The 114,354-nt window shown below is 60.7% G+C and carries 101 protein-coding genes and 1 pseudogene (1 of these 102 cut by a window edge); 58 read left to right on the top strand and 44 right to left on the bottom strand.

The window, feature by feature from the left end; genetic code table 11:
- Both ABQX22_RS04925 and ABQX22_RS04920 read left to right on the top strand, forming a co-directional pair.
- Positions 1-251 carry the 3' portion of a cupin domain-containing protein gene (locus ABQX22_RS04925; RefSeq protein WP_349797065.1) on the top strand. The gene continues 91 nt to the left of window position 1, outside the view, so only the last 251 of its 342 coding nucleotides appear in the window; the start codon falls outside the window, past its left edge; its stop codon occupies positions 249-251.
- A 44-nt stretch (positions 252-295) separates the two neighbouring features.
- Positions 296-1,369: a polyamine ABC transporter substrate-binding protein gene (locus ABQX22_RS04920; protein ID WP_349797063.1), complete on the top strand. Its 1,074-nt coding sequence runs from the start codon at positions 296-298 to the stop codon at positions 1,367-1,369.
- Between the two features lie 140 nt (positions 1,370-1,509).
- Here ABQX22_RS04920 and ABQX22_RS04915 read toward each other — a convergent pair whose 3' ends face one another.
- Together ABQX22_RS04915 and ABQX22_RS04910 are read right to left on the bottom strand one after the other, a co-directional pair.
- Positions 1,510-1,902 carry a tautomerase family protein gene (locus ABQX22_RS04915; protein ID WP_349797061.1) on the bottom strand — a complete coding sequence of 131 codons (393 nt, stop codon included), beginning with the start codon at positions 1,900-1,902 and terminating at the stop codon, positions 1,510-1,512.
- A 203-nt stretch (positions 1,903-2,105) separates the two neighbouring features.
- Entirely contained in the window at positions 2,106-3,182 is a 1,077-nt protein-coding gene (locus tag ABQX22_RS04910; protein WP_349797059.1) for an amidohydrolase family protein, read from the bottom strand.
- Positions 3,183-3,311: 129 nt separating this feature from the next.
- Here ABQX22_RS04910 and ABQX22_RS04905 point away from each other — a divergent pair, with 129 nt between their 5' ends.
- Both ABQX22_RS04905 and ABQX22_RS04900 read left to right on the top strand, forming a co-directional pair.
- Positions 3,312-4,241, top strand: a complete 930-nt coding sequence (locus ABQX22_RS04905) for a LysR family transcriptional regulator (protein WP_349797057.1) — start codon at positions 3,312-3,314, stop codon at positions 4,239-4,241.
- A gap of 72 nt (positions 4,242-4,313) precedes the next feature.
- Positions 4,314-5,093 (top strand): haloacid dehalogenase type II, encoded by a 780-nt coding sequence (locus tag ABQX22_RS04900; protein WP_349797055.1) that lies wholly within the window; start codon positions 4,314-4,316, stop codon positions 5,091-5,093.
- A 284-nt stretch (positions 5,094-5,377) separates the two neighbouring features.
- Here ABQX22_RS04900 and ABQX22_RS04895 read toward each other — a convergent pair whose 3' ends face one another.
- Positions 5,378-5,539 carry a hypothetical protein gene (locus ABQX22_RS04895; protein WP_349797053.1) on the bottom strand — a complete coding sequence of 54 codons (162 nt, stop codon included), beginning with the start codon at positions 5,537-5,539 and terminating at the stop codon, positions 5,378-5,380.
- Positions 5,540-6,089: 550 nt separating this feature from the next.
- Between ABQX22_RS04895 and ABQX22_RS04890 the strand changes: the two genes are divergently transcribed.
- Positions 6,090-6,827 carry a glycosyltransferase family 2 protein gene (locus tag ABQX22_RS04890; protein ID WP_349797051.1) on the top strand — a complete coding sequence of 246 codons (738 nt, stop codon included), beginning with the start codon at positions 6,090-6,092 and terminating at the stop codon, positions 6,825-6,827.
- A 445-nt stretch (positions 6,828-7,272) separates the two neighbouring features.
- Here ABQX22_RS04890 and ABQX22_RS04885 read toward each other — a convergent pair whose 3' ends face one another.
- The 3 genes from ABQX22_RS04885 to ABQX22_RS04875 all read right to left on the bottom strand — a co-directional run bounded on the left by ABQX22_RS04885 (position 7,273) and on the right by ABQX22_RS04875 (position 9,999).
- A complete protein-coding gene (locus ABQX22_RS04885; protein ID WP_349797049.1) occupies positions 7,273-8,313 on the bottom strand; it encodes a hypothetical protein in 1,041 nt (346 codons plus the stop codon).
- Positions 8,306-9,403 (bottom strand): glycosyltransferase, encoded by a 1,098-nt coding sequence (locus ABQX22_RS04880; protein ID WP_349797047.1) that lies wholly within the window; start codon positions 9,401-9,403, stop codon positions 8,306-8,308. The genes ABQX22_RS04885 and ABQX22_RS04880 overlap by 8 nt, the downstream gene beginning before the upstream one ends.
- Positions 9,404-9,468: 65 nt before the next feature.
- On the bottom strand, positions 9,469-9,999 hold the full coding sequence (locus tag ABQX22_RS04875; RefSeq protein ID WP_349797045.1) for a cytochrome b: 531 nt from the start codon (positions 9,997-9,999) through the stop codon (positions 9,469-9,471).
- A 277-nt stretch (positions 10,000-10,276) separates the two neighbouring features.
- Here ABQX22_RS04875 and ABQX22_RS04870 point away from each other — a divergent pair, with 277 nt between their 5' ends.
- Together ABQX22_RS04870 and ABQX22_RS04865 are read left to right on the top strand one after the other, a co-directional pair.
- The gene (locus tag ABQX22_RS04870) at positions 10,277-11,503 is read left to right on the top strand and encodes an MFS transporter (protein WP_349797043.1); all 1,227 of its coding nucleotides are present in this window, start codon (positions 10,277-10,279) and stop codon (positions 11,501-11,503) included.
- A 74-nt stretch (positions 11,504-11,577) separates the two neighbouring features.
- Entirely contained in the window at positions 11,578-12,117 is a 540-nt protein-coding gene (locus ABQX22_RS04865; RefSeq protein WP_349797041.1) for a GNAT family N-acetyltransferase, read from the top strand.
- A 1-nt stretch (position 12,118) separates the two neighbouring features.
- On the opposite strand, the gene ABQX22_RS26880 is transcribed toward ABQX22_RS04865, so the two are convergent.
- Both ABQX22_RS26880 and ABQX22_RS04860 read right to left on the bottom strand, forming a co-directional pair.
- Complete coding sequence (locus ABQX22_RS26880) at positions 12,119-12,448, bottom strand: EAL domain-containing protein (RefSeq protein WP_441005244.1); 330 nt, start codon at positions 12,446-12,448, stop codon at positions 12,119-12,121.
- Positions 12,345-13,703, bottom strand: coding sequence for a putative bifunctional diguanylate cyclase/phosphodiesterase (locus tag ABQX22_RS04860; protein WP_441005243.1), 1,359 nt, complete (start codon positions 13,701-13,703; stop codon positions 12,345-12,347). Before ABQX22_RS04860 ends, ABQX22_RS26880 begins: the two co-directional genes overlap by 104 nt.
- A 317-nt stretch (positions 13,704-14,020) precedes the next feature.
- On the opposite strand from ABQX22_RS04860, the gene ABQX22_RS04855 reads away from it, so the two are divergent.
- The gene (locus ABQX22_RS04855; protein ID WP_349797039.1) at positions 14,021-14,884 is read left to right on the top strand and encodes an alpha/beta fold hydrolase; all 864 of its coding nucleotides are present in this window, start codon (positions 14,021-14,023) and stop codon (positions 14,882-14,884) included.
- A 106-nt stretch (positions 14,885-14,990) separates the two neighbouring features.
- Here ABQX22_RS04855 and ABQX22_RS04850 read toward each other — a convergent pair whose 3' ends face one another.
- Entirely contained in the window at positions 14,991-15,881 is an 891-nt protein-coding gene (locus tag ABQX22_RS04850) for a helix-turn-helix transcriptional regulator (RefSeq protein ID WP_349797037.1), read from the bottom strand.
- Between the two features lie 98 nt (positions 15,882-15,979).
- On the opposite strand from ABQX22_RS04850, the gene ABQX22_RS04845 reads away from it, so the two are divergent.
- A complete protein-coding gene (locus tag ABQX22_RS04845) occupies positions 15,980-16,867 on the top strand; it encodes an SDR family oxidoreductase (RefSeq protein WP_349797035.1) in 888 nt (295 codons plus the stop codon).
- Here the strand turns inward: ABQX22_RS04845 and ABQX22_RS04840 are convergent.
- Positions 16,857-17,720, bottom strand: a complete 864-nt coding sequence (locus tag ABQX22_RS04840) for a LysR family transcriptional regulator (protein ID WP_349797033.1) — start codon at positions 17,718-17,720, stop codon at positions 16,857-16,859. The genes ABQX22_RS04845 and ABQX22_RS04840 overlap by 11 nt on opposite strands.
- 118 nt (positions 17,721-17,838) lie before the next feature.
- Between ABQX22_RS04840 and ABQX22_RS04835 the strand changes: the two genes are divergently transcribed.
- Both ABQX22_RS04835 and ABQX22_RS04830 read left to right on the top strand, forming a co-directional pair.
- On the top strand, positions 17,839-18,690 hold the full coding sequence (locus ABQX22_RS04835) for an NAD(P)-dependent oxidoreductase (RefSeq protein WP_349797031.1): 852 nt from the start codon (positions 17,839-17,841) through the stop codon (positions 18,688-18,690).
- Between the two features lie 123 nt (positions 18,691-18,813).
- On the top strand, positions 18,814-19,404 hold the full coding sequence (locus ABQX22_RS04830; protein ID WP_349797029.1) for a chorismate mutase: 591 nt from the start codon (positions 18,814-18,816) through the stop codon (positions 19,402-19,404).
- A 133-nt stretch (positions 19,405-19,537) separates the two neighbouring features.
- Here ABQX22_RS04830 and ABQX22_RS04825 read toward each other — a convergent pair whose 3' ends face one another.
- Positions 19,538-20,011 carry a nuclear transport factor 2 family protein gene (locus ABQX22_RS04825; RefSeq protein ID WP_349797027.1) on the bottom strand — a complete coding sequence of 158 codons (474 nt, stop codon included), beginning with the start codon at positions 20,009-20,011 and terminating at the stop codon, positions 19,538-19,540.
- 219 nt (positions 20,012-20,230) lie between these two features.
- Between ABQX22_RS04825 and ABQX22_RS04820 the strand changes: the two genes are divergently transcribed.
- A complete protein-coding gene (locus ABQX22_RS04820; protein ID WP_349797025.1) occupies positions 20,231-21,667 on the top strand; it encodes an MFS transporter in 1,437 nt (478 codons plus the stop codon).
- Positions 21,668-21,756: 89 nt separating this feature from the next.
- On the opposite strand, the gene ABQX22_RS04815 is transcribed toward ABQX22_RS04820, so the two are convergent.
- Positions 21,757-22,383 (bottom strand): hydrolase, encoded by a 627-nt coding sequence (locus tag ABQX22_RS04815; RefSeq protein WP_349797023.1) that lies wholly within the window; start codon positions 22,381-22,383, stop codon positions 21,757-21,759.
- A 217-nt stretch (positions 22,384-22,600) separates the two neighbouring features.
- Between ABQX22_RS04815 and ABQX22_RS04810 the strand changes: the two genes are divergently transcribed.
- A complete protein-coding gene (locus ABQX22_RS04810; protein WP_349797021.1) occupies positions 22,601-23,491 on the top strand; it encodes a LysR family transcriptional regulator in 891 nt (296 codons plus the stop codon).
- An 896-nt stretch (positions 23,492-24,387) separates the two neighbouring features.
- Here ABQX22_RS04810 and ABQX22_RS04805 read toward each other — a convergent pair.
- Positions 24,388-25,140: an SDR family oxidoreductase gene (locus ABQX22_RS04805; RefSeq protein ID WP_349797019.1), complete on the bottom strand. Its 753-nt coding sequence runs from the start codon at positions 25,138-25,140 to the stop codon at positions 24,388-24,390.
- Between the two features lie 100 nt (positions 25,141-25,240).
- On the opposite strand from ABQX22_RS04805, the gene ABQX22_RS04800 reads away from it, so the two are divergent.
- Positions 25,241-26,137, top strand: a complete 897-nt coding sequence (locus tag ABQX22_RS04800) for an AraC family transcriptional regulator (RefSeq protein ID WP_349797017.1) — start codon at positions 25,241-25,243, stop codon at positions 26,135-26,137.
- Positions 26,138-26,283: 146 nt separating this feature from the next.
- Here ABQX22_RS04800 and ABQX22_RS04795 read toward each other — a convergent pair whose 3' ends face one another.
- The 3 genes from ABQX22_RS04795 to ABQX22_RS04785 form a co-directional block, all read right to left on the bottom strand.
- The gene (locus ABQX22_RS04795) at positions 26,284-27,336 is read right to left on the bottom strand and encodes an alpha/beta fold hydrolase (RefSeq protein ID WP_349797015.1); all 1,053 of its coding nucleotides are present in this window, start codon (positions 27,334-27,336) and stop codon (positions 26,284-26,286) included.
- A gap of 166 nt (positions 27,337-27,502) precedes the next feature.
- A complete protein-coding gene (gene hpxZ, locus ABQX22_RS04790) occupies positions 27,503-29,086 on the bottom strand; it encodes an oxalurate catabolism protein HpxZ (RefSeq protein ID WP_349797013.1) in 1,584 nt (527 codons plus the stop codon).
- Between the two features lie 17 nt (positions 29,087-29,103).
- Positions 29,104-30,369, bottom strand: a complete 1,266-nt coding sequence (locus ABQX22_RS04785) for an amidohydrolase/deacetylase family metallohydrolase (RefSeq protein WP_349797011.1) — start codon at positions 30,367-30,369, stop codon at positions 29,104-29,106.
- Positions 30,370-30,759: 390 nt separating this feature from the next.
- Here ABQX22_RS04785 and ABQX22_RS04780 point away from each other — a divergent pair, with 390 nt between their 5' ends.
- Positions 30,760-31,275: a MarR family winged helix-turn-helix transcriptional regulator gene (locus ABQX22_RS04780; protein WP_349797009.1), complete on the top strand. Its 516-nt coding sequence runs from the start codon at positions 30,760-30,762 to the stop codon at positions 31,273-31,275.
- Positions 31,276-31,537: 262 nt separating this feature from the next.
- Here the strand turns inward: ABQX22_RS04780 and ABQX22_RS04775 are convergent, their stop codons facing one another.
- The 8 genes from ABQX22_RS04775 to ABQX22_RS04740 all read right to left on the bottom strand — a co-directional run bounded on the left by ABQX22_RS04775 (position 31,538) and on the right by ABQX22_RS04740 (position 39,056).
- On the bottom strand, positions 31,538-32,284 hold the full coding sequence (locus ABQX22_RS04775; RefSeq protein WP_349797007.1) for an SRPBCC family protein: 747 nt from the start codon (positions 32,282-32,284) through the stop codon (positions 31,538-31,540).
- A gap of 22 nt (positions 32,285-32,306) precedes the next feature.
- Positions 32,307-32,786, bottom strand: a complete 480-nt coding sequence (locus ABQX22_RS04770) for a (2Fe-2S)-binding protein (protein ID WP_349797005.1) — start codon at positions 32,784-32,786, stop codon at positions 32,307-32,309.
- Positions 32,783-33,613 carry an FAD binding domain-containing protein gene (locus ABQX22_RS04765; RefSeq protein ID WP_349797003.1) on the bottom strand — a complete coding sequence of 277 codons (831 nt, stop codon included), beginning with the start codon at positions 33,611-33,613 and terminating at the stop codon, positions 32,783-32,785. The genes ABQX22_RS04770 and ABQX22_RS04765 overlap by 4 nt, the downstream gene beginning before the upstream one ends.
- Positions 33,610-35,994, bottom strand: coding sequence for a xanthine dehydrogenase family protein molybdopterin-binding subunit (locus ABQX22_RS04760; protein WP_349797001.1), 2,385 nt, complete (start codon positions 35,992-35,994; stop codon positions 33,610-33,612). The genes ABQX22_RS04765 and ABQX22_RS04760 overlap by 4 nt, the downstream gene beginning before the upstream one ends.
- 79 nt (positions 35,995-36,073) lie before the next feature.
- Positions 36,074-36,895, bottom strand: coding sequence for an amino acid ABC transporter ATP-binding protein (locus tag ABQX22_RS04755; RefSeq protein WP_349796999.1), 822 nt, complete (start codon positions 36,893-36,895; stop codon positions 36,074-36,076).
- Positions 36,892-37,551, bottom strand: a complete 660-nt coding sequence (locus tag ABQX22_RS04750; protein ID WP_349796996.1) for an amino acid ABC transporter permease — start codon at positions 37,549-37,551, stop codon at positions 36,892-36,894. Before ABQX22_RS04750 ends, ABQX22_RS04755 begins: the two co-directional genes overlap by 4 nt.
- Positions 37,548-38,195, bottom strand: a complete 648-nt coding sequence (locus ABQX22_RS04745) for an amino acid ABC transporter permease (RefSeq protein ID WP_349796994.1) — start codon at positions 38,193-38,195, stop codon at positions 37,548-37,550. Before ABQX22_RS04745 ends, ABQX22_RS04750 begins: the two co-directional genes overlap by 4 nt.
- Positions 38,196-38,204: 9 nt before the next feature.
- Positions 38,205-39,056 carry a transporter substrate-binding domain-containing protein gene (locus ABQX22_RS04740; protein WP_349796992.1) on the bottom strand — a complete coding sequence of 284 codons (852 nt, stop codon included), beginning with the start codon at positions 39,054-39,056 and terminating at the stop codon, positions 38,205-38,207.
- Between the two features lie 549 nt (positions 39,057-39,605).
- Here ABQX22_RS04740 and ABQX22_RS04735 point away from each other — a divergent pair.
- The 3 genes from ABQX22_RS04735 to ABQX22_RS04725 all read left to right on the top strand — a co-directional run bounded on the left by ABQX22_RS04735 (position 39,606) and on the right by ABQX22_RS04725 (position 44,963).
- Positions 39,606-40,415, top strand: a complete 810-nt coding sequence (locus tag ABQX22_RS04735; protein ID WP_349796990.1) for a phytanoyl-CoA dioxygenase family protein — start codon at positions 39,606-39,608, stop codon at positions 40,413-40,415.
- Between the two features lie 172 nt (positions 40,416-40,587).
- The gene (locus ABQX22_RS04730) at positions 40,588-42,255 is read left to right on the top strand and encodes a sensor domain-containing diguanylate cyclase (RefSeq protein WP_349796988.1); all 1,668 of its coding nucleotides are present in this window, start codon (positions 40,588-40,590) and stop codon (positions 42,253-42,255) included.
- A 44-nt stretch (positions 42,256-42,299) separates the two neighbouring features.
- Positions 42,300-44,963, top strand: a complete 2,664-nt coding sequence (locus ABQX22_RS04725; protein ID WP_349796986.1) for a mechanosensitive ion channel family protein — start codon at positions 42,300-42,302, stop codon at positions 44,961-44,963.
- Between the two features lie 52 nt (positions 44,964-45,015).
- Here the strand turns inward: ABQX22_RS04725 and ABQX22_RS04720 are convergent, their stop codons facing one another.
- From ABQX22_RS04720 to ABQX22_RS04700, 5 genes are all read right to left on the bottom strand, one after another.
- Positions 45,016-46,638, bottom strand: coding sequence for an L-lactate permease (locus tag ABQX22_RS04720; protein WP_349796984.1), 1,623 nt, complete (start codon positions 46,636-46,638; stop codon positions 45,016-45,018).
- A 222-nt stretch (positions 46,639-46,860) separates the two neighbouring features.
- Complete coding sequence (locus tag ABQX22_RS04715) at positions 46,861-47,265, bottom strand: g-type lysozyme inhibitor (protein ID WP_349796982.1); 405 nt, start codon at positions 47,263-47,265, stop codon at positions 46,861-46,863.
- Between the two features lie 349 nt (positions 47,266-47,614).
- Positions 47,615-50,002 (bottom strand): TonB-dependent siderophore receptor, encoded by a 2,388-nt coding sequence (locus tag ABQX22_RS04710; protein WP_349796980.1) that lies wholly within the window; start codon positions 50,000-50,002, stop codon positions 47,615-47,617.
- Positions 50,003-50,120: 118 nt separating this feature from the next.
- Positions 50,121-51,059 carry a FecR domain-containing protein gene (locus ABQX22_RS04705; RefSeq protein WP_349796978.1) on the bottom strand — a complete coding sequence of 313 codons (939 nt, stop codon included), beginning with the start codon at positions 51,057-51,059 and terminating at the stop codon, positions 50,121-50,123.
- Positions 51,056-51,583, bottom strand: coding sequence for a sigma-70 family RNA polymerase sigma factor (locus ABQX22_RS04700; protein WP_349796976.1), 528 nt, complete (start codon positions 51,581-51,583; stop codon positions 51,056-51,058). The genes ABQX22_RS04705 and ABQX22_RS04700 overlap by 4 nt, the downstream gene beginning before the upstream one ends.
- Before the next feature lie 289 nt (positions 51,584-51,872).
- Here ABQX22_RS04700 and ABQX22_RS04695 point away from each other — a divergent pair, with 289 nt between their 5' ends.
- A complete protein-coding gene (locus ABQX22_RS04695) occupies positions 51,873-54,971 on the top strand; it encodes an autotransporter domain-containing protein (protein ID WP_349796974.1) in 3,099 nt (1,032 codons plus the stop codon).
- Positions 54,972-55,025: 54 nt separating this feature from the next.
- On the opposite strand, the gene ABQX22_RS04690 is transcribed toward ABQX22_RS04695, so the two are convergent.
- Entirely contained in the window at positions 55,026-55,688 is a 663-nt protein-coding gene (locus tag ABQX22_RS04690; RefSeq protein WP_349796972.1) for a TetR/AcrR family transcriptional regulator, read from the bottom strand.
- A 41-nt stretch (positions 55,689-55,729) separates the two neighbouring features.
- On the opposite strand from ABQX22_RS04690, the pseudogene ABQX22_RS04685 reads away from it, so the two are divergent.
- Positions 55,730-56,595 (top strand): annotated as a pseudogene (locus ABQX22_RS04685) (aldo/keto reductase family oxidoreductase).
- Between the two features lie 20 nt (positions 56,596-56,615).
- Here the strand turns inward: ABQX22_RS04685 and ABQX22_RS04680 are convergent.
- Positions 56,616-57,377, bottom strand: a complete 762-nt coding sequence (locus ABQX22_RS04680) for an SDR family NAD(P)-dependent oxidoreductase (RefSeq protein ID WP_349796970.1) — start codon at positions 57,375-57,377, stop codon at positions 56,616-56,618.
- Positions 57,378-57,605: 228 nt separating this feature from the next.
- Here ABQX22_RS04680 and ABQX22_RS04675 point away from each other — a divergent pair, with 228 nt between their 5' ends.
- Together ABQX22_RS04675 and ABQX22_RS04670 are read left to right on the top strand one after the other, a co-directional pair.
- Complete coding sequence (locus ABQX22_RS04675) at positions 57,606-59,219, top strand: sensor domain-containing diguanylate cyclase (RefSeq protein WP_349796968.1); 1,614 nt, start codon at positions 57,606-57,608, stop codon at positions 59,217-59,219.
- Positions 59,220-59,461: 242 nt separating this feature from the next.
- The gene (locus ABQX22_RS04670; RefSeq protein WP_349796966.1) at positions 59,462-61,081 is read left to right on the top strand and encodes a methyl-accepting chemotaxis protein; all 1,620 of its coding nucleotides are present in this window, start codon (positions 59,462-59,464) and stop codon (positions 61,079-61,081) included.
- Positions 61,082-61,106: 25 nt separating this feature from the next.
- Here ABQX22_RS04670 and ABQX22_RS04665 read toward each other — a convergent pair whose 3' ends face one another.
- Both ABQX22_RS04665 and nhaA read right to left on the bottom strand, forming a co-directional pair.
- A complete protein-coding gene (locus ABQX22_RS04665; RefSeq protein ID WP_349796965.1) occupies positions 61,107-61,364 on the bottom strand; it encodes a redoxin domain-containing protein in 258 nt (85 codons plus the stop codon).
- A 235-nt stretch (positions 61,365-61,599) separates the two neighbouring features.
- Entirely contained in the window at positions 61,600-62,961 is a 1,362-nt protein-coding gene (nhaA, locus tag ABQX22_RS04660) for a Na+/H+ antiporter NhaA (RefSeq protein WP_349796964.1), read from the bottom strand.
- Positions 62,962-63,201: 240 nt separating this feature from the next.
- Here nhaA and ABQX22_RS04655 point away from each other — a divergent pair, with 240 nt between their 5' ends.
- The 3 genes from ABQX22_RS04655 to ABQX22_RS04645 all read left to right on the top strand — a co-directional run bounded on the left by ABQX22_RS04655 (position 63,202) and on the right by ABQX22_RS04645 (position 66,309).
- Positions 63,202-64,479, top strand: a complete 1,278-nt coding sequence (locus tag ABQX22_RS04655) for a DUF2254 domain-containing protein (RefSeq protein WP_349796963.1) — start codon at positions 63,202-63,204, stop codon at positions 64,477-64,479.
- Between the two features lie 9 nt (positions 64,480-64,488).
- Positions 64,489-64,782 (top strand): TAXI family TRAP transporter solute-binding subunit, encoded by a 294-nt coding sequence (locus ABQX22_RS04650; RefSeq protein ID WP_349797529.1) that lies wholly within the window; start codon positions 64,489-64,491, stop codon positions 64,780-64,782.
- A gap of 81 nt (positions 64,783-64,863) precedes the next feature.
- Positions 64,864-66,309: a TRAP transporter permease gene (locus tag ABQX22_RS04645; protein WP_349796962.1), complete on the top strand. Its 1,446-nt coding sequence runs from the start codon at positions 64,864-64,866 to the stop codon at positions 66,307-66,309.
- A gap of 53 nt (positions 66,310-66,362) precedes the next feature.
- Here the strand turns inward: ABQX22_RS04645 and ABQX22_RS04640 are convergent, their stop codons facing one another.
- Together ABQX22_RS04640 and ABQX22_RS04635 are read right to left on the bottom strand one after the other, a co-directional pair.
- Positions 66,363-66,500 carry a hypothetical protein gene (locus ABQX22_RS04640; protein WP_349796961.1) on the bottom strand — a complete coding sequence of 46 codons (138 nt, stop codon included), beginning with the start codon at positions 66,498-66,500 and terminating at the stop codon, positions 66,363-66,365.
- Positions 66,501-66,600: 100 nt separating this feature from the next.
- Positions 66,601-67,392, bottom strand: a complete 792-nt coding sequence (locus tag ABQX22_RS04635) for a substrate-binding domain-containing protein (protein WP_349796960.1) — start codon at positions 67,390-67,392, stop codon at positions 66,601-66,603.
- 160 nt (positions 67,393-67,552) lie between these two features.
- Between ABQX22_RS04635 and ABQX22_RS04630 the strand changes: the two genes are divergently transcribed.
- From ABQX22_RS04630 to ABQX22_RS04530, 21 genes are all read left to right on the top strand, one after another.
- Positions 67,553-68,230 carry a response regulator transcription factor gene (locus tag ABQX22_RS04630; protein ID WP_349796958.1) on the top strand — a complete coding sequence of 226 codons (678 nt, stop codon included), beginning with the start codon at positions 67,553-67,555 and terminating at the stop codon, positions 68,228-68,230.
- A complete protein-coding gene (locus tag ABQX22_RS04625) occupies positions 68,208-69,617 on the top strand; it encodes a sensor histidine kinase (protein ID WP_349796956.1) in 1,410 nt (469 codons plus the stop codon). The genes ABQX22_RS04630 and ABQX22_RS04625 overlap by 23 nt, the downstream gene beginning before the upstream one ends.
- Before the next feature lie 161 nt (positions 69,618-69,778).
- Entirely contained in the window at positions 69,779-70,876 is a 1,098-nt protein-coding gene (locus ABQX22_RS04620) for a D-alanyl-D-alanine carboxypeptidase family protein (protein ID WP_349796954.1), read from the top strand.
- Between the two features lie 261 nt (positions 70,877-71,137).
- Positions 71,138-73,540 carry a glucose/quinate/shikimate family membrane-bound PQQ-dependent dehydrogenase gene (locus ABQX22_RS04615; RefSeq protein ID WP_349796952.1) on the top strand — a complete coding sequence of 801 codons (2,403 nt, stop codon included), beginning with the start codon at positions 71,138-71,140 and terminating at the stop codon, positions 73,538-73,540.
- A 299-nt stretch (positions 73,541-73,839) separates the two neighbouring features.
- Positions 73,840-74,508: a GntR family transcriptional regulator gene (locus ABQX22_RS04610; protein ID WP_349796950.1), complete on the top strand. Its 669-nt coding sequence runs from the start codon at positions 73,840-73,842 to the stop codon at positions 74,506-74,508.
- A gap of 468 nt (positions 74,509-74,976) precedes the next feature.
- Positions 74,977-76,290 carry an OprD family outer membrane porin gene (locus ABQX22_RS04605; RefSeq protein WP_349796948.1) on the top strand — a complete coding sequence of 438 codons (1,314 nt, stop codon included), beginning with the start codon at positions 74,977-74,979 and terminating at the stop codon, positions 76,288-76,290.
- 67 nt (positions 76,291-76,357) lie between these two features.
- Positions 76,358-77,557 (top strand): FAD-dependent oxidoreductase, encoded by a 1,200-nt coding sequence (locus ABQX22_RS04600; RefSeq protein WP_349796946.1) that lies wholly within the window; start codon positions 76,358-76,360, stop codon positions 77,555-77,557.
- 9 nt (positions 77,558-77,566) lie between these two features.
- Positions 77,567-78,340 carry an SDR family NAD(P)-dependent oxidoreductase gene (locus ABQX22_RS04595; protein WP_349796944.1) on the top strand — a complete coding sequence of 258 codons (774 nt, stop codon included), beginning with the start codon at positions 77,567-77,569 and terminating at the stop codon, positions 78,338-78,340.
- A gap of 18 nt (positions 78,341-78,358) precedes the next feature.
- Positions 78,359-79,285, top strand: coding sequence for a hypothetical protein (locus ABQX22_RS04590; RefSeq protein ID WP_349796942.1), 927 nt, complete (start codon positions 78,359-78,361; stop codon positions 79,283-79,285).
- A complete protein-coding gene (locus tag ABQX22_RS04585; RefSeq protein ID WP_349796940.1) occupies positions 79,282-80,025 on the top strand; it encodes a maleate cis-trans isomerase family protein in 744 nt (247 codons plus the stop codon). Before ABQX22_RS04590 ends, ABQX22_RS04585 begins: the two co-directional genes overlap by 4 nt.
- Before the next feature lie 103 nt (positions 80,026-80,128).
- Positions 80,129-81,478 carry an MFS transporter gene (locus ABQX22_RS04580; protein WP_349796938.1) on the top strand — a complete coding sequence of 450 codons (1,350 nt, stop codon included), beginning with the start codon at positions 80,129-80,131 and terminating at the stop codon, positions 81,476-81,478.
- Positions 81,475-81,696 (top strand): hypothetical protein, encoded by a 222-nt coding sequence (locus ABQX22_RS04575; protein WP_349796936.1) that lies wholly within the window; start codon positions 81,475-81,477, stop codon positions 81,694-81,696. The genes ABQX22_RS04580 and ABQX22_RS04575 overlap by 4 nt, the downstream gene beginning before the upstream one ends.
- A complete protein-coding gene (locus tag ABQX22_RS04570) occupies positions 81,684-83,042 on the top strand; it encodes an amidase (protein WP_349796934.1) in 1,359 nt (452 codons plus the stop codon). Before ABQX22_RS04575 ends, ABQX22_RS04570 begins: the two co-directional genes overlap by 13 nt.
- On the top strand, positions 83,039-84,442 hold the full coding sequence (locus ABQX22_RS04565) for an MFS transporter (protein ID WP_349796932.1): 1,404 nt from the start codon (positions 83,039-83,041) through the stop codon (positions 84,440-84,442). Before ABQX22_RS04570 ends, ABQX22_RS04565 begins: the two co-directional genes overlap by 4 nt.
- A 423-nt stretch (positions 84,443-84,865) precedes the next feature.
- On the top strand, positions 84,866-85,714 hold the full coding sequence (locus ABQX22_RS04560; protein ID WP_349796930.1) for a transporter substrate-binding domain-containing protein: 849 nt from the start codon (positions 84,866-84,868) through the stop codon (positions 85,712-85,714).
- Positions 85,715-85,721: 7 nt separating this feature from the next.
- Positions 85,722-86,381, top strand: coding sequence for an amino acid ABC transporter permease (locus ABQX22_RS04555; RefSeq protein ID WP_349796928.1), 660 nt, complete (start codon positions 85,722-85,724; stop codon positions 86,379-86,381).
- The gene (locus tag ABQX22_RS04550; RefSeq protein WP_349796926.1) at positions 86,381-87,028 is read left to right on the top strand and encodes an amino acid ABC transporter permease; all 648 of its coding nucleotides are present in this window, start codon (positions 86,381-86,383) and stop codon (positions 87,026-87,028) included. Before ABQX22_RS04555 ends, ABQX22_RS04550 begins: the two co-directional genes overlap by 1 nt.
- A 4-nt stretch (positions 87,029-87,032) precedes the next feature.
- Positions 87,033-87,857: an amino acid ABC transporter ATP-binding protein gene (locus tag ABQX22_RS04545; RefSeq protein WP_349796924.1), complete on the top strand. Its 825-nt coding sequence runs from the start codon at positions 87,033-87,035 to the stop codon at positions 87,855-87,857.
- The gene (locus ABQX22_RS04540; protein WP_349796922.1) at positions 87,854-89,086 is read left to right on the top strand and encodes a M20 family metallo-hydrolase; all 1,233 of its coding nucleotides are present in this window, start codon (positions 87,854-87,856) and stop codon (positions 89,084-89,086) included. Before ABQX22_RS04545 ends, ABQX22_RS04540 begins: the two co-directional genes overlap by 4 nt.
- A 17-nt stretch (positions 89,087-89,103) precedes the next feature.
- The gene (locus tag ABQX22_RS04535) at positions 89,104-89,814 is read left to right on the top strand and encodes an urea carboxylase-associated family protein (protein WP_349796920.1); all 711 of its coding nucleotides are present in this window, start codon (positions 89,104-89,106) and stop codon (positions 89,812-89,814) included.
- An 82-nt stretch (positions 89,815-89,896) separates the two neighbouring features.
- Positions 89,897-90,502 carry a cupin domain-containing protein gene (locus ABQX22_RS04530; protein ID WP_349796918.1) on the top strand — a complete coding sequence of 202 codons (606 nt, stop codon included), beginning with the start codon at positions 89,897-89,899 and terminating at the stop codon, positions 90,500-90,502.
- A 172-nt stretch (positions 90,503-90,674) separates the two neighbouring features.
- Here the strand turns inward: ABQX22_RS04530 and ABQX22_RS04525 are convergent, their stop codons facing one another.
- On the bottom strand, positions 90,675-91,565 hold the full coding sequence (locus ABQX22_RS04525; RefSeq protein WP_349796916.1) for a LysR family transcriptional regulator: 891 nt from the start codon (positions 91,563-91,565) through the stop codon (positions 90,675-90,677).
- Positions 91,566-91,690: 125 nt separating this feature from the next.
- Here ABQX22_RS04525 and ABQX22_RS04520 point away from each other — a divergent pair, with 125 nt between their 5' ends.
- Entirely contained in the window at positions 91,691-93,067 is a 1,377-nt protein-coding gene (locus ABQX22_RS04520; protein ID WP_349796915.1) for an MFS transporter, read from the top strand.
- A 371-nt stretch (positions 93,068-93,438) separates the two neighbouring features.
- Here ABQX22_RS04520 and ABQX22_RS04515 read toward each other — a convergent pair whose 3' ends face one another.
- Together ABQX22_RS04515 and ABQX22_RS04510 are read right to left on the bottom strand one after the other, a co-directional pair.
- Positions 93,439-93,927: a nuclear transport factor 2 family protein gene (locus ABQX22_RS04515; RefSeq protein WP_349796913.1), complete on the bottom strand. Its 489-nt coding sequence runs from the start codon at positions 93,925-93,927 to the stop codon at positions 93,439-93,441.
- 49 nt (positions 93,928-93,976) lie between these two features.
- The gene (locus ABQX22_RS04510) at positions 93,977-94,717 is read right to left on the bottom strand and encodes an SDR family NAD(P)-dependent oxidoreductase (RefSeq protein WP_349796911.1); all 741 of its coding nucleotides are present in this window, start codon (positions 94,715-94,717) and stop codon (positions 93,977-93,979) included.
- Positions 94,718-94,883: 166 nt separating this feature from the next.
- On the opposite strand from ABQX22_RS04510, the gene ABQX22_RS04505 reads away from it, so the two are divergent.
- From ABQX22_RS04505 to ABQX22_RS04475, 7 genes are all read left to right on the top strand, one after another.
- Positions 94,884-95,468 carry a TetR/AcrR family transcriptional regulator gene (locus ABQX22_RS04505; RefSeq protein WP_349796909.1) on the top strand — a complete coding sequence of 195 codons (585 nt, stop codon included), beginning with the start codon at positions 94,884-94,886 and terminating at the stop codon, positions 95,466-95,468.
- A 297-nt stretch (positions 95,469-95,765) separates the two neighbouring features.
- Complete coding sequence (locus ABQX22_RS04500) at positions 95,766-96,557, top strand: hypothetical protein (protein WP_349796907.1); 792 nt, start codon at positions 95,766-95,768, stop codon at positions 96,555-96,557.
- A 117-nt stretch (positions 96,558-96,674) separates the two neighbouring features.
- The gene (locus ABQX22_RS04495; protein WP_349796905.1) at positions 96,675-98,024 is read left to right on the top strand and encodes a DUF1254 domain-containing protein; all 1,350 of its coding nucleotides are present in this window, start codon (positions 96,675-96,677) and stop codon (positions 98,022-98,024) included.
- 31 nt (positions 98,025-98,055) lie between these two features.
- Positions 98,056-99,462 (top strand): DUF1254 domain-containing protein, encoded by a 1,407-nt coding sequence (locus tag ABQX22_RS04490; RefSeq protein WP_349796903.1) that lies wholly within the window; start codon positions 98,056-98,058, stop codon positions 99,460-99,462.
- Positions 99,463-99,501: 39 nt separating this feature from the next.
- A complete protein-coding gene (locus ABQX22_RS04485) occupies positions 99,502-100,407 on the top strand; it encodes a transporter (RefSeq protein WP_349796901.1) in 906 nt (301 codons plus the stop codon).
- Positions 100,408-100,453: 46 nt separating this feature from the next.
- On the top strand, positions 100,454-100,867 hold the full coding sequence (locus tag ABQX22_RS04480) for a hypothetical protein (RefSeq protein ID WP_349796899.1): 414 nt from the start codon (positions 100,454-100,456) through the stop codon (positions 100,865-100,867).
- A complete protein-coding gene (locus ABQX22_RS04475) occupies positions 100,864-101,268 on the top strand; it encodes a LysR substrate-binding domain-containing protein (protein WP_349796897.1) in 405 nt (134 codons plus the stop codon). The genes ABQX22_RS04480 and ABQX22_RS04475 overlap by 4 nt, the downstream gene beginning before the upstream one ends.
- Before the next feature lie 55 nt (positions 101,269-101,323).
- On the opposite strand, the gene ABQX22_RS04470 is transcribed toward ABQX22_RS04475, so the two are convergent.
- Genes ABQX22_RS04470 through ABQX22_RS04460 form a run of 3 tightly spaced genes read right to left on the bottom strand, consistent with a single transcriptional unit; the run spans position 101,324 to position 104,937 of the window.
- On the bottom strand, positions 101,324-101,797 hold the full coding sequence (locus tag ABQX22_RS04470) for a GAF domain-containing protein (RefSeq protein WP_349796896.1): 474 nt from the start codon (positions 101,795-101,797) through the stop codon (positions 101,324-101,326).
- Between the two features lie 18 nt (positions 101,798-101,815).
- Complete coding sequence (locus tag ABQX22_RS04465) at positions 101,816-103,216, bottom strand: MFS transporter (RefSeq protein ID WP_349796894.1); 1,401 nt, start codon at positions 103,214-103,216, stop codon at positions 101,816-101,818.
- Positions 103,217-103,233: 17 nt separating this feature from the next.
- Positions 103,234-104,937, bottom strand: coding sequence for a gamma-glutamyltransferase family protein (locus tag ABQX22_RS04460; protein ID WP_349796892.1), 1,704 nt, complete (start codon positions 104,935-104,937; stop codon positions 103,234-103,236).
- A 70-nt stretch (positions 104,938-105,007) separates the two neighbouring features.
- On the opposite strand from ABQX22_RS04460, the gene ABQX22_RS04455 reads away from it, so the two are divergent.
- Positions 105,008-105,829 carry a FadR/GntR family transcriptional regulator gene (locus ABQX22_RS04455; RefSeq protein WP_349796890.1) on the top strand — a complete coding sequence of 274 codons (822 nt, stop codon included), beginning with the start codon at positions 105,008-105,010 and terminating at the stop codon, positions 105,827-105,829.
- Between the two features lie 245 nt (positions 105,830-106,074).
- On the opposite strand, the gene ABQX22_RS04450 is transcribed toward ABQX22_RS04455, so the two are convergent.
- The gene (locus ABQX22_RS04450) at positions 106,075-107,688 is read right to left on the bottom strand and encodes a methyl-accepting chemotaxis protein (protein ID WP_349796888.1); all 1,614 of its coding nucleotides are present in this window, start codon (positions 107,686-107,688) and stop codon (positions 106,075-106,077) included.
- 352 nt (positions 107,689-108,040) lie between these two features.
- Positions 108,041-108,862 carry an EAL domain-containing protein gene (locus ABQX22_RS04445; RefSeq protein ID WP_441005242.1) on the bottom strand — a complete coding sequence of 274 codons (822 nt, stop codon included), beginning with the start codon at positions 108,860-108,862 and terminating at the stop codon, positions 108,041-108,043.
- 361 nt (positions 108,863-109,223) lie between these two features.
- Between ABQX22_RS04445 and ABQX22_RS04440 the strand changes: the two genes are divergently transcribed.
- The 3 genes from ABQX22_RS04440 (at position 109,224) to ABQX22_RS04430 (ending at position 112,315) form a co-directional block, all read left to right on the top strand.
- Positions 109,224-110,951 carry a PAS domain-containing hybrid sensor histidine kinase/response regulator gene (locus tag ABQX22_RS04440; protein ID WP_349796884.1) on the top strand — a complete coding sequence of 576 codons (1,728 nt, stop codon included), beginning with the start codon at positions 109,224-109,226 and terminating at the stop codon, positions 110,949-110,951.
- Between the two features lie 162 nt (positions 110,952-111,113).
- The gene (locus ABQX22_RS04435; protein WP_349796882.1) at positions 111,114-111,605 is read left to right on the top strand and encodes a helix-turn-helix domain-containing protein; all 492 of its coding nucleotides are present in this window, start codon (positions 111,114-111,116) and stop codon (positions 111,603-111,605) included.
- Between the two features lie 65 nt (positions 111,606-111,670).
- A complete protein-coding gene (locus tag ABQX22_RS04430; RefSeq protein ID WP_349796881.1) occupies positions 111,671-112,315 on the top strand; it encodes a hypothetical protein in 645 nt (214 codons plus the stop codon).
- Positions 112,316-112,631: 316 nt separating this feature from the next.
- On the opposite strand, the gene ABQX22_RS04425 is transcribed toward ABQX22_RS04430, so the two are convergent.
- Positions 112,632-113,630, bottom strand: coding sequence for an NAD(P)H-quinone oxidoreductase (locus ABQX22_RS04425; protein ID WP_349796879.1), 999 nt, complete (start codon positions 113,628-113,630; stop codon positions 112,632-112,634).
- Positions 113,631-114,354 lie beyond the last annotated feature (724 nt).

Genomic DNA, 114,354 nt, shown 5'->3' with positions numbered 1-114,354 from the left:
TTGCTACCGTCAGCGTTGAACGCGACGACGGTGTCGAGGCCGGCGTCTGGGAATGCACCCCGGGCCGCTGGCGGCGCCAGATCGTGCAACAGGAGTTCTGCCATTTCGTCCAGGGGCGCTGCACCTTCACCCCGGACGGCGGCGAACCCCTTCATATCCAGGCCGGCGACGCGTTGATGTTCCCTGCGAACACCACGGGCATCTGGGATGTACAAGAAACCGTCCGCAAAAGCTACGTGCTGATTTTCTGAACTGCCTTCACCCATAACGCCTAAAACAAAGGTTGAGGTCTCGCATGCTGAAGTCGATCGTTCCGTTACTGTTGATCGCGTCCACCGCCCAGGCGGCAGACACCGTCAGGATCTACAACTGGAGCAGTTACATTGCGCCAGATACCCTGCAAACCTTCACCACCCGGACCGGTCAGCAGACCCAGTACGACCTGTACGACAGCAACGAGGTGCTCGACGCCAAGTTGATGGCCGGGCATTCCGGGTATGATGTGGTGTTTCCGTCCAACCACTTCATGGCCCGGCAGATCACGGCCGGCGCGCTCAAGCCGCTGGACCGCAGCAAACTCCCCAACTGGCAGAACCTCAACCCGACCCTGATGAAGGTGCTGGAAGCCAACGATCCCGGCAACCGTTATGGGTTTCCGTACCTGTGGGGCAGCACCGGCATCGGCTACAACGTGGCCAAGGTCAAGGCGGTACTGGGCGACGTGCCGATCGATTCGTGGGACATCGTGTTCAAACCGGAGAACATGAAGAAGCTCGCCAAGTGCGGCGTGGCCATGCTCGACAACGGCCCCGAGATTCTGCCCATCGCCCTGAATTACCTGGGGCTGCCGCATCACAGCAAGAACAAGGCCGACTACGACAAAGCCCAGGCGCTGCTGCTCAACGTCCGGCCTTACGTGAGTTACTTCCACAACTCCAAATACACCAGCGACCTGGCCAACGGCGACGTGTGCCTGGTGGTGGGGTTCTCCGGCGACGTGATGCAAGCCGCCGCCCGCGCCAATGAAGCGGGCAACGGCCAAGAGATTGCGTACGCGATCCCCAAGGAAGGCTCACCGATGTGGTTCGACATGGTCGCCATGCCCGCCGATGCGCCCAATGAAGCCGCCGGCTATGCGTTCCTCAACTACCTGCTGGAACCCAAAGTGATGGCCGGCATCAGCAACTACGTGCACTACGCCAACGGCAACGCCGCCGCCGAGGACCTGGTGGACAAGGCCATCCGCAACGACCCGATGGTCTACCCGCCGGACAGCGTGATGAAGAAACTCTTCGTCCTGGAAGCCATGCCGCTGGAAAACGACCGGATGCGCACCCGGGTCTGGAGCCGGGTCAAGAACGGGCAATGAAGCGGCATGCGCCGCAGGTTGATCAGGAGCGCTAGCGGGAGAACGTGCGTTTGATCGCTACAAGGTCTTGGTTGATCGACTCGGGCTCCTGAGCGCCTGGCACCGCCCGGCGCTCACCCCGTTATCGTGCAGAGCAAAGGTTATGCCGCCGGTTCGTACTGCATCTCGCCGTTACCAAACGACCAGTCCTCGCGTTTGACGTCGATCAGATTGATCCAGACGTCATTCCTGCTCAGTCCGGTTTTTGCGTGGATACCGTCTGCGACGGCTTTGAAGAACGCCTTTTTGACCTCCACCGTGCGTCCGGCTACCCAGGTGATCTGGATAAACACAATGTCCGGCGTGTAGGTCAGACCGAGATAACCTGCAGCCGGATAGACCCGTTCATCTGGCGCATGACGATGAATGATTTGAAACCTGTCGTGCTCAGGGACATTGGCAATCCGGGTCATGGCGTCGTAAATAACATCGCCGATGGCGGTGACTGTTTCGGTGGACGTGTGTGCCGCAACGTCGATTCTGGCTAAAGGCATTGAACAGTCCTCAATGAGTGGATCGGGTTGTACAGCCGACCTCGCCTGTTTGCGCGAAACCCTAAGCTAGGCTCAGGGCGGTCATTCAGCAAGCGCATTATTTAATCTATTAACATAATTGTTTCGCATAGTGTGCCGGCAGCCGCATAGCCCGGCCACAGACCTGCGAATCGCGAGCTTCGAGGGTCATCCAGCGAGGGTGGTCATGCCGGTAGTCCGCTGGTCAATCGCATCCAGTTGCCATGGGCAAACGCTGCGGTGGCCTGGGGGTCGAGGCCGCACTGTTCCAGAAAGTTGCGTGCGTCACGGCCCGGCCGGTACTGGTAAGGGAAGTCGGTGGAGAACAGCAGCCGTTCCGTGCCCACGATCCCGACCGCACGCTCAAGGTAGTGAGGCAGGAACATGCCGCTGGCGGTGACGTAGAGGTTGTCGCGAAAATACGTCTCTATCGGGCGCGCCAGCCCGGCAACCTGATCCATCCTCGCAAAACGCTCGGCGTAGAATAAAACCAGTTCGCCCCAGTGGCCGAGGATCACCTGCAGGTTTGGCAAGCGATCAAAGGTGCCGGACAGGATCAGGCGCAAAAACTGAAGGCCCGCATCGTAGTGCCAGCCCATCCCGAAGGTGGCGAAACAGGCATCCAGCACCGGATTGAAACCCGAGTAATAAGCGTCACGCACGGCCGCCGGCGGCGTGCGCGGATGAAGCAATATCGGCGCGCCCAACGCCTCGGCGCAGGCAAAGAGTGAATGAAAGCGGCTGTTGTCCAGCGTGTGAATCCCTACCCTCCCACACAGCACCGTCCCTTTGAAACCCAGAGTCGTGACGCAGCGCTCCAGCTCACGGGCGGCCTGTTCGGGCGATCCGACCGGCAATGTTGCCAGCGCCTCAAAGCGGTGCGGGTGCCGGGCGACCGCCATGGCTACCGTGTCATTGATTCTGCGCGCCAGATCGACGCTTTCCGGACCCAAATCGTGCAGCGCGGGTGTGGTGAGGGACAGCACTTGAACATCAAGCCCTGTCTCATCCATCAGGCCAAGGCGCTCATCCGTTAAATTGACCAGGCGCTTTTCGATTGCGCCGGCGTGGAAGGCGACGCTGGGGTCGGTCAGCTCCAGGCCGATTGCGCGCCACGCGTCGCGTACTTCTACCGTCAGAAAATGCTCTTCAATACCGATCAGCTTCATCTTCGTCTCCGCGCTTGTCAGGCAACTGTCTGGGCCCATCCAGACCCTCCCCACCCGCTCTGACCTGCTTCTTGCGCCGGACAATCGGGTCATTGAACCAAGGGTCGTTGGGGCGGACCGGACTATAGAGTCGGCCCATGAAAAGCGGTAGACGCACAGAAATCACATTATAGTTGCGCGCAACGCCCTACGTGGCGATCACAAACCGGGCGGATTTTCACGATGAGCAATGTCGACTTGAACCTCCTCCTGGCACTGGACGTGTTACTGGCCGAACGCAGCGTGACCCGCGCCGCGCTGCGCTTGAATCTGAGACACTCGGCCATGAGCCGGACGCTGGCACGCCTGCGCGCGGTGACCGGTGATCCGTTGCTGGTGCGCGCCGGCCGGGGGCTGGTGCCAACGCCACGAGCGCTGGAACTGGGTGATCACGTGCACGCGGTGACACGTGATGCGCTGGCGGTGCTGCGGCCCCAGGTCCGCGAGGTGGACATGGCGGGCGTCGAGTTGACGTTCACGGTCCGGGCGAGCGAATCGTTCATGAAGTGGCTTTCTGTTCCGGTGGTAACGGCCGTACTGGAAGTGGCGCCGCGTATTTGTCTGCGTTTCGAAGCCAAACCCGACAAAGACGCGCAACCGCTGCGTGACGGTCTGGTCGACCTGGAGATCGGTCGGATCGGCACCAGCGCCCCCGAGATCCGCACCCGGTTTCTTTTCCACGATCACTACGTCGGCGTGGCACGGAGCGGGCATCCGATCCTGGAAAACAGGCCGGTGACCCTTGAGCAGTTTGCCGCTTGCCCTCACGTTGTCGCGTTGCAGGAAGGGGCCGCGATCCAGTCGCTCACCGGCGTACTGGAGCGCATCGGTCTGACGCGAAACGTCACGGTGGTGGTGCCCGGATACCCCGACGCCATGCGGATCGCTCGCCACTCCGAGCTGATCGCCATCGTGCCGGGATCCTGCCTGGGCGATGCGGCCTCGGCGACAGGGTGTTCAACTCTGGGCCGCTTTGAGCTGCCGTCGCCTGTGCCGTCCTTCAAGGTCTCGGCGCTCTGGCATCCGCGCATGGACGCCGACCCTGTGCACCGTCGGCTGCGAGACCTCATCATTTCGACGTGTCAGGCGGCGTATGCCAGCGCAACGGTGTGAAGACCTGTAAGCCGGTTGTACCGGCGGCCGGCATATTTGATGGCCAGGACATCGTGTGCAGCACCTTTGAAGATGAACTCTCCAACCGCCTGCTTTTCTCTATCAGTTAGCCGCACGGTGATCGCAAGCCCTTCAACGCAAGCCCGTGCAACCCGCCCAAACCCCGAAGGTAGTCGCATGCTCAAACATATCGTATTTGACGTAAACGAAACGCTGCTGGACCTGGCCGCTCTGGATCCTGTCTTCGAACGGGTGTTCGGTGACAGTCGCGTGCGCACTGAATGGTTTCTGACGCTGGAAGAATGCTGGATGACCAACACCATCACCGGCCAGTACCAGGCGTTCAGCGAACTGGCTATGGGGGCGTTGCAAATGATGGGTTTGCGACTCAACACGCCGGTCGGTGAGGACGATTGTCAGGCGTTGGCGAATGGACTCAAGGTCCTTCCCCCGCACAAGGATGTTTACCCGGCACTGCAATTATTGAAGGACAACGGCTGTGCGCTGATTGCGCTGAGCAATGGCGCGCTGGAGGCATTGCAGCAACAGCTGGCGTCGGCGGGATTGACCGAGTGCTTCGACCACATTATGGCTGGCAGTGAAATCAACCAATTCAAGCCGGCGCCCGAATGCTACCAAATGGTTGCACAGCGTTTGGGTATTACAACCGAACAGATGATGATGGTCGCCGCGCACGCCTGGGACATCGCTGGCGCTGCCCGAGCGGGATGCCGGACAGCTTTCGTCGAGCGTCCCGGCAAAGTACTCAACCCGGTTGGAACCCAGCCCGACTTGACCGGCACCGATGTATACGATGTGGCCCGGCAGATCATTTCAGGCCGGGGCGACTAGCGTTGATGGCCCAAGCATTCTGCGGTGGGCACATAGCTCGTGTAGGAGCGAACTTGTTCGCGAAAGGGTTTCTCAGGCAGTAAATGACGTCATCCGTTCCGCCCTCTTCGCGAACAAGTTCGCTCCTTTCGCTCCTACAGCGAAGCGGTGTGCCATGCGAACACAGTGCCCTGTAGTAGCTGCCGAAGGCTGCGAAGCGGTATGTCAGTCATAAATGACGTCACCCTTGCGCCCTCTTCGCGAACACCTTCGCTCCTACAGGTTTTATGCCTGACTGAAGTGGCTCACGCCTGCTCGTCTTGCTCGTTTTGTTCGTCGTCATGCTTGAGGGCCGGCTTCATGCCAGGCTGCGGCGCGTGCTCGGCATTGGGTGCGATCTCTTCGCCGTGGTTCTTCTTCTCTTGCTGTACTTTCTTGTCGTGGGCAACGTTACGTGGGTCGGTCATGGGAATTCCTTGATTGGCAGATGATTCAAACGCCCGTCGACGCAAAATGCGGTCTATGTAGGCCTGGGCAAGATTTGGAGTCAGCTCTGTCTAAAGCGTTCAGTGCATTTCAACCGGCGACGGCCAGCGCGAGCACCAGGCATCACGGTCACGAGACGGCGAAAGCATCGAGGTCCACACTTGGTCGGATTAACGAAACCGTTGACTCCGCTGCCCGGTCAACTTCCCGCCTGTCCGCGAGGCAGGGATCGACCGACGCCTGCATCGATGTCGACCTGTGCAAACGTTCTTCCTGATTACGAGGGTCACACCCGATGGCTGTTGTCCTGCCCGCTTCACATGGCATTGCCCAAAGTCGGGCGGCGAAAACACCCGTCTGCGCACGCCTCGATGTGCCTGCACAGGGCGGGCCCGGCAGTGCTCGACCACGCCTGGCGGACCGCGCATGAACGTGGTCACCCTGGTGCATGGCCGGAGCACCCACCTGGCGAATCTGATCCAGGGCCTGGCATCCTCCAGCCTTGTCCCGCACGGGTTATGGATCGTTCACATGAACGAAGCCCCTGGCCACTTCACCCCCCGGTCATTTTCGATTCACACCCTGCGGGTCGATGCCCCTGAGGGCTTGAAGTTGGCCCGCGCGCGCAACAGCGTGATGGCGATTGATCCTGCGGCATCCTGGGTGTTTCTCGACGTGGACTGCATTCCCGGGCACGACCTGCTCGCCCATTACCGCGACGGTCTGCACGCGCAACCCGATGCCCTGCATATGGGCCAGGTGCGCTACCTGCCCGAAGGCGCCAATGGTCCGGACTGGAACGAAGCAGCGCTGTACGCGCAGGGTGTCGAGCACCCGCTGGCCAGGTTTCGCGAAGGACCGGGCAAACCGCTGCCCCATCATCTGTTCTGGTCGCTCAACTTCGCCTGCCGGGGTAGCACCTTTGCGCGTATCGGGGGGTTCGACGAGGACTATCAGGGCTATGGCGGCGAAGACACCGACTTCGCCTTCCGCGCGCGGCGTGAAGGTGTCGCCCTGATCGACAATTCGGCGATGGCGTTTCATCAATACCACCCCACCTACGATCCTCCGTTGAACCACTTCGCCGACATCGTCGCCAATGCCCAACGCTTCCACAGACGCTGGGGGGTGTGGCCCATGGAAGGCTGGTTACGCGGGTTCTGCGAGGAAGGTTTGCTGCACTGGAGCGACGATTGCCTTGAGATCATTCAGCCGCCGTCCGCCGAGCGCGTGGCGCAGGCGCTGAATACTAAACGGCTGGGTTTCTGATCATTCGCGTCGGCGTTGCTGAACCGGATCGCAGCCTTCGGCAGCGCCTACACGGGACGGTGTTCGCCGCAGGGTTGTGGCGGGTCTCGGACCTGTAGGAGCGCGCTCGCCCGCGAATGGCCGGTACAGCCAACCCCTCTCCGTCGGCCGGGCTATGGCTATCGCGGGCAAGCGCGCTCCTACAGTGGAAAGCGGTACGCGGCTACATGTCGGGGACACGATCAAACGGCTGGGTTTCTGATCATTCGCGTCGGCGTTGAACCTGATCGCAGCCTTCGGCAGGTCCTACACGGGACAGTGTTCGCCGGAGGTTGTGACGGGTCTCGGATCTGTAGGCGCGCTTGCCCGCGAATAGCCGGTACAGCCAACCCATCTCCGTCGGCCGGGCTATGGCCATCGCGGGCAAGCGCGCTCCTACAGTGGAAAGCGGTACGCGGGGACACGATCAAACGGCCGGGTTTCTGATTGTTCGCGTCAGGGTTTCTTCGATGAGTCGAGCTGTACGTGCGGCAGCCTCGACGTCCGCCCAGCCACGCCAGCGTTCGGGGTCGAGGTTGAGCGCTGCCGCGAACAACGCGGGCCATTGGGACGCTTGCGGCCAGCCGTGCTCCAGCCCGATGGCCGCCTTCAGTTCATTCAGGCGCCTGGCCTGCAGCCGTTGCTCGTCAAAGGGGCGGTCTTCGGCCACGGCGATGTAGCGACAACCCAGCGATGCAGCCTCGCCCACCAGGCTGTCGCTGGCGCTGCCGATCACGATTTCAGCGCTGCGCATTTCTTCTCGCGGATCAGGCAGACGCCCCAGCCAGTGCAGGTTGGACGTTGCCCTACCCGGCTGCAAACCACCGGCAACGCGGAATTGCCGTTCGGGGCAGTGACGCGCCACCGCCTCGATCAGTGCTGCCGACAAGCCAGTACCGCCCTGCCCGGTGATGATCAGCACCTGTCCCATCTGCGGCGTGGCACAAGGCGCACCGGCAAAACGCGAAAGCCAACCGCTGTAAGTAGTCTTTTCGCGTAGCCACGACGGCGTGTCGCGGGCTTCCATCTCGGCCGGATACGGCGCCAGCAGTGCGCTGGCGCTCTCGTAGGCCAGGCGGTGAGCAGCGTCATCACGCAGCCCATGCTGACGCATATACACCACCGGCACCGCGCACAGCCGAGCGAACAAAGCGATTTCCACGGACACGTCCACCACCAGCACGCAAGGCCAATGCCCGGCGAACCATTGCGCGAGCAGCGCCATGCGCTCGCGCACCCCGTCCACCGCCAGCGGTGCGTAGTGCAGGGCGTCGAGGCGATCGACCGCGATGCCCGGCGCCGTGTCGCCCGGCAATAGCAGCCGGTGCACGCCGTCGGGCAAAGGGTCGGGCAGTTGTGAGCCGATCAGCGTCACCGGCACGCGCAACGCCTGGGCGATGTGCGCGGCACGCACGCCGTGGCCGGCGCCATGGTGGTGAACGTAATACCCGACCTGAGGCTCAGGCATGCTGCGCGACCACGTCGGCCAGCAGCGTTTCATAACGGTCCAGCATCAGGTTCTGGCTCCATAAGGTTTCGGCGCGCGCCCGGCAGGCGTCTCGCGATTTTCCGCGCGCGACGGCGATGGCAGCGGCCAGCGCTGCCACGTCATTGGGCGGCACCAGGCAACCCACGTCTTCGCTGATCAGGTCGCGCATGGCGCCGCGATCAAACGCCGCGACCGGCGTGCCACAGGCCAGTGCCTCGGCGACCACCAGCCCAAACGGTTCATCCCAGCACGGGGTGACCAGCGCCACGGCGGCAGTCGCCAGTTCAGCGGCAAGGTCGGAGCGCTGCAAATGGCCCAGGTACTCGACACCCGGGCCCAGCCTGGGCGCGATCTGCTCCCGGAAATAAGCTTCGTCCTCTACTTGCGCCGCCAACCGCAGGGTGATGCCCGCCTGGCGAGCGGCGTCGATGGCCAGGTGCGCGCCCTTCTGCGGCACCAGCCGCCCCACCCACAACGCGTGGTCACCCACCGTGCCGCCGGGGTGCCAGGTCAGCAGATCGATGCCGTTAGGGATCACTTCGCACTGCGGGACCACATCGCTCCACTGCCGCGCATTCGCAGCCGACAGCGTGCTGAAACGCCCGGCCTTGCGGTCGCCGCGCAATGCCGTGCTCATTTCGAAGAACGGCGGTGTGTGCAGCACGGTCAGCATGGGCGTGCGAATCAGCGACGCCATAGTCACCGGCACGTAATGCAGGCTGTTATTGAAGATCACGTCGAAGCCGTAATCGTCGATCCGGTGCATAAGCTCGAGGTAGGCGTGGTGCTCGGCGACGTAGGCGCTGCTAAGGCTGCGATGGCGACACAGGTCACCGTCCGGCACGTTCACCGCCTCCAGTTCTGGCGCACTGCCCTCCCTGGCGAACAGGGTCACGGCGTGTCCGCGTGCGCGCAGGCCGAGTGTCACGTCATGGGTGAACGCCTCCAGCCCGCCGGCAAATGGCTGGCAGACCGGGAACCTGATATGGGTGAGGATGCCGATGCGAAGCGACGGCTGTCCGCCTGCTAACAGAGGTCGGCCGATCTGTTCCTGATAGCTGCGCCACATGCCGCGTCTCCGTTGGGTTACTCATTCAGGCGGCGGCGAACGGCATTGGTTCCGCGAATCGGCGGTCAAGGACGGCGCTGAGGCGGGAGCATCCGGTCCAGCAGGCCGTCACGACGCACGGCTACATGCCAGACGGTCGCGGCGACGTGCAGCACGATCAGCCCGTAGACCGCGAATTGACACCACACATGCACCGTGTCGGCGAACAGGCCCAGGGGCTCATTGTGGGCAAACCCAGGCAACGCAATCACCCGGAAAAATGGCACGTCCTGGCCGTTGCCCGCCATCAGGTAACCGGTGACGGGCATCACCAGCAATACGGCGTACAACAGGCCATGATTGAGCCCCGCCAGCACCGCCGCCACCCGGCCGGTGCCGGGCGGATGCGCCGGCGGGCGATGACGCCAGCGCCAGGTCAGGCGCATCAGCACCATCAGAAACACGCTGATGCCCATGGACTCGTGGGCCATGTACCAGAAGACGCGCACCGGGCCGGGCGGGAAATTCTCCGCGACCCAGACAAACGGCAGCAGCAGGCACAAGGCGGCGACGGTCAGCCAGTGCAACGCCTGGGCGACGCCGGTGTAACGCTCCATGAAATTCCTCCAGCCAATCGGTGACGGCCGCCCAGCCTGACATTGAGATCCGTAGGCGAACGGGGCAGATGCCAACGCCAAAGCGCGGCTGCGCATATATACCGCGTTTCGCTGGCAAACACGCTCGCGTCAAAGCGACTTATCGATTGCACTGATGATGACTATCGAAAGGCCCGCCTGTCGGGTTGCCAAAGCTGACTCCTATAATCGCCACCGATTTTGCCCTCGCTCCTGCGCGCCTGTCTTCAGGCGACATGCCCCCCTGGAACCCAGCACCATGCAAAGCCCCAGCCCGGCCGAACACGGCCTTCCCGAACACAGTCAACAAAGCCTCAAACAGCAATGGCTGGCCATTCTCTCGGTCGCCGTGGGTGCGTTTGCCCTGGTCACCAGTGAGTTTCTCCCGGTGGGCGTGCTCAATGACGTCGCCAGCGACCTGGGCATCAGCGCAGGCCACGCCGGTCTGATGGTGACCCTGCCGGGCATCGCCGCCGCGATGGCCGCCCCGTTGCTGTCGGTGGGCATCGGCGCCATGGACCGTCGCTACCTGCTGATCGGCCTGACGCTGCTCATGATCATCGCCAACTCGGTGGTGGCCTACGCAAGCGATTTCAGCCTGCTGCTGTTCGGCCGCGTCCTGCTGGGCATCAGCATCGGCGGGTTCTGGGCCACGGCCATTGCCCTCAGCGGCCGCCTGGCGCCCAAAGGCGTGGGCGTGGCGCAGGCCACCTCGATCATCATGATGGGTGTGACGCTGGCCACCGTGCTGGGTGTACCGGTCGGGACGTGGTTGAGTGGACTGATGGGCTGGCGCATGACGTTCTTGGTGACCGCGCTGGTGGGCATCCCGGTGCTCCTGGCGCAGATCTTCCTGTTACCGCGACTGAACCCGGACAAGGCCATTCGCGTCAGTGACCTGCCCGCCCTGTTTATCAATCCACAGGCCCGGGTCGGACTGATCGCCGTCTTGCTGATCGGCCTGGCGCACTTTGCCGCGTACACCTACGTCGCGCCCTTCTTCAAACACAGTGCCGGGCTGGATGGCCCGGCGATTGGCTCACTGCTGCTGCTCTACGGCGTGGCCGGGGTCCTGGGCAACATCTTCGCCGGTTTCGCCGCCAACCGCAGCGTGCGCCACACCCTGCTGCTGGTCGCACTGATGATCGGTGTCAGCACCGCGCTGTTCCCGTACTTCGCCACCGGCATGACCGGCGCGGCGATGCTGATCGCACTCTGGGGCTTCGCCTTCGGCGCCTTCCCGGCCTGCGCCAGTATCTGGATGTTTGTCGTTGCGCCCAAGGACGTCGAACGCGGCATGCCGCTGTTCGTCGCCCTGTTTCAGGTAATCATTGCGTTGGGCTCGTTCTTCGGCGGGCAAATCGTAGACCAGTTGGGCACCTCGGTGCTGTTCAGCCTGGCCACGGCGCTGGTGGGCTGCGGCATGGTCACGGTGCTGGTGCTGGGGCGCAACGTCAGCAACCGCCTCGCGGCGCAGCCTGCCTAAGCCGGCGAGGCGTGGATATATTCCGCGCGCGGCAGTGGTAATTTAGTGGCCTCCCCTGCGTATCAAGACTGAACATGACGATCTCAAGCGCCCGACTGATGTACAGACCACCTGAACCCGAAGACTTGGCTCGCCTGTTCGAGATCTACAGCGACCCTCAGACCCAGCTGTTCAATCCGGCCGGGCCGATGCGGACTGCCAATCAAGCCGAGGCCCTGCTGTCTCAGTGGATTGCGCATTGGAATCAGCACGGGTTCGGCTGGTGGGTGATTGCCGAGAAAGCCGCGCCGGATCACCCGATCGGTTTTGGCGGCGTGAGCCATCACGACTATCTGGGTGAGCAACGGCTGAACGTGGGCTACCGCTTCGCCCGGGAAGCCTGGGGCAAGGGCTACGTAACGGAACTGGGAGAATGCGCGTTGCGCCATGCCTTCAGCTGGCCGGGCATCGAGCGCATCTGGGCGTTCGTCCGACCTGATCACGCCGCCTCGATCCGGGTTCTGGAAAAGATCGGCATGCAACGTTGCGGTGTGCTCGATGATGTCCCGGGCCAGCCGGCGAGTCTGCTGTTCACTGTCGAGAAAGCAGGCCTTGAGCAGTCGCCGCAGAGATAGGCTACGCCCTGAGAGGCTCGCCCGTCCGATCCGTGGCCACAAGCGCCATCATCAGCGGGGCCGGCACGGGGCGTCCGAACAGATAACCCTGCGCGAAATCGCATTTGTGACTGGCCAGCCATTTTGCCAGTTGCTCGTGTTCCACGCCTTCCGCCGTAATTTGGATGCGCAGGCTCTTGCCCAAGGCAAGTATGGCCGTGACCATTTCGCTCGAATTGTCCAGGGACTCATCGAAAAAGGACTGGTCGATCTTGATCTTGTCGATCGCCAGCTGCGTCAGGTGATACAGCCCCGAATAACCGGTGCCGAAGTCGTCCAGGGCAACGCTCACCCATGGCACGCAAGCGCTCCAGGTTCAACCGGGCGCTGCTGACATTGGCCACGAGGGTGTTTTCAGTCACCTCCACCTCCAGATGGTTCAGCGGGAAATTGCCCTCACGCGCGATCCGCTCCAGCCATTCTGGAAAGTCGGGGTTCTCGATCATCGACGACGTGACGTTGACCGCCAGTGTCAGGGCTCGCGGCCAGTGGCGGGCCTGGGCGAAAGCCTGGCGCAGCAGGCTTTCAGTCAGCGGCGTGATGAGGCCCGACTGCTCGGTCAGGGGTATGAAGTCCTGGGGCATGATAAGGCCGCGCTCGGGGTGCACCCATCGCGCCAGCAGCTCGAACCCCACCAGGCGTTGCTCAGGCAGGCTGACGATCGGCTGATAGAACGGCTCGATGTGTTGCTCTTCGATAGCCAGGCGCAGCTCCTGCTCGAAACGTGCCTGTTCGCGGTGCTCCTGCTCAAAGCTGGCTTCATAGAAATGGAACACTGCGCGCCCGCTTTTTTTACCGCGATACATCGCGCTGTCAGCGCAGTGCAGCAACGTCTCGGCAGCAGTACCGTCCATCGGCGACATAGCGATACCCAGGCTGGCACTCAGCGTGACCCCCGGTAAACCGGTGACAGACCCGGCAATTTTTTCCAGCACCGTCTCCGCCAATCGTGCCAGGTCCTGGCGACTGAAATGGCCGCTGACAGCCAGGGCAAACTCGTCGCCGCCCAACCGCGCCAGCGAGGTATGCCAGCCGGCAGTCGCTTCCCGGAGCCTGTCCGCCACCAGGCAGATAGCACTGTCGCCCGCCGCATGGCCGTGTGTGTCATTGATGACTTTGAACTTGTCGAGGTCGATCAGAAAGATGGCGGTTTGCATCGACGGCTGCTCCAGGCGCGCCACCACCTGTTCGTGAAACACACGGCGATTGAGCAGGCCGGAAAGAGGATCATGGCGAGCCAGCGAGTCGCTGTGCGCCTGCGCGACCAGCACGTCGTTGTAGCTGCGTCGCAGACGACCTATCAGGCGCCTCAACAGGATGAAAGGCACCACCATCGACAACACGGCAAAGCTCGTCGACGTCAGCACGAAACGCCAGCGCTCGGCGCTTTCAAAGTCGCCATCATAGGGCAGATCCAGCGCGCTCATGGCCACAGCCTCCAGCTTGAACTCCCAAGCCACGGCTAACAGAAACAGGGAAAACAGGTAAAAGCCCAGCAACGCGTACAGGTTATTGCGCATCAGCTGCGGGTTCTGATTAAAAGACATGGACAGTAAGCTCTAAGGGCCACTGGCAGTGCGGCCATGCAGTAGTTATCGGACGCTAAATGCAGGGCTTGACTAAAACATTGGAGCAAACACTTGAGCGCGTCATGCAGACAGGGCTGGCGCGAGTTCGCAACGCCTTGAACGCCCTCGATCATCGGCCTTTCGGCACCTGCTCAACACACTTTAATGAACGACCCGAGGCTGAACTCCGTCATACAAATCATCCTCACCGGCAACGCGTGTCGTCGCGGTCGATGCCCGCGTGATCGCTGGCGTTTGGGTGAAATCCCAGCGGCACCCCCCTCACAGGAGTCGTCATGTCCACGCAGAAAAGCTACTCGATTAACGCCAACGGCATTCGCCAACACATCGTCGAGGCCGGCGAAGGTCCGCCGGTGATCCTGCTCCACGGCTTTCCGGAAACCGGCTACGCGTGGCGGTTCCAGATTCCGGTGCTTGCCGAGCGTTATCGGGTCATCGTTCCGGACCTGCGCGGTTACGGCGAGACCGAAAAGCCCGCCACCGGCTACGACAAACGCAACATGGCCCTGGACATCCGCGAGCTGATGCGCGAGCTGGACATTCCGAAAATTGCCCTGGTGGGCCACGACCGTGGTGCGCGAGTGGCGACGCGGTTCGCCAAGGACTTCCCCGATCTGCTGGACCGTCTGGTGGTGATGGACAACGTGCCTACCCGTATTGTCGCCCGTGACCTGGACGCCACGATCGCCAAAGCGTACTGGTTCTTTATGTTCCATCTGGTGCCCGACCTGCCAGAAGCATTGATCGCCGGACGCGAACACCTGTGGCTGCGGCACTTCTTCTCCGACTGGTGCCACGATCCGCAAGCGATTACCGGTGAAGCCTTCGACACCTACGTCAAGGCCTACCAGGCGCCGGGCGCTGTGCGCGGCGCCATGTCCGACTACCGCGCCAACGCCACCGACGTTGCCCAGGACCAGGAAGACGGCGACATCAAGATTTCGGTGCCGACGCTGTCCTTGTGGGGCGCAAACTTCCCGGCCGTCGCCGAGCTGTTCGACATGCCCACGATCTGGGCCGAGATGGCCGAGCACGTGGAAACCCACGCCATCGAACACTGCGGTCACCTGCCCCATGAAGAACAGCCGGAAGAAGTGAACCGGTTGCTGCTCAGGTTTCTTGAGCCGTGGAAAGGATGATGTGTGCGCCGAGGATCACACGCTGGGGCACTGGCCTTGATACGGTAAATGCCCTGCCCTGAGGATTTTCGGCGTGCACCCTGCCCTCTCGTTATCGGGTTACCGTTCAAACCCGCGCAATGCTTGAGTCCTGTCGATCCGGTTGTCCGGTGGGCGCAGCGCCGCGTGACGCCAGGTGGCTGTCCACAATCACCCTGACGCGCTCCGCATCGGCCGCGGTCACCGGGTTATAGACGATCATCGACAGGTCCGGGCGGCCATCAACCGCAAAGCCGGAGTACTCCAGTTCGATGACGCCATGGGTGGGATGGCGCAGGCGCTTGGTGCCTTCACCGTGCAGGCGGACATCGTTGTCGCGCCACAACGCCGCGAAATCAGGGCTCAGGGTGCACAGCTCAGCCGCGAGATCGCTCACGTTCGAGGCGGCCCCGGCGCGGGTGGCATCAGCCCGGAAGGCGGCGACGATGAACCGCGCCACCGCCTGCCAGTCCTCTTGTTTGGCCCGGGCGCCGGGGTTGCTGAACATCAGCCGCAGGATATTGCGTTGCCCGACCGGCAACAGGCTGTAGTCGGTGAAGACGGCGGCCGCCGCGCTGTTCCAGGCCAGTACGTCCCAGGTGGCGGTTTTGATGAACGCGGGGCTCAATGCAAAGGTATCCAGAACACGCTGCAAGCGCGGCGTCACTCCGTCAGGCGCGCAGTAGACCACTTCCGGAGGATGACCAAAGGCGAGCATGAACAAATGCTCGCGCTCCGGCTCGGTCATCAACAGGCTTTGCGCAATCCGGTTCAGCACCTGCGCCGAGGGTGCGCCGCCGCGGCCCTGTTCCAGCCACGTGTACCACGTCGCGCTGATGTTGGCCCGCTGCGCGACTTCCTCACGGCGCAGGCCGGGCGTGCGCCGACGCCCGTTGGGAAAACCAAAACTGGCGGGGTCCAGACGCGCCCGGCAGTCCTTCAAGTACGTTCCCAGCAGATGAGCAGACTGGCTTGCCATGGTGATCCTGTTGGTTTCTATACCCTGATAATGTCACGCCTGTAACCGGATAAACGTTACGCGCACTCTGCTGACTTTCGCAAAGAGAGAATTCAGCCATGCGTGTATTTCTTACCGGTTCTACAGGTTTTATCGGCGCCCAGGTCGCCCGTGAATTGCTCGACGCTGGCCACCAGGTGCTCGGGATGACGCGTTCAGAGGCCGGCGCCCGTGAGCTGCTGTCGATGGGCGCCGAACCCCATCACGGCACGCTTGAAGATCTGGCCAGCCTGCAACGCGGTGCCGAGCAGTGCGACGCTGTCATTCACACGGCCTTCGATCACGATTTCGCCCACTTCGTCGCCAATTGCCAGAAGGACTCACGGGCGATTGCGGCCCTGGGTGCCGCACTGGCAGGTTCGGACCGGCCGCTGATCATCACCTCCGGCACGCCGATTGGCTCGCCCGCGCCAGGACAGCCCGCCGATGAGGATCATTTCAACCCTGAGCACCCCAATCCACGCGTGGCCTCCGAATTGGCGGGCGAGGCGCTCTTGCAACGGGGGCTCAACGTGGTGGTGATGCGGCTTTCACAAATCCACAACCCGGTGAAGCAAGGCTTGATCACCGAGGTCATCAAGCAGGCACGGGACAAAAACGTCTCGGCGTTTATCGATGAGGGCCTTAATCAGTGGTCTGCCGCGCACCTGACGGACACCGCGCACTTGTACCGCCTGGCCCTGGAAAAGCATCAGCCCGGCGCCCGTTACCACGCCACGGCCGAATCCCGCATCGCGTTTCGCCTTATTGCGCAAACCATCGGCGACGGCCTGGGCGTGCCCACCGTTTCGGTGCCAGCCGATGAAGCGATAGCGAACTTCGGCTGGCTGTCGAGCTTTGTGGGCAAGGACATGTCCAGCCTGAGCGACAAGACGCGAACGCGCTTGGGTTGGCAGCCCAAAGGGCCGGGGTTGATCGCCGACCTCGAACGCTTTTTCAACCGGTAGTGTCTGCCGTCCCGATCATCGAGGCAGCCAGGTCCGCGAGCGCGCGCAACCGGTCCATCTGCCGCATGTCGTGGTGATAGCCCATCCAGATGTCACGGCCCGGCGGCGCTTCGTCGACCTCCAGCCGCCTGAGTGCCGGGAGTTGATCGCCCAGCGCCCGTGGCAGCACGGCGAGGCCCAGCCCGTTGGCACACATCTGCGCCTGCACCGAGCGACTGCTGCTGGTGAAGACCGTGCGCGCCAGCGGGTAACGCTGCTGGAGCCAGAGCACGTCGGGGTAATGGGCCTGGGCGGTGTTCATGGTGATCAGCCCGAGGCCGGCGCCCTCTGGCTGGGGAGTTGGCGTCCCGACGGCGGCGTAAAGGCCGTACGGCATCGTGGTCAAACGGCGTTGCACGATGTCGGGTTCGGTGAACGGCACGATGCGGAAGGCGATATCGGCTTCTCTGCGGGGCAGATCGAACAGCCGGTGGCCGGGAATGATCTCGGGGACAATCAGCGGATAGCGCCGTGACAGCTCGCCGAGCACAGGCGCCAGCACATAACAGGCGAACCAGTCCGCGGACGAAATCCGCAACAACCCTTCCGGCTGGTCGCTGTGCCCGGCCAGACGCCGCTCGATGGCCAGCGCACTGTGCTCCATCGCTTCAGCCAGACTGAGAATCTGCTCGCCCCGGTCAGTCAGTACCAGGCCTTGCGCAGTGCGACGGAAAAACACCTGGCCGCTGGCCTCTTCAAGCACGTGCAGACGCCGTCCGACGGTGGGATGACTGATGCCCAACTGCCTGGCCGCGGCGCCCAGTGATCCGCTTCGGGCGATTGCAAGAAACACGCGCAGGTCGTTCCAATCCATGGCGCACCTCGTACAAAAATGAACGCCGAGGTTGCAGCAATGGCACTGCCCTCGCAAGTCCGGCGCTCGCACACTGGGCTGACCATTATTTTGCGGGTATCAGCGTGGGAGATTATCGATGAACATTGGATTTTTGGGTGCGGGCAGCATGGGCCGCGCGATCATCCCGTTGCTGGTGGACGCGGGTCATTCGGTCTTTGTCTGGAACCGTCATCCCCAGGCGCTGGACGATTTGCCAGGGGTACAGGTGCTGGAGTCTCCCGCAGTGGCCTTCGAGCAGGACGTTGTCTTCAGCCTGCTGGCCGACGACCACGCTGTGCGGGAAGTCGTGCTGTCGTCGGGGATCCTGGCGACGGCGGACAAGCGCTGCGTGCATGTGGTCATGTCCACGCTTTCACCGCAGCTGATGGAGGAACTGCACACCCTGCACCAGGGGCTCGGTCTGCTGCTGGTCGCCGCGCCGGTATTCGGGGTGCCGGCAGTGGCGGCCAGGGGTGAACTGAATATTCTGGCCGCAGGCCCCGATGAGGCAATCGCGAAGGTCCAGCCCCTGTTTGATCTGCTCGGCAAAAAGACCTGGCGCCTGGGCCAGCAGCCGGTCCAGGCCTGCATCGCCAAGATCGCCGGCAACATGATGATCACCCAGGCCATCGAATCCCTCGCCGAAGCCACCGGACTCGCCGATTGCTACGGCCTGAGCGCGGCGGCGTTTATCGACGTCGTGACCCAGACCCTGTTCGCCTGCCCCAGCTATCAGCGTTATGGCCAGAACATCGTGAACGGTCGCTATGAGCCGGGCTTCAAGCTGTCCCTGGGCCTAAAGGATATCAACCTCGCGCTCGATGCCGCTCGCCCGAAAGGCCTGCCGCTGCCGGCTGCCGACGTGGTGCGATCCAGAATGAACACAGCCATGGCCCAAGGGCTGGCCGACCAGGACTGGTCGGCATTTGCCAGTGTGACCAAAGGCTGACAAAACCTGCCGATGATGCCAATCTCGGTCCGGTTTTCGCCGGGCTGAAGGCGTCCATGCGCCCTGCTCCCCATCCCGCAATCGCTGGCGCAGCCGCACACCCAGGCTGCCCGAGGGCCCCACATGCTGCTCAAACCTGTCATTAAAATCGCCTTGCTGCCGCTGCTGCTCGTGTGCGTCAAGGCCCTCGCCGCGCAACCTGCCAACAGCGCGGTGGAACCCGCCCCCGAAACGCTGGAACCGTTGTTGGCCACCCTTAGCCAACGTCTCGACATCGCCGACCTGGTTGCGCTGACCAAATGGGACAGCGCCAAGCCCATCCAGGACAGCGACAGAGAAGCCCAGGTCATCGCTAACGCGCTACAACAGGCCAGACAATACGGCGTGAGCGAGGACGAGGTCGGTCAGTTGCTGGCCGCTCAGATCGAAGCGAACAAGCTCGTTCAGTATGGCTTGCTCGCCGCATGGCAAACCGCCGGTCAAGCCCCGGCCACCAAACGGCCGGACTTGAAGGACGAGATCCGCCCCAGGCTCGACGAACTCCAGACACGCCTGCTGGCGCAATACGCCGCGTTCAGTCCCTTCAGGTCACACCCGGCCTGCTCCGCCTGGTTGAACCAGGCCCGGCCGCACCTGGCGCGCGATCCGTTGCACGCGCTGGCGCTGGTCCGGGCAACCGGCGAGCTGTGTACCGGCACTCAACCTCGCGCCTGAGTATCGGCCGCGCCGCCTGACAGCTCGGCGCATCGGCGTACTCCATGAGTCCGCCAGCGCCTTGGCTGCCGGGTTGACAGCCGAGCCGCCGGGATTATTCCATCGCGACGGCTTCGAGCGGCGTGCCTGAGGTTCACGGACGGGCGAAGGACTCCGAACCGGCGATGGGCTGCCAGTTCGGCAAGGGCGTGAGGAAGTGCAGTTCAAAATACCGGGATGCGAAGCGCCACTGCCCGTCTCGGCGTTCGAACCGGTCGTGGTACAAGCCACTGACCTGCACCGGCCCCTTTTCGATGTCGTGGAACAGGCAATCGGCCGCGACCGTTGCCGTCGCCACGTCGGCGTCGATATGGATCAGCGGGTTGGCCATCCAGTGGTGCATGTGCGGCATCTGCTGCCAACTGCGCTCGGCCATTGCCTGTATCTCGTCGCGACTGCCTGCGCTGCCGAAGCCTGGCAGCTCGAGGGTGGCATCGGCATGCCAGAGGCTGTTCAGCAGGTCCGCATCCAGGCGATCAAACGCGTTGGCGTAAGCAGACATCAGCGTTTCTATCGCTGCACGACTTTCCAGGGCATCGAGGCGAGCGATAAGGGTTTCAAGGGTCATGACGCCCTCCTTAATCAGAGTGAAATTTCGTCGGCCGCAGGGACCGGCAGGCGCTGTCAGTCTGCAACCTGGCAACGCTCAGCGGGACTGCCAGGGGTGCAGATCCGGCGTTCATTTTTGTGGGGGGTAAACCGCCTGAATGCCGTTGACGCGAGGCCTGCGCGGTTCATAGGCTTGCGCCCCATTCTGGAACTCATTGCATCCTGACGGAGGCGCTCCATGTCCCAAATCGAAGTCATCCCGCTGCAGCGCAAACGCTGGCTGATGTTCATGGTATTGCTGGTCGGGGCGTTTCTGCCGCCCCTGGATTTTTTCATCGTCAACGTCGCACTGCCCTCGATTCAGGTTGAACTGGGCGCGACGTCCTCTGCCGAGCAGTTGGTCATTTCCGCCTATGCGGCGCTGTACGCGGTGACCCTCATCACCGGCGGGCGGATGGGCGACCTGTACGGCCGTGGCCGGATGTTTTTTCTCGGCCTGATGGGCTTTGCCGCCGCGTCATTGCTGTGCGGTCTGGCCGGATCGCCCTGGGTGCTGATTGCCGGACGCGCGCTGCAGGGGCTGACGGCGGCCGTCATGGCACCTCAGGCGCTGGCATCGGTGCAGGTGCTGTTTCCCGAATCCGAGAAGCCGTTGGCGTTGAGTCTGTATGGCGCGGTGTTCGGCCTGGCGTCGGTGGTAGGTCAGGCGCTGGGCGGGATCCTGATTGCCCTGAACGTGCTGGGCCTGGGGTGGCGGGCGATCTTCCTGGTCAATCTGCCCATTGCGCTGTTGGTGGTGTTGTTCGGCCTTCCGCTGCTCAAGGAAACCCGTGCGCGGCATGCCAGCCGGCTGGACCTGGGCGGTACGGCGCTGTCGATGCTGACACTGAGCGCGCTGATCGTGCCCTTGATCGAGGGGCGTGAAGCGGGCTGGCCGTGGTGGTCCTGGCTGTCGCTCATGGCGGTGCCGGTGTTGGCCTGGCTGTTCTGGCGCTATGAAACCCGCCTGCACCTTGCCGGCGGCGCACCGTTGCTCAATCCCGCCGCGCTGCAGGCGCCGGGGTTGGGTCGGGCGTTGCTGGTGGCCCTGTCGTTCTACATGATCGGGGTCTTTTTTCTCCTGCTGTCGATCTACCTGCAGGGCGCGCTGCATGCGACCGCGCTCAGTGCGGGGCTGATCTTCCTGCCGTTCGGCGCCGGTTTTCTGCTGGGACCGCTGTCAGCGCCCTACGCCAGGCGGGTCGTCGGCGCCTACGTCAATCCGGTGGGCATGGGCCTGGAGGTCGTCGGATTCCTTGCCCTCGCCTGGCTCATCCTGGTGACGCCGACCACTGTCTCCCCGTCGCCCCGGCTGCTGGCGGCGCTCCTGTTCGTGATCGGGTTCGGGCAGGGACTCGCGTTCCCGACGCTGATGCGGATGGTGACCAGCCGCGTCGCTCCGGCTTTTTCCGGCATGATCGCGGGGATCACCAGTTCAACCCTGCAAGTGAGTACGTCCCTGAGCGTCGCGGTGATCGGGGGCATTTTCTACACCCAGTTGGGGGCCCGTACTGACGAAGCCGCTATTGCTCAGGCCTTCGTCGTGTCCCTTTTCTGCATCGCCGGCTGCCTCGCGGCGGGCGCAGCGTTAAGCGTGACCCTGGCACGGCAGCCGGTCGCTGTTCGGTCCGGTTAAGTGGTGCGAACGCTAACGAAGGGGGCACCGCTATTGGCCGGCGCCCCCCTCTTTACGCATCGCCAACAGCGGCGTCCGACGTCGGTGTATCAATCCGCCTTTTCGACGTTGAAACCGTCGGCGTTGTCGAAGACGCCCATGAAACCGGGAACCGTCGATTCCCGCGCCCAGTCGCGCTGCAGTTCGCAGTACAGCTGCACCCGGCTGATGAGTTTCCCGCCGGCTTGCTCGATCCGGCGCAGCGCGGCTTCGTGGGCGGCGCTGGACGTGCCGCCCACTGCATCGACCGGCACGTAAACCTCGTAGCCTTCCTGCAGCGCGTCGAGTGCCGGGAACGTCAGGCAGGCTTCGGTCCAGAGCGCGGTCATGATGAGTTTTCGGCGGCCGAGGGCTTTGACTGCCTGCTTGAATTCGGTGTCCTCCCAGCTGTTGATGGACGTGCGGTCGTAGGTCGGCAGATGACCGAGCACCGCCTGCAATTCCCGGATTGGCGGCTTGTTGCGGCCGGTGGCGACGTTGACGGTCGAGTGGATGATCGGCAGGTTGTAGTTGACGGCCGCCTTGGCGACGCTGGTGATGTTGAACACCAGTTCGTCGCGGGACATTGAGCGAATCGAAGACACCTGAATTGGCTGGTAGTCGATGATGATCAACGCCGAGTTTTCCGGCGACAACAGGTGGTCGGTCAGGGGGTTGCGGATGATTTCGCTTGCCATGTGCAGGTCCTTTTTGTCGTTGAGCGACACGCCGCCAGCCTCGGGCCACGCAGGGTTACTGCCGTGACGACGACACACGGAGGCGTGAAGCGGTTGGGTGCTCCCGGAGACGTGCGCCAGCGGCGACGTTGCCAGAAGCCAGGATTGTGCTGTTCCAGCAATCGATGCGGTAGTAGCATCCCGAGGCTTGCTGTGTTGCAAAAAGGGGAACGCGAACATGGATATCGAAGCGCTGCACACCTTCGTGGAAGTGGCCGATGCCGGAGGCCTGTCACCGGCGGCGCTGCGGCTGGGCGTGTCCAAATCCATCGTCAGTCGCCGCCTGGCCAGGCTTGAAGCCGAACTGGGCATCCAGCTGCTGGCCCGCACTACGCGCGGGGCAGCGCTCACCGAAGCCGGGGCCACATTCCGCGATTACGCGGCCCGCGTCTGCACCGAGATCGACAACGCCAGAGAAACCCTGATGCCCACCGGCGCCCTTCGCGGCCGTCTGCGCGTGGCGGTGCCGTTGTCTTTCGGCCCGACCCACTTCGCCCCCATGCTCGCGGAAATGGCGCGCCGTCACCCGCAGCTACAGCTTCAGACTTGCTACAGCGACCGTTTCGTCGACCTGATTGCCGAGGGTTTCGATTGCGCGATACGGGTCGGCTACCTGCCGGATTCGAACCTGATCGCCCGCTGCATCGGGCCGGTTTACACCAAGCTCGTGGCCAGCCCCGATTATGTGAAGACAACGGGAGCGCCTGAATCGCCGGCACAACTTGCCGACCATGAAGCGCTCATGCAGGGCACCGAAACCTGGCAATTCCTTGAAGGGGACAAGGTGATCACGGTGCGTCCACGGGGGCGCTTCAAGGCCGACAACGGCACCGCGCTGGTCGCCGCTGCCACCGCAGGGCTCGGCATCGCGTACCTGCCCGATTGCCTCACCCACGACCACCTCATCTCCGGCGCGCTGGTGCCGATCATGACCGGCTACCCACCACCCCCGGCAGGCGCCTACGTCGTGCGCCCACCCGGCCAACACCCGGCCCGCAAGATCCGCGTCCTCATCGACCTGCTGATCGAATCCTTCGGCCAGTCCCCGCACTTCGCCAGACCCGTCTAACGCTGAGCGCGGGGTGATTGATCTGTTTGAGCGACGCCTGCCGGCGAAGCGTTTGAATCTGGTCGCCAGTGGTGGGAGTGGGCTTGCTCGCGATTGCGGTATGTCCGGCCACAGAGGTGCAGCGGACGTACCGCCCTCTTCGCGAACAAGTTCGCTCCTACAGGTTGGGTGCCTGGCGTGGATGGTGGGGTTGTCCAGGGTTGGCGATACGACCCATGACCCGTGGGAGCGGACCTGTCCGCGAAGAGGGCCGGCCATCCAACGCATCTTCGTCGCCTCAACCACCGAATTCGCGGGCAAGCCTCGCTCCAACACCGGAAGTCCACGCGAGCCACACAACACCTGTAGGAGCGAACTTGTTCGCGATGCGGTATGTCCGGCCACAGAGATGCAGCGGATGTACCGTCCTCTTCGCGGACAGGTCCGCTCCCACGGGAATGGCAGTCGGAGTGGAATCTGCCGCGACCGCTGGACAACACCGCCCTCCAGCCTGGCATAAGACTTGTGGGAGCTGCCGAGCCGCCGAAGGCTGCGATGCGGTGTGTCAGATGAACCTTGATCGCAGCCTTCGGCAGCGCCTACACGGGTTTTGTGTCAGATCGGGCATTCGACAACCCCGTACATTGTTGGAGCGAGGCTTGCCCGCGAATACGATGTTGCATGCCAAGAAGATGTGTTGGATGTACCGCCCTCTTCGCGAACAGGTTCGCTCCCACGGGATCTGTGATCTGTCCAGTAAACGCATCACGTTGTAGGAGTGAGCTTGCTCGCGATGCGGTATGTCCGGCCACAGAGAGGCAGCGGATGTACCGCCCCCCTGCGCGGACAAGTCCGTGCTCACGGGTACACACCGCGGACATCTTTTGCCTTTTTAACGGCAACCGCCTGGCAACCATTCAGGCGGTTGCGCTTTTTTTCATCCATTCAATGGCATCCGCCCCCGCCGCAAGGCGCATTGGCGTCGCGGGGTCGGTTGCCGCACGCCACACGGCTTCGGCCACATCCTGCGCTTCAGTGACCACGGTGGCTTTCGACCATTCGCTCATCACCTGCTGCGCCAGTTCGGCATAGGGCTCGGGGATGGTGCCGTCCATGCGGGGCCGGGCGTTTTTGCCGAAATCCGTGTCGGGAGCGCGGCCCGGCAGCACCAGGTTCACCCGCACATTGAACGGCTCAAGCTCAAGCGCCAGTGACTCGGTAAACGCATTCACCGCTGCCTTGCTCGCGGTGTACACGCTGAGCAGCGGCAGTGATTTGATCGTCACGCTCGAGGTGACGTTGATGATCACCCCGGCCTTGCGCTGGCGGAACTGTGGCAGCACCGCCTGAGTCAGCGCCATGGTGCCAAAGGTGTTGGTCTCAAAAATGTCACGGATGGCGGGCAACGAAATCCCTTCCAGCGCGCCGAGCAAACCGATCCCGGCGTTGTTGACCAGCACGTCGATCGGCCCTGCGGCGTCGACCGCCTGCTGGATGCTGTTCGGATCGGTCACGTCCAGCGCAAGCACGCGCAGGTGCTCGGACGCGGGGAACAGGGTGTCATTCGGCGTGCGCATGGTCGCGACAACCTTCCACTCTCGCTCGAGAAAATACTGCGCGGTGGCCAGGCCGAAGCCAGAGGAGCAGCCGGTAATCAGGACGGTTTTCATGGGTGGATTCCCTCGGGTGATTGACAGGACTGCAACCATAGGCTGTTGTAACCGGACGTTAAATCATCAAACGTCCGCCGATCATGTGCAGGAGTCCGAAATGCTCGATCCGCTCGCCGAAGTGGTCACCCTGCTGCAGCCCGCCGCTTCCATGTCCAAGGTGGTCAGCGGCGCCGGTGCCTGGCGCGTGCGCCGCCAGGAGACCGGTCAACCCTTCTACTGCGCGATTCTTGAGGGCGGATGCCGGCTCTCCGTGGTGGGCCAACCGCCGATGGTCCTCCAGGCCAGCGACTTCGTGCTCATCCCGGCGGTCCATGACTTCACCATGGCCAGCCTTGCGCCGATGGCAGACGACGCAGCGGATACGGTGCCCGTTGAGATACGCCCACGTGACATGCGTGTCGGCACGCCCGACGTCCCGGCCGATGTGCAATTGCTGGTGGGCAATTGCACGTTTGGCTCACCGGACGCGGCGTTGCTGGTGTCGCTGCTGCCGCAGTGGGTGCACATCCGCGGTGAGCGGCGGCTGGCAACGCTGGTGGAACTGCTGACCGAGGAGGCCCGCGCGCAATGCCCGGCGCGGGAGGTGATTCTGGCGCATTTGCTGGAAGTGCTGTTTATCGAAGCCCTGCGCTCAACCGCGAACGTGACCTCCTCCCCCGGGCTGCTGCGCGGGCTGGGTGACGAACGCCTGGCCGTGGCCATCCGGCAAATGCACGAACACCCGGGCCGGTCGTGGACGGTGGTGCAACTGGCCCGGGAAGCCGCCCTGTCCCGCTCGACCTTCTTTGAACGCTTCACTCAAGCGTTGGGCATGGCCCCCATGGCCTACCTGCTCGCGTGGCGGATGGCGCTGGCCAAAAACCTGCTGCGAAGCAAGGACTGCAGCATCACCGAAATCGCCCAACGGGTCGGATACGGCTCGGCGAGCGCCTTCAGCGTGGCCTTCGCCCGCTACACCGGACTGGCGCCGGCGCGGTATTCCCAGAGCCAGTGATGCGCAGCAGTGTGCTCAACCGAGCGGATGAACGCGCCAACAGATACTGATCGGAGTGGAAAGGATTTCCCCTGTAGGAGCTGCCGAGCTGCCGAAGGCTGCGATGCGGTGTGTCAGGCAATCCACATTGCAGCCCCTGGCAGCGCCTACGCGCCCAGCTTTCGCGAGAGGAAGTCGCGAATGTATTCCGCCACTTCCGGCGCGTGTGTTTCAAGCGTGAAGTGGCCGGCGTCCAGAAGATGCACTTCAGCGTTGGGGAGGTCTTTTCGATAGGCCTCAGCGCCCGGTGGGATGAAGGCCGGATCATGTTTGCCCCATACCGCCAGCAACGGCGGCTGGTATTGCCGAAAATAGGCCTGGAATGCTGGATAGGCCGCCACGTTGCTGCGGTAATCGAGTATCAGGTCGAGTTGAATCTCTTCCGCGCCGGGCCGCGCCATGTAGAAAATATCCAGGTTGTAACCATCGGGCGACAGTTTTTCAGGGTCGGCTCCCGTTCCGTACTGCCAGTCCCGGATCGTAGCCGGCGACAGCGCGGAGCGACAGGCTTCGCGATTGGCCGCCGACGGGTCCTTCCAGTAGGCCTGCCAGGCATCCCACTGATCGCTGAAACCTTCCAGGTACGCATTGCCATTCTGGCTGATGATTGCGGTGACTTTGTGGGGGTTTGCAGCCGCCAGACGAAAGCCGACGGGCGCACCATAATCGAAGGCGTACAGGCTGTAGGTCTTGAGCCCCAAGGCCTCGGTAAAGCGCTCGATGACCTTGTAGAGATTGTCAAACGTGTACGCGAACTGACCGCGCGCCGGCGCTGTGGTGTTGCCGAACCCGGGCAAGTCCGGCGCGATCAGGCGGTATTGGTTTGCCAACAAAGGCATCAAATGGCGGAACATGTGGCTGGCGGTCGGGAAACCGTGCAGCAGCAGAAGCACCGGGGCGTCTTTGGGTCCGGCTTCACGATAGAAGACGTCGACATCCCCCACCTTCTGCCGGTTGAACGTCACGCGAAACGCATCGTCCCGCGCCACCACGTTGTCCTTGCTGGCCGAGCGGTTACCCGGACTTGCAGTGGCGCTCGCCAGCGGTGCGACCAGTGCGGACGCTGCGCCCACCATGGTGGCTTGTAAGATCTTCCGTCTGCTCACGTCAGACACTGGGCGGGTCGTGTTATCCGTCATGCTCGAAGGTAAGGTTTTCATGTCGGGCCTGCTCACAAATGGATTCAGTCCATCGTAAGCATTACGTCTTTAGTCGAGAATGACCGCCACTCTCAATTCACCCTTTCACTTTCTGCAATGCACGCAGGCGGCTGTCGAAGTGTCCTGCGCCAGGAAAGCCATCTCCACCCCGGCGGCAATCGCGGGTTCACAGGTCCATCCAACTGACGTGGGCCGCCACAATCCGCCAGTTTCCGGCGATGCGCACCCAGCTTTGCGTTTGCCGCCCCAGCCGCGCTTGCCCTTCGCGGCTGAAGACGATGTTGGTCACGGCAAAGGTGTCATCGAAACTGGTCACTGAGCGTTCCAGTATCGTCCGGTCGAGCCCTTTACCGGGGCGCGCACGACGAAACGCCTGGATCGACGCGTAGCCGTACAAATGCTCCCCAGCGCCATAGCGCAAGGTGTGGGGGCTGTCCCAGAACAGCTCGTCGAGCACATTTACGTCGTTGCCGGTCAGCGCGCGCTCGTACCGCGTAAACGCCTCATTTAACCCGGCGAGGGTTAGAGGGTCGTTGATCAGCGGTGCCGTCACTGGCGCTATCCCGAACAGCGTCGGTTCAGTGAGGCACACCCCTCGCCCCAACAGGCCTTGTTCGCCGAAGGCGTCGAGCATGGCGATGGCCACTCGCGGCGTGGGTTGAAGGTGTGACACCCGCGACGCATCCACTGCGCTGCCCAGGCCAAACTCCGCGAAATCAGGGTGAGTGCCGACCAGCCACTGCGGCGGCTCCTCGGGCGCGCCTGGCAACCAGCCGCGCATGTCGCTGGCGACCTCGGCGGTGTAGCGCCACGCCTGAGCGCCGAATCCGGCGGCATCGATTACACCGCTGTCACCCAGCATCGGGCCGCTAGGCCGATCACCCGGCGACATCCTCGGGCCCTGCGGCACGTGGGCCCGCCCGGTGATCCACACCTCTGGCGCATCGGCGAGCCTGACACCGGCGTCGATGCCGTTGCCCGCCAACGCCAGCACCAGCCGGTTGGCCTGCTGCGGATCGTCGCTGCGCGTCGCGTCCAGCATCAGATAGCAGGCGGCCATCCACAGGGTGAGGAAGAACAGCGGCGTGGTTTCGAGCATCGCCCGCACCTCAGCCACTTCCAGAGCTGGGGACAATTGATCCAGCAATGCGGCGGTGGCAAACGTTGTGCGGCTGTGCAGATCATCCCCGCCGCGCAAACCCGCGACGGCCAGGGGAATCAACGCAATGGGTGAGGCGCTCACCAGGCCGCGCAAGACCGGGCCCAGCTGCTCATCGCGCCAGGCCAGACGCTGCAGGATCGCAGGGTTGCGCGAACCAAAACGCAGTTGCGGACCGAAGCCGCTGCCCAGCAGTGACCAGCAACGCGGGCCATTGGGCTGCGCCGCGTCTCGTACTTCAACCAGGCTGGTGGACGGCGAAATCACGGCGGCCAGCGGCGTGACGATACGGTAATCCTGTGCCGGCAACAGACGCACTCGCCCATCGGCGATCATCGCTTCGGCGTCTGGTTCGTTGCTCGCCCAGCCTTCGTAAAGGCAGCACAGCACGGCCGAGGACAGCACCGGGGCACTGGGCTGGCAAGGATTCGCAAATGGCGGCCCGGCATGCAGCAGGGTCAAGGGTTCAAGGGCCACGGCCTCGCGGGCGCTGAGCACGTTGTTCCATACCGGCCTTACGGCGTACAGCCGATCCAGCGCAGCCTGCAAAGCAGGCCGTTGATCATCAGTGAGCTTCGACGCTGCGTTCATGGCGGGCAAACCTTCGGTCAGGCGACGCGCGGAACGGGCAGAATCTGCGCCGTGGCGTCAAAGCGTTTGCCGGCGCGCAGGCAGAACACCGGTTGCAGCATGCGTCGGGCGATGACTTCGGTGCCCTCGTTATCACGCAGCAGCCAGGCGCCCTGTTCGTCGCTCAGCACGCTGACATCAGCTTCGCGGCCGACGCCCAACGTGCCGATCTCATCGCTCATGCCCGCCAGTTTTGCCGCGTTGCTGGTCACCATCGGCACCAGTTGCTCAAGGCTCAACCCCAGCGCCATCATGCTGACCATGGTCGACACCAGGCTGAAGCGAGAGGTGCCGGTAAACAAATGCTCTTCATCCGGATGCTCGTCCGGCGTACCCGCCGGTGCCGGGACGGTGGTGTTGTAGCCGTGCATGTCCGAACCCAAGGTGTCTGGCACCACGCCTGCGTCAATGACTTTGGCCGCCATCTTGTAACTGAAGTGCGAGCCGTGCCCGACATCCACTTTCAGCCCGCGCTCGATGGCCTCGCTGACCAGTGGATGCATCTGGCCGTTCTGTTCGACGAAGCCGCCCGGATGACGACTGAACGGGTGCGCCAACACATCACCCGGCTTCAGCAGGTCCAGCACTTGGGGAAAAATACTGTCGGGGTCGATGTCGTATTCGGGCTGGTCAGGCATCGGCCACAGCTGGCCGAAGTGGATATACACCGGGAGCGAGGTCTGCTCGCCGATCTGCGCGGCCTTTTTCATCACGTCCAGCCCCCAGCGGGCAAAGCCACCGAGTTCGGCATGGGCCTTGATGCCTTTGACGATGTCGCTGTTGGCCAGGGCGGACTTGACCGTCGCGGCGACGTCCGCACATTCGGGGCGGTACAGCTCCGGGTAGAAATGCCCCTCAAGCCCGCCCACCAGGTACGCCGACAGAAAGGACAGCACCCGGCTGTGGGCCGGCTCGGCGATGAATTGTCGAAAGCCCGGCAAGGTCATGCAGCTTGCGCCGCCCTGGTCGATCAGGGTCGTCACGCCAGAGTGAACGCCGCACATATCGGCATTCAAGCCAAAACGGCCCGTGACGTATTGATAGACGTGGCTGTGGGTGTCGATCAGCCCCGGCAGGACCAGCTTGCCGGTGCAGTCGATCAGATCGGCGCCCTGGGCGGTAGCGGTATCGCGCAAGTTGCCGACCGCCTTGATGCGATCCCCTTCAATCAGCACATCGCAAACAGTATCAATGGAATTTGCAGGATCGATAACACGACCGCCGTAAAGAAGGATCGTTTTCATGGAAGTCTTCTGGAAGAGTCTTGGGTGAAGGGTGTGACGCAATCGCTGTGCCAGCTCTTGTCATCTATTCGCCCTGAAAATCCTATCCGGTTGAAGTTAAACGTTTTATCCGTTAGTAAATAAACGTGGCATACCTGCTTTTATGCGCAGTGAAGCTGTGGGTTATCGCTCCCGCTGCACCGTTTGAAGTCCTGCCGCACCATGCATGCGCACTCAGAGGTATGCCACACATCAGGCCACCTTCGAATGCATTGGTGTGCAGGCAGGCGTGATGTAAAACAAAGAGGCATGCCACTTTTTTGCCCTATAATCGGCCGCTCCCGGCGTACATGTACCGGCCTGGTTCCTGGCCTTCGTCGGCTCCACTGACAACAGGTTTATTCGCTACCCATGACTACGACGCAAGACGATGACCTGCAGACCGAATTGACTGCCGCCCTTGGCCGCTCAGCGTTGCTCGGACGCCCGGGCTTTCTGATTCGCCGTCTGCACCAGATTCACTGCGGATTGTTTCTGGAGGAAACCCGCGAGTTCAACATCACGCCCGTCCAATACAGCCTGATGACTGCGCTGGGCACCCACGGGGAGATGGACCAGAACACGTTGTCCCATGAGATCGGCCTGGAGCGCACCAGCGTCGCCGAAGTCATCCCCAGGCTTGAGGCGCGCGGCCTGCTGCAGCGCCGCCAAAGCACAGAGGATCGCCGGGTGAAGCTGGTCAAACTCAGCCGCAAAGGGCTTTATCTGCTCAAGAAAATGGACGAGAACGTAAAGCGCGCCCACGACCGCACCATCGAGCAGATCCCGGAAGCCCAACGGGCGCTGTTCATGCTGCAACTGATCCGGCTGGTGGAAGCCAACAACGACGTCGGCAGCGCCCCGTTCAAGCTGGGACGGGAAGAGTGAATTGGCAGGTGTCGCTCGACGGGTCGATCTTTCTCCCGCTCCGCATGTAAACCGCTTCTGCCCGGAGGGCGTAGGAGCGTGGCTTGCCCGCGATTGGCTGCGAAGCAGTCATCAAACCCTTCCTCGGTGGTGTATCCGATCTACCGGCGTGCCGCCTTTGCCGCCGCTTCGCGGTCGAGCGCCCCCGGCAGATCGCAGGCAAGCCAGCTCCCACGCCTTCGGCAGAAGCATTGAGCAATCACTGATCAGCACGCAGGAAGGATCACTTGCCGCAGGTCGGGCAGCGGGTCTTGGGTTTGAGGCCGAACAGGCTGCGCACGCGGTTGAGCAGTACGCCCCAAAACAGGTTGCCAAGGTCCAGCGGCGGTGCCGCTGCCGGGCGAGACGGCGCGGGTTGGGCCTGATGGCCTGCGGCGACAGGCTCAACGGGGGTGGCGGATGCCAGTGCGGCGGACGGGGCGCCAAGCTCCTCCCCCACTGAGGCCTGAGCAGCGACCGGAGCGTCCAAAGCAACCGGTTCGACTCCAGCAGTCGGCACCGCCTCAACGACCCCCTCGTTAGCCGCTTCCAGCCTTGCCTTGAGGTTGGTGGCAAACGCATCCGTCATCCGCGTCGCCAGTTCGCGCACGATCCCGCCACGGGAAAACTGTGCAAGCGACCCGGTGATCGAGTAGTCCACCACCACATTCACTCGCGTCCCGCCCGCGCCGTCCGCGAGCAGTGCAAACGTCGCCGTGCCCTTGACCCGGGAGCCGCTCTTGCGGTCGTTGCCCTGCCCGCTGACGACGCCTGTGTGGTTGGCCGCGTCCAGTTTCATCTGGCCCTCGCCTTTGAACGCCGCCACGATCGGCCCCAGTTTGACCGTCATCGCCAAGGCCAGTTGATCGCCCTGTGGTGGCTCGGTCAGGGAGGCGCCGGGCAGGCAGGTGACGATGCCTTCCACGTCCAGAAAGCTGTTCCAGACCCGCTCGGGGCTGAACGGTACGCTGAAGCTTTGTTCGATATCCACTGCGTGTTACCTCGTAATGGGATCAGGCCGGCGACCGTTCGCGCCGTTGATCGAGGACCCGTGTGATGGCCTTGACCAGCCCGACGTAGCCGGTGCATCGGCACAGGTTGCCCGACAGTTCATGGCGAATGCGTGCCTCGTCGGCATGGGGGATGCGCAACACAATGTCCCGTGCAGTGGCGAGCATGCCGGGTGTGCAGTAACCGCATTGCAACGCGTGTTCGGCCGTGAACGCGGCGCGCAGCTGCACCATCACCGGGTCGTTGTCGAAGTCTTCGATGCTGCGCACCTCGGCGCCGTCGCAGGCTGCGGCATAGACGATGCACGAACGCATTGGCGCGCCGTCGATCATCACCGTGCAGGCGCCACAAACGCCTTGTTCACAGCCGATATTGGTGCCGGTGAGCACCCGTTCCTCGCGCAGGAAATCCGCCAGATGAGTGCGCGGTTCCACGTCGGCGCTGACCGCTTTGCCGTTGACCGTCAGTTTCAGTTGCGTCATGACAGGGCTCCGCGAGGGCAAGACAATTGCTCGGCGGCGCGTTGCAGCGCCACTCGATGGATGTGGTATTCGTAACTGTCCGGTTCGATACCGGCCGCCAGCAACCACGGATCGGCCAGCGCATCATCCCAGGCATCTATCAGCGCGCTCGCGTCTTCGATCACCTGCGGTGCGCCGTCTACCGCGCCGATGATGGCCCGACGCACGCCGCGCAGGGGATCGTCGACGAACGCAGCAATGGCTTCAGCGAACTCGCCGGTCTTGCGATTGAATTTGTAGTAGCTCCAGCGCGCCCCCGCACTCAGGCGCGGGATGCGCACGGCACGGATGATTTCGTCTTCAGCCAGCTCGGTGGTGAACGCGCCGAGCATGAACGTGGCGGCCTTGACGCTACGCTCGCCTGGCGGGCCCAGCAGCAGAATGTCGGCATCCAGCAGCGCCATCACGTTTATCCAGTCGGCGGCCGGATCGGCATGAGCCAGGCTGCCGCCCAGGGTCCCGCGATTGCGCACGGCGCGGTAAGCGATGCCGCGCGCCACGTAAGGCATCAGGCCCTGAGACGGATCGGCGACGATGCCGTCCTCGATGTCGGCGTGGGTGGTGGCGGCGCCCAGCACAATGCTGCCGCCCTCCTCCAACACGCCGTGCAGTTCGGCGAGTCGGCGCACGTCGATCAGTTGCTCGGGCTGCACCAGGCGCAAATTCATCATCGGACCCAGCGACTGGCTGCCGGACACGATCTTGCCCATGCCTTCACTGGCGTGCAGCAGCTTGACCGCCCCGGCGGCGCTGGCCGGGGATTGATACTCGAAAGACACGGCCTTCATGACATGACCTCCATGGGTTCGGCAGGCGCGGTCTGGCGCTGTTTGTTCGCCAGCGCGGCAAACACCACACGCGGCGACAACGGCAGTTGCGCCACCTCGACCCCCAGTGGACGCAAGGCGTCGTTGATGGCGTTGGCAATGGCGGCGGGCGACCCGATCGCGCCGCTTTCGCCGATGCCCTTCTGGCCGAACGAGGTGTACGGCGCCAGGGTTTCCATGTGCTCGATGCGGATCGACGGGACTTCGGTCGCCCCTGGCAGGATGTAATCGGCCAGCGTCGAGGCCAACGGCTGGCCCTCTTTGCTGTAGGGCATTTCTTCGTACAGCGCCGTGCCTATGCCCTGGGCCGCACCGCCGTACACCTGGCCATCGACGACCATCGGGTTGATCAACTTGCCGCCGTCCTCGACGATGGCGTAATCCAGAATCTCTGTTTTACCCAGCTGTGGATCCACCGCGACTACCACCGCGTGGCACGCATAACTGAAGGTGCCGGTGTCGCGCTGCGCCTGGTAGGTGGTGTGCACTTCCAGCCCGCCTTCGTGGGTGTCCGGCGGCAGACGCTGGGGTTGCAGGTACCAGATGCGGCTCAGTTCGCTCAGGCCGATGTGGCCCGAAGGGCCGGTAACGCCGCCTTCGCTCCAGCTGACGCTGTCCAGCGGATCCTTGAGCACATAAGCGCCGACGTGCTGCAGCCGGTCGCGCAACAGTTTGCAGCCCTGCCCCACTGCACCACCGGCCATGACGATGGAGCGCGAGCCCCAGGTGCCGGTTGAATACGGGGTCATGCCGGTGTCGCCGAAGACGATGCGCACCCGCTGCGGATCAACGCCGAGCACCTCGTTGGCGATCTGTGCCAGGGTGGTTTCCATGCTTTGCCCGTGCGAGTGCACGCCCACGCGGATCTCCAGAATGCCGTCCGGGGTCAGGCGCAGGCTTGCCGGTTCGCGGCCCGGCACCATCGGGATGCCCCAGCCGAAATACACCGACGTGCCGTGGGCGCCCTGCTCGCAGAACACCGCCAAGCCGACACCGATCAGACGCCCGTCAGCCTCAGCCTGCTGTTGCCGCGCGCGCACCGCTGGCAGGTCGATGGCCTTGATCGCCCGGCGCACGGCCTCGGGGTAGTCGCCGCTGTCGAAATGCTTGCGGGTGATGTTGTCGTAGGGCATCTCCTGGGGCTGCACCAGATTGCGCAAGCGCACTTCGAACGGCTCGAGGCCTGCTTCGATGGCAATCGCGTCCATCACCGTTTCGATGGCGTAGCACACGCCGGTCCGGGCTACGCCGCGGTACGGCAGGATCGGTGGTTTGTTGGTGGCCACCGACCAGGTGCGGCAACGGTAGCGTTCCATCTTGTAGGGGCCGGGCAGAATGCTCGCCACTTGCGCTGCCTCAAGGCAGGCGGAAAACGGGTACGACGAATAGGCGCCGGAATCCACATGCGCCTCGCAGTCCACGGCCAGCAGACGGCCGTCTTTGTCGGCGTAGGCGTGGATGTCGTAGTGATGCTCGCGGCAGTTAGCGTTGGCGACCAGTTGCTCGCGGCGGTCTTCGATCCAGCGCACCGGGTGGTCCAGGTGCATCGCCAGCCAGGCCACGCAGACTTCTTCAGGCAGCAGAATGCCCTTGTAACCAAAGCCGCCGCCGACGTCCGGCGAGATCACCCGCACGCTGCCTTCGTCCAGCCCCAGGCACCCGGCCAGCCCGGTACGGTTGATGTGCGGCATCTGCGCCGAGGTGTACACCACCAGTTGACTCAGGCGCCGGTCCCAATACGCGACCACGCCCCGACCTTCCATGGGCGCCATGCTCTGGCGGGCAGTGCGCAGCACGCGATGCACATGAATCGCGGCCCGCTGGCGGATCTCGTCGAGATCGGCGTCCACCGTGGTTTCCAGAAAAACGTTGTCGCCCCAGTGTTCATGCACCAGCGCCGAACCCGGCTCACGGGCGGCGAGCATGTCGACCACCGCCGGCAGCTCGTCGAAATCGACGAAGGTCGCGCCGGCAATGTCTTCGGCTTGCGCGCGGGTGTCGGCCACGCACATGGCGATCATCTCGCCCACCTGGCGCACCTTGCCGCTGGCCAGCACCGGTTGCTCGGAGGTCTTGAAGCCGGGCAATCCGGAATTGGCGACGATGGGCTTCACGCCAATCAGGTCGTCCAGGGTGTAGACCGAGCCCTCAAGGCCGACGGGTTTTTCGATCTGCAGAATGTGCCCGTGGGCGACCGGGCTGCGCACGAACGCGACGTCGCGCATGCCGGGAAAGCGGATGTTGCCGATGTAGTTGCCGCGACCGCGCATGAAGCGATCGTCTTCCTTGCGTGGCAGTGAAGCGCCGATGCCCTGGCTGGAAGGTTGCGATTCGACAGTCATTGCAGGCCTCTCTGTGGCGTGAAGTCATTTGGCGTGGCGCGCGAGGACCGAAGGCTGCCCGCACGTCTGTTGTTGGACGTTACTGACGCGGGGCTGAGAAGCCACCGTGGAACCGCGACAGAAACTGCTGCGCTCGAACGGTCTTGGGCGCTGCGAAAAACTCGGCGGGCGCGCCGCTTTCGACGATATCGCCGGCGTCCATGAACACCACGCGGCTGGCCACCTGACGGGCAAATTCCATCTCATGGGTGACGATGACCATGGTCGCGCCCTCGCCCGCCAGGCCGCGAATCACCTCCAGTACCTCCCCCACCAGCATCGGGTCCAGAGCACTGGTGGGTTCGTCGAACAGCAGGATGTCGGGCTTCATCGCCAATGCACGGGCAATGCCGACGCGCTGTTTCTGCCCGCCGGACAAACGCGCCGGAAACACCTCGGCCTTTTCCGCAAGGCCCACCCGAGCCAACAACGCCAGGGCTTCGCGGCGTACCTCGTCGCGATCACGTTTTTGCACGTACAACGGCGCCTGCATGATGTTGTCCAGCACGGTCAGGTGCGGCCACAGGGCAAAGTGCTGGAACACCATGCCGATCCGCGAGCGCATCTGCGCCAGGTCAGCGTCATTCATCTTCACCCCGCCCTTGTGCACGCCCATGCGCTGGCCCTTGAGGAACACGCTGCCGGCATTGGGCTGTTCGAGCCAGTTGATGCAGCGCAGCAACGTGGACTTGCCGCAGCCGGACGGGCCCAGCAGGCACACGACATCGCCACTCATGACGTCCAGCGAGACATCCTTGAGCACGTTGTTGTCACCAAACCATTTGGAAATGCCCTGCAATTGCAGGACCTTGGTCTGCGCGGCGGCTGCGAGATCGCCAGGGGAAGGTTGCAATGCGTTCACGTTCGACGCTCCTCGGCGTAGCGAGTCAGAAGGCTGGTCAGGATCTCGATGCACAGGCACAGCACCCAGTACAGCAGCACCGCCGAGAGAAACGCAGCAAAAGGAATGAAGTAGGTGGACTGGATCGAGTTCATCACGCTGGTCAGTTCCGTGACCGCGATGATTGACAGGAACGCGCTGTCCTTGACGATCTGGATCAACTGATTGCCCAGGCTCGGGATGGCCCGCATCACCACCGGCGGCATGATGATCCGGCGCACCAGGCTCAAGCCGTGGAAGCCGAACGCCCGGGCCGATTCGATGGTGTCGGCGGGCAAGTCCTGCCAGGCGGCACGCAACAGCACGGCCATGTACGCCGAGTTGTACAGCACCAGCGCCAACACGCCGCTGGTCCAGTTGGACAAGCGAATGCCCATGGACGGCAGCGCGAAATAGATCAAATACACGAACAGCAGAAACGGCACGCAACGCATGGCATCGCAGAAGGTGTTGGCGATGCGGGCGATGCCGGGCCGCGAGGACATCAGCATCGGGGTCAACAGCATGCCCAGCAGTAATGAAGCCGTGGCGGCGATGCTGACCAGAATGAGGGTGTTGAGAAAGCCGCTGCCGATGTCCGGCAACTGGCCCCAGATGGTCACGAAGTCGTTGATCATGCCGCCACCTCATGGGCGGCGCTGCGGCGTTCGAGCCGACGCTGCAAACGAATCAACAGGTAAACGATCACGCTGTACAGCAGCAGGGCGAAGATGAACGGGGGCAATGGATCATAAGTGCGTGCGCCGACGCGTTGTGCGGCGCGGGTGATTTCCACCATGCCGATGACCGCCACGGCCGGGCTGGATTTGAGGAGCATGGTCATTTCGTTGACCAGGCCCGGAAGACTGGAGCGCCACACTTGCGGCAGGACGATCAGGCGCAGGCGCAGGCCACGGCGCATGCCGAACGCCAGGGCCGCGTCGTACTCCTGTTTGGGAAACGCGATCAGCGCACCGCGCCAGATCTCGCAGTTGAATGCCGCGGTGGACAGGGTCAGGGCCAGAATACCGGCGGGTGCCGGGTCCAGCGAGATACCGAACTGCGGCAGCGCAAAGAAGATCAGCAGGATCAGCGTCACTGCCGGACAGGAACGCATGATGCTGACGTAGGTGAACACCGCTTGCCGCGCCACCGGCACCCTGCCCCAGCGAATCAACGCCAGGCCAAGGCCAAGCGGCACGCCAACCATAACGCTGACCAGCGAAACCCCTACGGTCGACAGAGCACCCAGCAGGATGCTCCAGTAGTCGTATGCCGTCATGGACGTCGATCAGTTGACGTTGACGGGCATGTTTTCATGGCTCTCGCCCAGCCACTTCTTCTGCAGGCGGTACATTTCGCCGTTCTTGCGCAGTTCCAGGAGCGCGTCATCAACCATTTTCAGCACGCCAGTGTTGCCCTTGGCCACGGCCCAGGCCAGGTAGGTCGGCTCGCCGATGGCCTGACCGACGACGAACATGTCACCACGCTCTTTAACCAGGTCATGCAACGACAGGTCCGTGTTCGCCACTGCGTCCAGACGGCCGTTGGCCAGGTCCTGATAGGCCTCGGGATAACCGTGGTACTCAACGATCTCCTTCAGGCCTTTACCCTTGGCCTTGAGCTTGGCGTCGAAGCCTTTCAGGTCGGTGAGCATCGCGCTGCCGGTTTCGCCGCCGACGGTCTTGCCGATCAGGTCTTCGGGTTTGAGGATACTGCTGCCCTTTTTGGTGGCGAAGAAGGTCGCGGTCTGGGCGGTCGGCGAGGTGAAATCAAACGTGGGCTTGCGGGCGGCGGTGACCAGCACGGCGGAAAGCGCCATGTCGTATTTGCCCGTGGTGACGCCTGGCAGAATCCCGGCCCAGGGCAAGACCTGCTGACGAATCTTCACGCCGGACGATTTCTCCACCAGCGCCAGTAACTCATTGTCGTAACCCGTGGCCTTGCCATCCTGCATGAACTCGAACGGACGGTAGTCATCCTCCGTGGCCACGAGCAGATAGCCACGGCTTTTGACCTCGTCAATCGTCGCCGCATGACTCATGGCGGTGTTGGCTAACGCGGCGGTCATCGCCACAGCCAGGGCCACCACCGACTTACTGATACGCATCCGACGCTTGAGGTTGTGCAGTAGAGCAGTCATGGAATTTCCTTGCTGAGTCCGTAAGAGATCGGTCCATCCAGATGGTCCGGGCTGGCAGCGCTGAAAGGCGCTCATCCTGAACAAAGCAAGTGGCATGCCACCTATTATTTTGCGTCCGGACGCCTCGGTTTATAAGGACCGGCTGCGAAACGGGAGGTTGGCCGAGGGATTGTCATCGACCGGATCCGGGCGTGGTATCGGTCAGCGCCGCACCAAAATAACCCAATATATAGGGGGTATGCCTCTCAAGCAGACACATTTGCAGCGACGTTTTCCGAGGGTTTACCCGCCCAATAATGAATTCCCGGCCAGTTATGCAACCGTGCCAGTCACTCATAACCTATTGTTACTTAATGTGTTACGGCAGAGGGTCTTCTCAGCAATATCTTGGAAACCCTCGCTTGATACGGGGTATAGCCCCTATAGGGCTATCGAGGCCTTCATCTCCTATTTCCCTGTTTTCATGGGGCTTTATTCCAGCGTTGAAAGTTCGGCACGGTTTTGGCTTGAAGGTCACTGGCATTCCCCATCGAGGCGACAGAGGTTTCCATGACCAAGCACCTGACAGCGGCGCAAGTCGAGCACTTCAAAGAGCACGGTTACGCATTCCCCTTCACGGCCATGAACAGGCAAGAGGCAGCCGGCTATCGCGCCCGTATCGACGCCTATGAAGCGCATGTCGGTGAGGACGCCAACCGCTCGCTGAAGATCAAGGCGCACCTGGCCTCCCCCGCCTTCGTCGAACTGGCGCGCAATCCCCGGATTCTCGATGCGGTCGAAGACTTGATCGGCCCCAACATCCTGCTGTTCGGTGCCTCGGTGTTCGCCAAGAACGCCAACGATCCGCGCTATGTGTCCTGGCATCAGGACTCGACCTACTTCGGCCTGGCGCCCCACGAGGAGGTGACGGTATGGGTGGGCTTTACCGACGCGACGCCGGAAAACGGCTGCTTGCGCATCCTCCCCGGTTCACATCGGGAACCGGCCTATGAGCATCAGGAGACGTTCGCCAAAGACAACATGCTTGCCAAAGGGCAATCGCTGATCGGCGTGGACGACAGCCTCGGGCTGGAGATGGCCTTGAGCGCGGGCCAGTTCTCTATCCACCATGAACGCACTGCACACAGCTCGCGATGCAATACCACGGATGATCGGCGGATCGGTTTCGCGTTCTTCTACATACCCACCCACGTGACGTCCACGCTCGGCAGACGCCGGGCGACGCTGGTGCGCGGAGAAGACACCTTTGGTCATTGGGACGCTGAGGCGTTACCGGACTGTGATTACGACGTGCCCGCCATGGCGCAATTGCACCAGGCGTGGGGGCAATACCGGGACGGTGAGGTCAAGGGCGGCTGACGCCTGCTGCCGACACGGGAATATTTTCTTCGAAAAGCCCTACATCTCCGCCAATCCGTGCGCGATGCCTTCCAATAGAACGAGTGCCCCTTAAGGAACCGTGATGCTCGCCGATAACGTCTTCAAGAATGCCAGGGACCCGAGGCATTTGAATCCTTTCAGGCGATTGATCATGCAGTTGCTCCCCTTCCAAAGCCTGCGAGCGAAATTTGCGCTCGTCGTCGCGCTCGCCGTACTGGTCATCACCTGTATCTTCGGCGGTGTCATCGGCGCGTCCGCGATTTCCAGGCACAAGGAGCAGACCGGGCATCAGCTGGCCGAATACGCGGCCTCGATGATTGATCGTCTCGATCGTGACATGAGCAGCCGGGCCAAGGAACTCACCGTGCTGAGCGCACTGGAGGCCCTGAGCAACCCGCAGAACGTCGCCGAAGCGCGCAGCCTGCTTAACCATCTCTACGCGCAGTTCCCCAACTATTCATGGATCGGGCTCACCGACGCCAATGGCACGGTGGTCGCGTCGACCGGGCGTCTGCTTGAAGGGGTCAGCATCGCGCACCGCCCCGTGTTCATGGAAGGGCAGGACAAGACGTTCGTGGGTGACGTGCACGAAGCCGTGATGCTCGCAAATCTCTTGGCCAACCCGTCGGGTGAAGCCATGAAGTTCGTCGATATCAGCATGCCGGTACGGGACAAGGCCGGAAATTTCATTGGCGTACTGGGGACTCACCTGTCGTGGCAGTGGGCGGCAGAAATCGGCCGGACCATGTTCGAGCCGTTGAAAAAAAGCCTTCCCGGCGTGGAATTTCTGGTCATCAGCAAAGACGGCATTGTCTTGCTCGGCCCCAAGCACCTGATCGGCAAACCGAGCGAAGCCAGCATTGACCAGAACAGCAACATAAGCTGGACGGTCAGCGAATGGCAGGATGGAAACACCTACGTGACGGGGGCTGCCCGAAGCACCGGGATCGATGGTTACCCTGGGCTGGGCTGGACCGTCGTGACCCGTCAACCCGTGAAAGAGGCCTTTGCCGACGCTAACGGGCTGCGCGCGGAAATACTGCTGTGGGGCAGTCTGTTGTCCATCGCCTTCGCCGTGCTGGGTTGGTTCGTGGCAGGCGTCATCACTCGACCACTCAACCAGATTGCCGACGCTGCCGCTAGCCTCTCGGAGGGCGCGGACGTCGACATCCCGCTGGTGAAAGGCAGTCTGGAAGTTGAGAAGCTGAGCATGGTCATTCGGCATCTGGTGGAGAACCTGACGCAAAAGAAAGGCCAGCTGGCGCTGATCAAAGGCGTTGCCTACCGCGACACCGTGACAGGATTGCCCAACCGTGCTGCGCTGGAAAACTACGTGAAGACGCTACAGGAAGAACCCGGGCAGCAGGCGGCTTACGGCGTGCTATGCCTGGACCTCGACGGCTTCAAACCCGTGAACGATGGCTTTGGTCATGCGGTTGGGGATGCCCTGCTCCATTCGGTGGGCATGCGTCTTTCAGCCACCGTGCGCGATGGCGATATTGCCGTGCGCCACGGCGGCGACGAGTTCGTGCTGCTGCTGCGTTTGAAAGCGGGCGAATCACTGGGGAATGTGCAGAGCGCGGCGCAGCGCATCATCAAAACCATTGCAGAGCCGGTCACCCTCGCGGGCGCGGTGATCAGGGTGGGCTGCAGCATCGGCGGCGCCGTGTGGACAGAAGGTGATTTTGCCGACGCCCTGGCGCATGCCGATGAAGCGCTTTACCGGGCCAAACGCGCCGGCAAATCCCAGGCGAAGTTTTACCCGACGGACGAAGTGGCGGGTACCTCGACCCGGGAGACCAGCACCGGAGTGTCGTAGAAAAAAGCGCAAGGGGGCCGGTTAGTGATCGGTGTGGTGAGAGGTTGGTAACCGGCCAAAAGCGGTCATTTGGTGCGCCAGAGAGTTCTTCTTGCCATCGCTTCAGGTTTTCCATTCAGAAGTACGACGACAACCTCCGGCAACGCTCCTTTCGCAACCTTCTGAGCCAGGTTTGTCTGGTCATCGGTATCTCTGTACTCTGGAAACTAAACAGCCGGCTAAATCCCTACGGACGGACACCCCAATCGATGCGCGTACTGCCAAACTCTGCTTTGTCGTGCGCTGTTCGGCGCTGGTTAACGGCAGCATTGCTGTGCTTCGCCGCTTTTGTACAGGCTGATGCGTTACCCATCAGTACGACGACCTCTAGCGCGACCTCGACGAAGGCCTTGCCCATTGCGTTGACGGATATTCTCGACCGCGCCGACGAAGATCAGCAGCGCGTGGACAGCGCCAAGCGGCTGCTTGCCTCGCCCGATCCAATTACCCCTCTGAGTGGCTTACTCGAGGATATCGCGCGTCCTGCTCATGCCAAACAACAGACGGCCCATAGCGTGGTGTTTGGTGAGTTGCCCGTCATGCGCGTGGAGAGCCTGGCACGACACTGGGAGTTCGATGCCCGGCGCCTGGAGCGCTGGGATATGCAGGCGCGTCGAGCCTTTGGCCCCTACTCTGAAATCGCTCTGCAATTGGCTCAGCGCCGCGCTGTCTGGGCGTCGACCCAGGCAGCAGGCCTGCTGGAGGGGCTACCCTCCGTTCTTTTCGCTCGCATCACCAGCATGCTGGCACAGATTGACGCCACCGAAGCTACCCTGGGCGCGGAGCTTTCCCGGCAATTTGCACTCATGCAGCAAGCAAGCGAGCTGAAAGCCATTATCGAAGCGGGCAGCAACGAGGTGGCGGTAGCGCTGGATGATCAGGATCGCCGACTGCTACGTATGGATGTTGCGCCTCTTTGGCAGGGCCTTGGTTCGAGCATGGATCAAGCCTCAACCTGGGATGCCATGTGGCGGGGTTTAGAAATAGAGGGGCAATTCGCTCGCGATTACCACTCGGCAGGGACCCGCAATCAGCTGGCGCTTACGCTGGTGCAAATACTGTTGCTGCCTCTGATTCTGTGGTTGGTTGTCCGAAGTCGACGCACGCGGCGTCTTCAGGAGCATCCGGAAAAGCTGACACGCGCATTACGTCGTCCCTTTTCAGCCTGGCTGCTGCTGTGCATGCTTGCGGTGCTGGTGCTGGAGCCGGATGCACCACTACTGGCCGAGGAAGTTGCGCTGCTGGTCGCCTTGATTCCCGTGCTGCGGTTGCTGCCCAGTGGCGCCCTGCGCGCGCTTGGCGTCTGGCCTTACATAGCCATTTCCATGTACGGGCTGGATCGGTTGGGCATTCTGGCCGCCGACAATGGCCGGATTTACCGGATCTACCTTCTCGCGGTCAACGCCCTGGCACTGGTACTGACCCTTTGGCTGCTCTGCCGCGCCATGCCGGCGATGCAGAGCCCTGACAGTCGATTACAACGCGTCATGCGCCCCATCGGTTGGGTAGCCGCCGCCATGCTGACCGTAGCACTTGGCGCCAACATCGTGGGCAATACCTCGTTGGCCGAAACACTGACCAGTGGCGTCATCGATAGCGGTTACATGGCCGTGCTGCTCTATGCAGGCATCGCTGCAGGCGTAGGCCTGTTCCAGGCGCTGTTAGGGCAGCCGGAACTCGCTAATCGCCACTTCGTTCGCCATCAGGAAACGGCTTTGCAATCTGGATTCACTCGCCTGCTGATGCTCGGCGCAGCGACAGGATGGCTTCTCTACAGCATGGATCGATTCCGCGTGTTGCGGCCACTGTACAGCGTGGGGCGCACAGTCATGGGTTTCGGTATCGATGTGGGCGAAGTTTCCATAACCATTGGCCACCTGCTGGTATTCCTGCTGTCGGCGTGGCTCGCCCTTTGGGCGGCTCGGACCGTCAGACGGCTGCTTCGGGCAGAACTGCCAAACCACGTCGGGTTGCCGCGAGGCGTGGGCAACAGCATCGCGTCACTCAGCTATTACGGCGTCCTGTCGCTGGGCTTGCTCGTGGCATTGTCAGCAGCAGGGTTCAAAGTCAGTCAACTGACGCTGATATTCGGTGCGCTGGGCGTGGGTATCGGGTTCGGGCTCCAGAACGTAGTCAATAACTTCGTCTCGGGCCTGGTGCTTATGTTCGAGCGGCCCATCCAGCCCGGCGACCTGGTGGATGCGGCGGGAACATCAGGCACGGTACGCGAGATCGGCTTGCGCGCGACGACCATACGCACATCGGATGGCGCCGATGTTGTTGTGCCCAACGGCCTGCTGCTCAACGGCAACCTCACCAACTGGACGATGTTTGACAAAAGCCGGCGAATCGAAATTCCCATAGGCGTCGCTTACGGCGCTGATCCTTCAAAAGTGGCGTCCCTATTGAGTGCTGTCTTGAGTGACACATCGGGCCTGGCTGAGCAACCGGCGCCTGTCGTTGTCTTTATCGGCTACGGGGACGGCGCCCTGAATTTCACCATCAGCGCGTGGACACACGACATCAGTAGCTGGGTAAGGCTACGCGGCGAAATACTTACCCGAGTATTGGCCGCTCTCCAACAGGCAGGCGTTTCGATTCCCTATAAGCAGGTTGATGTGAATTTACACACCGTGCAGGAAGAGCAAACGCTTTCTCCTTCATCCTGAAAGCGAGCAAAACGTGCAGTGCCCAAGGGTGGGCACTGGTCCGATTCCGGGGTTACGCAGCACCTGATAACAGCCATGTCCAGAGACTGACGTAGAGGAGCAGCCCAAGGCTGTAACCCAATGTCATGCGCATGATCTTGCCCTCCTGCCCGACCTGCCCTACTGCGACCGCAGCGATAGCAATGGACTGGGGAGAAATCAGTTTACCCATGACTCCACCGCTGGTGTTCGCGGCGACCATCAGCGAGGTACTGACATCGATTTGCGTCGCGGTAATGACTTGAAGGTTGGCGAACAAGGTATTGCTGTTGACCACAGAGCCTGTAATGAAAACCCCCAGCCACCCGATGACGGGAGACAATAAAGGAAATATTCCGCCCGCGCCGGCCATGCCCAAGCCAATACTTGAGGAGCCGCCCGAGAAGTTGGCGATATAGGCGACAGCCATGATCAAGCAGATCATGGCGATCGGGCGCCATAACTGCTTCACGGTAAGGCCAAACTCCGTACAGGCGGCTCGCCAACTCAACGTTGCGGCAAACAAGACAGTGACAAGAGAGGCCAGCAAGATCGCCGTGCCCGGCGCACTGATCAAGGCCACGTGCCAGACGGCTCGTAAGTCGGCCGGCTGACTGACAATCGGCGGCACCACTGTGACGACCTGATCCAGCGACGGAATCGGCCAATGCCGCACCGTGCCTTCCAGCAGACCCTGCGAAACGAAGAGCGCCTTGAATTGAGGCAAGCTCCATAGCAGGACCAGTACCGTCAGCACGTAGAAAGGTGACCAGGCGGAGAGCACCTGTCGCAGCCGCCATTTCACTTCAGGAGGGGGGACGGCGCCGCCATCTTCCCGGTAGATAAATACAGGTCGCCAGAAGCGCATGAACAACGCCAGAGCCCCCATGCTTACAAGTGGCGGCACGATATCTACCAGCTCTGGCCCTAGCCAGAACAATATGGCTGACTGGCTCACACTAAACAGAACCCCGATGCCAAGTACCACCGGCCACGTCTGCCGTAATCCTCGCGTCCCGTCCATGATGGTAACCAGTAACGCAGGGATGAACAGCGTGGATAATTGCACGATTGCAATCATCTTCAGGGACAGATCGGCAAGCGGCACGCCGCCTTGCTGCGCGCCTACCAACACGGGAATGCCAATAGCGCCATAGGCTCCAGAGGCGGCGTTGGCAATCAGACAGAGCATGGCCGCCTTGATCGGCTTGAACCCCAACTCCACCAGCAGAGCGGCGCATATGGCAATCGGCACGCCAAACCCTGCTACACCTTCCAGAAAGGCACCGAAGCAAAAAGCGATAAGGATGACCTGAATGCGCTGATCTGCGGAAATAGTCGAAATGCTGCTGCGGATCGTCTCGAATTTGCCGCTTTTTACCGCCAGGCGATACAGCCATACGGCCATCAGCACGATGTAGCCAATGGGCCAGAGACCGTTGAGCACGCCGAACAAGGCCGCCGCAAGGACGCTCTGTAGCGGCATGCCAAACACTGCCGCTGCGACCACCAACGCCGCCGCCAGCGACAGACCTGAGGCCGTCAGGCCTTTGAGTTTGAACAGGGTCAGCCCGAGCAAAAATATCAGGATAGGTACTGCGGCGATGAATGCGCAAGCATAGGGACTCCCTAGCGGGTCGTAGTTCTGCTGCCACATGGGCGTCGTACTCCTGAGGGAAACCTACGTTGCGTCATTGAATCAATCGGCTGAGCTTGCGCTGTTTCATTAATAGGCTATCGGTTTTTGGGTCGGAAGCATTCCGTTCGGGAAGTTTCAGCCAGGCAGTGGCCTGTTGGCCATGAATCGTCGTCGGCACACATCGCATGCATCGCTCTCTGATGCGACCTGCGCTACACATGAGAATCCAGTCTCGGGCGATCAGTCGATGCTGAAGCTGATCGTGTAAGGCACAGCCTCACCACGCCTGGCGGACGCTCGCATCTGAAACACCTGCACTGTGTACTTGCCCGACGTCGGTAACGCTCCGGCCCAGTCCGAGCCAACACCGCCGCTGCCCAAGGCCCCTGACTGGCCGGGCGTGTCACCGGGCGCAAACACGTTGAAGTTGGCGTTGCGACTGCCAGTGATCCGCACGGTCATGTGCTGGCCCGACTTGGCAGACAGCGTGTACTGAACGCTGTCATGGCCCTTGAACATACCGTTGACCTGCGTGCTGTTGGCACCCTTTGAAAAGCTGACGGGTACAGTAGTCACCTTATCGGCAGCCCAACACATTGAAGAACCGAGCGTCAGTGCAAAACCGTAAATCATCGCTTTGTTCATGTGCGGCCTCTTAACAACAAGATGAAGTGGGCATGCGCAACGCCGAAGCAGATGCACTGCGCAGAGTATGAGGAATCATCAGCCCATTAGAACAACGCTGTCTGGACCCATGATCTTTTTCCATCATAGCTCCACTTTTTAAAGATGAGCGATTCGACAGGTTGCCCCTCATGCGACATGTTCTACTGCTGCAGCGCTTTCCAGTTGCCGGGAATGAATGCGCACGCGAATTTTCTTCCGCCAATGACTCTCCTTGCAGTGCTTGGCTAAAGCGGTTCCATCCCGGCCGCCCATGTCCGTGAGACTACCGCGAGCCGATAACCACCGAGCGGCAGGCTTCTGCCAGGTTTTACCACTGGTAGCTTACCGAACCGATGACACTGCGCTCGTCGCCGTAACGGCACGCGGTGTTGCACGAGAGGTAAGACTCATTGGTCAGGTTCTGCGCCTTCGCGGCCACCTGCCAATGCGCGTCGATGTCGTAGCTGACCCTTGCATCGAAGCGGGTATAAGCCGGGATCTTGCGGTCAGTGACCGTCGGTGTGGTGCGTGTGGTGCCGGTGTACAGCGCACCCACGCCGACCTTGACTTGAGGCAGGCCGAACGCCGCCAGACGATAGTCTGTCCAGAGTGAAGCGTTGTGGTACGGCACCCCTTCGAGGCGTTTACCGACGTTGGATACGACGTTGTCTTCCAGCACATGGGCATCGGTATAGGTGTAGCCTGCCGACATGCTCACGTTCTCGGTCAGGTCGGTCTTGACTTCAAGTTCCAGTCCCTTGGAGCGGCTCTTGCCGTATTGCTCGTACTGCGCAGTCAGGGCATCGTAGGTGATGGCGTTGGTTTGCGTCAGCGCGTAGACCGCCGCGCTGAGCAGCGTGTTGCTGCCCGGTGGCTGGTAGCGAATGCCCACCTCGTACTGCTCGCCTTCAATCGGATCGAACGTCCCCGCTACGCCAGGGTTGGCGACATCGGATGGCTGAAACGACTGGCTGTAGCTGACGTAGGGCGCCACGCCGTTGTCGAACGAGTACAACAGGGCGATGCGCCCCGTAGGTTTCTGATCACTGCGCGGCGTACGGTCGCCATTGACGAAGGAATAGTTACGGCTTTCTGCCCAGTCCTGACGCCCGCCCAGCAGGAACACCCAATGGTCGTCAAACGTGATCTGGTCTTGCAGGTAGAGGCCTACCTGACGGCTATGAATGTCCCAGCCAGATTCCGGTGCCGTGTTGGCCCCGACGCCGGTATAGGCAAAGGTAGACAGATCCAGGCCAGGTGCCAGTTGCGGCACTGTGGCGCTGATGTGGCGATGGGTGTCGTAGGTCTTGTGGTAGTAGTCCACGCCTGCCAACAGTGTGTGGCGCCAGCGGCCTGCGTCGATTTTCCATTCAATATTGTTGTCGCTGGTCCAGCCGGTGGAGCGCTCTTCGCGTTCACTGTAGCGGCGGCTCAACGTGTTGCCCGAAATGGTGTAAGGCAACAGGTAATTCCACGACACGTTGGACTGGTAATAGCGCAGGGCATGGCGGACTTTCAAGCTGTCGCTAAAGCTGTGTTCAAAGACATAGCCGAGGGTATCAATGCGGCTGTTGAAGTGATCGTAACCGGGCTCGCCGACAAAATCCTCACGACCGATCTTGCGGCCCGGATTAGGGCTGTACGTGGTCATGGCGTACGTCAGCGGCGGCGTCAGGCCGGTCAGCGCCTCGGTGTGACTGGCGAGTACGGTGAGCGAGGTATCGTCGTTCGGTTTCCAGCTGAACGAGGGCGCGATGTAGCGTTTGTCGTCGCCGATGTGGTCTACCTGGGTGTCGGCGTCGCGCCACAAACCATTGAGCCGATAGGAAAATTCGCCCTGCTCGTCCAGCGGGCCGCTCACGTCAAACGTGTACTGCTTGCGATCATGGCTACCGTACTCGGCGCTCACCTGGTGCAACGGGGTGTCGGTGGGCCGCTTGCTCACGGCGTTGATCAACCCGCCCGGCGACAGCTGCCCGTAGAGCACCGAAGACGCGCCTTTAAGCACTTCGACCCGTTCCAGACCGAACGGCTCGATGCCGCCATCGTAGACGCTGGACTGCAATTTCATGCCATCGAGCAACATCCCGCCGGTCCCGGAGCCTACGTTGAAACCCCTTAAGGTGTAATCGTCCGCTACCCGGCTGAAGCCGTTGGGCTGGCTGACGAATCCAGGGGTGTAGCCCAACGCGTCGGCCAGGGTGTCACTCTTGCGATCGTCCATTTCAGCGCGGGTAACCACGGAAATCGACTGCGGCGTCTCGATCAGGGCCGTGTCGGTCTTGGTCGCGCTGCCGGCGCGTTTGGCCACATAGCCGTAGACCGGACCGTAAGCTGATTCCTGCTCGGACACTGCATTGATGTTCGACACCCCCAACGTCAGCGAACCGGTCTCGGGCTGCACGCTCAGCGCTCCGCTGCCACTGATCAACAGCGACAACCCGCTGCCCTGCAACGCCTGCTCGACGGCCTGCTCTGCCGTGAGCTGGCCGGAAACCTCATGGCCCTGCCGCGCTTTAACGTCATCCGGCAGGAATACCACCTGACGGCCACTGCGCTGACCGATCGCGATCAAGATCCCCTCCAGGGGGCCTGCCGGCAATGCGTAACTCTGACGCGCAGCGGCGCCGGCCGGCTCGGCAGCGAACAGGGTGTTTACAGGCGCAACGACAACGCTGACAGCAATGGCCAACGGGCACAGAAGTTGGGGACGCATGAATGAATGACTCTCCGGTGTCAGGACAGGACAACTGCAAACGGCACAGCACTGTCTTCCTTGTGCGATGAGCCAACGAAATATTAAGGGGCGTCTGAAAATAAAGGTGCGGTGAGCCTCAGCCCAGGCTCACCCGGGTCCAGATCCCCAGAAAATGCACAATGCGCAGCGGCAGGACATCAGCGATTGCAGCCAGTGCCTGGTCGCTTTGATTGAGGCTGAATACGCCGGAGATTCTCAGCTGGGCAGCGTCAGGGCTAAGGGTCAGCACGCCACGGTGATAAGGCCGCAGCGCCTCGATGACCGTCGCCAGGGTCTGGTTATGGGCTTCCAGCAGGCCCTGCGACCAGGCTGACGCACTGTTCGCGGAGATGCTGATCGGCTCGATGCCACTGGCGATCAGCCGCACACCCTGCCCCTGCGCCAGCGTCTGCGCCGAGCCATTGAGATGCGTCACCCGCAGACTGTTCTGCAACGCCCAAATCCGGGTTTCATCCGGGAAGAGCATCATCATGCAGCGCCCTTGGGCCATGCTCGCAGTCCCCAGCCGTGAACACAGGCGCAGGGCGTCACGCTCGCTGGCGCGCACATCGACGATGGCACCACCGTCGAGCAGTTCTACGTCGCGCTTGTGCCCCTCGAAACGCAGATTCACTGCACTTTGCGCGTTGAGCTGAAGAGACGAACCGTCTGGCAATGCAATGCTTTCGCGCTGAGCGGTGCCCGTACTCAGATCAGAGCGCCACCCCGCCAGCTGCCCGCCTGGGCGGGTCAGGCAATAGCTGCCGGCCGCCAGCCCGCCAAATGCCAATGCCCCACGCAAAAAGGCTCGACGACGGATCGGTCGGTCCTTGGCCAACATTCGGGACACACCGTCGACCCCTGCAAACGTTGCCTGCAATCTCTGCTGCAACTGCTGCCAGGCCTCCTGATGCTGTCGGTCGGCCGCCAGCCATTGCTCGAAACACAGCTGCTGCTGCGCATCAAATAAACCGGAACGCTGGCAGGCCATCCAGTCAATGGCTTCCTGCACGGCGGCCGGCAGCGCACCGTTCATAGCCGCGCCTGGAAACAGGCCCGCAGCCCCTGGACCACGTACTGATGCACCCGCGGCGCAGAAACCCCCAGCTCGCGGGCGATGTCGGCGTAGGTCATGCCATCGAGCTGGCTGTACAGAAAGGCCGCTCGGGCGCGGGATGACAGTCCCTCCAGCAAGCGATCGATCTCGATCAACGCTTCGATCGCGAGCGCCTGCTGCTCTGCTGAAGGGGCAAACTGCTCAGGCTCGCTGGCCAACGCCTCAAGATAGGCACGTTCCAGATCCCGACGGCGCCAGCTCGCGTACATCAACCGCTTGGCGATGGTCGTCAGCAGTGCCCGTGGCTCGCGAATCGAATGGGGGTCGGCCAGTGCCACCACATGGGCAAAGGTTTCCGATGCCATGTCGGCTGCATCGCTGGGGCAGCCCAATCGCGCGCGCAACCGATCGAACAACCACCCATGGTGATCGCCGAACATTTGATGAAGCAGGCCTTGCCGGGCAGTCAACTTGACGCAGGCGACACTGGGATGGGCTGCCATTACAAGGATCACTAATGGAAATGGTTCTCAATAGTGACAAATCCAAACCGCACTCGCAATGAGCGTCATGGGTTGAGCCCGAAATGAGCGCCCTCTTATGGGTGTAAACACTGTGAACTGAAGACGTCGGTCGAGTGATGGAGATGAGGGAATAGCAACGCGGTGGCATCCGGGTTGAGCGTGTGGTGATGGATCTTCTTCCGCCACAAATGTGTCACTGCTGACACACTTAAGTGTAAGAACCGCTTGCTAGGGTCGGCGCCTACCTAAATGAGTGAAGGCGTACGCTATGCGATCCAACAAACCCGTTGCCCATGCCATGGTGTCTTCCCTGGTACTTTCATTGCTCGCCGTGTCGGTTCAGGCCGCGAGCCGTGGCGGGGACGACACCATCAACGGTGTCGATCTCCTCTCCGGATTCGATACCTTATGGACGACCGGCGCGACGTGGAATACGGGTACACCCACCGCTTTGGGTCAGCCTTTACTGAGGCGCAACCTGCAAATCGTGGTCGACCGGGCGAACACTCGCACGCTCGCCCAGGAAACAGCCGCCTACTTCGATGATCGCCGCGACCAGAGCTATAGCGCCATCAGCGGCCTCGGCTCGTTGAGCGCTGCCTACAAGGCAGGCGCAGGCGCGTTCACGACCATCACCCAGTTCGACGACAGCAACAAGACCGTCAAATACGACGACAAAGGCAATGGCGCAGGCAGTTCGTCATCGGCGCTGGGCAAGGTGGTCGACCTGGTTGGCGCTGTGCGCAACGATGCCTCAACCACCCCCGCCAAATCCCACTATCTGTATCCGCGCCCATGGCGGCAAAGTCTGGACGGCCAGAACCTGGACTTCGTGGTCCAGCCGTCCCTGCGCCCGGCCAAGAGCACCGACCCGGCCAACGACTCAGGTTTCCCCAGCGGCCACACCAACGCTGCTTACTTGTCTTCCTACGCACTGGCCTACGCGATTCCCGAGCGTTTCGGCGAGTTGATGCTGCGCGCCTCGGAAATTGGCGACAACCGCATTGAAGCAGGCATGCACTCCCCTTTCGACGTGATGGGCGGGCGCATTACCGCGACCTATTTCGCCATCGACAATCTGTCCAACCCTGCCAACGCGCAGCTACGCGCCGATGCTCGTGCCCAGGCGCTGACGTACTTCACGGCGCAGTGCGGCGGCAACATCAACAACTGCATGGCGACCATCGACCCGGCTACTGACCGCATGTCCCAGCACGCCCTGGACAAAGCGCTCTACACCTCGCGCATGACCTACGGATTCGACCGCGTTGGCCCGACCAACCTGGCTGCGGTAGTGCCCGTCAACGCCGAAGTGCTGCTGGAAACCCGCTTCCCTTACCTCGACGCCAGCCAGCGTCGCGAGATTCTGGCGACCACTGAAATCTCCTCGGGCTATGCGGTGATCGATCAGTCAGGCGGCTACGGCCGCTTGAACCTGTACGCAGCGGGCGATGGGTATGCGGCATTCAATTCCAACGTCACGGTCAACATGGACGCCAGCCTCGGTGGCTATAACGCCATCGACGCCTGGCGCAACGATATCAGCGGCAGTGGCGCGCTGATCAAGAACGGCAGCGGTAACCTGATGCTGACCGGCGATAACACCTACGCGGGCGGCACCGTGATCAACGGCGGCACCCTGACCGGTCACGCCCAGGCCTTCGGCAGCGGGACAATCACCGACAACGCGACGCTGGTGGTCGATCAATCCACCGACGCTACCTTCGCCAACACGCTGGCCGGCAACGGCGCGCTGATCAAGCGCGGCGCAGGGTCTCTGAACCTGACCGGCAACAGCAGCCTGTCGGGCGCGACGACGGTGCAAGCCGGTCGCCTGGCGGTCAACGGCAACCTAGGCAATTCCAGCGTCAGTGTGCAGCAAGGCGCGACGCTGGGTGGTAACGGCACCGTCGGTGGCATCAATGTTGTGCAGGGCGGCGTGGTGGCGCCGGGGAATTCGGTCGGGCGACTGAACGTCAATGGTGACGTCAACCTGGCGCAAGGTTCGGTTTATCAGGTCGAATCGGACGCCAACGGCAACGCTGACCGCATCGTCGCCAGCGGCCGCGCAACCATCAACAACAGCACGCTGTCGCTGGTTGAAGGCGGAAACTGGCTGGCCGCGAGCCGGTACTCGATCCTCTCGGCAGCCGGGGGCGTCAGCGGTGCGTTTACCACCGTACAAACCAATTTTGCCTTCCTCACCCCGACGTTGAACTACACCGCCACCGATGTCGGGCTGACGTTAAATCGCAACGCACAGACCTTCTCCAGCCTGGCGACCACGCGCAACGCCAGATCCGTCGCTCAAGGCCTGGACAGCGCGGGTGCAGGCAACCCGCTCTGGCGTCAGGTAGTGCAGGACGACGCGCCAACGGCACAAGCGACGTTCAAGGCGCTGTCCAATGAGCTGCATGCTTCAACGCAGAGCGCGCTGATCGAAGACAGCCGGCTGGTGCGCAACGCCATCAACGACCGCTTGCATCAATCGCAGTCGGCACAGGCATTGGGCAGCAACACGCAGACCCTCGCCGGCGATGCTTCGCGTGGCGTGGTGTGGACGCAGGCGATCGGTGCGACCGGCAAAACCGACAGGACCGGTGACGTGTCCGGTCTCGACGCTCACACCAGTGGCCTGCTGTTCGGTGCTGACGTACCACTCGATGATACGTGGCGCGTCGGCGCGCTGGCCGGCTTCAGCAACAGCAGCTTCGACCTGCGTCATGCGTCCGGCTCCACTGACAGCGATAACTACCACTTGGGCGTTTATGGCGCCGCCAAGTGGGGCCAACTGGGCCTGCGCCTCGGCGCGATACGCACTTGGCACGACCTGACGGCCAAGAGCACGCTGGACGTGCCGGGTGCTTCCGAGCATTTCAAGGAAGATTACAAGGCCGCGACTAACCAGGTCTTCGGCGAACTGGGTTACGCCATTGAAAGAGGCAATGCGCTGCTCGAACCCTTCGCCAACCTGGCGCATGTACGGCTGGACACCGATTCCTTCGATGAGGACAGCAACGCCCTTCACCTGGAGAACAAGTCCCAGAACAACCACATGACCTTCAGCACCCTGGGCCTGCGTGCGGCCACGCGGTTGAATGCGGGGAGCGTCGCGATCAAGCCCAACGCCACACTGGGCTGGCGTCGTGCCTATGGCGACGTCACGCCAGAGAGCCGTGCAGCCTTCAGCGGCGGCGACACCTTCGAACTGTCCGGCGTACCGATTGCCCGCAACGCAGCCGTACTCGGCGCGGGTGTCGATCTGGGCTTGAGCGATACGTTGAGCGTGGGGCTGAGTTACGACGGTCAGGTGAGCAGCGATACGTCTGATCAATCGCTGAATGCGCGGGTCACGTTGGCATTTTGAGGCAGGAATGACTAACGCTGGCACACACTCGCGCGCAGCAGGTTGGCAAGGTCGTTATTCAGGTTTTCGGTACACCTGAAGATAAGCCGTCAGCAGCAGCGTTGCCTGCTGTTCGAGACACGTTTCGAACAGCGGTGGCGCGTGGCCATCGAGCACGGTTCGCACCGGCCCGGTGAGGGCGCTGAGCAAAACAGTGGCGATCAACACCGGGACTTCGAAATGTGCGTCCGGTGCGGTGGTTAACATGGCGGCCGTTGCCGCCACCATTCGGGCGTTGATACGGGCGACCAACTCAGCGCCTCCCCGCTCCGCAGCAATCCCATAGAGCGCCCTGGACATGGCTGGGTCGCGTAGCTTGACCGCCAGGAATGCCGAAACCAGCGTTGATGCCATGTCAGAGACGGGCTTGCCCCTGCTTTGCTCGCACGTTTGCTCAACCGCTACGGCGACTTCCAGCAAGTGCTTTTCAAGCACGGCCGCCAGCAGCGCATCGCGGTTTGGGTAGTATTGATAGAGGCTACCCACAGACAAACCAGCACGCTCGGCAACACGGGTCGTCGTGCAGCGGACCAGACCATGCTGCGTCAAAACCTGAAGGGTGGCGGTGTGAAGCGCGTCGACGGTGGCGACGGATCGGGCCTGGACCGCTGATTTTCTTGGTTTTAGTGATGCTTTGGGAGGGCTCATGGAATGCGAATTCAAAACCTGAAGAATCATTCATATCATAGTTCTACTCAAACACAGCGAGCACTACTGACATGACTGGCCTGGAAAAAAGCGGCACCTTCACGCTTGGCGACCGCAACATCAAGCGCCTGGGCTACGGCGCAATGCAATTGGCAGGCCCCGGCGTATTTGGCCCGCCAAAAGACCGGAATGTGGCGCTGGCAGTACTGCGCGAGGCCGTCGAATCAGGCGTGAACCACATAGACCCAGCGATTTCTACGGTCCGCACATTACCAATCAAATTATCCGCGAGGCCCTGCATCCTTATCGGGATGATCTGGTGATCGTGACCAAGGTCGGCGCCCGGCGTGGCGACGATGGTGCCTGGCTTGCAGCGGCCTCCAAAGAAGAGCTGACGCGGGCGGTGCACGACAATCTGCGTAACCTGGGCCTGGATGTTCTTGATGTTGTGAACTTCCGGGCGATGCACAACGCAATGGGGCCGGGCGAAGGCTCAATCGAGGCATCACTGGCGGCGATGGCTGAGCTGCAACAGCAAGGCCTGGTGCGCCATATCGGGATCAGCAACGTCACACCGACGCAAGTGGCCGAGGCGCGAACAGTCGTCGATTTCGTCTGCGTGCAGAACCTGTACAACATCGCCCAACAGCAGGATAACGCCATGATCGATGAACTGGCGCTGGAAGGCATTGCCTATGTGCCGTTCTTCCCGCTGGGTGGATTCAGCCCGGTTCAGTCCTCGGCACTGTCCAGCGTTGCACAGCGACTCGGGGTTACGCCGATGCAGTTGGCGCTCGCGTGGCTGCTGCGTCGCTCCCCTAACATTCTGTTGATCCCTGGGACGTCCTCGGTAGCCCACTTGCGGGAAAACCTCGCGGTGGCCGATCTGCATCTGTCGGATGAGGCGCTGGCAGAACTCAATGCAATCGCGGATTGACCACGCAGCCCGCGCTGGCGTCAGGTCAGGTTTAATCCGCCGTCTGACAGGAGTATTTCACCGGTCAAGTAGTCCGAATCAACCAACATGGCGACAGCGTTTGCAATGTCCTCGGGGCTTGCGGCCCTGCGCATTGGGGCGCGATCTCGCCACAACGCTTGTGCATCTGCCCACGCTGCGGTCAGAGGTGTGTCGACCAAGCCAGGCGCCACAGCGTTTACGCGAATGTCTGGCCCGAGTGACACCGCAAGCAAGCGGGTCATGTGATTGAGCGCAGCTTTGCTCACCGCGTAGGGAATGGAGGCGCCCTTGGGACGGACGCCGGCATGCGAACTGATGTTTACGATGCTACCCGCTCGACGGCAACGGGCGGTATCGCGCAATGCCGATTCGGCCAATGTGATCAGGTGGAACGGCGCCACGACATTGATCTCATTTAGCTCGTGCCACACCGCCGAAGTGGCAGCGGCAAGGTCGCTGTGGGGAATAACCCTGCTGATGCCGGCGTTATTGATCAATACGTCGAGCTGACCCCACGCGGCGATCGCCTCATTGACAAGCCTGACCCTGTCGGCTTCAACAGCAAGATCAGCTTGCACGTAGATGGCCTGTTTCATTTCGGCAGCCATAGCGCGACCTGTGTCCGCAGAGCTTCGCGAATGGAGTACCACCGCGTAGCCTGCCCGGCTCAGCCTTCGTGCAATGGCTGCGCCGATACCGGAAGTCGAACCTGTGACCAACGCGACGCGTAGCGTGTTATCAATGGGCGGAGTGGGTTTCATATGGAATTCTCGAAGGGGTTGCCAGGGTGCGTAATGGCATGGTTTGACCAGGCGTTTGCATCGGGTTCGACCAGCACGCTACCTGTTCCTGACCGGCAGAAGCCGGCGCAAATACCCATCACCAGCGCCGGTCTGACCCGAAACAACAGGAACCAGGAATATAAAGGGGCACTGGAAGACAAGTTACTGTTTTAGTAACCAGCCTGATTAGGAAGGTACGAAAACTGCATGGATCGTTCGAAAGCCAACTTAGTGACGCCTTCTATGAAGCAGTTGTACCTCACTTCCAACAGGCTCTCGCCTTACATGCTCACCAAAGCATTGATTGGCTTTATTGTTCTGGTGTGTCTATCGCTGATTCTGGCGACAGCCTGGCAGATGAACCAGTCCAAGCTTGAGCGTGTCGCTAGCGCCAGAATTGCGGTTTCAAACATCGTTCTTGCCGCCGAGCAGCAAGCTCAGGATACGGTACGGCAGGCTGATAACACGCTGCGTGATCTCGTGGAACGCGTGGAGCGCGATGGTGCAGAGGGGGCTCAGCAAGCTCGACTGTCGAAACTGATGGCCCAGGATGTGGTGAATGTGGAGGGTATTCAGGGGCTTTTCATCTACGATGCCCAAGGCAACTGGGTCGCCAATTCCTTTTCTCAAGGCATACAGTTAAAAAACAACAGTGACCGTGCATATTTCGCCTATCACCGCGATAACACCGATGACTCCATCCATGTCGGTTCGATTGTCGAGAGTCGCATTACCGGGGAGATGGTTGTCCCCATCAGTCGGCGAATCAATGCAGGCGACGGTACGTTCGCAGGTGTGGTGTTAGCGACTGTGCCCGTTGCCTACTTCCAATCGTTCTTCAAACGCATGGATGTGGACGACAAGGGCGTTATTTTCCTTGCCCTGAACAATGGCGACCTCCTAGCCCGGCGACCGACGCTGGCCGCACTGATGACGACCAATGTGGCGAAAGGAGATATTTTCACCAGCTACCTGCCCTACAGCGATAGCGGTACCGCTGAGATTAAATCTGTAGTGGATGGCGTGGAAAGGATTTATGCCTATCGGCGGGTGTCTGGATTGCCCATCGTCGCTGCCGCCGGCGTGTCCAGCCAGCATGTATTCGCCCCCTGGTGGGCCTATGCGTATCGATCCATGGCGCTGGTGGGCATGATCACTTTAGCGTTGGCTTCGCTGGGTCTCTTGTTGTACAGGCAAATCCAGCACTTGATCACGGCGGAAAGCGCGCTGAGCATCGCCCGAACCGAGCTTGAGATCATCTCTCAGACTGACAGTCTCACGCATCTGGCCAATCGGCGTTGCTTCGACGCTACGCTGCAAAAAGAGTGGGGACGAGCATCTCGAAATAACTCAGTCATCGCGATCATTTTGTTGGATATCGACTGGTTCAAGCAATACAACGACTGCTACGGACATCTGCGAGGGGATGACTGCCTGCGCCAGGTAGCAGGAATAATCGGAAGCTGCATCAACCGGGCTGGCGATCTGGCGGCACGGTATGGCGGTGAAGAGTTCGTGATCCTGTTAGCTGAAACAGATTTAGCGGGTGCTTTGAGCGTTGCCGAAAAAGTCAGGGTGTCCATTGAAAACGCACTGATAGAGCACTCCGGGAGTCCAGTGGGGAACGTAACAATCAGTTCCGGCGTGGTGGCGATCAACGCACCCGAGAAGGAGGCCTATACAGCTGCGCTGAAGGAGGCAGATCGACTTCTTTACTGCGCTAAAACCAGGGGTCGCAACTGCGTCGAGGGACGATTAATGGCCGAAACCGCACCAACGGAGTTCATATGCCGGCCCGCTCAAGGCGCAGTCAACTGCTGATGATGACTGACCTTGTGACCTTCTGCCTGTCTCACCTTCTGCAACCCATCGCCTTCACTCCAGCCAAGAGAGGCAGGCCTTTGGCGCTGTTTGCCAGATCATTCAACCTGCTTCGTCGTCGTTGAGTATGCAGGCCAGGTTGTGACAGGTTTCTACCAAACCCTTGATTTCCGACGACATGCCTAAAGTTTCCAACGTTGGGTCGATAGCTATCAACCGCCGCTGGAAAACAGGAATCTCGTATGCGCCTTAGAAATCTCAATTTAGCTCCACGAGCTGCCCTGTTTTTCACTTCAATCATCATTCTGGTTATTGTCCTGGGCGTGTTCGCAGTTCTGCAAATGGGCAAGCTGAGGGATGCCGAAAAGGATGTCGAACTCAATTGGATGGCCAGCATCCGCCAAACGGCGCTGATGAACACTACCGCCCTTCGCCTCAGGCTCGAGACCCAGCGAGGTCTGGCTGACCCTCAATCCATTCAAAAGAACATTGAAAGCTTCGCTGGCTATCGCAAGGCGTTCACCGATGCGGTGGCGGGCTATGAGCCTCTGATAGCGAGCGATAAAGAGCGCTCGTTTTACACGCCAGTGAAAAACAGCGCCGATGCCTATTCCAGACAACTGGATATTCTCGAACCGTTGATGAGGAAAGGTGACATAGCCACCACCGTCAGTCTGGTGAGTACAGGTATCCGCCCGCTCACGAATACGATGGAGCAGCAGATCAAGGACTTGACCAACTTCAACAATGACGGTGCAGCTCAAGCGGGACAGTCAGCAACCGATCTCTACAACAATGGCCTGTGGCTTGTCGTTGGCCTCATAGCAGGTGTCGTCATTTTGACAATTGGCCTGGCATTACTGCTGACGAAAAGTATCACCTCTCCGATTAATGATGCCTTGTCCATCGCGGAGCGTATCGCAGCCAGTGACCTCTCTGAGGAGGTATTGGTCAGCGGGACTGATGAAGCAGGGCGATTGTTGAAAGCACTTGCGCAGATGCAGACAAACCTGCGCAACACGATTATGCAAATCTCCGATTCGTCAACCCAACTGGCCTCAGCGTCAGAAGAGATGACAGCGGTCACTGAGGAGTCGAGTCGGGGTCTTGTCGCCCAGAATGACGAGGTCAATCAAGCAGCCACAGCGGTCACAGAAATGAGCGCCGCCGTTGACGAGGTCGCTCGTAATGCCGAGTCAGCCTCTGAAGAGTCAAAGCGTACCCAGGGCTACACCGAGGTCGGTCTGGCGCGTGTGGCTCAGACGTTAAAGTCGATTGAAAAGCTTAACGGTAACGTTGAAAACACGAGCGAGCAGATTCAAGGGTTGTCAGACCGCGCCCAGAGCATCACTAAAGTGGTCGAAGTGATTCGGGCCATTGCCGAGCAAACCAACCTGTTGGCTCTGAACGCTGCTATCGAAGCAGCACGCGCAGGCGAGCACGGTCGTGGGTTTGCGGTAGTAGCTGACGAAGTAAGGGCTTTGGCCCATCGCACCCAGGTATCGACTCAAGAAATCGAGCAGATGATTGCTGCTATCCAGAACGACTCCGATCTGGCTGTGAAGGCGATGAATACGAGCCGAGACCTGGCGACCGAATCACTGGGCGTCGCCCAGCAGGCCAGTACCTCTCTGGATCAAATAGCCAGCGCTATCGTTCAGATCAACGAGCGTAACCTTATGATTGCCACGGCCTCTGAGGAGCAGTCGCATGTTGCGCGCGAGGTTGACCGCAATTTGATCAGTATCCGCGAGCTGACAACTCAGAGCGCTGCGGGTGCGAGCCAGACAGCAACTGCAAGCGGTGAAATGTCAAAACTGGCGGTTAACCTGAATCAGCTGGTTAAACGATTTGTCGTGTGACGAAGGCCTTTCTGCGGCGAGATCGCTACCAGCCTACCAGGCTGGCACCGCGCGCCTGGAGGGCCGAAAGAGCCTCCTCCAGCGCTTGCAGCTCCACGTTGCAATACGGACACCACACGCCTCGATAGAAGCTGATCACCAGCGGTCCGCGCGCCAGCAGTTCTACTGAAGACTCCAGGTTGCCCGGAGTATCAGGCAAGCTGAATACAGGCGCTAAATCTCCTGCCTTGAGCGCATGTTCGGCCTGGCCGCCAGCGATCAGCCAGGCAGTGGCTCGGTGCATCACTGCGTGCAAAAGCGCTGGAGCATTGTAAGGAGGTTTGCCGGCAACGAGACGCCTTTGACGTGGTACTGGAGATCGCGGGCAAAGCGCAAAGTCACTTCACGACGCGTCAAACGCCACTCTCCGTCACGCAGTTCGAACGGGGCGAGGGACTTGCCGGCACAGATTATCTTGATCAGGCGCTCCCCGATAAAGCCCGATGCCTCACTGACTATCTTCGATCACCCTGCGCTGACTAGACGCCGCGACTCGACAGCGGGGAAAACTTCATCTTGCCCCAGATCAATCCGATGACCGCTGCAAGGGATGAGGCGCAGAGCACACTGAGCTTGGCCGAAGACAGCAACGAGGGGTCTGAAAACGCCAGCGATGCAATGAAAATAGACATGGTGAATCCAATACCCGCCAGCAAGCCGACCAGCCCTACCCCGCTCCACGTCACGCCATCAGGCAGCTTGCAGATGTTCAGTTTTACCAGGCTGACGCAGGCCAGAATGACGCCGAGCGGCTTGCCAAGCACCAGTGCCAGCATCACTCCTGTAAAGACACTTTGTGAAACAGCCTCGCTCAGATTGGCACCGGCAAAGCTGACCCCTGCGTTAGCCAACGCAAAAAGTGGCATCACGCCGAACGCCACCCAGGGGTGCAGCCCGACCTGAATGCGCTGGACTGGCGGGAGGACTTCACGCTGGGCGTGACGCAGTTGCTTGAGTGGCTCAGCTACAGCCTGGGGGTTGCTACTGGCCTGAGAAAACCGATCCATCAGCTCATGAAACGTCCGTCCGATGGTCTCTAGTGGACGCTCGGTGGCCGGCTTGGAATTAACCGGTGTCATGAGCCCAAGAATCACGCCCGCAAGCGTGGGATGAACCCCGGTTTTCAGCAGTCCGAACCAGACGATGGCACCTGGCAAAACGTACGCATACGCCTTGCCTATACCCATCCGCTGGAAGATCAGCACAAGCAGCAGGCCACTAACAGCTATGACCAACCCCAGATAATCCAGGCTTGCGGTATAGAAGACGGCGATGATCAGAATCGCGACGATGTCATCGATGATGGCCAAGGCAAGCAGCAGAATCCGGACACCGTTGGGAATCGACTTTCCCAGCAGCGCGAGAACGCCGACAGCAAAGGCGATGTCCGTCGCTGTCGGGACAGCCCAACCGGCACTCGCCTCGGTACCGTGATTGAGCAACGAGTAAATGATTGCCGGCATCATGACGCCGCCCAGCGCAGCCCCTAGTGGCAGGGTAGCCAGCTTCATGTTCGCCAAGGCGCCGTCCTGGATTTCCTGGCGTATTTCCGCCCCGACCACCAGGAAGAAGATCGTCATCAGGCCATCGTTCACCAGAAAGTGCAGTGAGCGAGAAACACTCAAGTCGCCCAGTCCCAGGGTGATCTGAGTGTTCCAGAAGTGTTCATAGGAATCGGCCACCGGACTGTTGGCCCAGATGAGCGCCACCAATGCGGCTAACAGAAGAACAATGCCGCTGACCGCTTCGATGTGCGAAAAACGCCCTAGCGCTGAAAGCGCACGTTCGGTCAGGACCTGAGGGCGGGGAATGGAAGCACTAGCCGGGGGTTTATCAGACACAGTCACTCTCCGTTGGCGGCCCGACCAACGCTTGAGCTTTAACCTGCACTGTGCCATCTGCCACAGCGCACCCTGCGTGATGATAAGAACCTGAACGGCAAGATGCAAACGGCCATTTGGCGTCGTTGAATGAAACTTCTACCACACTGGAAGACTCAACCAACTCGTCACCGAGCGCTATCCGTTACCGGTGTGATTGCCGAGGGGCTACCACTTTCCCTACCGTAAAAGGTTCCGAACATGATTGCTCGTTGGCGCTGGTTGCTCCATCAATTGACCAAAAGGTTGTGGTTCCGAGCCACGCTGTTTTCATTGCTGGGGGTGGCCACCGCCTTGCTTGCCGTTGTCTTCAAAGACTTCATTCCGGAGTCCTTGCCCGCCAAGATCGGTGCGGACGCAGTCGACAAGATCCTCGGCATCATTGCGTCCAGCATGCTGGCAGTCACTACATTTTCGCTCAGCACCATGGTAACGGCCTACGGCGCCGCCAGTAGCGGCGTGACGCCCCGCGCAACGACGCTGGTGATGGAAGACAGCACCACACAAAACGCCCTGGCCACCTTTATCGGCTCGTTTCTGTTCAGTCTGGTGGGCATCATCGCCTTAAGCACCGGCGTCTACGGTACACAGGGCAGAGTTTTGCTGTTTGCAGTGACCATTGCCGTGGTCATTCTCATCGTTTACACCCTGTTGCGCTGGATAGATCATTTGTCCAGGCTTGGCCGGGTTGGCGAGACCATCGACCGTGTCGAAAAAGCTGCAACTGACGCCATCAACAACAGAGCGCAGTGGCCTTTCATGGGCGCCGCTGCTTATCCCTCTACGCTGACGATGCCATCCTCCGCACAGACCATCAAAAGTCACGACACCGGTTACGTCCAGCACATCGATGTCCACGCTTTGGGTGCTATCGCCAAAACCAGGCATCTGCAGATTTATCTGGACGTCCTGCCGGGCAGTTTTGTACACGTCGGCAAGCTCATCGCCCACACCGTAGCGTTGAGCGGCGAGGATGCCGATGAGCATGACGCCATCGCACAAGCCATCCTGGAAACCGTGACCATCGGCGTTCGACGTACGTTCGAACATGATCCGCGTTTTGGCCTCTCCGTGCTGTCGGAGATCGCATCGCGAGCCCTGTCTCCGGCGGTAAATGACCCTGGGACGGCGATTGACGTGATAGGCCGTGGCGTCAGGAGCCTCACCTGTTGGGGTCAACCACAACGCGAGGTGTCGAAGATTGATGCCGACTGCGAGCAGGTGTTCATTCGTGGTCTGCAGGTGGACGATCTGTTTGAGGATTTCTTTGCCCCTATTGCCAGAGATGGCGCGGGGCTGCTGGAAGTGGATTTACGCCTGATGAAAGCCCTGGCCATCCTGTCACAGATGAATGCCGGCTTGTTCGATCAGGCTTGTGCCCGACATGCACGGGTACTGCTCAAGCGCGCAGACCTTGCGCTGACCCTGCAGGAAGATAAGGATCAGCTCAGACAGTCAGCACGACAGTTGGGGTTGTGAACGCTAGCGATCAGCTTTGCGTGTAACCCGGCCTATCAAGCCGCAATGATTCCTGCCAATACGTACGACGGGCAACCTGAGGCGGTGCCAACCGTCGCGATCATCAATATTCTCGTGACTCGTGAAGACGTCCCAGATGAGGTGGCGTATCAGATGACCAGACTGATGTTCGAGAACCTCAACCGTCTGGGTAACTCCCACTCTGCGGCCAAAGACATCAAGCTGGAAAGCGCCGCCAAGAACCTGCCCATCCCACTGCATCCGGGTGCCGAACGTTACTACAAGGAAAAGGGCGTGCTTTAAGCCAGCCGGGCGCAGTGATCGCGCTGTTCGCTGCGCAGGTGCGCCGCCCTTTTTCTAATGTGGTCATGAGGCAGGTAACCCATGAGTGAAGAACATCACGGCATTCCCCCCAACCCCCGGGACTGGCCAAAAATACTGTTTTACGTGGCATTGCTGTTTTCAATCTTTCAGATCGTTACTGCTGCGTTTTCTCCTGTTTCCAGCCAGGTTCTTCGGGCAGTGCACGTCGGCTTTCTGCTGTGGGTGGTGTTTCTGAGCTATCCGGCCTACGGCACCGGGCGTCCGTGGCAGCCACTGGCCTGGCTACTCAGTCTGGCCGGTATTGCGACCGCCGCGTACCAGTGGGTGTTTGAGGCCGATCTGATCCAGCGCTCGGGCGATCTGACTTCCAGTGACACGGTGGTGGGTCTGATTCTGATCGTGCTGGTGTTCGAGGCAGCCCGGAGGGTAATGGGCGTTGCTCTGCCCATCATCTGCGGTCTGTTTTTAGCCTATGGCTTGTTGGGCGAATACCTGCCCGGAGATCTTGCACATCGAGGCTATGGTTTCGATCAGATTATCAATCAACTGTCTTTCGGCACTGAAGGTCTCTACGGCACCCCCACTTACGTGTCGGCCACCTACATCTTTCTGTTCATCCTGTTTGGAGCGTTTCTGGAACAGGCCGGCATGATCAAGCTCTTTAATGACTTCGCCATGGGGCTGTTCGGCCACAAGCTGGGGGGGCCAGCCAAAGTGGCTGTCGCCTCCTCTGCACTAATGGGCACCATTACAGGCTCTGGTATCGCCAACGTTGTGAACACAGGTCAGTTCACCATTGGGTTGATGAAACGCTTCGGCTATCGCGCAGCGTTCGCGGGCGGCGTCGAAGCGACGGCCAGTATGGGCAGTCAACTAATGCCGCCGGTGATGGGCGCTGTGGCCTTCATCATGGCCGAAACCATCAACGTGCCTTTCGTGGAGATCGCCAAGGCGGCGCTGATTCCGGCGGTCCTCTATTTCGGCTCGGTGTTCTGGATGGTTCATCTGGAGGCCAAGCGGTCCAATCTCCAGGGATTGCCCAAAGACCAATGCCCCAGCGCCCTGGGTGCGGTAAAGGAAAACTGGTACCTGCTGATTCCGCTGCTGGTGTTGGTCTATCTGCTGTTTTCCGGTCGCACGCCGCTGTTTTCGGGGATGGTCGGGCTGGCCCTTACCGCTATCGTGATACTGGGCTCGGCCATCATTCTGCGAGGGTCGAGCTTCGCCTTGCGCTGCGCCTTCTGGATTGCGCTGGGAGTGCTGTGCGTTGGCTTCTTCCAGCTGGGAATCGGGGTGATCTTCGCCATCATCGCCGCGTTGGTCGCGGTCTGGCGGATCTCACCCCACCGGCCGCGCTGGCGTGCTTTCCCGCAGCACCGATTGCCAGGGAAACCGGATTCAGGATCAGCCTGTGGGCGGTGCGCATTGCACTGGCCGGTTTCGTTATCCCTTTCATGGTGGTCTATAACCCGGCGCTCATGCTGCAGGGGGGCAATCTTTGGATGACCGCCTACATGCTGATCAAGACGACCTTGGCCGTCGGCTTGTGGGGCATGGCTTCAACGGGCTATCTGCAACAGAAAATGACGGTCTGGGAACGCCTGCTGAGTTTTATCGCCGGGGCCTTGCTGGTGGTAGCGATGCCGCTGACCGATGAGATCGGCTTCGCGCTGGGTGTCGTGGTCATCTTCCAGCACTACTGGCGCTTTCGTCAGGCTGGATTGGAGCGCCAACGACCGAACAGCCGTTCATACAACTCTGGTCGTGCGAATCAAGCTGAACGCTGTGCTCAGTTTGTCAGTGCATCGGCTTCAGCCCGCTGCGTTCGATGGCGTCGTGGGCTTTGTCTGATCCCATGTAATCAAGGAAAGCCTTGGCTTGCCTGGGATGCGTACTGTTGTTGACGACTGCGCCTGAGTACAAAACCATTTGCTGCACGTCATCGGGTATCAGGCCCACGATATCGATACCCTTGATAGCCTTTAACTCACTCAACTGTTGAAACCCCAGCTCTGCCTCGCCACGGGCCACGACATTACCCACCGGCTCGACAGCCACGACCTTGCCCTTGAGCATGAATCGCGGGTACAGCTTCATGTTCGGGAATAACCAATGGGAGAGATAAACACCACTGGCACTGTCGGAGTAGGCGAGCGAGTCGGCGTCAAACAATGTCTTGCGAAACGCTTTCATGCTGCCGATATCCGGCTGCACCGCACCTTTGCGCACCGCCATTGCGATGAATGATTGCCCCAGATCGACCCGAGTGTTTTGGACGACTTGATTGCGGGCGGTCAGCGTGTCCAGGGACGAGCCCATTGTCAGCACCACATCCGCTTCTTCCTTTCGATCGAGACGGTTAGCAATTGCCTGCGGTCCCTGCCCACTGGCCTGAGCCACTGTCACATCGAGCTTCACTCCAGTGACTTTTTCGTACTCGGGGGCGATAGCCTCTATCGCACCCTTGAAGCCGTTGGAGCTAAGGACTTTGAGCGTCACTGGCAGCGTTTTGGGTGCATCGGCGGCATGGATCACGCCCGTACTCAACAGCACACCGGCCAACATGACGGATTTGAATAAAGTGCGCACGGCAGGCAGTTCCTCGTCTGGAAAAAACCTTACGCTAAAGCAGTCTTTGGCCGGCCCAAGGTTAACCCGTGTTAAGAAAAATTTAGTTTGAAGATCGGTTGTACCGTCTCAAGGTGCATCTGCCGTTAGAATGAATGCCGTTTCCTGCCTGGAGATTTGAATGAATCGTGCATTGGTCATCGAGGATGATGAAGTCACTGCACAGGCCATCATCGCCGAGCTTGACGCCCATGGCTTCAGCGCACAGTGGGCCGACAATGGTCGAGAGGGCCTTGCAATGGCCATCGCCGGAGGCCATGAGGTGATCACCCTGGACCGCATGCTGCCCGATTTTGACGGGCTGACCATCGTCAGCACATTGCGCCAATTGGCGATTCAGACACCCGTGCTGATGATCAGCGCGCTGTCGGACGTCGACGAACGCGTCCGTGGCCTGCGTTCGGGTGGCGACGACTACCTCACCAAACCGTTCTCCATGGTGGAAATGATCGCGCGTCTGGAAGTTTTGCTACGCAGTCCGGCCCTGGACAACAACGGGCATTGCCTTGAGTTCGGTAGTCTGCGCATCAATTTAATCGAGCATTCAGTCACCCTGTACGACGATGCAATCACCCTGCTGCCTACCCAGTTCAAACTGCTGACGTATCTGATGCGTCACGCCGGGAGACTGGTCACCCGGACCATGTTGTTCCAGGAAGTCTGGGGCTATCACTTCGACCCTGGCACCAACATCATCGACGTGCACATCGGTCGTCTGCGCAAAAAAATAGAACACAGTGGCGCACCGACTATTCAGACGATTCGTGGGTCAGGGTATGTGCTTGTCGAAAAAAACTGATCGCTGGCGTTCCAGCAACAGTCGTCTGATCGGTTTGTATGCGCTGTTCTTCGTGGCCTGGGGCGCAGCGTTCACCGGTGTGCTGTATTGGGAAATCTCCGGCTATCTGGGCACTGTGGCCGAACGTACATTGATGCAGCGTGCCCATTACTACCAAAGGGTAAGCGATGCGGCACTGATCGACGAACTGGCCGGCAGCGAGGTGTATTCGACACCGGGGATCGACGCCTACGGCCTGTTCGATGCCGACGGCAGTCACGTTACCGGCGACCTGCTCAAGCTTCGCTCCAATCTGCCTGACGACGGCCATGTGCACTATCTGGAGCGCGGGTTGAGCATCGCCTTGCCCCATGAAGAAACTCGCAGCAGTTATGCGCTCCGGCTTACCCGAACCGATGGCCGAATCCTGATTCTCGCCCGAGATGGCGGCTCGATCTCGGCCGTCGGCGGCATTATCGGGCAGGCACTGTTCTGGGGACTGTCACTGACGCTGATCCCCGGCCTTATCGGCTGGCGATTATTGCGCAGGCGACCCATCCGCCGGGTGGAGCGGTTGCAGCGCAGCACCGAAAGCATCGTCTCTGGCAACCTGCGAGAGCGGCTGCCACTTTCATCGCGCCGGGATGAACTCGACATGCTGGCCAATGCGGTAAACATCATGCTTGAGCACATTGAGCAATTGATGCTGGAGGTCAAGAGTGTGTGCGACGGCATCGCACATGACTTGAGAACTCCGCTGACGCGCCTTCGCGCTCGCCTTTATCAACTGCAAAAGCTGCCGTTGGAAAGTGCCCACACCCATACGCTTAATCTGGCTTTGGAAGAAAGCGAATCCATCATGCTGCGGTTTCAGGGGCTGCTGCGAATCTCCGAACTTGAGGACACGCGTCGGCGTTCGGCGTTCGAGACATTTCAACCTGAGGCATTGCTGCAACAGGCACATGGGTTCTATGAGCCGCTGGCGCAAGAAAAAAACCAGCGGCTGATCCTGAACATCAGTGGCGTTTATCCGCCGCTGCAAGGTGATGCTTCACTCGTGTTCGAAGCGCTGGTCAATCTGATGGACAACGCAATCAAGTTCACGCAAGCAGGTGGAGAAATTCACCTGACCTGCCGGCGTCAGCCATACAGCCTGAGCATCGAGGTGCTCGACAATGGTCCCGGCATTCCCGTCGAAGAACGCAGCCATGTCACCCGGCGCCTTTATCGAGGCGATGCGACGCGACAGCAACCTGGCAACGGCCTCGGGCTTTCGCTGGTGGCAGCCATTGCGCGCCTGCACGGATTTGGTTTGAGCATTGATGCAGGCACTGATGGGCACGGCACCCGCGTCATGCTCGAGTGCCCGCTGACCGGCGCCAGGACAGGTTTATTAAACAATTCTTAACCCTGCTTAATTTGAGGGTGACAGGCAGCCCACCTAGGTTGACGGACCTTTCGTAGACCCAAGGCTCCCTGCTTGTGACACACCTGACACTGCAGCTCGCGATATTGGTGGTTTGTGCAAACTGCATACCGGTGTTTGCCGCACCGGTGCCCTCAGGGCCGATGACCCCCTCACCTCCCCAACTTCACGCCAAGTCCTGGGTGCTCATGGACGCCGTCAGCGGCAATATCATTACCAGCCACGATGAACAAGAGCATTTGCCCCCCGCCAGCCTGACCAAGCTGATGACGGTTTATGCAGCCACCAACGAGATCCAGGCCGGCCGGTTGAAACCCGAAGATCTGGTGACCATCAGCGAAAACGCCTGGCAGACCAAAGGTTCGCGTATGTTCCTTGATCCGCGCAGCCAGGTGTCCGTCCACGACCTGCTGCGGGGCATCGTGATCGACTCCGGCAATGACGCCAGTGTGGCGCTCGCGGAGCACATCGCAGGCAGCGAAGACAGTTTCGCAGGACTGATGAATGTCACCGCCAGCCGCCTGGGTCTTGAAGACACCCACTTCATCAACCCTACCGGCCTTCCGGCGCCGGGGCATTACTCATCGGCGGCGGACATGGCCAAACTGGCCCGCGCAATCATCACCGACGAGTCGGCTTACTACCCGCTGTACAAACAAAAGCACTTCACCTGGAACGGCATTCGCCAACCCAACCGTAACCTTTTGTTGTGGCGCGACAGATCGGTCGACGGTCTGAAAACCGGTCATACCGAAGCCGCCGGTTACTGCATGGTCACGTCGGCAGTACGCGATAGTCGCCGGTTGATTACCGCTGTGTTCGGCTCCAGCTCGAAAACCAATCGTGCCAATGACGCCGAAAAACTGCTGGCCTATGGCTTCCGGTTTTTCGACACCCAAACCTATGCCAAGGCCGCTGAGGTGATGGCAAACCCGATGATCTGGAAAGGAGAAGAGCGCACGATGCCGGTGGGGGTCCTTGACGATATTTCGCTGACCTTGCCCAAGAACAAAAACCGCAAGGTCGACACCCGCGTGACTATCTATCAGCCGCTGGTTGCACCCATTGCCTTGGGGGCCGTCGTCGGCAGCGTGACGCTGTATGAAGGTGAGCAAAAACTTGTGACGCGGCCATTAATTGCGTTGCAAAAAGAGGCAGCCGGGAACTGGTGGAAGCGCGCCTGGGACAGCTTGCGGCTGTTCTTTCTCAAGATTTTCAACAGCGATGGATTCGCGCAATGACCGCGGGTCGATGATTAACCGTAGGCAGAACGAGAGGAACTTCCAGTGGCTTCATTGCCGCGTGCCACCTGACGGTGCCTGAACATGATTGGACGCAGCACCCTCTGAATGCTTTAGCTGAGCTCTTATCTTAAACACGACCTATGCTGGGCAAGCGTGGGTCATCAGTGACACCGAAAATTTCATCTAAACGAAACTTCCGAGGGTTGAACCCCCAATACCGCACACAGTCCATGCACTACATCCCAAGGGGGAACATCGATGAATGGCTTATCAAGAGCTTCAGGGCTGAGGCGTTTCACTTCCATTATTGCAGGGATATTTGCCCTGTTTATGTTGGCAGGCGGTACTTGGCTGCTCACGTTGGGCGGCTCTTTTTATTATCTGATCCTGGGCGTTGCGCTGCTGATATTCGCCACGCTGTTGTGGCGACGCTCCGCTGCATCTCTATGGCTGTATGGCGCGCTGATGCTGGTCACCGTGGTCTGGGGCCTGTGGGAAGCAGGCACGGACTTCTGGGCCCTGGTGCCACGTCTCGACATCCTCGGGGTGTTGGGTCTGTGGTTACTGATCCCGGCGGTCACGCGTGACATTCCCGAGCGCCTGAAGCCTGGCAAAACCTTTTTATCTGCAACATTGGCGCTGGCGATCGCAGTGATGGTCTATTCAATCTTCAACGATCCGCAGGAAATCAACGGCAGCATGGCGACCGCGCAACCTGTGCAGCATCAGCCTGTCGAGGGCATCGCCAACGGCGACTGGCCTGCTTATGGCCGCTCGCAGTCGGGCACGCGCTATTCGCCGCTCAAGCAGATCAACGAAGGCAACGTCAAAGAACTGCAGGTGGCCTGGACGTTCAACAGCGGGGAATCGAAAACCGCTAATGACTCCGGCGAAACCACCAATGAGCTGACCCCCATCAAGGTCGGCGACAACATGTACATCTGCACCACCCACCAGATCCTGGTGGCGCTCGACCCGGCCACCGGTAAAGAGAAGTGGAGATTCGATCCCAAGCTCAAATCCGATCCATCCTTCCAGCACTTGACCTGCCGTGGCGTCGCGTACTTCGATCAGGCAGACACTACTCAGTTTGCCAAGAGTCTGGAAGGCACCCAGCCGGTCGCCACCAGTTGCCCGCGCAAGGTCTTCCTGCCGGTCAACGACGGTCGCCTGTTTGCGATCAATGCCGACACCGGCAAGCCGTGCGACGACTTCGCCAAAAATGGTGAACTCGACCTGCTGCACTTGCAGCCCTACCCCTATCCGGGCGGTCTTGAACCCACCTCCCCGCCTATCGTGACCGGTACTACCGTGATCATCGGTGGTTCGGTGACTGACAACCTGTCGGTGCATGAACCCTCCGGCGCGATCCGTGGCTACGACGTCAATACCGGCGCGCTGAAGTGGATCTTCGACACCGGCGCAGAAAACCCGAACGCGATCCCGGGCGATGGCCAGACTCTGGTCAACAACTCCCCGAACGCTTGGGCGCCGCTTGCCTACGACGCCAAAACCGACGTGGTCTACGTGCCAACGGGCAACCCCACGCCAGATATCTGGGGCGGCAACCGCACGCCGGTGATGGAGCGCTACGCCAGCTCGATCGTCGCGATGAACGGCACCACCGGTAAGCTGGTATGGAGCTTCCAGACCACCCACCACGACTTGTGGGACATGGACGTTCCTGCCCAGCCAACGCTGGCAGACGTGAAGACAGGCACGGGTGACGCAGTGCCTGCTATCTACGTGCCGACCAAGGCCGGCAATCTGTTCGTGCTGGACCGTCGTGACGGTAAGCCGATCGTGCCGATCCACGAGATGCCAGTGCCTGCCGGTGAGGCAGCGCCAGGCGATCGGGTCAGCCCGACCCAGCCGCGCTCGGAGCTTAATCTGACGTCCATTCAAACGCTGTCAGACAAGGAAATGTGGGGCGCGACCATGTTTGACCAACTGGTCTGCCGGGTGATCTTCAAAAAACTGTCCTATAACGGCCAGTACACGCCGCCATCCGAGCAAGGGACGCTGGTGTTCCCGGGTAACCTGGGTGTCTTCGAATGGGGGGGTATCTCGGTGAACGCTGACCGTCAGGTTGCGTTGATGAACCCGATGGCCCTGCCGTTCGTGTCCAAGCTGATTCCCCGTGGCCCGAGCAACCCGCTGTGGCCTGAAGAAGGTGCTACCGGCAGCGGTACCGAAATGGGCATTCAGCCCCAGTACGGCGTGCCTTATGGCGTCGAGATCAACGCCTTCCTCTCTCCACTCGGCCTGCCGTGCAAAGCGCCGGCGTGGGGTTATGTGGCTGGCGTGGATATGAAGACTCACGACGTGGTCTGGCGCAAACGCATCGGCACCATCCGCGACAGCCTGAAAGGCATCCAACTGCCGCCGCTGAAAATCGGGGTGCCGATGCTCGGTGGGCCGATGTCCACGGCTGGCAACCTGATGTTCATTGCCGGCACACAGGACGACTACCTGCGTGCCTACAACGTCACCAACGGCGACCTGCTCTGGGAAGCGCGCTTGCCGGCAGGTGGCCAGGCCACACCGATGACCTATGAAAGCAACGGCAAACAATACGTTGTGATCATGGCGGGCGGACATGGCTCGTTTGGTACCAAGATGGGCGACTCGTTGATCGCCTACGCCCTGCCGTCGAAGTGACAAGCGCAGACTGTTGGAAAAGAGCCCGATGAGTCGGGCTCTTTTTTTGTCTAATCTTGTCCCTCTGAGTCTGCTGTTCAGTTATTAAGGGGCAGACGCGGATTGACCGCGCAGCCCGCGCTGGAGTCAGGTCAGATTTAATCTGCCGTCCGACAGGCGCCGCGGCTCATCTATTTCCCCACCCAAAGCAGGGAACCCTTCGCCTGTACCGGCGCTTCACGACCCCCATGAGTGTGCCAAATATCTGATTTCAGCAATACGCGTTACAGTGCTGCTTTTACTGACGGGAGCGAGGGTAGATGGCAAGCAGCAAGCAGCAGGTTTATCTGTCGATGCGCAAAGCAATTCTCGCGGGTGAATATGCGCCAGGCGCTCACCTGACCGCCGAGGGTATTGCTCAGCGGCTGGATGTCAGCCGTACGCCTGCGCGGGAATCACTGCTGTTGCTGGAGGCGGACGGGCTGGTTCGCATCTTTCCTCATCAGGGCGCGTTCGTCGCCACCTGGAGTTATGCGGAACTGGTGGAAATCTATTCTCAGCGCGCAGTGCTGGAACCATTGGCGGCGGAAGCCGCGGCTTCTCGCATCGGCGAAGGTCCACTGGAAGAACTGCGCACTTTGATTCAGCGGATGGAATCAGCCGTCGCCGGCGGTGAATCGGCGTTGGACCTCAGCACCCTTTCACAAGCCAACGATCGCTTTCACCGAGTGGTCGCCGAGTGTTCGGAAAGCAATCGTCTCAAGACCACTATCTATTCGCTGCTCGCCTTGCCCATGGGCATGACGGTGTTCCGGATTTCGCCCTTCAGCAGCATTCTGCGCATCCTTGCCCACTACCGGGAAATCCTCGCTGCGTTCGAGGCGCACGATCCGCATTGGGCACAAGCGGCGATGCGCTGCCACGTGCTGTCAGCGCGGGCGGTGTATGTGCGGCTCGCCAACGAAGAATCGGCTGCCCAGATCAGCTGACACCGGGTTTCGCTGCATCCCGCCTCCTTCCCTGTCCCTCTGAACACACTCCGAGAGATCCGTGACGACCTGTGACCCACAGCCACATGGGCTCAGCGCATTGCTGTCACTTGTCCTTTTGGCGGTAAACGAACCCCGCAATCAGCCGTCACCTACATGCCGCTTGCCCCCCGGCAGACCGAAAATACGCACCATTAAGGATCATTGCATGCAATCTTGTTGTGCACGTAAATATATCCTCAACAAAACCGCAATAAACGGTTGTTTTCTCTCGGGACCGAAGATAGATTGCATGCAAATTCGGTCAGGCATTACAACCACCCGCCAGCTCCGCTCGAGAGCTGCCGCCGAATGACTCCAATAGCCTTAATGGCACCGCTGCACTTTTAGCTCCACTGCCCACATCGATGCCAGACGGCACATAGCCGTCCGGCGCTCAACTCAGTCTGTCTAGAGAATCGAGTGGCAATGAATAACTTTTATTGGGGAATGGCCTCCTGCGCATGGTTTTGCGCGGCAGGAAGCGTCGAGGCTGCAGGTTTCGTCGAAGACAGCCATGCAAGCGTCAGCAGTCGCAGTTACTACATCAATCACGACAATCGCCTGGACACCGGGCTGCCCGGTTCGACGCACAACCTGAGTCAGGCATTTACCCTGAACTTCAATTCCGGGTTTACCCAGGGCTGGGTCGGCTTTGGTCTGGATGTGCAGGCCATGTCAGCGTTCAAACTGGATGAAGACGTCGGCTATGGCGGGGCACCGTCACGCTATAACACCGGCCCCTCCTCTGTCTTCCCGACCGGCAGGGACGGGAGCTCCGCGGATCAATTCGGCGATCTCGGCGTGACCGCCAAGGCGCGCATCAGCAAGACCGAGCTGCGCGTGGGCGAGCTGATGCCCAATCTGCCAGTGGTGGTCTACAACGACGGACGCCTGCTGCCGCAGACCTTTCAGGGGACGCAGATCACTTCCAAGGACCTGGACCGTTTTACCTTCACCGCAGGCCGGCTCAACAGCACCCGGGAACGTAACTCATCGAGCAACGACCCCTTCGCCATCGCGGGGGCCAACAGCGCCACCGGGCCACGCAGCAACGCCTTTTACTACGGCGGCGGTGAGTTTCAGGCCACCAAGGCCCTCAAGCTCAGTTACTACTACGGGCAGCTGGACGACTTCTACAAGCAACACTTTCTGGGGCTCAGCCAGGGTTGGCTCATGGGACCGGGACGCATGGTCCTGGACCTGGGTTACTACCGCAGCACCAGCGATGGCAAGAACAACAACGAATCGGCGTACTACTCCACCGGCTGGTACGGCGACCGCGTCACCCGTGGCGAAGTCGACAACAGTCTGTACAGCGCCATGGCGACTTACCACGTCAAGGGCTTGTCCGTAGGCGTCGGCCGGCAGATATCCCGGGGCGACAGTGACTTCCCGTTTCTCAACGAAGGCAACGGCTCCAGCACCGCGCTGAACTCCAACACCGCCGTGCTGAAGTTCACCCGCGCCGAAGAGGAGTCCTGGATTCTGCGCTCGCGTTATGACTTCGCCGGGCTGGGTGTTCCGGGCCTGACGCTGGCAGGTGCTTATGTCCACGGCGACAACGCGCAATCGGTGAACGGCGAAATCCGCGAGTGGGAACGCGACGTTCAACTGGCCTACACGGTGCAACGCGGCCCGCTGAAAGACGTCGCGTTCATCTACCGTAACAACAAGATTCGTGGCCCGAGCCAGCTGGACATCAACATCGTCAGCGTCAACTACACGCTTGCCCTGTTCTGATCCGACAGCGGCTGCTCATGCAACGACAGCCGCGCTACTCAACCCTGCATGAGGTGAAAGACGTCGCATGTTTGATGCAATTATTCTAGGCGGTGGTCCGGTGGGCATGGTCACGGCGCTGGCCCTGGTTCGAAAGGGTCTGCGCGTTGCGCTGTTTGAAGCCAACACAATTATCCCCGTGCAAAACCGCGCAGCGACGCTGCACTCTTCGACACTGTCGTTGCTCGACGGGCTGGGCCTGACCCCCTGGATCATCGAACAGGGTCTGGTGGCGCCGCTGTTCCAATGGCGCGACTTCGTCTCTCAGGAAGTGGTCGTCGAATACGACTTCGGTCTGCTGGCAGACGAACATGCGTATCCCTTTGCCGTCCAGCTGGAGCAACACAAGCTGGTTGAGAAAATCCAGCAACTGCTGACCGATAACAGCTTGTTCACCTTTTTCAGCGGCTGCCGGGTGGAATCGATCAATGAACACCCGGACCGGGTTCAGGTCTCGGGGATCGACGCCCAGGGCCTGCACCACGCTGAAGGTCGCTACCTGATCGGTTGCGACGGCGCCCGCAGTGCGGTTCGCAAGCACATGGACAGCCCGTTCACCGGCTACACCTTCGAAGAAAAGTTTGCGGTGGTGACCGTGCGTCACGACTTTGAAGCGTCCATGGGCTTTCGCCTGCGCAACTACTACTCGGATACCGACTGCTGGTTTGGCATTTTCAAAGTGCCCGGCGCCGAACGCGAAGGTATCTGGCGCACCACGTACCCGCTCAAGCATGACCTGAGCGACAACCTCGAACAGGCGATTGCGCAGGTGCAAACGGTCTACGCCCACTACCTGCCGTTGGCGGTCGGGGCACCCATCACCCAGGTCAACACCTACAACGTGCATCAACGCGTTGCCGAGCAGTTCCATGCCGGGCGCTGCGTGCTGGCCGGTGATTCGGCTCACGTGAATAACCCTCTGGGCGGCCTGGGCCTCAACAGCGGGATTCAGGATGCGCTGAACCTGGCGGACAAGATGCCCGACGTATTGTCCGGCGCCCCGCAGTTGCTGGCGCAGTACGACCGGCAACGCCGCCAGCCGGCCATTGCCTACGTTCAAGCGCAGTCGATTCAGAACAAAAAGGTCATGGAAGAGCGTTCGCCGCAGGCCCGGGCCGCCAACCGCGAGCAGATGCGCGAGACCGTCGCCGACCCACGCAAGCACCTGGCGTACCTGCGTCGTGCCTCGCTGTGGACGATGCTCGAAGACTCATTATCGATTGCCTGAGGAATACCCATGAGCAGCGAATTCAAAGGCCGCGTGGCGCTGGTCGCCGGCGGCAGTCGCGGGATTGGCCTGGCCTGCGTGGAAGCCCTATTGGCGGCCGGCGCGTGCGTGGCCGCCATCGGCCGCGACCCGAATCAGCTGAATACGCTGAGCGAGCGCTTCGGCACTGAGTCCTTCCTGGCGCTGCAAGGGGACCTGACCGTCGCCGGCACGGAAGATGCCTTGGTGGCCCAAGTGCTGGAACGCTTCTCGCGCCTGGACATTTTGATCAACAGCGCCGGCAGCTCCGGCGGCGGTGAATTCATCACCGTGCCCGACAGCGTCTGGCAGTCGAGTTTCGACCTGAAGATCATGGCCACCGTGCGGCTGATCCGCGCGGTATTGCCGCACATGCAAAGCGCGGGCTGCGGCTGGATCGTCTCGATTGCCGGCAACAGCGCCTTGCACCACAACGCGCACATGCTGCCCAGCGCCATGGCCAACGTTACTTTGCTCTCTGTCACCAAAGGCCTGGCCACGCAAATGGCGCCCCATGGTCTGGTGATCAACTGCGTCAGTCCGGGGCCGACACTGACCGATCGACTGCGTGGAATATTCGCCGACCGTGCCGCCGAGCAGGCTGTGCCTGTGACCACCGTCGAGGCCGGTTTCCTCAGCGGCACCCCGAACGGTCAGTTCTGCCAGCCCGAGGACATCGCGCGCAGCGTGCTGTTTCTGTGCTCGCCGCTGAACCGGCAAGTGGTGGGCATCAATCTCACCGTCGACGGCGGCGCGACACTTTAATCCTGAATCGGAGCCTGTATGTCCAATCCTCGTATTCCTTACGCCCTGGCGCTGGGCAATGATTTACCGCCGCTGCGCGGCAAACGCCTGATCGTGATGCTGGTGGTCAATGTGGAGAACTGGTCGTTCGACCGGCCGATGCCGCGCAAGGTCCTGACCGCGCCGCACGGTCTGGAAAAGGTCCCTGACGTGCCCAATTACTGTTGGGCCGAGCACGGCATGCGCAAGGGCATGGCACGGTTCCTCGAGCTGTTCGGCCGCATGAACCTGCCCATCAACGTCAGCATCAATGCCTCGGTGATCGACAGCTATCCGCTGTTGGCCAACGCCATGCTTGCCGCCGACTGGGAGTTCATCGGCCACGGGATGACCCAGACCATCATCGAAGAAGGTGACGCCGAGCGCGCGTTTCTCGGCGCCTGCAAAGCGCGTATCGAGCAGTTCACCGGTACGCCCATGCGCGGCTGGCTGAGCCCTGGTCTTCGGGAAAACCCGGACACCCCGGACCACCTTGCCGAACTGGGCGTTGAGTACCTGTTCGACTGGGGCCTGGACGACGTGCCGTTGCCGATGACCGTCAAGCGCGGGCAGCTGACCGCCCTGCCCTATACCCTCGAAATCAATGACAGCATCGTCTACGCCGTGGAAAAACACGCCAGCGGCGAAATGCTCGAACGTCTGGATCGCGCGTTGGCCGTGTACCGTACGGAGTGCCAGCACGGGACTCACATTCTCGGCATCGGCCTGCACCCGCACCTGCTGGGCACGGCGCACCGGATCGGCGAACTCACCGCCATGGTCGAGCGCCTTGCTGCCGACGAAAACGTCACCTTCGCCTATGCCGCCCAAGTCCAGGACTGGTTCAACGCTGCTGCCTTGCCGCCAGCGACCGCCTCCGATCTCGCTCCGGCGAGTGATCTTAGTGCTTCAGGAGTTTCCCAATGACTGACGTCATCGGCCATCGCGCCAACATCGGCATCATCGTGCCTTCGTCGAACACCGTGGTCGGGCCCGAGTGCGACAGCCCACGACCGTACGGTGTGACCAACCACATCGGCCGTGTGACCATCAAGCCGGTCAGCCTGGCCGACCCGAGCGCCTACAGGGAACACGTGGAACGCATGCGCCAGGGCATCCTCGGTGCGGTGGACCAGATCATGACCGCGCCGCTGGATCACCTGATCATGGGCGTGGCCATCGAGACCTTCTGGGGCGGCTATGAAAAGGCCGAAGCGTTCCGTGCCGAGCTGGCGGCTCACGCGGGTGTCGGCGTGTCGTTCGGCTCTCAGGCACTGGTCAATGGCTTGCGCACCTTTGGCTGCAAAAACATCGCCGTACTGACCCCGCATCAGCCTCAGGGTGATGACGTAGTGCGGCAGTATTTCGAAGAGGCAGGCTTCAGCGTCAAGCGCCTGATCGGCCTCAAGTGCGACAAACCCAAAGACATCGCTCAAGTGCCGCTGCGCACACTGGTGGATTCGGTCAAGGCCCTGGATGGCGATGACGTGGACGCTGTCGTTCAAGTAGGCACCGGCTTGTCGATGCTGCGCGTAGCGGCGGCCTGCGAGTTGTTCCTGGACAAGCCGGTGATGTCGATCAATGGCTACACGTACTGGGAAGCGCTGCGTTCGTTGGGCATCAACGACCGCTTCGAACACCTGGGCCGGATGTTCTCCCACCACTGATTACTCGTTAGCCAGACACCCAAAAAATAAAGCGCGCCTGACACAGGGCGACACTGCATCGCCTCTTGAAGACTGCCCCAACCTTTTTTCGGTGGGATTTACCATGAGTGCTACCCCGTTACGCGTGAACGAGTTGATTGATCGCGCCAAGATTACGCCCCTGCAGTACACGGTCTTCATTCTGTGCGGCCTGGCCTTCGGGCTGGATGGCATGGACACGCAACTGATCGGCTACATCGCCCCTGCATTGCTGGCCGATTTCGGTGTGCCGCGCACCGCCCTGGGTCCCGTGTTCTCGTCGGGGCTGGTGGGCCTGTTCATCGGCGCGCTGATCCTGAGCCCGCTGGCGGACAAGTACGGGCGCAAGTTCGTGATCATCGCGTCGGTGTTCACCTTCGGTCTGTTCACCCTGCTGTCGACGCTGTCAGGCACCATCGAGCATCTGGCGATCTGGCGCTTCCTCACGGGTCTGGGGCTGGGCGCGGCGATCTCCAACATCCTGGCGCTGGTGTCGGACTACGCCCCGACCCGTCGACGCAGCACCATCCTGATGCTGATGGCGGCGACCAATCCGGTGGGCGCTGTATTGGGCGCGACCTTGGCCAGTTATCTGGTGCCGCTGTTCGGGTGGCGGATCATGTTCATCATCGGCGGTGTGTTGCCGATCCTGTTGTGCGCCGTGCTGTGGTTCAAGCTGGACGAATCGCTGTCATGGCTGGTGCTCAAAGGCCGGGACAAGCGCCAGAGCCAGGCCATCGCCGAGTCCATCGGCGGGCCGCTGGGCACCACGCAGCTGATCGTCGAGCAAGGCGCCGGCATGGGCTACAAGGAATTTCTGACTCAATACCTGTCGCAGCGCACCAACCTGATCAACACCCTCGCCGTGATGTGCGTGTACTTCATGATCATGTTCGACATGTTCTTCCTGGGCAGCTGGCTGACGACCTTGCTCACCGAAACCGGCATGCCGACCAAAGAAGCGATTCACGTCTCCAGCCTGTTCCAGACCGGCGGCCTGGTGGGCATGCTGATCCTGGCGTTCGCCCTGTCGAAGCTCACCATGCGTTTCTTTGCCGGCATGCTCATCGCCGCCGGTGCAGTGATTGTCCTGACCTCCTATGCCATCGGCATGAACATCTATCTGGTCAGCGCCATGGTGTTTCTCACCGGCTTCCTGCTGCTGCCTTGCCTTTCCGGCGGTGGCCACGCGGTGGTGGGCAAGATCTACCCGGTAGCGATTCGCGCCACCGCCTTCGGGCTGGCATTCGCCGCCGGTCGGCTGGGTTCGGTGTTCGGCCCGGTATTCGGTCAGAACCTGCACGCCTGGGGCTTCAACACCCAGGAAATCTTCATGCTCTCGGCGGCGCCCTGCGTGATTGCCGCGCTGGCGGTGATGGTGGTGGTGCGCAATAGCGGCAAGCAAGCGCCCGCCTGGAAACCGGTGACCGAATGATCGACGACGACACCGCCTGGCAGCCAACCGCCTGGCAGCAAGAAGCCCTGAGCCAGGGCCTGCACAAAGCCCTGTCCGAACATGCCGACGATGTGCGCAGCGCGCGGGACGCGGCACTGGCCAGACGCGGCACCCTGAACGCGATGCTGGCAGCGTTGCCCGAGCAGGATCAGCGACGCCTGGCCGCGCAGATTGGAGAAACGCCGTGGATCTTTTGAATGCCGACATCGCCTCGCAACTGGGCAGTCTGCGCCGTGGCGAATTGTCCCCGGTGGCGCTGTGCGAGGCCTATCTGGCGCGGGTCGAGCGCTACGATCCAATGCTCAACTGCTTCGTGCATCTAGACCGTGAGGGCTTGCTGGCACAGGCACGGCAGTCCGAAGCGCGCTACTTGCGCGGCGAGGTGTCGGGCCGTCTGGACGGCATTCCCGTGGCCATCAAGGACGTGATCGATGTCGCCGGCATGCCGACCACGGCGCATTCGAAGATCCTGCTGGGCAATCAGCCGGATCAGGACGCCGACTGTGTGGCGCGTCTGCGGGCCGAAGGCGCTTTGATCATGGGCAAGCTGGCGACCCACGAATTTGCCCGTGGCGGGCCGGCCTTCGACTTGCCGTTTCCGCCCGCGCGCAATCCGTGGAACACGGCCCATCATCCGGGCGGTTCCTCGTCAGGCGCCGGTGCAGGCGTCGCGGGCGGGCTTTTTCCCCTGGCCATCGGCACCGACACCGGCGGCTCGGTGCGCAATCCGGCGGCGGCCTGCGGGGTGATCGGTTTCAAGGGCGGGTACGACCGCATCAGCCGCAACGGCGTGTTTCCGTTGTCGCCGACGCTCGATCACGTCGGTCCCCTGGCCCGGCATGTCTCGGATATCGCCCTCGCTTGGCGCTGTCTGGACCGCCAGGCCAAGGATCCGGAAACGGCAAGGCCTTACGACGATCTGCGGGGCATGCGCATCGGCTACCTGCGTGACCTGCACCTGGGCACGCCGAAGGCCACGGATGAAACGGCCCAGGCCCTGGATGCCGCCGCCAGGACGCTCACCGAGCTAGGCGCCGTGGTAGAGGAAGCGCACACCTGGCCGCTGCCGTTTTATTTCGACGTCAACCGCATCGTGCTGTCCAGTGAGGCGTGGCACATCCATCAGCCATGGCTGCGTGATCGTCCGCAAGATTACGCGGCGATCACGCGTCGCGGCCTGCTTGAAGGCGCTTTCTACTCGGCGGGCGACTACCTGGAAGCCATGCGCTGCCGCAAATTGATCCGCTCACACGTACTCGACCTGTTTGAGCGTTATGACGTGCTGTTGCTGGCCAGTTCCTTGACGCCGGCCTGCGCCATCGACGATCCGGATGAAGTGGCACGTACCTATTCGCAGCAGGCGCGGGTTATCTTCAACCTCAGCGGCACTCCCGCGATTGGGATGATGGCCGGCCTGAGCAAAGACGGCCTGCCGCTGTCGCTGCAATTTGCGATGGCCGATAATCGTGAACACGATCTACTTCGACTGGCCGGTACGTGGGAGCGCGCTACGCCCTGGCACGCCATGAGGCCCCCTTTATGAATCAGGCTGTGCTCACCGACGGCTTGCGCGGCACGCGTCTGACGCTGGCCGCCGTGTCGATCTACATTGGGATGATCTGCGCCAATCTGGACATGGTCATCCTGCAGAACGCCCTGCCTTCGCTTACCCATGAACTGGGCATCGCGTCGTCCGATGCGGTGTGGGTCGTGACGCTGTACATGTTGGTGATGCTGATTCTGCTGATGCCGGTATCGAGCCTGTCGGACCGTATCGGTTACAAGCGCACCTATTTATGGGGTTTTGGCCTGTTCGCCGTGGCCTCGCTGGGTTGTGGCCTGGCGCCTGGATTCACCTCGCTGCAGATCGGACGGGTCCTGCAAGGGATCGGCGCCGCAGCGATGATGAGTTGCACCACCTCACTGATCCGCCTGGTCTATTCCCGAGAACGCATGGCAAGGGCGATTGCCGCCAACGCCACCGTCGTCGCCCTGTCGTTGGCCGCCGGCCCGAGCCTTGCCGCCGTGGTCCTGCTGCACCTGAACTGGCACTGGCTGTTTTGGCTCAACGTCCCGCTGGGCGTCATCGCCATCGTTATGGGCTGCTACGCACTGCCGGACAGTCCAAAACAACTGCCGTTGCGGCTCGACCGGCAAGCGTTGGCGCAATGGAAAAAGGCGGTGGCGATGATCGACGGCCCAAGCTTTCTCATGAGCGCCGTGTTCTTTATCCTGCTGCTGCTGGGCAGCGATCACATCAGCCAGCAGCCGCTATTCGGTTCGCTGGCATTGGCGGCAGCAGCGCTGTTTGGCTGGGGCTTTGTACACCGCGAAAAGCGCACGCCCTTCCCCATGTTGCCCATGGACCTGTTGAGTCAGCGCGAGTATGCACTGACCATCCTGACCTCATTTGCTTCGTTCGCCTCCCAGGGTGCAGCGTTCGTCGCCCTGCCTTTCTTTCTCCAGCACCGGATGCAGTTGTCTCTGGCCGAGTCGGCCCTGGTCATGACCGCGTGGCCCGTGACGCTCGCGCTGGCCGCACCGGTGGCGGCACGTCTCAGCCAGCGTATCGCGATTGCCAACGTGTGCAGCACGGGACTCGGGATGCTGGCGGCCGGTTTGCTGGTGATTGCCACCGGTTGGCTCCCGGCAGCCGCCGAATGGCTGATGATCCCGTTGGCCGTGTGTGGCGCCGGTTTCGGCCTGTTTCAGGCGCCGAACAACTACTTGATCATCGCCTCCGCACCTGCCGAGCGAAGCGGTGCAGTGGGCGGATTACGGGCAGTCACACGGGTTTTTGGCCAACTCACTGGCGCCGCGATCGTGGGTTTGCTGTTTGCCCTGAGCAGCACCGGCGGCTCGGATGGTTCGGTCAGGGGACTTCTGCTCGCGGCCCTGCTCGCCGCCGTAGGTGCGATGGCAAGCCTGATCAGACGCCCTTGATCAATGGTGGTGTCTCCGCGCGGCGAGTCATCAGGGGCTGAGAGCGTCTGAATGCCGGTCAGGCAGGAGCTGTCGAGCGGATATTAAGGGTGGCGGGGGGCAGCGATTGGTCAAAAGCCTTCATTGAGCGAACACTGGGAACTCGTGAGCACCGCTGGGTACAGGCCACCGGTGTCGCAAATCAGCCGTTCATTTCAATCCAGTCTGCACATTCCTGTGCATGGAATTCAGCCACGCGCTTACACATATCGCACCAATACGCAGCGTAACGGCTTCACCTGCGCCTAATTGAGTCAACTTCCTCCCCCGATGCCGGCGAACGCTAACGCTATCGCTTGCAAAGCCGTGCTGGCATGCTTCATGCCTCTGTATATTCATTCAAGTAACTTGAATAGAAATACGGTCAATTCAAGGGGAATACCGATGAAGCGCTTCACGCTCAAAGCACTGTCTCTATCGCTGGTTACGTTGTGCGGCATTTCACTAGCCCACGCCGACGATCTATTGCAGCGGATCAAGGACAAGCACGAAATCGTCGTCGCCACCGAAGCGCGCTTCGCCCCGTTTGAATCGGTCGAAAACGGCAAGATCGTCGGCTACGGCGCAGACCTGATGCATTACGTGCTGGACGCGGACCTGCCCGGCGTCAAGGTGCGTCAGCTCGACTTGCCGTTCCAGGGCATTCTCCCCGGCCTGGACACCAAAAAATTCGACTTCGTCGTGACCTCGGTAACCGTCAACAAAGCCCGCTTCGAACAGTTCGCGTTCACCGTGCCGATTGCCGAATCCACCGTCGCACTGCTCAAACGGGCCGATCAGACCGATCTCAAAAACCTGTCCGACCTCAATGGCCGGGTCATCGGCTCGCAAGCGGGGTCCGGCCAACTGGCGGTGTTGCAGGCACTGGACGCCAAATTCAAGGCTCAGGGTCAAGCTGGCCTCAAGCGCATAAAGGAATACGTGAGCTTCGACGAAGCCTACGCCGACCTCGCCAACGGGCGACTGGACGGCGTGGCGCAATCGCTTTCCAATCTTGGCCCGCTGATGAAAGCCCGTCCGGGACTGTTCACCACGCTGCCGGAAATGGTCGGGCCCGTGACGTATTTCGGCTGGGTAGGCCGCAGGGATGCTGACAGCGCCAGCCTGGTGAAACTGTTCAGCGACGGCATCGCGCGCGCAGCGAAGGACGGCACGCTGAAGACCCTGCAAGAGAAATGGTTCGGTTTCACCATGGAATTGCCGACCGACGCCATGCCGGTTCCAAGCATCTGAGCCGCCAATGATGAATGACTTCAGCAGCCGTTTCGCCCTGTACTGGCCGGCCCTGATTGATGGCGCACTGACCACCCTGTGGCTTTGTGTCATCGGCATGCTGGCAGGCTTCGTACTCGGCGTCTTGCTCCACCTCATCGCCAATGGCCGAAGCCGGGGAGGCGTCGCGTTCGCGCGGGTGTACGTCAGCTTTTTTCGCGGCACCCCGATGCTGGCGCAACTGCTGCTGTTGTTTTACCTGCCGTCCGCGCTGGGGATGGACATTCCGCCACTGGTGGCCGCCGCGGCCGCGCTGGCGCTGAACACCGCGGCGTACCAGTCGCAGATTCTCAGCAGCGGCTTTGCGGCCATCGCCAAAGGCCAGGTGGAGGCGGCCTCCGTCTTCGCCCTCGGTCGATACAACACGCTGTTGCACATCCAGTTGCCGCAAGTCTTGCGGCTCACCCTGCCCGCGCTGATCTCAGAACTGATCGACGTGATCAAGGTGTCGGCCGTGGTCTCGGTCATCTCCATCACCGACCTGATGCGCGTCAGCCAGCAACTGGTCTCGCAAACCTACCGCCCGCTGGAGGTGTATCTGGTCGCCGGCCTGTTTTACCTGTTACTGACCAGCTTGCTGAGCGTGCTCGGCAGTCTTCTCGAACGTCGCTGGCGGGAGCGTTGCTGATGAATGAATTAATCGGTTACCTGCCGGATTTCCTCGACGGTCTGCTGATGACGCTGGGCATCAGCCTGGCCGCCGCCGTCGCCGGATTGGTGTTGGGTTTTGCACTCAACGCGGCACGCATGGCCGTGCCTGGCTTCAGTGCGCTCTACCGCGTGTACGTCTGGCTGATCCGTGGCACGCCGTTTCTGGCGCAATTGGCGGTGATCTACTTCGGCTTGCCGGTCATCGGCCTGCGCCTGGAGGCCGTCGAGGCAAGCATTCTGTCGCTGGCAGTCTACAGCGGCGCCTATTTCGCAGAGTTGTTTCGCACCGCCTGGGCCAGCGTGCCGTTCGGCCAGCTGGAAGCGGCGCGGGTGCACGGCATCTCGCGGGTTCGTGTGTTCTGGCATATCCAGGCACCGCAAGCGCTGGCGTTCGCCCTGCCCTTGCTGGGCAACCAGGTGATCCTGACCATCAAGGAAAGCGCGGTGACCTCGATCATCACCGTCCCGGAATTGACCATGACCGCCGGGCGCATCGTTTCCACCACCTTTTCATACGTCATGCCCTACGCCCTGCTGGTGTTGAGCTACTGGCTGCTGACTTCGTCGGTCGCGGTCATCGCTCGCTGGCTTGGGCTGCGCATGACCCGGCACCTACGAGGCTGACCTGATGAGCACTCTCCCCCTTCTCGAACTACGCGGCGTCGGCAAATCCTACGGCACGAACCGCGTCCTGAGCGGCTTCGACCTGAGCGTGCAACCTGGCGAAATCGTTGCGCTGATCGGCCCTTCCGGCTCCGGCAAGACCACCGCGTTACGCTGCATGAACTTCCTCGAACGCTACGACGAGGGCGAAATCTGGATCGACGGCCAATTGCTGGGTTACAGCGGCACCGGCCGCCGCGACACCGACCGTGACAGCGAAGCCAAGGTCGATGAAGTGCGCAAACCTCTGTCGATGGTGTTCCAGCAATTCAACCTGTGGCCGCACATGACCGTGCGCGAAAACGTCATGGCGCCGTTGGTGCTCGGCAAGAAAATACCCAAGGCCCAAGCCCGCGAACTGGCCGATCAGGCACTGGCCCGTGTCGGACTGAGCGCCAAGGCCGATGCTTACCCCGCCAGGCTTTCCGGTGGTCAGCAGCAACGCGTCGGCATTGCCCGTGCGCTGGCGGTCAAGCCACGGCTGATGCTGCTGGATGAGCCGACCTCGGCGCTCGACCCGGAGCTGGTGGAGGAAGTGCTGCAGGTCATTCGCAGCCTGGCCGACGACGGCATGACCATGGTGATGGTGACCCACGAAATGAGCTTCGCCGCGCAGATATCCAGCCAGGTGGTGTTCATGGAGGCCGGCAAAATCATCGAGACCGGCGCGCCGGAGCCGCTGTTTCAGACGCCGAAAACCGAGCGCTTGCAGCAATTTCTCAAGCCCTGGTTCAACCGCAGCCTGACGCCGCGCCCGCAGGCGGTTCCCAATCTTCAGGAGGCCCAATGATCAACGACAACGCCCTGCACGGGGTGTCTGCCCAGCGGCTGCAACACTGGCTCGACACCTTGGCGACCTTCGGCCCGACCGGCGACGGCGGCATGAATCGCCAGGCGCTCTCGGAAGAGGACTTCCAGGCCCGCGCCTGGCTGATCGGCGAAGCGCAAAAGCTCGGCTGCACGGTGTGGACCGACGCCTGCGCCAACCTGTTCATCCGTCGCGACGGCCTTGAAGATTTGCCGCCGGTGATGACCGGCAGCCACATCGACACCCAGCCCACGGGCGGCACGCTTGATGGCTGCTATGGCGTGATGGCCGGCCTCGAATGCCTGCACGCGCTGCACGATGCCGGTATCCGTACGCGTCGACCGATTGAAGTGGTGGTCTGGACCAACGAGGAAGGCAGCCGTTTCAGCCCGGGCGCGATGGGTTCCAGCGCCTACGTCGAGCCCGCACGGCTGATGACCTATCGAAGCAATGTGGACGCCCAAGGGATATCCGTCGGTGACGCACTGGACGCCCATGCCGAACGCTTCCCCGACCTGCCGCTGCGCGGCAAGATCGAGACCCACGCCTTCGTCGAACTGCACATCGAGCAAGGCCCTGTGCTGGAACAGGCCGGTATCACGCTGGGTGTGGTGTCCGGCATCCAGGGCGTGCGCTGGTTTCAGGTGCGCTGCAAGGGTACGTCGGCGCATGCCGGCACCACGCCGACGCACCTGCGCCGCGACGCCATGCTGTTGGCCATCGACTCCGTTGCCCGGATCGACGCACTGGCCGACACGCTGGCGGGTGACGACAAGCGACTCACATTCGGCCGCTGGAACGTCTCCCCCAACGCGATCAACACCATTGCCGGCGAAGTGACGTTCAGCATCGATTTCCGCCACGCCGATCCTGCCGTGCTGGAGGCTTTCGACGCGCAATTGAAAACCTGCCTGCCCGCCGACGCCGAGGTCAGCAGCCTGTTCAGCCACGCCCCGACCACGTTCGACCCCACGGTGATCGATGTGCTTGAGCAAGCGTGCACCGCCACCGGGCTGAGCTGGCAGCCGATCCGTTCCGGCGCGTTCCACGACGCGATGTACCTCGCCGAGCACTGCCCGACCGCGATGCTGTTCGTGCCCAGCCGCGACGGTATCAGCCACAACCCGCGTGAATTCACCGAACCCGCGCAACTGGAAGCGGGCGTTCGGGCACTCGCCTGGAGCCTGGTTGCACTTGCAGAACAACCCTGAACCCATAAGGAACCGACATGAACCACGTCACCCATAGCCACGATTACCCTGCCTGCTGCCAACCGGACAACGGCACATCACTGGGCACCAACGCCACGCTCCAAGAGCCTATTTCCATCGACGGCACGCCGGTGGCGGGCGAGGTCTACACCGTACCGGCGCGCTGCGGCCGGGCCGTGCGCCTGAAAGCCGGACAGGTCATAAAGATCGTCAACACCCACGGCACGCAGGTCTGCGACACCTGGCTGTTCAACAGCGAGAACATGAGCGAGTTCCTGTCGATGGAACACGCCCGCGCCCACTGCAACAGCATCATCCCGAAAACCGGCGATGCGCTGTTCAGCAACCGTCGCCGCGCCATCGGCACGCTGCTGACCGACACCTCGCCCGGTATTCACGACACGCTGATGGCGGCCTGCGACTTGCATCGCTATACCAATCTTGGCGTCGAGGGGTATCACGACAGCTGCGCCGACAACATGCGCCTGGCGCTGCAAGCCATCGGCCTGCGTTCCCATGAAGTGCCACAGCCGTTCAATCTGTGGATGAACATTCCGGTCAAGCCGGATTACACCGTGGAGTGGTTGCCGCCGGTGTCCAAAGCCGGTGACTACGTGGAAATTCGTGCCGACATGGACGTGGTCGTGGTGATGTCCGCCTGCCCGCAGGACATCCTGCCGATCAATGACCTGAATCCGGTGGAAGTGACCTTCTCGGTGCACAGCTGAGAACCGCGAGGCCAGTAGACGGCAGGCGTCTGTGACCCTAGGATGCCTGTCGCCGCTTCGCACAACTGATTTCGAGGGATGCATGTCCACACCCAGCAAGACACCTGCCGCCAAATCCCTGCATTCCGACGGTCTGCCGAGCTTGAGCGTGCGCCTGCGGCATGCGCGCAAGGTGGCAGGCCTGACCCTCAAGCAGGTCGCCGAAGCCGCCAACTGCTCCGAAAGCCTGATTTCCAAGCTGGAAAACGACGCGGCGTCGCCCTCACTGGCGATGCTGCACCGGCTAGCGTTAGCGCTGGGCAGCAACGTTTCGCAACTGACTTCCGAAGACTGGATTTCCGAAGAGCCTGTACTGCGCGCAGGGGACCGGCAAGTGAACCGCTTCGCCACCAGCGGAAAAAAAGGCTACATCGACCTGGAGCGCATCACTCATCTGCAAAAAGGCGGGCTGCTGCAGGCTGATATTCATATCGTCTCACCGGGCATGGTCAGCGAGACGATCGATCACGTCGGCGAGGAAATGGGCTACGTCATAGAAGGTAGTCTGGAGCTGACCTTGGGTGAATCTACCTACACGCTGAATGCAGGTGATTCATTCCATTTTCCCAGCAACATCCCCCACGGTTATCGCAATTCAACACGCAGCGTCGTGCGTATCCTGTGGGTCAACACCCCCGCTACCTTTTGATTGTTGACTGCTCGCAATTCCTATACTCACGTACGTTCAACGGCACTTCGAAAAGCTGCACTTGCTGCAGCGCTTTCGATTGGCCAGTTTTTTTGACGGTCTTTCAATCACATCGCTCAACACAATGACCGCCCGTTGTATCGAAGACTTGACCCATTTGTCTCGAGCCGCACTAATTTACGGTGCGAAAATAGTCCGTTGCCATCTTCAGAAACGTAGGGAGCGCGGGGTTATCGTTGTCGCTTCTTGAGATCATGTACACCTCTGAGCGCGGCTGAGCAGCCTCCAGAACACGAAACTGCAGTTGCCCCAGATAAAGGTCACGTGCGGCGGCTGGCACGATCGCAACCCCCAAACCTGCGCGAACGAGCCCAAGAATCGAATGGGTCTGCCCCAGGTAATGCAGGTATCGCGGCGACACGCCAGCCATGGCAAACAAGCCGACAATGCAGTCGTAAAAATAGCGCCCCTGATCTGGCGAATACATCACGAACGGTTGCTGATCCAGATCGGTGACCGCAACCTTTGCTTGCTGCGCCAGCGGATGAGCGTCAGACATGACCATCATCATCGGCTCGCTTTGGATCAGCTCTGAGTTGAACCCAAGGTGCGCTGGCGCTTGCCTGACAAACCCGACATCGATCATGTTCGCCGCCATGGCCTCTGTCTGAGCGCCCGAGACCATTTCATGCAGCTCGAAATTCAAATTTGGCAGCTGTTGTGCGGCATGGCCCAAGAGATCGGGAATCAGCTTGTAACCACTGACCGCCGTAAAACTCAGGTGCAACTGCCCCGCCTCGCCACCGGCAAGACGACGGGCCGCAGTCGCTGCCTGTTCGGTGTAAGCCAGCACATGGCGGGCATCTCGCAGGAAACGCTGTCCCGCCACGGTGAGCTGCACGTTGCGGTTGCTGCGTTCAAACAGCATCACGCCGACAGACCGCTCCAGCATTTGAATCTGACGACTTAAAGGCGGCTGAGTCATCGCCAGGCGCTGGGCTGCACGGCCGAAATGCAGTTCCTCGGCAACCATGACGAAGCAGCGAAGTTGGTGGAGTTCCATGATTCAATTCTTGTATTAATCGATCCAGTATTAATGTTAGACCAACATCGCTCCCTTACCTAGTCTCTGCCTTTCTGCACCCTTCCAACAATAAGATTTCCCACTGAGGAAAGCAGGAGCGCACCATGGTTTCCGAGACCGCATCCACGGCAGTCCCTATAGAAAAGGCCCGTGTCGGCCGCCGCCGATTCGTGATTCTTGCGTTGATTTTCATCGTGACCGTCCTTAACTATGCCGACCGGGCGACCATGTCGATTGCCGGTACGGGCGTGATAAAAGATCTGGGATTGGACCCCATCATGCTCGGCATGATTTTCTCTGCGTTCGCCTGGGCTTACGCGCTGGGTCAGATTCCCGGGGGCTGGTTGCTGGATAAATTCGGTGCAAGAAGGGTCTACGGCTGCAGCCTGTTTTTGTGGTCGCTGTTCACCATGATGCAAGGCACAGTCGGCTGGATCGGGCTTGTGGGATCCACGGCAGCGCTCGCCTTGTTTGGTATGCGTTTCATGTTGGGTCTGGTGGAGTCTCCGGCTTTCCCGGCCAACAACCGCATTGTGTCGTGCTGGTTCCCGACCAGCGAACGCGGCACTGCCTCAGCACTGTTCAACTCCGCCCAATACATGGCTGTGGTCGTATTCGCCCCGCTCATGGCGTGGCTGACGCATTCGTGGGGGTGGGAGCATGTGTTCATCTGGATGGGTGCGCTGGGCCTGGTCGCGACTGTGTTCTGGTTCGCGTTATATCGTGAGCCTCTCAGTGACTCGCGGCTGACTGACAAAGAACTGCAGTACATGCGCGATGGCGGTGCTCTGGTGGATCTGGAAGCCACCCGCAAAGCCACCAAACCAAAATTGAAAATGAAAGAGGTCGCTCAGCTTTTCAATAACCGGACGCTCTGGGCCATTTATCTCGGCCAATACTGCATCACCGCCCTCACCTACTTCTTCATTACCTGGTTCCCGATCTACCTGATCAAGGGTCGGGGCATGACCATCATGGAAGCGGGGTGGGTGGCGGCAATGCCAGCGATCTGTGGTTTTTCTGGAGGGGTGTTGGGCGGTGTGGTTTCCGACTATCTGATCCGCCGGGGCGTACATCCTTCCAGAGCCCGTAAAACTCCGTTCGTGATCGGCATGGCACTGGCCTCAAGCCTGGTGTCTGCCAACTACGTGGACGCAAACTGGATGGTCATCGCACTGATGGCGTTGGCGTTCTTTGGTAAAGGTCTCGCCGCTGTCGGCTGGGCAGTGTTATCCGATACCGCGCCCAAAGGGATGGTGGGACTGAGCGGTGGGGTGTTCAACGGCATTGGCAACATTGCAGGAATCATCACGCCGGTGGTGATCGGCTACTTCGTTGCCTCCACCGGTTCATTCAATTCAGCGCTCTGGTTTGTGGCGGCACACGGGGTGATCGGGATCTTCGCCTATGTAGTACTGGCCGGGCGTTTTGAGCGTGTTGTCATTGTCGAGGCACAGACCCCGACCGACGCCATAAAGTAACGGATAGCCGGCCGCGCGTTTAGCGGCTCGCCATCCAGGTTATCTGAGGCATGACTTTCAGGTCCGGATATCAGCAATTGGATCTGGCCCTGCTCGCTGGGTATCACATGGCCCCAGACCCCTAACATTGCGTGGGCGATCAACGAGAACGTCCCCCACTGTTAAATCATCAATCCGGACGAGGCTGGGTTGAGCGGTAGTGCCTAATATGCCCGCATTGTTAATCAGCACATCCAGTGAATCGATCTGCGTCGACAACAGCGTTGCGGCAGCATCGACGTTGTCGCCGTTCGTTACGTCGATCACCAGTACCGAACGTCAAGGCCTTCAGCAACCAATGTGTCGACGGCCACCGTTCATGTCGATGTCTTTCACAGCGCTGACAGGTCGACAGCGGCACCCGCATGGAAGCTCAGCTCCCCAAAAAAGCGTGGTTGTACATTGCGGCTTGCGAAGCGCCACTTGCCGTCATGCAACTCGAAGGTATCCAGGTAATGGCCGGTGCAGATCGGTTGCAGCGCCAACCCTTCCACTTGCTGGTGGACAGTGAAGTAACTCACCGACGACGCGCTGATGCCTGAGGAATCAATGTCTACCAGCGTGTTTGCAAGCGTGTGAGCGGTGCGCGGGGTTCCGTCGTCGTGCCGGCGGACATTGCCGGTTAGAAACGCCTCGATGTTTTCGCGTCCGGATACCGTGGTGCCCATCACTTCAAATGTGGCATCGCCAAATAGCGCCGCGATTTCCGCGAACTTGCCGCTGTCGAGATGGTGCACATACGTGTTGAGCAAGCGTGTAATTTCGCTTTCGACCAGGAGCTGTTCAACAGGTGAAATCGAGGTGGCGGATGGAGTAGACATTTTTTAATCCTTCAGGAGTTGGGCCGGCCGAAATGGATGGGCCCGCGCATCACACTTGTGATGCGCCGCCGTCTGCGAACAGCTCGACGCCGTTGATGTAGCTCGACGCATCGCTGGCGAGGAACGCCACGGCCTTGCCGATCTCGTCCGCCTGCCCTATCCGACCGAGCGTGCTTTTTTCATTGAGCATACCGATCACTTGCTCGGCGTTTTCAGCCAGCATGGCCCGCAACGACTGGGTATCCACGGGACCTGGGCTCAGCAGGTTGATCCGCACGCCGGACCCCTTGATGTCCAGAATCCAGCTGCGAACCAACGCCCGAAGAGCCGCCTTGGTGGCGCCATAAACGCTTAGGCCAGGGCCGGGATTCATCGAGGCTGTCGAGCCGATAATGACGATGCTGCCGCCTTCGCCCATCAGCGGCAAAGCACCTTGAATAGTGAAGGTCACGCCTTTCACATTGGTCTCGAACGCCCGATCAAAACCTGCTTCGGTAATCGACCCCAGAGGCTCGACTTCACCCATGCCTGCGTTGGCAATGAGCACATCAATGCGTCCGTGGAGTGTCTTTATCCGAGTGAACAACGCATCAAGCTCAGCAACCTTGGAGACATCTGCTCTTAAGGCCGATGCCCCTGCACCCAGGCTGGCGACTGCTTCATCGAGCAGGTGTTGCCGACGACCCACGATGATCAGAGAAGCGCCCTGCTGCACGAGCTCCTTGGCAATGGCAAGTCCCAGACCTGACGCACCACCCGTGACGACAACCACTTTGTTCTTGAATTGCATGGCAGAACCTCCCTGATTTAGAAACAAACTATGTAGCGAACACTACATAGTCATCTCTGCTCACGCAATCTGTTTTTAGTGATCGCTACATACCGCACCACCTCTCGGGATGGTTGATCTATTATTTAGTGATCGCTACGATGCTGACCCAACCCGAGAGGCCGCCATGAACGAAAAGACCCGCCAACGCCGCCCCGCCTTTGATCGCGAAGCGGGTGTAGCTATCGCTCAGGCGCTATTCCAGGCGCGCGGTTTCGACGCGGTCAGCCTAAGCGAGCTGACCGAAGCCATGGGCATCAAACCCCCCAGTTTTTACGCGGCTTATGGCAGCAAAGCAGAACTGTTCGAGAAGGCAATGCTTCGCTACGCGAGCGAAAATGCGATCCCTTTGGACAAACTTCTCGCCCCTGACCGTGAACCCGCCGAGGCCATTACTGCGTTGCTGGTGGCGGCAGCCAGACAATACGGGCGCGACAGCACACTGCGTGGTTGCCTGATCACTGAGAGCATGCGAGCAGATGATCAGACTGCGCGAAAAATGGCCGAAAACATCGGAAATGTCGGCATTCAAGCGATCAGGCACTACGTGGAAACTGTTCATCCGGAAGGGGGAAAAGTACTGGCTGACTATTTATTAGTCACGTTGCGAGGGCTGTCTGCTGCGGCGTGTATGGGCATGTCGAGCAAGCGACTTATCGAGGTGGCCCGAGCCGCCGGGAAGTTCGTGTCCCATGAGTTAAAAGGTGTCTGATTCGAGCGGCCATCAAAACCATTACCGGTGGCCAGCCTGATGCGCGGTGGCGCCCTTTAAGGCGAGCCATCCTCTAGCGGCGCCGGCCACTCCCGCCAACCGGCCAACCGGCCAACCGGCCATCGAGATAGTGCGCGGCACTGAACACGGCGGGAATGGAATTTTCCAGCGCGAGCGGATGACGAAAAACCGGTTGCGTTCCTAGACGAATCCGCAACCTCTGCTAGCTTCCTAGGGCGACCTATAAGCTTTGGCGCATGGTAAATATGCCATCAGTAGTACATAAGGGCGGGGACCATGAGCACACATTTTTATGCGCGAGCGATTCTTATGGCCGCGTTTTCGCCACTCGCCCTGAGTGTTTATGCCGACAATACAGAGACCGCCAATAAGAGTAACAACCCGTTGAATCTGGCCCCCGGCGCTAATCTGCAAGACTATTACACACCCAGACTTTACGACACTAACGTCCATACCAATGATGCGTTACTGCGAGGTACATTGCCGGTGGCGTCGGGGGACTTTATTGGTGTGCCTCAAATCCTGCGCGCAACCTTGCCCATCAGCACTCGACCCGACCCGCAACATGGCTATAGCACCGGTATAGGTGATCTCAACCTGTTCGACATCTTCTTGTTAAAAACTGATGGCGTGCAACTGGGTGTAGGACCGCAACTTACCGCTCCGACCGCGGCCCAAGACGAATTGGGCACAGGCAAATGGCAGGCAGGTCTTGCCGCCGTTGCCATTGACGCCTCCCCTCGTGGATTGCTGGGGGCCCTGGTGCAGTATCAAAGCTCCTTTGCTGGCGAAAGCGACCGTCAGCACGTAGAAACCACTACTTTTCAGCCGTTCATCATTCATAACCTGCCCAAAGGTTGGTATCTGCGCTCCACCGGGACTTGGACTTTCGATCTGAAAAACGATACGCACTACATCCCTGTCGGGCTGGGCGTAGGCAAGGCGTGGAAGTCCGGCAGCAACATCCTCAACGCTTTCGTTGAACCGCAATGGACTGTTGAACGTAAAGGCGATGGCTTACCGCAATTCACCCTTTTTGCCGGGATCAATGTCACCTTCGGAAAATGAGGAAACGCTATGCGTGGATTATCTCGACTGGCGGGGCTCACCCTGCTCACCGTCATCGCAGGTTGCACGGGAGGGCCGCATTCGCAGTCCCTTGACACCCGAATAGGTCCGATTGCCATGGAAGGTGAACTCCCCGCTCACGCATCTATCGCGCCCCTTTATGCCGAACTGGATTTCCAGCAAGCGACCCAGGCGTATCTGTGGGCGCTGCCGTTGGTGTCGTACGCCCAATGGCAGGGGGAATTTCGCGACAAACTTGGCGCGAAAAGCGGCGACTTGATGGTGCTCAACAGTTACGAAGACAAGCTTGGCGTGATCACCGCCAACGCAACGACCCCTTATATCCTGGGCTTTGTCGATCTCAATGAAACCGGCCCGCTGGTCGTTGAGTTACCGCCAGGCCCTACGGCCGGTGGGGTTGGGGATTTCTGGCAGCGGGCAATCATCGATATGGGCGAGACAGGTCCTGATAAGGGCAAGGGTGGCAAATACCTGGTCCTTCCTCCAGGCGCGGCAGTGCCGGCGGACGGTGGCAACTATTATCTCGCCAAGTCAGAAACCATGAACGTCCTGGTGGGCTTTCGCGTGCTGGACCCTGACCCCGCCAAAGGCAGGGCCCTGGTCGAAAAATTCAAAATGTACCCTTATTCCAATCGCGCCCAACCCAGCAAAACCAAGCTGCTGACTCCAGGGGGAAAAGCATGGTCGGGCACTCAGCCCAGAGGCATGGCGTACTGGGAGCGCTTGCACCAGATCATTCAGAAAGAGCCGGTCAATGAACGTGATCGGTTCTACATGGCCATGCTTGCCAGCTTAGGAATTGAGAAGGACAAGCCATTTAAATCCAGCGAAGCCCAGCGCAAGGCTTTGGAGCAAGGCGCCCAGATGGGGGAACTTATCGCCAAGGCGAACACCTTCGCCAAACGGTTCCCTGGTGCTCAATACTGGCCGGATCGGCAATGGGACACAGTATTGAACATTGCAGAACCGTCACAGCGTGTCGCTTTCTACGACCAGTTATGGGAACGCAGTGCGTGGTTCTATGAAGCCGTTACCAACACCAAAGGCATGGTCTCCAAGACCCCCGGACTGGGCCAGACCTACCTCGGTTCTTACACCGATGAGAAAGGCAGGTGGCTCGATGGCGGCAAAAACTATCGCCTGCACGTCGGTGCCCATCCACCCGCCAGACAGTTCTGGTCGATGACCGTCTACGACATCGAAAGCCGTTGCCTGATTGACAATCCACAGCGCAAGGCCGACCTGTCTTCGCGCCAGGGCCTGAAACGAAACGCCGATGGCTCGGTGGACCTCTACTTCGGCCCGACAGCCCCCGCAGGCTTTGAGAGCAACTGGGTGCAAACCCTACCGGGCAGACAATGGTTCAGTTACTTCCGTCTATATGCGCCCACCGAAGCGTATTTCGATAAAAGCTGGAAGCTGGACGATATCAAGTTAGTCGATTGAGGCCGCAGGCCGCCTAGGGGAAGGATTCAATATGCTTATCAAACCCGCATCGCGTCTGTTGTGTGCCGCAGTCTTTATCGCACTGAGCGGTACAGCCTGGGCCGACTTCACCGCGACGCCTGCCGAGGCGCAGGCCATTGCCAGGGAAGCCTACCTGTATGGGTTCCCCGTCGTGGAAATGTATAAAACGCTCTATACCCAAGCCGTCGACGACGGAGGGCCAAACTTTAAAGCGCCGTTTAACCAGATAGGCAACACGGCCATGGTCTTCACGCCCAAGGACACGGCGTTCGTGACGCCCAACTCGGACACGCCCTACTCCTTTGTCTGGCTGGATTTGCGCGCTGAACCAGTGATCCTGACGTTGCCGAAAATTGAAGGCCACCGTTACTACTCGGTACAACTGATCGATCTCTACACGCACAACTTCGCTTATCTGGGCACGCGTACTACGGGAAACAATGGCGGCCACTTCATGATTGCCGGTCCTGACTGGAAAGGAGAGCAACCGGCGAACATTGATCGCGTCATTACCAGCGAAAGCAACATCGCGTATGCCTTGTATCGCACCCAATTATTCGATGAAAAAGATTTGGCGAAGGTCAGGGACATCCAGAAAGACTACACGGTTGAGACGCTGGGCAGTTACGTCGGTCAAACTGCCCCGAAGGCGCCTGCCAAAGTCAATTGGCCAAAACCTGAAGCGGATATGAGTGAAACACCGGATCTGTTTCGCTACTTGAACTTCATGCTGGCTTTCGCTCATCCGCAAGCGACCGAGAAGAACCTGTTAGAGCGCTTCGCCAAGATCGGCATCGCACCGGGAGCGCCGTTCAGGACCGCTGACCTAAGCGCCGAACAGCGCAAGGCCCTGGAGGCAGGGATAGCCGACGCAAAGGCTGAATTCGCCGCGTTCAAGAAAAACAAGGTTGATACGCATGCCGTCACCAGCGGCGATTTGTTTGGCACCCGAGAACACCTGAAGAACAACTACCTGTACCGGTATGCCGGTGCCAACATGGGCATCTTCGGTAACTCGGCGGATGAAGCCGCCTACATCGGCTATTTCGTTGACAACACAGGCACGCCCGTTGATGGCGCAAAACACCGTTACACCCTTCACTTCGCCAAAGATCAACTACCCCCGGCCAATGCGTTCTGGTCGTTGACGATGTACGACGGCACATCGAAGTTACTGGTGGAAAACCCGCTTAACCGATACCTGATCAACTCAAGAATGTTGCCCGACCTGAAACGTGATGCCGATGGAGGCATGACCCTGTACGTGCAGAACGCCTCGCCCGGAAAGGAAAAGGAAAGTAACTGGCTTCCCGCACCCAGCGGTCCGTTTTACGGCGTTTTGAGGATTTACCTGCCCAAGCCGCAAGTGGCCAATGGGCAGTGGAAACTGCCTTTGCTGACACCGGCAAACCTATAAACCCGAGCAGCAGGCAGCGACTTGACGCAGGAGCGATTCATGAAAGCATTTTCAAAGCTGAGCGCGTTCAGTGCGACGACGCTGGTACTGACCCCCCTCCTCGGGTTTGCCGACAACGCCCGGGACTGGCAAAACCTGCCAACCGATCTGAACATGGTGTTCGGCTATTACAACCGCATCGACACCAACACGCCCATCGATACCTCGCTGCCACTGGACGGCCTTTCGCTCAACGCCGATCTTTACATCGCCCGTTACGCACGGTCGTTTGCGGTCGATGGCCGCAACAGCGCCATCCAGATTCTGCAACCTTATGCCGACCTCGCGGCGTCCTTCGACAACGCCCGATTTTTCGACGGCACCAAACACAATGGCGGGATGGCCGACACCCAGGTGGTGCTGGTCCACAATCTCATTGGCGGACCGGCCCTGAGCAAAGAACAGTTTGCCACCTGGACCCCGGAGACATTCCTCACGGGCGCACTCTGGGTCACGGCTCCCACCGGCGACTACGACAAAAACCGCGTCGTCAACATCGGCTCCAACCGTTGGGCATTCAAGCCCGAACTCGCGTTTGGTACGCCGATTGGTCCCACATGGCTGGAGTTCAATACCTGGGCGTCGTTGTTCGGTGACAACGACGATTATCAAGGTAACGGCAAGCTTGAACAGAAACCCTTGTATGCGCTTGAAGGCCACTACAGCTACACCATCAATCGTGCGCTGTGGGCGTCCCTTGACGCGACTTACAGCCGGGGTGGCGAGACCCGGATCAATGGCGACTGGCAGGACAATAAACAGGAAAATGCCCTGCTGGGCGCCAGCGTGGGTTTTATGCTCTCGCCCCAGTTTGGCGGCCTGGTCGCCTACTCGGACACCGTCTCGGAACGCACCGGTTCGCCCGACGTGAATACCTGGACGCTAAGGTTGCAATACGCCTGGTAGCAGTTGCCAGCATCGGTCGAACCGTCTTCAGGACAGAGCTATTGGCATGCACCGATTTATTGATGTCGCGACCCTTATGGACATGGCTGAACGCGCATCGTCCATCACGCTGAGTTGTCACTGTCAGCGCCGAGACCTCGACGGTTGGGCTGACTGGCCTGTCGGTTTTCACGAGCAGGCCTTCACACAGGTAGGAACGCTGGCTCGTTATGCGCCCGAAGAGTCCATCATCAAAGAATATCACCCCGCCGGTACCAGCTACTGGTCAAGCAACGCGCCGATTGCACCGCGCTTTTATCCTTATAACCAGAGCTCGGTCTGGCAGTGTCGTAGCTGCGAGCGCCTCTATCTGCGCCATAACGATGACGGCGCCTATCATGTGGCTCCCCGGATTCGTCTGGTGCGGGTGGCACTGATCGTCGATGCCATTCACGCAAACGACGGCCGTGAGTGCCAATGACAGCGCAAGATCTTGCCGAACATGATTGCGTGAATTTTCGCTACCAGAGCACCGGGCAAAGTCTGCGTTGGCCGTATCAGGCAGGCGACAAACAACTGGAACTGACGCCCGACTCCGCTTACACCGTCGATGCCAGTGAAGCGGTCGCGGCGCTGCTGGCCGCCGGCGGCGGGATTGGTATCTCTCCGCATTACGTGGCAGCGCCCTACGTTCATCGCGGAGAACTGATTCCCGTCCTGCCACAATTCACAGTGGAGCGCTTCGCGATCACCGCCTTATGGCCGGAAAGCCGTCGAGGCAGCCCGAACGTCAAGGCAATCATCGCCTTCCTCATCGAGCTGTTCCCGGCGGTTCCGCCGTGGGAGGACGAGGTGAATAGAGCGGTGGCTGCTCGGGTGTAAATGAGGCGCCAGCACCATTATCGGCGGCCAGTCTGAATATGAATCCGCGATGCGCTCAACAGTCCAGAGCCGCAAGCAGCAGCGCTCCCAGCACGACACCGACCTCAACGTGCCGATCGGTAAACCAGCCTTGCTGATGCCCGAAGTTGAGGGTGCCGACGCAACGGCCTTGACGCGTTATCGGGATATTCAGGATCGCCTCGATACCAAGGTTTTGCAGCCTTTGCCAGTCGTCAAAATGCACTTTCACCGCCTCGGCGCAATTACTCAAGACCGGCTGGCAGCCAACGAGCAGGGTACGCTTCCAGACGCTGTCCGCCTTCACCTTCGAACCGCCGATGGGGTATTGGTCAACGTTGTTGCTAAAGACTCTAACCAGTTCGCTGCTGGCGGCGTCATAGCGCATGACGGTCAGCATTTTGAAGCCGATGACGCCTTCGGCCAGCCTTTCGATGCCCCGGTATAATTGGTCCGCGTTACCGTTTTGCAGGGCCTGAGCCACCGCTGCTATCTGCCCGTGATCAAACATAAACCCTCGCTATAACGTTCACAGACCGGCCTTGGCACCATCGCCGTCGCCGTCTTGCTCATGACGCCGCGCAGCAATGTCCTCCAGCGAGCGGTTGCGGGTTTCAATACCAAAGACGAACACCACCAGCGCACCGCACGCCAAAACGGCGGTGGTCATCCCGAACACACCGACAAAACCCGCGATCGGGTAAACAAAGCCGACCAGAATGGGCGCGCTCACCGAGCCCAGCCGCCCGAACGAAGAGGACGATCCGACCCCGGTGGTGCGAAGCGCCGTAGGGAAAAGCTCCGGCGTGTAGGCGTAGACGCCCGCAAACGCACCGTTCATGAAGAACGACAGACACATCCCTGCCGCCATGATGGTCGTTACGCCCGTCGAGAAGGCCAGGACGATGGCCGAAATGCCACCAAACAGCATGTAGAACGACACGACACGCTTGCGGCCAATTTTTTCATTGAGCCAGGCGGCACTGAAATACCCCGGAATCTGTGAGCCGTAAATCGCGATCGAGTAGGCAAAACTCTTGGCGATGGTGTGCCCCTGGGCAACCAACAAGCTGGGGATCCACGAGAAGAATGAATAGTAAGAAAACGCCACGGTAAACCACATGCACCAGGTCAGCGCTGTCGTTCCCGCCAGCGGTGGCGTCCAGATCGCCTTGACGTTGCCCAGGACGCTGGACTTGTGAACCACCGGAACCGGCGCTGCAGCCATCGGCTCTACCGCTGGCAGCTCGATCCCCCGCGCTTTGAACTGTTGCTCGATCTTCATCACGATCGCCTCGGCCTCAGCGTGCCGGCCCTGGCTTTCCAGCCACCGGGCAGACTCGGGCAGTAAGCGACGCCACCACAGGAGCATCACTACCGGGAGTGAGGTGATAACGGCGATGTATCGCCACCCATCAGGGAAGGCACTCACCACGGTGTAGCCGAGAATAGCGGAGGTCAAATAGCCAAAGGACATAAACCCCACCAGTGCGCCGCAAAACATGCCTCTGTAGCGTTGCGGGATGAATTCGGCAAGGAACGGAGCGATCACCACCGCTTCGGCGCCAGAGCCGAACCCGGCAACGATCCGGCAGGCAAAAAAAGTCGGCCAGTCAGTCATGAAAGCACTGGCCAGGGACGCTAAACAGTAAATCCCCAGTGCACTCATCATGATCAATCGACGCCCCAGCACGTCAGCCAGGATGCCCGAGAGAAACGCGCCGAAGAAGTAACCGATATAGGTGCTGCTGGCGACCAGCCCGACTTGTGAACTGCTCAAACCCCATTCTTGTTTGACCATTGGCAGGATGAAGGCCAGAGACGATGAGTCCAGCCCGTCAAACAGATAACCGAGTCCCCCGATTATCAGGAGCATCAGATGAAAACGAGAAAGCGGTAACCGTTCGATTCTTGCTGCAATAGTTGACATTTCAAGTACCTGATCCGTTAACGACCAACCGCATAAGCCTGCATTTGTCGAGGCGTCGCGGCGCCCCTGAGAAAGCCTCCACTGGCGCCAATCGCGCACACTCGCCCCAGGGACCAGGACCCCGACACCGTGACGTCATGCCCCCTTGCCCGCAGGACATCCTGCGTGTGCTGCGGGTAACGCGATTCGATGCTGATTTTTCCGAGTGAAAGATTCCGGGGGTAGAAGGAATTAATCAGATGCGCGGTCTGAAACGTCGGCGCATCAATGGCTTCCTGCAGGTTCATGCCGTGATGGATATGCTTGAGGAACATCTGCAAGGTCCATTGATCTTGCTGATCGCCGCCAGGCGATCCGAAGGCGCAGAAAGGTTTTCCGTCCTTCATCACCAATGTGGGCGTCAGTGTGGTGCGGGGGCGTCGCCAGGGGCCGATAGAGGACGGCAGCCCCTGCTCCATCCAAAACATTTGTGCCCGGGTGGTGATGTTGAAACCGAGCCCTGGAATCGCGGGCGCGGCTTGCAGCCAGCCACCGGATGGGGTCGCCGAAACAACGTTGCCCCACCGATCAGCGACATCAAGGTGCACCGTGTCACCGCGCAATTCAGGAAGGTCGGCAAACGTAGGCTCACCCTGCCCTATCCCGCCGGATTGTTGCTTGCCGGCATTGCGCAGAAGAATCTCGGTTCTGTGCAGGCTGTCGCCCAGCTCGCCCGGCCGGAAGGCCAGCGATGCCGCGCTCATGTCAATCAGCGAACGCCGGGATGTGTTGTATTCGTCACTGAGTAGAACCGCCAACGGAATATCGGCGTGATCGGGATCGCCATAGAAGACGTCGCGATCTGCAAACGCCAGCTTCGAGCACTCGGTGACCACATGAATGAAATCAGGCCCGTTCGGATCCATCGCGGCCAGATCAAACCCTTTGAGAAGCGCCAGCTGTTGCAGGAATACCGGGCCCTGGCCCCAAGGTCCGGTCTTGTGAACGTCATGACCTTGATAGTGATACGAGGCAGAGTCTTCGTAGGTCGCGCGCCACTCCGCCATGTCCTGGCCGGTCAACAGACCTTTGTTGTGTCGACCCGACGTATCCAGCACCGCGTTGTGACGGAAATAATCGTCAGCGGCCTCGGCCACAAAGCCTTCATAGAAGACGTTGCGGGCCACTTCACATTGCTCACTTCGATCACTGACCTGCTGCGCCTGCGCGATGATTCGCTTGTACGTCTTGGCAATGGCCGGGTTGGCAAAGCGGCTGTTGGGCCTGGGCGCATGGCCGTCGACCAACCACTCGGCGGCAGACGAAAGCCATTGGGTCTTGAAGAAGTCTTCAATGGCCATGATGGAGGCCGACATTCTCGGCACCACTGGATAACCGTTTTCGGCGTAGTCGATGCCATAACCGAGCACCACGTCCAGGGGAAGCTGGCCGTAATCCCTGAGCAACGTCATCCATGCACCGAAAGCGCCAGGAACGACAGCCGGCAGCAGCCCGGTGCCAGGCACCACTTCCAGACCTAGCGATGCAAGCGTGGGGTGGTCCATGGCGGCCGGGGTCACACCCTGGCCACACAGCACACGCACCTTATCTTGCGCAGCGCTGTAGAAGATGATCGGAACCTCGCCACCCGGCCCGTTCAAGTGGGGCTCCACGACCTGCAATACGAAGCCTGCGGCCACGGCCGCGTCAAAAGCATTTCCACCCCGTTCGAGGATCGCCATCGCCGTGCTGGACGCCAGCCAGTGTGTCGATGTCACCATCCCGAAGGTACCGAGAAGTTCTGGACGCGTTGTGAAACCCATCTTATTATCTCCACCAATGCGGATTGGTATAAACGCTGCATTTACTATTGCTAACAGCAATTTTCCCGCCAGGCAAACAATAACGCCATATCTCAATGGAATAAGAGGTTTCAGGCTAACAAAACGCACCAGCGTTGGGCGTCTCAAGAATATTTCGCCCAAGATCGGGCTCAACCAATATGGAATGGTTATGATCAAAGACTATATCCGCCGTCACGACCTTAAACCTGGGGATACCCTCCCTGCCGAACGGGTGCTGGCCGAGGAATTAGGGATGACCAGGACCCGGCTGCGTACTGAGCTTGCACGGGCTGAGGTCGCGGGCCTGATTTGGCGAGGGGTTGGCAGAGGCACTTATGTAGGGGACAGGCCTGAGAAATTCGTACCCTCACTCCAGGGTCTCAAGGTCGGAACAAGCCCCTCGGATATCGCCGAAATGCGCTTGATGATCGAGCCTTCTCTCGCCGGGCTGGCGGCTTCCAAGGCAACACCTGAAGACCTCAGCGAACTGATGCGCTATGCGAAAAAGGGTGTTTCTGCGTTGACTGATGAGGAATGGAAGCTCTGGGACCACAACTTCCATCTTCTGATTGCCAGGGCGACCCGTAACCCTGCCATCATTGCGCTCATCGAGCTGGTGAACAGTGTTCGGGCGAAGCCACAATTCCGCAAAATGGTCATTTCTGAGGCCGATCGCGTTCACTTTTCACAGCAACACGTGGCAATCGCTGAAGCCATCGCCTCAAGGGACAGCGATCTGGCGATGCAGACCCTTCGCACACATCTGTTGGGGGTACAACTGAGAGGATGATTACAGATCAGCCTGAATAATTAAGACGGGCGACAGGCACCACTCGGCCATAACCGGCCTGTCATCGGCGCTTTCAGAGTGGGCGCACTTGCTCACGGGATGTTGAGGCCCGTTGACGCAGAACAGCTCCGTAAGCCAGCACCAGAACTCACGCGCTGTCTGCATCCACCGTTAGGCATCGACGTAATCCGCTAAAGCATTTTCAGTGATCTACAGATAGAAGCGACGCCCTGTCTGGACAGTAGTTACAACCGGAACTGGGCCACCGAGCCGCGCAGCTCGCGGGCCAGGCTTTCCAGCGACTGCACGTTGCGATTGGCAGCTTTGGTAGACCTTGCTGAATCCTCCACCTTGTTAGCGATGCGCTCCACATTTTGCGCCACGCTTGCACTGGCCTGGCTTTGTTCGGAGGTGGCCCCCGCCACTTCGCGCACCTGCACCAAGGTGGCCGAGGCTTCCGCATTGATTTCGCGCAGGGCGGAGGCTGCTTGCCCGGCCAATGCCACGCCGTGGGCGACTTGCGGGGTAATTTCTGTCATGCCCTTCACCACGCGTCCGGTGTCGGTCTGGATCGCGCTGATCATGGTCATGATTTCTTCAGTGGCCAACGCTGTACGCTGCGCCAGGCTACGCACCTCATCGGCTACCACGGCAAAGCCCCGACCCTGTTCACCGGCCCTGGCAGCTTCGATAGCGGCATTCAGGGCCAGCAAATTAGTCTGGCTGGCGATGTTTTTGATGGTCGTGGTAATGCTGTCGATTTCGTTGGTGCGCTTGACCAGGCCGAGGATCAGGGCCGAGGCATCGGCAAGCTGCGTCGATACTGTGTGAATAGCCCCAGTCACCTCGTTGACCAATTGCTCCCCCCGACCTGCCAACTCAAGCGAACGCTCCGAGTTACGTTCGGTTTCGCGGGCATTATTTGAAATATGGTCAATAGTCACCGACATTTCTTCAATGGCCGCAGCGGTCAGAGTGGTCGCCTCGGAAGTATGCTGCGAAGCACTGTCAATATGCTGCATCTGCTCAGTCAACCCCACAGAAGCGCTGCCCAACTGGTCAGCGCCGCGCTGGATACCGACAATCATCTCGCGCAGGCTGCCCTGCATTCTGGCCACCGCGGCCAGCAGGCTATCGGGCTTGAGGTGGCCATCCACCTGCCGGCTCAAATCACCTTCCGCAATGGCGCGTGCCACCTCCGTGGCAAAGGTCGGCTCGCCCCCTAAGCTTCGGTAGATACTGCGCGACATACGGTAAGCCAATATTGCGACGCCAGCCAACACCAGCAAGCCGATCAAGCCAAAATTCAATGCCAGGCGCTGATAGGCGGCATTAATGTCGTCAACGTAGATTCCGTAGCCCACGTACCAGTCCCAGCCGTTGACCTTGGCCAGGCCATTGATCTTCGGAACGAGTGTGTCTGCGCCAGGGCGTTTGACCAAGTCATCGAAATAGGCAAAGGGGGCATCCTGGAGGTGGTCCAGGTAGTTTTGCCAAGTAGTCTTACCATTGGGCAAGGTGGCACCCACATCCACTTTTCCTATTAAGTTCGGGTTGGGGTGCACCAAGCTGACTGCGTTTACCGTGCGCGCCCAGATGTAGGCATTGCTGCCGTCCCTCAAACTGCTCAGGGCTTCAATCGCTCTAGCCTGTGCTTCTTCCCTTGTTAGTTTTCCGCTCTTTTCCAGCCCTTGAAAGTAACCGACCTGCTGCACGGCCAATTTCAATACGGAATGAATTTCCGAACGTTTGTCTTCTAGCATCGTGGTGCGCAAGGTGGCCAAGGCTAATGCTGAAATAACCGCGAGACCCAGCAGGGCACAGGCGACAATAAGCAGCAAACGACTGGAGAGTTTCATACGGCAGGGGGTCCTGTTGTTGCGCGTTTCGACTCACGTTCTATGAAGTTCAGTGATATCGGGGCGGCGGAAAGCTGAAGCCCATTGCATCGGCGCATGAAAAGCAATCTTTAACGTTGGAAGACCGTCAGCCGGCATTGCTCGATCGATTGCAATAACGGCTGCTGCGTGAAATGAATCAGCATTACGTTGACGACGTGTTGAGCCATGGGCGTTGCCGAATGGGCGACCATGGCCTATTTACGCCAACTCAATCCAGTCCGGAGTAGACCGCGTGATCGTTTCCAATTACGGCGGTCTGCAACCGGACAATGCATTCACGCCTATGGACGTATGACGGTGGATCGTTGTGTCAGCCCGCAAGGCCAGGATTACCCAGACTGAGGCGCTCCACATCGCCGCCGAATGACACAGGAGGCAGCGCTCTCAACTGAGGCCGGGCAAACAGGTAGCCTTGCATCAGATCGATACCCAACGCCGAGAGGGCCACGCACTCTTCATGGGTCTCGATACCCTCGGCTATCACCACGATGTTCAAGCGCTCGGCAACCAATACGATGCCTTCAACGATTGCCCGGCGAACACTGTCCCGATCAATACCGCGGGTAAGTGCCATGTCGATCTTCAGCACTTTGGGCTGAAAGGTGGCCAGCAGATTCAGGCCGGAATAGCCTGAGCCGAAGTCGTCAATCGCCGTGGTGAACCCTTGACGGTCGTACTCTTCGAAGATCGACTTCAAATGCTCCGGGTCTTCAACGCGCTCGCCTTCCGTGACCTCGAACATCAGTCTGTCCAGCGGAAAGTCGAACAACTTCGCCGCTTCCAATGTCGCCCGGATGCACGTTTCTGCGCGGTAAACCGCTTTAGGCAGAAAGTTGATGCTCAGCTTGCAGTCGGGAATCGAAAGAAGCCCCAACTGCGCAGCCAGTTCGATGGCTTTGACGCGGCAGGCCTGATCAAAACGGTATCGGTTGTTGTCATTCACCCTGCCCAGAATGCTGCCAGCCGATTCCCCGTTGACGCCCCTGACCAGCGCTTCATAGGCGTAGGGCATCTGGGTCCTGACATTGATGATGGGCTGAAAAGCCATGGTGAAGTCGAATCCAAGGCCTTCGAGGTTTCTACACTCAGCACAGCCAACGGACTTGAAGACAGGAATACTCCTGAGCGTCATACCTGGTGCCTCCTACATGAATACGGCAAGTACAAAAAGGTCATCGTTATGCATCGGCCGAAGTTCAGGTTTCTTGAATGATTGCTCACGATTCGAAGCACTGGAACTCGCACCCTTGTTTCACGCTTGGTAGCGGACGATGTTTATATCGCAGGCATCAAACTTAACCTTCAAGTAGAGGGTAGAAAAACATTAACTAATCCAATTGAGTGAAGTGTAGGAACTTGGGGGGTTGGACGCGAAGTGTAAGACCGGGTGAACATCGATCCTGCGCGGCTGGAACCGATCCGCGCGCACTGATGCGTGCGTCCTTGTGAGAGAATCGCGGTGTTACCCATTCTTTCCGCCCCGAGACCTGTGCATGTCCTACCGCGCCCCACAAGATCTGGCGCTCGATCTTGCCCTTTCCAGCCTGCTTGATACTCAAGTCCGCGAGGGTCATTACCCCAGCGTCGAGGCTGCACGCAGTGCGGTGTTGAGGATTATGCAGGCCCGACAGGCGAACGGGCGAGACGTCACGGCGGAGCCCTCGAATGAAACGGCGCTGCATGATTCCATGGACTTTGCGCGCCTGGCGCTCTCGGCGGTCAGCGGCGTGGGGGTCTGGACGTACGAGGTGTCCAACGACTGCTTTTACTGCGACGCCGGCATCAGCGAGCTGTATGGCATTGACCCGGTGAAAGCGGCAGCGGGGATAAAACGCCATGACTTTCTGGCCAACGTCCACGCCGACGACCTGGCGGCCCTGCGCAAGACGATGGCCGGAGGTCTGGTGGACAGCGGTGATCTTGAGCTTGAATACCGCATCGTTCACCCCGACGGCGGGATCCGCTGGGTACTGTCTCGCGGGCATACCTATTTCAGCAGCGCCGGCGCTCCGGTTCGGCGCACCGGTGTCGGCATCGAGATGACGGCTCAGCGATTGCTGGAGCAGCAGCTCAGGCAGAGCCAGAAGATGGAGGCGGTCGGTCAACTCACCGGCGGCCTGGCCCACGACTTCAATAACATGCTCGCCGGCGTGATGGGCAGCCTGGAGCTGCTCAAGTTGCGTATCACCCAGGGACGATTTGACGAAACGCAGCGCTACCTGGAGACAGCCCAAGGCGCTGCCGGGCGCGCCGCCGCGTTGACCCATCGGCTGTTGGCGTTCTCACGCCGGCAAACGCTGGCGCCCCGCCCGACCGACCTTCCCCGCCTCGTCGCCGGCATGCGTGACCTCATTCGAAGCACGGTGGGCCCCGCCGTGCAGGTCGACACCTACCACGAGGCGACGTCATGGTCGGCACTGATCGATGCCAACCAGCTGGAAAACGCGCTGCTCAATCTGTGCATCAACGCCCGTGACGCCATGCCGTCCGGTGGCACGCTGGTCATTCGCACCGGGACCTGCGTGCTGGACGAGCCCACGGCATCGGACGACGACCTGCCGCCCGGCGAATACCTGACCATGAGCGTGTGCGACACCGGCAGCGGTATGAGCAACGACGTGCTGGCCCACGCGTTCGATCCGTTTTTTACCACCAAGCCCATGGGCGAAGGCACGGGCCTGGGGCTGTCGATGATTTACGGCTTCATCCGCCAGTCGGGCGGCATGGTACGCATCCAGTCCCTGCCCGGCGCGGGCACGACCATGACCTTGGTGCTGCCAAGATCCCAGACCCAAGCGGTGACCGTCGATGCGCGGACCGCAGCGCTACCCCGTGCCTTGGCCGAACGCGAGCAAACGGTCCTGGTCATTGACGATGACGCCACGATTCGGATGCTGATCGCCGCCCTCTTGAAGGATTTGGGTTACACCGTCCACTCGGCAGCCGACGGCGCGAGCGGGCTCGAAGCGCTTCGATCGGACCTGCCGATAAGCCTCCTGCTCACGGACGTCGGTTTGCCGGGCGGCATCAACGTACGTCAGGTAGCGGACGCCGCCAGAACCTTGCGCCCGGGCCTTAAGGTGCTCTTCATCACCGGATACGTGCAGGACGCGCTGACCTGGCACAGCCAACTGGAGCCGGGCATGCACCTGCTGACCAAACCGTTTTTGCTGGAAGACCTGGCGGCCCGTATCGAGCGGTTGCTTGCCGAAACCGCCTAGCGCTGGAGGTGACGACGCGGCAAAACCATCCGACTGCAGGGTTCAGGCAGCGCGCATCACGCCAGCGAGCTGTCTTTTCGCGTCTTGTTCACGGCTGTTAAGTTTCAATTCAGCTGGCGTCGCTATTGTGTGGCCATCAACGTCACTACCAGACCTCGCCCGATGAAAAACCGTGACCTCGCCTTCCTCCCTGCCTCGCTGTTCAGTCGTCCCGCCCTCGCTGCGGGCTACATCGGTCGCGCCGCCCCAAAGCCGACGGTCACTTCCCACCACCCTGCCCCCGATGACAACGTGTTCCCGTTGCGCAACTTTGGCGGCCAGCCACCCGGCCACACCGAACCCGACGCCCGGATTCGGGATTATTATCTCTACCTCCCCTCAACACTGACGCCGCAGCACTGCACCCGGGCGCGGGCGTTGCTGTCATGGTCCCGGGAGGCGCTGGCCTTCAGGTCCGGTGCGTCGATCAACGCCATCGAGCAATTTGAGTCAGGTTCACGCCCGCTCAACGATGTCACCCGACAAGCGCTGGCCTACGCCCTCGAAGCGCAAGGCCTGCTGTTCTTCGCCGGGCATGAGCCGGTCTGGAGCAACGGGTGCCCGGGCCCGACGCTGGACCCTCGGCAACGCATCGACTTTCACGCGATCGAATAGTTGCGAACAGGGTGTGCCGCCGCGTAAAACCTCTGTCTTGAGTTGTAAGCCTCTAGATGGACGCCATGAAGAAATTACCTATAAGTGCCGCAAGTCTGGGCCTCGATCCTGACAGTGGTCGGGAAGCGGATGTGTTCTGCTGGCTCATCGCAAGCTTCCTGTCCGGCAAACGCATACAGCAAGACGTGGCGCTGTCGGCTTACCGGGTGATGGTGGAGGTTCACGGCGTCAACAGTGTTCAGCGCATGGCGGCGTGCAGCCACCGGCAACTGGTGTCGATGCTCGGGGAAGGCCGCTACGCCCGGTATGACGAATCCACCGCCTCGCGGCTGACCGCTCTGTGCAACAAGATCATCAAGGACTACGACGGCAAGGCTGCCGAGCTGGTTCGACGCAGTGCCGATGACCAGGAATTGGCCAAACGGCTGCAGGAATTTGACGGCATCGGGCCCAAGACGGCGGAGATCTTCATGCGAGAGGTGAGCGTCGCGTCGGTGCCGTGTGCCGTGTGCCGAGGCGTCGACACCGCGATAGTGCGTGGCGGATGGTTCCGAAGCGTCGTGTCAGGCATACCGCATCGCAGCCTTCGCACGGGCTCGGCAGCCCCTATGGCCTGCGGCCAGAAGCAACGTCCCGGCCGTGCACCTACCTGCTTCTGCCGAAGGCGTGGGAGCGTGGCTTGCCCGCGATCTGCCGGGCACCGGCAGTAAACCTGCAAACGCCGTAACAACTGACGCACCCCGGCCGCCGGGTTTCAGGACTGCTGCACAGACCATAGCGAGCAACCTCCCTCCCACACCTAAGGCCAGCATCAAAAGCGCGTACGTGCACCGATCTGCTTCTGCCGAAGGCGTGGGAGCGTGGCTTGCCCGCGATCTGCCGGGCACCGGCAGTAAACCCGCAAATGCAGTAACAGCTGACGCACCTCGGCCGCCGGGTTTCAGGACTGCTGCACAGACCATCGCGAGCAACCTCCCTCCCACGGCTCCGCCCAGAACCAACGCAAAAAAACGTCGACATCGCCCCTCACACCACCTGCAACACGATCTTGCCGATGTGCTCGCCCTCTTCCATCCGCTGGTGCGCTTTGGCGGCGTCAGCCAGGGGGAAGACGCGGTCGATGATCGGCAGGCATTGCCCCTTGGCGAGCAGCGGCCAGACGTTGGCTTTGACGGCCTGGGCGATCTCGGCTTTTTCCTCGGCGCTGCGCGAACGCATCATCGAGCCGGTCACCGATGCCTGTTTGTCCATCATGGTCATCAGGTTGAAGTCCTTGACCGAACCGCCGCCCAGGAAGCCGATGATCACCAGACGCCCGCGTCGCGCCAGGGCGGCCACGTTGTCCTCGAAATAGCTGGCGCCCATGATGTCGAGAATCGCGTCCACGCCTTTGTCGCCGGTGTGCCGGGCGATTTCTTCAGCGAAGTTCGTCTCGCGGTAGTTGATCGCCACACCGCCCAATGCTCGGATCTGCTCGCACTTCTGTTCGCTGCCTGCCGTGGCAAACGCCTTGATGCCCAGCGCCTTACACAGCATCAGCGCGGTGGTGCCAATGCCGCTGGTGCCGCCGTGGATCAGGACGGTTTCGCCTTCCCGGGCCTGGCCGAGCTCGAACAGGTTGGCCCACACGGTAAAGAACGTTTCCGGAATCGCCGCCGCCTGGATCATCTCCACGCCTTGCGGGATCGGCAACGTCTGAGTCGCCGCCACCACGCAGTATTCGGCGTAGCCGCCGCCATTGGTCAGCGCGCAGACCTTGTCGCCCACGTTGAAATCCACCACCGCCGAGCCGACCGCGACCACCTCACCGGCGACTTCCAGCCCCGGCACCGCGCTCATGCCCGGTTTCATCGGGTACTTGCCGCTGCGCTGGATCACGTCAGGACGGTTGATGCCGGCGGCGTGCACCTTGATCAGCAGCTCCAGCTCGCCGGGCTGCGGCACATCGCCCTGCGCCAGCTTCAAGACGTCCGGGCCACCAGGTTCGGTGATTTCGATGTAGTTCATGCGGGTGGGCAGATTCATGAGAAGACCTCGTTGGAATGTCAGTACCGCTCTGACAGCGACCCGCCGGGTGGATTCAGCCTGATTGCCGCGACAGCAACCGAGCCGGCCGCGCGACGGCAGCTCTGTCCGCCCGGCTGACAGGAATCGATGCGTCTATCGTCAGAACACCGTTTTGATCTGAAACCCCGCCAGTTGCGCGTTGCCTCGATCTGGCGCGAAGGGGCAGCAAAACCGGCAACCACGCTGTACCTGACACACCCGGCCCCCTGCCTTCAATGCCGCTTCGCGCCCCATCGCGAGCAAGCTGCGCTCCCACGGCCTTCGGCCAGAATCAAAAGCCAGAAATCACGCGGACCTGCTTCTGCCCGCAGGGCGTGGGAGCGTGGCTTGCCTGCGATTTGCCGGGAACCGGCAGCAAAACCGGCAACCACGATGTGCCTGACACACTTGGGCCGCCTGCCTTCAGGGCCGCTGCGCGCCCTATCGCGAGCAAGCTGCGCTCCCACGGCCTTCGGCCAGAATCAAAAGCCAGAAATCACGCGGGCCTGCTTCTGCCCGGAGGGCGTGGGAGCGTGGCTTGCCCGCGATCTGCCGGGAACCGGCAGCATACCGGTGACGACGATGTGCCTGACACACCCGGGTCGCCTGCCTTCAGGGCCGCTTCGCGCCCCATCGCGAGCAAGCTGCGCTCCCACGGCCTTCGGCCAGAATCAAAAGCCAGAAGTTACGCGGACCTGCTTCT

Origin of the sequence: Xanthomonas sp. WHRI 1810A, from assembly GCF_040202885.1 — a bacterium.
Classification (GTDB): Bacteria; Pseudomonadota; Gammaproteobacteria; order Pseudomonadales; family Pseudomonadaceae; genus Aquipseudomonas.
This window is presented reverse-complemented; position numbering and strand designations above follow the sequence as displayed.

What these genes read in the sequence shown, in the direction of transcription:
- ABQX22_RS04695 (WP_349796974.1), top strand. Translation starts at nt 51,873, where the DNA reads ATGCGATCCAACAAACCCGTTGCCCATGCCATGGTGTCTTCCCTGGTA.
- ABQX22_RS04475 (WP_349796897.1), top strand. Translation starts at nt 100,864, where the DNA reads ATGACAGCGCAAGATCTTGCCGAACATGATTGCGTGAATTTTCGCTAC.
- ABQX22_RS04815 (WP_349797023.1), bottom strand. Translation starts at nt 22,383, where the DNA reads ATGGCAAGCGAAATCATCCGCAACCCCCTGACCGACCACCTGTTGTCG.
- ABQX22_RS04555 (WP_349796928.1), top strand. Translation starts at nt 85,722, where the DNA reads ATGATGAATGACTTCAGCAGCCGTTTCGCCCTGTACTGGCCGGCCCTG.
- ABQX22_RS04485 (WP_349796901.1), top strand. Translation starts at nt 99,502, where the DNA reads ATGAAAGCATTTTCAAAGCTGAGCGCGTTCAGTGCGACGACGCTGGTA.
- ABQX22_RS04710 (WP_349796980.1), bottom strand. Translation starts at nt 50,002, where the DNA reads ATGCGTCCCCAACTTCTGTGCCCGTTGGCCATTGCTGTCAGCGTTGTC.
- ABQX22_RS04900 (WP_349797055.1), top strand. Translation starts at nt 4,314, where the DNA reads ATGAACTCTCCAACCGCCTGCTTTTCTCTATCAGTTAGCCGCACGGTG.
- ABQX22_RS04655 (WP_349796963.1), top strand. Translation starts at nt 63,202, where the DNA reads ATGATTGCTCGTTGGCGCTGGTTGCTCCATCAATTGACCAAAAGGTTG.
- ABQX22_RS04920 (WP_349797063.1), top strand. Translation starts at nt 296, where the DNA reads ATGCTGAAGTCGATCGTTCCGTTACTGTTGATCGCGTCCACCGCCCAG.
- ABQX22_RS04435 (WP_349796882.1), top strand. Translation starts at nt 111,114, where the DNA reads ATGAAAAACCGTGACCTCGCCTTCCTCCCTGCCTCGCTGTTCAGTCGT.
- ABQX22_RS04765 (WP_349797003.1), bottom strand. Translation starts at nt 33,613, where the DNA reads ATGAAGGCCGTGTCTTTCGAGTATCAATCCCCGGCCAGCGCCGCCGGG.
- ABQX22_RS04825 (WP_349797027.1), bottom strand. Translation starts at nt 20,011, where the DNA reads ATGACCCTTGAAACCCTTATCGCTCGCCTCGATGCCCTGGAAAGTCGT.
- ABQX22_RS04630 (WP_349796958.1), top strand. Translation starts at nt 67,553, where the DNA reads ATGAATCGTGCATTGGTCATCGAGGATGATGAAGTCACTGCACAGGCC.
- ABQX22_RS04610 (WP_349796950.1), top strand. Translation starts at nt 73,840, where the DNA reads ATGGCAAGCAGCAAGCAGCAGGTTTATCTGTCGATGCGCAAAGCAATT.
- ABQX22_RS04870 (WP_349797043.1), top strand. Translation starts at nt 10,277, where the DNA reads ATGCAAAGCCCCAGCCCGGCCGAACACGGCCTTCCCGAACACAGTCAA.
- ABQX22_RS04460 (WP_349796892.1), bottom strand. Translation starts at nt 104,937, where the DNA reads ATGGCGATCCTCGAACGGGGTGGAAATGCTTTTGACGCGGCCGTGGCC.
- ABQX22_RS04665 (WP_349796965.1), bottom strand. Translation starts at nt 61,364, where the DNA reads ATGCACCGAGCCACTGCCTGGCTGATCGCTGGCGGCCAGGCCGAACAT.
- ABQX22_RS04750 (WP_349796996.1), bottom strand. Translation starts at nt 37,551, where the DNA reads ATGATCAACGACTTCGTGACCATCTGGGGCCAGTTGCCGGACATCGGC.
- ABQX22_RS04845 (WP_349797035.1), top strand. Translation starts at nt 15,980, where the DNA reads ATGCGTGTATTTCTTACCGGTTCTACAGGTTTTATCGGCGCCCAGGTC.
- ABQX22_RS04560 (WP_349796930.1), top strand. Translation starts at nt 84,866, where the DNA reads ATGAAGCGCTTCACGCTCAAAGCACTGTCTCTATCGCTGGTTACGTTG.
- ABQX22_RS04480 (WP_349796899.1), top strand. Translation starts at nt 100,454, where the DNA reads ATGCACCGATTTATTGATGTCGCGACCCTTATGGACATGGCTGAACGC.
- ABQX22_RS04835 (WP_349797031.1), top strand. Translation starts at nt 17,839, where the DNA reads ATGAACATTGGATTTTTGGGTGCGGGCAGCATGGGCCGCGCGATCATC.
- ABQX22_RS04805 (WP_349797019.1), bottom strand. Translation starts at nt 25,140, where the DNA reads ATGAAAACCGTCCTGATTACCGGCTGCTCCTCTGGCTTCGGCCTGGCC.
- ABQX22_RS04875 (WP_349797045.1), bottom strand. Translation starts at nt 9,999, where the DNA reads ATGGAGCGTTACACCGGCGTCGCCCAGGCGTTGCACTGGCTGACCGTC.
- ABQX22_RS04840 (WP_349797033.1), bottom strand. Translation starts at nt 17,720, where the DNA reads ATGGATTGGAACGACCTGCGCGTGTTTCTTGCAATCGCCCGAAGCGGA.
- ABQX22_RS04905 (WP_349797057.1), top strand. Translation starts at nt 3,312, where the DNA reads ATGAGCAATGTCGACTTGAACCTCCTCCTGGCACTGGACGTGTTACTG.
- ABQX22_RS04450 (WP_349796888.1), bottom strand. Translation starts at nt 107,688, where the DNA reads ATGAAACTCTCCAGTCGTTTGCTGCTTATTGTCGCCTGTGCCCTGCTG.
- ABQX22_RS04795 (WP_349797015.1), bottom strand. Translation starts at nt 27,336, where the DNA reads ATGAAAACCTTACCTTCGAGCATGACGGATAACACGACCCGCCCAGTG.
- ABQX22_RS04770 (WP_349797005.1), bottom strand. Translation starts at nt 32,786, where the DNA reads ATGACGCAACTGAAACTGACGGTCAACGGCAAAGCGGTCAGCGCCGAC.
- ABQX22_RS04700 (WP_349796976.1), bottom strand. Translation starts at nt 51,583, where the DNA reads ATGGCAGCCCATCCCAGTGTCGCCTGCGTCAAGTTGACTGCCCGGCAA.
- ABQX22_RS04495 (WP_349796905.1), top strand. Translation starts at nt 96,675, where the DNA reads ATGGAAGGTGAACTCCCCGCTCACGCATCTATCGCGCCCCTTTATGCC.
- ABQX22_RS04740 (WP_349796992.1), bottom strand. Translation starts at nt 39,056, where the DNA reads ATGACTGCTCTACTGCACAACCTCAAGCGTCGGATGCGTATCAGTAAG.
- ABQX22_RS04670 (WP_349796966.1), top strand. Translation starts at nt 59,462, where the DNA reads ATGCGCCTTAGAAATCTCAATTTAGCTCCACGAGCTGCCCTGTTTTTC.
- ABQX22_RS04490 (WP_349796903.1), top strand. Translation starts at nt 98,056, where the DNA reads ATGCTTATCAAACCCGCATCGCGTCTGTTGTGTGCCGCAGTCTTTATC.
- ABQX22_RS04515 (WP_349796913.1), bottom strand. Translation starts at nt 93,927, where the DNA reads ATGTCTACTCCATCCGCCACCTCGATTTCACCTGTTGAACAGCTCCTG.
- ABQX22_RS04600 (WP_349796946.1), top strand. Translation starts at nt 76,358, where the DNA reads ATGTTTGATGCAATTATTCTAGGCGGTGGTCCGGTGGGCATGGTCACG.
- ABQX22_RS04580 (WP_349796938.1), top strand. Translation starts at nt 80,129, where the DNA reads ATGAGTGCTACCCCGTTACGCGTGAACGAGTTGATTGATCGCGCCAAG.
- ABQX22_RS04745 (WP_349796994.1), bottom strand. Translation starts at nt 38,195, where the DNA reads ATGACGGCATACGACTACTGGAGCATCCTGCTGGGTGCTCTGTCGACC.
- ABQX22_RS04910 (WP_349797059.1), bottom strand. Translation starts at nt 3,182, where the DNA reads ATGACCCGATTGTCCGGCGCAAGAAGCAGGTCAGAGCGGGTGGGGAGG.
- ABQX22_RS04590 (WP_349796942.1), top strand. Translation starts at nt 78,359, where the DNA reads ATGTCCAATCCTCGTATTCCTTACGCCCTGGCGCTGGGCAATGATTTA.
- ABQX22_RS04730 (WP_349796988.1), top strand. Translation starts at nt 40,588, where the DNA reads ATGCAGTTGCTCCCCTTCCAAAGCCTGCGAGCGAAATTTGCGCTCGTC.
- ABQX22_RS04625 (WP_349796956.1), top strand. Translation starts at nt 68,208, where the DNA reads ATGTGCTTGTCGAAAAAAACTGATCGCTGGCGTTCCAGCAACAGTCGT.
- ABQX22_RS04880 (WP_349797047.1), bottom strand. Translation starts at nt 9,403, where the DNA reads ATGTGGCGCAGCTATCAGGAACAGATCGGCCGACCTCTGTTAGCAGGC.
- ABQX22_RS04915 (WP_349797061.1), bottom strand. Translation starts at nt 1,902, where the DNA reads ATGCCTTTAGCCAGAATCGACGTTGCGGCACACACGTCCACCGAAACA.
- ABQX22_RS04810 (WP_349797021.1), top strand. Translation starts at nt 22,601, where the DNA reads ATGGATATCGAAGCGCTGCACACCTTCGTGGAAGTGGCCGATGCCGGA.
- ABQX22_RS04865 (WP_349797041.1), top strand. Translation starts at nt 11,578, where the DNA reads ATGACGATCTCAAGCGCCCGACTGATGTACAGACCACCTGAACCCGAA.
- ABQX22_RS04545 (WP_349796924.1), top strand. Translation starts at nt 87,033, where the DNA reads ATGAGCACTCTCCCCCTTCTCGAACTACGCGGCGTCGGCAAATCCTAC.
- ABQX22_RS04855 (WP_349797039.1), top strand. Translation starts at nt 14,021, where the DNA reads ATGTCCACGCAGAAAAGCTACTCGATTAACGCCAACGGCATTCGCCAA.
- ABQX22_RS04780 (WP_349797009.1), top strand. Translation starts at nt 30,760, where the DNA reads ATGACTACGACGCAAGACGATGACCTGCAGACCGAATTGACTGCCGCC.
- ABQX22_RS04800 (WP_349797017.1), top strand. Translation starts at nt 25,241, where the DNA reads ATGCTCGATCCGCTCGCCGAAGTGGTCACCCTGCTGCAGCCCGCCGCT.
- ABQX22_RS04785 (WP_349797011.1), bottom strand. Translation starts at nt 30,369, where the DNA reads ATGAAAACGATCCTTCTTTACGGCGGTCGTGTTATCGATCCTGCAAAT.
- ABQX22_RS04540 (WP_349796922.1), top strand. Translation starts at nt 87,854, where the DNA reads ATGATCAACGACAACGCCCTGCACGGGGTGTCTGCCCAGCGGCTGCAA.
- ABQX22_RS04525 (WP_349796916.1), bottom strand. Translation starts at nt 91,565, where the DNA reads ATGGAACTCCACCAACTTCGCTGCTTCGTCATGGTTGCCGAGGAACTG.
- ABQX22_RS04430 (WP_349796881.1), top strand. Translation starts at nt 111,671, where the DNA reads ATGAAGAAATTACCTATAAGTGCCGCAAGTCTGGGCCTCGATCCTGAC.
- ABQX22_RS04850 (WP_349797037.1), bottom strand. Translation starts at nt 15,881, where the DNA reads ATGGCAAGCCAGTCTGCTCATCTGCTGGGAACGTACTTGAAGGACTGC.
- ABQX22_RS04680 (WP_349796970.1), bottom strand. Translation starts at nt 57,377, where the DNA reads ATGAAACCCACTCCGCCCATTGATAACACGCTACGCGTCGCGTTGGTC.
- ABQX22_RS04830 (WP_349797029.1), top strand. Translation starts at nt 18,814, where the DNA reads ATGCTGCTCAAACCTGTCATTAAAATCGCCTTGCTGCCGCTGCTGCTC.
- ABQX22_RS04715 (WP_349796982.1), bottom strand. Translation starts at nt 47,265, where the DNA reads ATGAACAAAGCGATGATTTACGGTTTTGCACTGACGCTCGGTTCTTCA.
- ABQX22_RS04550 (WP_349796926.1), top strand. Translation starts at nt 86,381, where the DNA reads ATGAATGAATTAATCGGTTACCTGCCGGATTTCCTCGACGGTCTGCTG.
- ABQX22_RS04645 (WP_349796962.1), top strand. Translation starts at nt 64,864, where the DNA reads ATGAGTGAAGAACATCACGGCATTCCCCCCAACCCCCGGGACTGGCCA.
- ABQX22_RS04885 (WP_349797049.1), bottom strand. Translation starts at nt 8,313, where the DNA reads ATGCCTGAGCCTCAGGTCGGGTATTACGTTCACCACCATGGCGCCGGC.
- ABQX22_RS04605 (WP_349796948.1), top strand. Translation starts at nt 74,977, where the DNA reads ATGAATAACTTTTATTGGGGAATGGCCTCCTGCGCATGGTTTTGCGCG.
- ABQX22_RS04465 (WP_349796894.1), bottom strand. Translation starts at nt 103,216, where the DNA reads ATGTCAACTATTGCAGCAAGAATCGAACGGTTACCGCTTTCTCGTTTT.
- ABQX22_RS04575 (WP_349796936.1), top strand. Translation starts at nt 81,475, where the DNA reads ATGATCGACGACGACACCGCCTGGCAGCCAACCGCCTGGCAGCAAGAA.
- ABQX22_RS04735 (WP_349796990.1), top strand. Translation starts at nt 39,606, where the DNA reads ATGACCAAGCACCTGACAGCGGCGCAAGTCGAGCACTTCAAAGAGCAC.
- ABQX22_RS04510 (WP_349796911.1), bottom strand. Translation starts at nt 94,717, where the DNA reads ATGCAATTCAAGAACAAAGTGGTTGTCGTCACGGGTGGTGCGTCAGGT.
- ABQX22_RS04720 (WP_349796984.1), bottom strand. Translation starts at nt 46,638, where the DNA reads ATGTGGCAGCAGAACTACGACCCGCTAGGGAGTCCCTATGCTTGCGCA.
- ABQX22_RS04675 (WP_349796968.1), top strand. Translation starts at nt 57,606, where the DNA reads ATGGATCGTTCGAAAGCCAACTTAGTGACGCCTTCTATGAAGCAGTTG.
- ABQX22_RS04595 (WP_349796944.1), top strand. Translation starts at nt 77,567, where the DNA reads ATGAGCAGCGAATTCAAAGGCCGCGTGGCGCTGGTCGCCGGCGGCAGT.
- ABQX22_RS04890 (WP_349797051.1), top strand. Translation starts at nt 6,090, where the DNA reads ATGAACGAAGCCCCTGGCCACTTCACCCCCCGGTCATTTTCGATTCAC.
- ABQX22_RS04620 (WP_349796954.1), top strand. Translation starts at nt 69,779, where the DNA reads ATGACCCCCTCACCTCCCCAACTTCACGCCAAGTCCTGGGTGCTCATG.
- ABQX22_RS04820 (WP_349797025.1), top strand. Translation starts at nt 20,231, where the DNA reads ATGTCCCAAATCGAAGTCATCCCGCTGCAGCGCAAACGCTGGCTGATG.
- ABQX22_RS04470 (WP_349796896.1), bottom strand. Translation starts at nt 101,797, where the DNA reads ATGTTTGATCACGGGCAGATAGCAGCGGTGGCTCAGGCCCTGCAAAAC.
- ABQX22_RS04425 (WP_349796879.1), bottom strand. Translation starts at nt 113,630, where the DNA reads ATGAATCTGCCCACCCGCATGAACTACATCGAAATCACCGAACCTGGT.
- ABQX22_RS04585 (WP_349796940.1), top strand. Translation starts at nt 79,282, where the DNA reads ATGACTGACGTCATCGGCCATCGCGCCAACATCGGCATCATCGTGCCT.
- ABQX22_RS04505 (WP_349796909.1), top strand. Translation starts at nt 94,884, where the DNA reads ATGAACGAAAAGACCCGCCAACGCCGCCCCGCCTTTGATCGCGAAGCG.
- ABQX22_RS04895 (WP_349797053.1), bottom strand. Translation starts at nt 5,539, where the DNA reads ATGACCGACCCACGTAACGTTGCCCACGACAAGAAAGTACAGCAAGAG.
- hpxZ (WP_349797013.1), bottom strand. Translation starts at nt 29,086, where the DNA reads ATGAACGCAGCGTCGAAGCTCACTGATGATCAACGGCCTGCTTTGCAG.
- ABQX22_RS04445 (WP_441005242.1), bottom strand. Translation starts at nt 108,862, where the DNA reads ATGACGCTCAGGAGTATTCCTGTCTTCAAGTCCGTTGGCTGTGCTGAG.
- ABQX22_RS04440 (WP_349796884.1), top strand. Translation starts at nt 109,224, where the DNA reads ATGTCCTACCGCGCCCCACAAGATCTGGCGCTCGATCTTGCCCTTTCC.
- ABQX22_RS04500 (WP_349796907.1), top strand. Translation starts at nt 95,766, where the DNA reads ATGAGCACACATTTTTATGCGCGAGCGATTCTTATGGCCGCGTTTTCG.
- ABQX22_RS04565 (WP_349796932.1), top strand. Translation starts at nt 83,039, where the DNA reads ATGAATCAGGCTGTGCTCACCGACGGCTTGCGCGGCACGCGTCTGACG.
- ABQX22_RS04860 (WP_441005243.1), bottom strand. Translation starts at nt 13,703, where the DNA reads ATGTCTTTTAATCAGAACCCGCAGCTGATGCGCAATAACCTGTACGCG.
- ABQX22_RS04705 (WP_349796978.1), bottom strand. Translation starts at nt 51,059, where the DNA reads ATGAACGGTGCGCTGCCGGCCGCCGTGCAGGAAGCCATTGACTGGATG.
- ABQX22_RS04760 (WP_349797001.1), bottom strand. Translation starts at nt 35,994, where the DNA reads ATGACTGTCGAATCGCAACCTTCCAGCCAGGGCATCGGCGCTTCACTG.
- ABQX22_RS04520 (WP_349796915.1), top strand. Translation starts at nt 91,691, where the DNA reads ATGGTTTCCGAGACCGCATCCACGGCAGTCCCTATAGAAAAGGCCCGT.
- ABQX22_RS04615 (WP_349796952.1), top strand. Translation starts at nt 71,138, where the DNA reads ATGAATGGCTTATCAAGAGCTTCAGGGCTGAGGCGTTTCACTTCCATT.
- ABQX22_RS04530 (WP_349796918.1), top strand. Translation starts at nt 89,897, where the DNA reads ATGTCCACACCCAGCAAGACACCTGCCGCCAAATCCCTGCATTCCGAC.
- ABQX22_RS04690 (WP_349796972.1), bottom strand. Translation starts at nt 55,688, where the DNA reads ATGATTCTTCAGGTTTTGAATTCGCATTCCATGAGCCCTCCCAAAGCA.
- ABQX22_RS04535 (WP_349796920.1), top strand. Translation starts at nt 89,104, where the DNA reads ATGAACCACGTCACCCATAGCCACGATTACCCTGCCTGCTGCCAACCG.